The organism is Janthinobacterium sp. UMAB-56 (assembly GCF_900095265.1).
GTDB lineage: Bacteria > Pseudomonadota > Gammaproteobacteria > Burkholderiales > Burkholderiaceae_D > Janthinobacterium.
On the sequence record NZ_LT607653.1, the window covers coordinates 1 to 115,343 of the forward strand.

Consider the following 115,343-nt stretch of genomic DNA (forward strand, 5'->3'; position numbering starts at 1 on the left):
AACCTCAAATCATGCTGGTAGGGACAGCCCTCGTAAAGACGGCCCTGCTTTGACGCTTACGCACGAAGTGACTGACCCCGGCTGTTCAATCCACGAACAGACGAAAAAAAAGCAGCGCTACGCGCTGCCTTTGTCATTTATCAAAACCATTAAAAGTGATAAGCGACTTTGACGTTCATGTAATTGACGCCGCTATTCGGTTTCTTGTAGCCGCCGTTCGAGAAATGCTGGATCTTCGCAGCGACTTCCCATTTGTTATTGAAAATATAGCCGACGCCGATATGGTCGCCGAATTGGAAGTGGGTCGACAGGCGGTTATCGTCGTTATCGTACAGCTTGGACAGCATGTGTACGCCAATACCGCCTTCTGCGTAGAAGCCCAGCTTATTGGTATTTTCAAAGCGGAACACGGGAGTAAAGCCCAGATCCCACAGTTTTTGATGCTGGCCAGGGACATTGCGATAGCTCTTGCCATCCCAACCGCCGATGCTGGCATCCCAGTAACCGCTCAGCTGCGTGCCATTCGATACAAACCAGGCCTTATCCCAGTTCGAGGTCACGCCGGCGCGTACCATTTGTACCTTCACGCCCTTGGCATATTCGCCGTAGACGGAGTCGATCAGTTTGTCGTCGGCAGCAAAGCCGGCGTTGGCCGCCATCAGCGCGGCAACGGCGGCGATGGATTTGAGGAGATTCTTCTTGAAGAACATAGAGGCTTTCATCGTAAAATTGGCCGATAGGCTATTGTTGTACAGGCACCTTGCTTTGCATGCCGCTCTCGCCACTCGTTGATATTAGGGGTTGAATTGACATTCTCTACAAAAATCGCATTTCTCGGTATCGGTCTGATGGGGGATCCGATGGTCCGGTGCCTGCTACGCGCTGGATATTCTGTCACAATTTGGAATCGCACGCACAGCAAGGCTCAAGTCCTGCGTGCGGCAGGGGCGCAGCCGGCTATTTCAGTGGCGGCGGCGGTCTGCGATGCGGACGTGGTCATCTCGATGCTGGAAGCCGGTCCCATCGTGGCGCAAGTGTTGCAAGAGGCGCTGCCGTCCCTGGCAGCTGGCGCGCTGTGGATCGATATGAGTTCCACCCAACAATCAGAAGCCCGGCAATTTCATGCCATCTTGCATGCGGCTGGCCATGCCTTCATCGATGCACCCGTGTCGGGCGGCGTCGGCGGGGCGCAGGCGGGCACCCTGGCCATCATGGCCGGCGCCAGTGCCGGCGATTACGCGCGTGTGGAAACTATCCTGACGGCCATGGGACGACCGACCCTGGTAGGGCCTGCCGGCAGTGGACAAGTAGCCAAACTGTGCAATCAGCTGATCGTCGGCGCCACTTTGACCATCGTGGCCGAAGCGCTGTTGCTGGCACAGGCTGCCGGCGCCGATGCGGCTGCCGTTCGGGCGGCCATCCGTGGCGGTTTTGCCGAGAGCAAGATTCTGGACGTGCATGGCCAGCGCATGCTGGAGCGCAATTTTGTCGCCGGCGGGCAGGTGAAAAGCCAGATCAAGGATATGCACAACATCCTCGCGGCGGCCGAGGCCGCACATGTCACCTTGCCGGTGACGCAACTGGTGACGCAGCGCTATGAAACCCTCGCCACTACCCACCCGACGGCCGACCATGCGGCGGCCTTGCTGGCCCTGGAAGCGTTGAATCCGGGCCAGCGCCTGGGCACCGGTCCGGATAAGCTGAGCTGATTCAAGCGAGGGGCAGGCTCGCTTCGGCCAGCTTGACCCAGAAACTGGCGCCGATGGGCAGCAGATTGTCGTTGAAGTCGTAACTGCCATTGTGCAAGACGCACGGACCCAGGCCGTGGCCGCCATCGCGGTGCTCGCCATCACCATTGCCGATGAAGATGTAGCAGCCGGCTTTTTCTTGCAGGAAAAAGGCGAAATCTTCCGCGCCCATGGTCGGTTCGACGTTCGCGTTGACCTTGTCGGCACCCACCACGCTTTTCATCACTTCGACGGCAAACGCCGTTTCTTTCTCGTGGTTGACCAGCGGCGGATAGTTGCGCTTGAAGTGGAACTCGACTTCCGCGCCAAAGGCGGCGGCCGTGTGCACGGCGATCTCGCGCATGCGCTCCTCGATCAAGTCCAGCACGGGCGTGGTGAAGGTGCGCACGGTGCCGACCAGGCTGGCGTCATCGGGAATCACATTGGTGGCGCTGCCCGCATGGATTTGCGTGATCGACAGCACGGCCGTATCGAGCGGGCTCTTGTTGCGCGTGATGACGGTTTGCCAGCTTTGCGCGATTTGTACGGCCACCATCACCGGGTCGATACCCTTGTGGGGCTGGGCCGCGTGGGCGCCCTTGCCCTTGACCGTGACGTGGAATTCATTGCTGGACGCCATCATCGGCCCTTCCACTACGCTCAGGGTGCCCGTTTCGGCGCCGGGCCAGTTGTGCATGCCGTAGATGGCATCCATGGGAAAGCGTGTAAACAGGCCGTCTTCGATCATTTCGCGCGCGCCGGCGCCGCCTTCTTCGGCTGGCTGGAAGACCAGGTACACGGTGCCGTCGAAATGGCGGTGCTGCGAAAGGTAATGGGCGGCGCCCAGCAGCATGGCCGTGTGGCCGTCATGGCCGCAGGCGTGCATCTTGCCAGGGTGGCGTGAAGCATGCTCGAAGGTATTCATTTCCTGCATGGGAAGGGCATCCATGTCGGCGCGCAGGCCGATGGCGCGTGTCGAGCTGCCATTCTGGATGATGCCGACCAGGCCAGTACGGCCCAGACCGCGTACCACTGGAATGCCCCACTCCGTCAGTTTGGCGGCGACCACGTCCGAGGTACGCTGTTCTTCGTAGCACAGCTCGGGATGCGCGTGCAGGTCGCGGCGAATACCTTGCAGCTCGGATTGAAACGCCAAGATGGGATCAACTAGTTTCATCGGAATCTCCTGTGTATGCTGGCGCGCGTCATGTATGGCGCGCCGGACCGCCTCTGTTTGATCAAAAACAGGCGCGGCTAATAATGCATTGTAGCCCTTGTTTGCCGGGTAAATCCAGCGCACGGACGTGCTTGCCACTGCGCCAACAGCAAGCGCGCGGAATGGTTTACAGTATCGCCTTCCCGCAACGTTTTTGGATAGACCCATGACCACCACCCAAGTGCGCGCCGCCTGCCCGCTCGATTGCCCCGATACCTGCGCCTTGCTGGTCACCGTGACCGATGGCGTGGCGACAGCTGTCAAGGGCGATCCCGACCACCCGACCACCGCTGGCGTACTGTGCACCAAGGTGTCGCGCTTCACGGAGCGCACCTACCATGCGGACCGGCTGCTGCATCCGCTGCGCCGCGTGGGCAAGAAGGGCGAAGGCAAGTTCGAGCGCATCAGTTGGGAAGAGGCACTGCAGACCATCGCGGCCCGCTTGAAACCGATCGCCGCGCGCGATCCGCAGGCGATCTTGCCGTACAGCTACTGCGGTACCATGGGTCTGGTGCAGGGCGAATCGATGTCTTCGCGTTTCTTCAACCAGCTCGGTGCTTCTCTGCTGGACCGCACCATCTGCGCCTCGGCCGGCGCCACGGGTTACCGCTACACGGTGGGCGCCAGCATCGGCACGGACCTGGAACAGTTCCAGAACGCCAAATTGATCATCATCTGGGGCGGCAACCCCATCGCCTCGAACCTGCATTTCTGGATGCGCGCCCAGGAAGCCAAGCGCAACGGCGCCACCCTGATCGCCATCGACCCGTATCGCTCGCTGACGGCCGAAAAGTGTCATCAGCATATTGCCTTGCTGCCAGGGACCGATGCGGCCCTGGCGCTGGGCTTGATGCATGTGCTGATTAGCGAAGAACTGGTCGACCATGACTATATCGCGCGCTACACCGTCGGCTATGCTGAACTGAAACAGCGAGCCCTGGAATGGCCGCCCGAGCGCGTCGCCGAGGTGTGCGGCATCACGGCCACGGAAGTGGTTGAACTGGCGCGGCTGTACGGCCAGGCATGCCGTTCTGGCGAGGGCGCCGCCATCCGTACCAACTACGGCGTGCAGCGCGTGCATGGCGGCGGCATGGCCGTACGCAACATCGCCTGCCTGCCGGCCCTGACTGGCGCCTGGCGCCACCCTGCCGGCGGCATGCAGCTGTCGAGCTCGGGCTCCTTTCCCGTCAACCGCAAGGCCTTGCAGCGCCCCGATTTGCTCAAAGGCACGCCGCGCACCATCAATATGAGCACCATCGGCGACGATCTGTTGAAAGAAAGCTCGACCGAATTCGGCCCGCAAGTGGAAGCCGTGATCGTCTACAACTCGAATCCCCTGGCGGTAGCGCCCGATTCCTCGAAAGTGGCGCAGGGCTTTGCCCGTGAAGATTTGTTTACGGTCGTGCTCGAACACTTCCAGACCGATACCGTCGATTACGCCGACATCGTATTGCCTGCCACCACGCAGCTCGAGCACGTCGACGCGCACTCCACCTATGGCCACTTGTACATGATGGCGAACAATGCAGCCGTGGCGCCGCTGGGTGAAGCGAAGGCGAATACGGAAATCTTCCGATTGCTGGCGCAGCACATGGGCTTTGATGACCCGTGTTTCCAGGAAAGCGATGATGCGCTGGCAGCCAAGGCATTCGATGCGACGGATGCGCGCGCCGTGCATTTTGACTGGGAATCGCTGAAACGCACGGGCTGGCAAAAGCTGGCCATGCCCGAGGCGCCGTTCGCCACGGGCGGCTTTCCCACGCCATCGGGCAAGTGCGAGTTTTATTCCAGCGCCATGGCGCAGGCCGGACTTGATCCCTTGCCGACCTACATTGCACCGCACGAATCGCAGGCCAGCAATCCCGCACTGGCGGCACGTTTCCCGTTGGCCATGATTTCGCCGCCGGCGCGCAATTTTCTCAACTCCACGTTCGTCAACGTGAAAAGCCTGCGCGCGGCCGAAGGCGAGCCGCACCTCGATATCCACCCTGACGACTGCGCCGCGCGCGGCATCGTGGCCGGCGACATGGTGCGCATCTTCAATGACCGCGGCAGTTTTGTCGCCAAGGCCAGGGTCACGGACAAGGCGAGACGGGGCCTGGTGGTGGGCTTGTCCGTGTGGTGGAAGAAACTCGCCAGCGATGGCAAGAACGCCAATGAAGTGACCAGCCAGCGCCTGACGGACATGGGCCGCGCGCCAACCTTCTACGATACCCTGGTCGAAGTGGAAAAGGCCGGCTGACCATGGCCATGGCGCGCTGGCCGGCCCGCTTGCTTGTCGGCACGCTGTGCATGTTGCTGGGCGGCTGCACGCAGCTGCGCTACTATACGCAAGCGGCGCAGGGGCAATATGCCTTGTGGTCCGGCGCGCGCCCCATCGCTGACTGGCTCGATGACCCGGCCACCGAGCCACGCCTGAAAGTGCGCCTGGCCAAGGCGCAGCAGATTCGCCGCTTTGCCGTCAGCGAGCTGGACTTGCCCGACAATGGCAGCTACAAGAATTATGCCGCCTTGCGGCGCCCCTTCGTGCTGTGGAACGTGGTGGCCACGCCGGAATTGTCGCTGCAGCCGCTGCAATGGTGTTTCCCCATCGCCGGCTGCGTGAATTACCGCGGCTATTACAGCAAGGAGGAGGCACTCGCGTATGCCGACCAGTTGCGTGCCCGGCATTACGACGTGCAGGTGGGCGGCGTGCCCGCCTATTCCACCCTGGGCTGGTTCGACGATCCCCTGTTGTCGACTTTTATCCATTACAACGATGCGGAACTGGCGCGCCTGATCTTCCATGAGCTGGCGCACCAGGTGGTGTACGTGCCCGGCGATTCGGCCTTCAACGAGTCGTTTGCCAGTGCCGTGGAAGAAGCGGGCGTGCAGCGCTGGCTGGCGCGCGAGGGCAGCGAGGCCATGCGCGCGTCATACGCCCGGTACGCGGCGCGGCGCGAGGATTTCCTGGCCTTGCTGCTGCGCTATCGGGGGGAACTGGAAGCCGTATATGCAAGCGAGGCCAGCGATGCGGACAAGCGCGCGCGCAAGGCGCAGGTGTTTGCGGCGTTGCAAGACGCGTATCAAGTATTGAAGCAAGACTGGGGTGGTTTTGCCGGTTATGACCGCTGGTTCGAGCAGCCGTTGAGCAATGCGCACCTGGCTTCCGTGTCGACCTACAATGAATTTTTGCCTGCCTTCAAAAAATTGCTGGAAGAAAAAAAGAACTTTCGTGCTTTTTATGCTGCAGTGCACACAATGGCCCAGATCAAGAAGCCTGAGCGCAGGCGTGCGCTGGAACAATTGTCCAGCCCCTGACCCGTAAAGATTGTCCCGTACGTCGAGCCAGACGATCCTGCAACAGTGTATTTATCATGCTGCACTGCAGCACAAAAAGCCCTTAGAGTTGCCGCTCGAATACTGTTGAAAGCGCTTGCATGGAAGCGCGGCGCCCGATAGCATCGCATAAGTAGCATAGAGCAATTGCTCGTCAGAATGCTCAAACTGACTGCAGGACGACAGAATCCGCAGCAATGATCCGCGCCGGCAGGGTGCGCCGGCTCCCCCACGATTATTCGAGACAAGAGGCACAGGATGGAAAAAATTTGGCTGAAGTCGTATCCTCCCGGCGTTCCCGCCGACATCGATCCTGATCAATATCGTTCGCTGGTGCATCTGCTGGAAGAAGCGTTTCAAAAATATGCAGACCGCAATGCCTATGTCTGCATGGACAAATTTCTCACCTATGCAGAACTCGATACCTATTCGCGCCAGCTGGGTGCCTGGCTGCAAAGCCGTGGCCTGAAGAAGGGGGCCCGGGTCGCCCTGATGATGCCGAACGTGCTGCAGTATCCGGTGGCGATCGCCGCCGTACTGCGCGCCGGCTACACGGTGGTCAACGTCAACCCCTTGTATACGCCGCGCGAACTCGAGCATCAGCTTAACGATTCCGGCAGCGAAGCCATCATCGTGCTGGAAAACTTTGCCCATACGCTCGAGCAAGTGCTGAGCAAGACGGCCGTCAAGCACATCATCGTCGCCAGCATGGGCGAGATGCTGGGCGGCTTGAAGGGCATGCTCGTCAATTTTGTCGTGCGCAACGTCAAGAAGATGGTGCCCGCCTATTCCTTGCCGAACGCCATGCGTTTCAAGCAGGCGCTGGCCTTGGGCAGCCGCATGAAGCTCACGCCCGTCGAGCTGAGCATCCACGACGCCGCTTTCCTGCAATACACGGGTGGTACCACGGGCGTGTCGAAAGGCGCGACCTTGAGCCACCGCAATGTGATCGCCAATGTGCTGCAGAGCGAAGCGTGGTCGGGCGCCGCGCTGGACCAGAACAGCAAGGAACAGATGATCGTGGTCTGCGCCTTGCCGCTCTACCATATCTTTGCCCTGACGGCGTGCGCCATGTGGGGCACGCGCGTGGGTGCGCTGAATATCCTGATTCCGAATCCGCGCGATATCCCGGGCCTGATCAAGGAACTGGGCAAGTACAAGTTTAATCTGTTACCGGCGGTCAATACCCTGTATAACGCGCTGGTCAATCACCCCGATTTCGCCAAGCTCGATTTCTCGGGCTTGAAGATCGCCAATGGCGGCGGCATGGCGGTGCAGCAAGCCGTCAATGACAAGTGGCTGCAGGTGACGGGCGTGTCCATCATCGAAGGCTATGGCTTGTCGGAAACGTCGCCTGTCGCCACTTGCAACCGGGCCGACAGCACGGCGTTTTCCGGCACCATCGGCTTGCCCGTGCCCTCGACCGATATCGCCATCCTCGACGATGATGGCAAGGAAGTGCCGCTGGGACAGACGGGCGAAATCGCCATCCGCGGCCCGCAAGTGATGAGCGGCTACTGGAACCGTCCCGATGAAACGGCCAAGGTCATGACGCCCGACGGCTACTTTAAATCAGGCGACGTGGGCATCATGGATGAACGCGGCTACGTGAAGATCGTCGACCGCAAGAAAGACATGATTCTCGTCTCCGGCTTCAATGTGTATCCGAACGAAGTCGAAGCCGTCATCGCGGCCCATCCGGGCGTGCTCGAGTGCGCCTGCGTGGGCGTGCCAGACGAACACTCGGGCGAGGCCGTGAAAGTGTTTGTCGTGCGCAAGGACCCGAACCTGACCCAGGCCGCGCTGGCCGCGTATTGCAAGGAACAATTCACGGGGTACAAGCGGCCGAAATACATTGAATTCCGCGATGAACTGCCGAAGACCAATGTCGGCAAGATTTTGCGTCGCGCCTTGCGTGACGAAACGAAGATAGCAGCATAAACAGTGTGGATGCGCCAGGAGGCGCATCCCTTTTACAGATAAAGATGAGGCGAGATGGACAAGATTTGGTTGAAGTCGTACCCGGACAGTGTTCCCGCAGAGATTGATTGCACGCAATACCGTTCCGTCACGCATTTGCTGGAAGAGTCGTTCCAGAAATATGCGGACCGCAATGCTTTCGTGTGCATGGATAAATTCCTCACCTATCGCGAGCTCGACCAGCTGTCGCAGCAGATGGGAGCCTGGCTGCAAAGCAAGGGTTTGCAGCCAGGTGCGCGCGTGGCGATCATGTTGCCGAACGTGCTGCAGTATCCGGTGGCCATGGCGGCGATTTTGCGCGCCGGCTACACGGTAGTAAACGTGAATCCGCTGTACACGCCGCGCGAACTCCAGCATCAGCTGATCGATTCGGGCAGTGTAGCGATCATCGTGCTGGAAAACTTCGCCACCACGGTCGAGCAGGTGTTGCCGCATACCCAGGTCAAGCATGTGATCGTCGCCACCATGGGGGACTTGCTCGGTGGCTTGAAGGGCACCATCGTCAACTTCGTCGTGCGCAAGATCAAGAAAATGGTGCCTGCGTTCTCCTTGCCTGGCGCCATCAGCTTCAACAAGATGCTGGCCGAGGGTTCCCGTTTGACACTCACGCCGGTGCAGCAGGGGCATGACGATATCGTCTTCCTGCAATACACGGGCGGCACGACGGGCGTCTCTAAAGGCGCGATGTTGTTGCACCGTAACGTGATCGCCAACGTATTGCAAAACGAGGCGTGGATGTCGCCCGTGATGACGCCTGAAATGCGCGCCACCTCGATGGGATTCATGTGCGCCTTGCCCCTGTATCACATCTATTCGCTGACGGTCAGCGCCCTGATGGGCATGCGCCTGGGCGGCATGAACGTGCTGATCCCGAATCCGCGCGACATTCCCGGTTTCGTCAAGGAACTGGCCAAGCACAAGATTGTCGTTTTCCCGGCCGTGAATACCCTCTATAACGCGCTGCTGAACAATGCAGATTTTGCCAAGCTCGATTTTTCCAGTTACAAAGTGTGCAATGGCGGCGGCATGGCCTTGCAGCGTAACGTGGCCGAACGCTGGCTGAAACTGACGGGCTGCCCGCTGATCGAAGGCTATGGCATGTCGGAAACGTCGCCCGTGGTAACGGGCAACCGCGTCGACATCACGGAATTTACGGGCACTATCGGCTTGCCTTTCCCGTCGACGGAAGTGGCCATCTTGAACGACGATGGCGAGGAAGTAGCGCTGGGCGAGCCGGGCGAGATCGCCGTGCGCGGCCCCCAAGTGATGGCGGGTTACTGGCAGCGTCCGGACGAGACGGCCAAGTCGATGACGGCTGACGGCTACTTCAAGACGGGCGACGTGGGCGTCATGGATGAGCGCGGCTATGTGAAGATCGTGGACCGCAAGAAAGACATGATCATCGTTTCCGGCTTCAATGTGTACCCTAATGAAGTGGAAGACGTGGTTGCATCGTGCCCGGGAGTACTCGAGTGCGCGTGCATCGGCGTGCCGGATGCCAACGCGGGCGAAGCCGTGAAAGTGTTTGTCGTGCGCAAGGATCCGAACCTGACGGTGGAACAGATCCGCGAGCATTGCAAGCATGAATTGACGGCCTACAAGAAACCGAAATACATCGAGTTCCGCGATGAATTGCCGAAGACCAATGTCGGCAAGATCTTGCGCCGTCAATTACGCGACGAGAAGAAGGTGGCCTAAGAACACCTATCAAAACCTACTGCGCGTCGCGGGTCGCGGTTTCCGATGCTCACTGTGCATTCGCACAGTTCCGCTTCTCAACCACGACGCGCATCCGCTCGCTACGGTTTTGTTAGGCGTTCTGATTCGCCTCCATGGCTGTGTCCGCCTCCAAGTTCCGCCCTGGGCGGGCGGGCAAGCCGAAGCAGGGGCGCAGCCAGTTCACCTTGCTGATCAGCAGCGAGGTTCCCAGCCAGCAGGTCGCCACCGTGCCGGCCAGCACCAGCAGCGCTTCCACCACAGGCCCCAGCTTCAGGGGTACCAGCCAGTAGGCCAGCAGCACGATTGCGCTCTGGTGCAATATGTACCAGGGAAAGACCGCCTGGCGTGCCCATGGCAGCCAGGCAAACGGTTTATTCAGCAAGCGGTGCGACCAGCCCAGGATGGTGCAGATGGCCAGCCACATGTACAGGTTGCGCATGGGCCAGGAGCCGAACGAGGCCCAGGTCTGCAGGTTTTCCGAATAGATCTGGTCGAAAAACATGTACACGGCAAACGCGCCCAACCCCAGCCACAGGGTGCGCCAGCGCAGGCGCGCCAGTTCGGCCCACAAGCCCTTGTCATTACCCAGCCACCAGCCGTATACGAACATCGTGAAATACATGGCGTGCGCATACCAGTCGCGCACCATCGCATGGGTTTCCGGATAGCGCATTTTGAGCAACACCGTGGCGGCAAGGGTGGGCAGCGCCGGCAAGACCAGCAGGCGCCAGCCGCGCAGGCGCTGGAAAAGGGGGCGCAGCGCCGCCAGCAGCGGCTGCAGGGTTAGCAGCACGATGATGTACAGCAGCAAGTACACCAGATACCACAAGTGATTCCACGTAAAACCATATTGCCAGCCTGCGAAGGCGCCGGCAGGCCAGGCATGGCCACCAAAGTAATGCAGCAGGAATTGTCCATAGCCAGGCTCGACCAGGCCGTTGCGGACGCCCTCGCAATACGGCTGAACAGGAATGATGATGGCCATGCCGAACAGCAGTGGCAGCAGCAGGCGCTTGATCCTGCGCCACAGGAAGGCGCCGCGCGAGGTCTGCGTCATCAATGCGCACGAAACGCCGGAGATGAGGAAGACGATTTCCATGCGCCAGCGGTTAATGAAGACCAGCGGCATGTGCAAGGTGTCCGAGGCGTAACTGCTGTGCATATGAAAGTTCCAGCCATCCATGTACAGCAGGGCAGTGTGGTAGACAATCAACAGGCTGAAGACGAGAAAGCGCAAGGTGTCGATATCGTGGCGGCGGGTGTCATGGCGCATGATCGGTGGGCAAGTGGTGAAGGAAGCTCCAGCATAGGCAGCAACGAGGCTGGCAGCCATTGCGAAGTGACCAGCGGACGGCTGCTTGTGACGAATGGATCGCCTGGGACGGGTGTGGGACCGTACAATTGTGCAACTCATTTACCGACTGAAGCCATGCGCATCTCTCCCACGGACCTGTTGCAACGTTATAAACTTTGGCGCCGCGTGGCCGAGCCCGGATTCTGGATCGTGCTGACCCTGATGCAGGCCAGCGTGAACAGCTGGCTGGTGTGGATTGACCTGCGGCGCACCGGAGTCGATACGGCGTTCTGGGAAGTGGCCGTGTGGGAATGGAGCAGCAATCTGGTGTTGCTGGCGCTGGTGCCCGTGGTCGTGCTGGCGGGACAGTACCGGCCGCTACACCTGCTGTTCCAGCGCCAGAACTTGCGCTGGCACCTGGCTGCGTCGGCCGTCTACAGCCTGGTGCACGTGGCGGCGATGGTGGCCTTGCGAAAAATTGCTTATTGGAGTCAGGGCAGCCACTATGATTTTGGCGCCTGGTGGCGCGAGTTACCGTATGAGTATGTGAAAGATGTACGTGCTTACTTCTTCGTCTTGCTGGTCGTGGGCTTTTACCAGTTGTTGCTGATGCGCTGGCAAGGCGAGGCGACCTTGCTGGGCGAACCCGATGAAGGACCCGCCGTGGAACCGGTGCAGCAGCCGGAGCGGTTTCTGGTGCGCAAGCTGGGCAAGGATTTTTTACTGCCTGCCCTTGAGATCGAATGGATACAGGCCTGGGGCAATTATGTCAATTTGCATGTGCGCGGGCACGATTACCCGCTGCGCTCGACCATGGCCGCCATCGAGCGCCGCCTGGACGGCAAGCGCTTTGTGCGCGTGCACCGCAGCTACATCGTCAACCTTGATTTCGTGCAGAGCATCGTGCCGCTGGAATCGGGTGATGCGCGCGCCGTGCTGTCCACGGGCGGCGAAGTGCCCGTCAGCCGGCGCTACCGCGATGCCTTGAAAAGTACTTGCTAGCTTTCTTGCAAGCCAGCCTTGCCGTTGCGCACGACAAAGCTGGCCAGTGTCGCGATGCTAGAAGTGCTGTCGCGCACGTTCTCCAGGCCTTGGAACAGAGTGGTGGTTTTCTCCGGCGTGATCTCCATCAACATATAGCCGCGCTTGTCGCTGCGTCCGTAACGGATATGCGGGTTCATCGCCACGTACTGCGCCGTGCGCGCCTGCGGACGGGAACTCGAGGTGATGGAAGTGCCGCAAAACTCCGTGGCCAGCACGGGATTGCTCTTGCTGGTGGGCCGCGTGGCGTTGCGGCTCAGTTCGGTGGCATAAAAGGTGTGCACGTCGCCCGACAGTACCATCGGATTGCTGGCCTTGCTGCTGCGCAAGGCATCGAGCAAGTGCTGGCGCGCCAGTGGATAGCCATCCCAGCCATCGGTCCAGACGCGTTCGTCACCGGGCCGCAGGATGGGCACCTGGCTCGCTTGCGCCATCAGCGTTTGCTGGGCCAGAATATTCCAGCGCGCCGGGGAATCATCGAGGCCGGCTTGCAGCCAGCGCTGCTGTTGCTCGCCAAGCATGCTGCGCTGCGGCTTGCGCAAGTCGGGACAGGTGCGCGTGGTGACGGAATTGGAGCCGCCACGGCCCGGTTTGGCGCATGCGTGATCGTCACGGTATTGCCGGTCGTCCAGCACGTGAAAGCGCGCCAATCGGCCCCAGTCGTAGCGCTGGTAAATACGCATGTCGACAAAGCCGCGCCGCCCCAGCGGCAGCAAACGCAGTGGCATGTGTTCATAAAACGCCTGGTAGGCGGCCGCGCGGCGCTGCAAAAAGGTGGGTGTGAGCAATTCGTCGCGCTCCTTGCCGTAATCGTTGGCCACTTCATGGTCATCCCAGGTGACGATCCACGGCGCGGCCAGGTGTGCTCCCTGCAAGTCGCGGTCGCTCTTGTATTGCGCGTAGCGGGCGCGGTAGTCGTCCAGAGTAAAGCTTTCATGCGTGCGCACGGCCCGGTCCGGGTGCTGCAGCTGGTACGGTCCCCACTCATAGATGTAATCGCCGAGAAAGGCCACCAGGTCGGGCGCGGCTGCAGCGATGTGCCGGTGCGCCGCGTAGGCGCCGAATTCCCAGTGCTGGCACGAGGCCACGGCCAGTTTCAGCGAGGCAGGCATGGCGCCGGGCGCGGGTGCCGTGCGCGTGCGGCCCACTGGGCTGACGGCGTCGCCAAGCATAAAGCGATACCAGTACCAGCGCCCGGGCGCCAGGCCGCCCACGTCGATGTGCACGCTGTGCGCGAGGCCGGGCGTGGCCGTGGCCTGGCCCTTGGCGGTGATGCGCCGGAAAGCCTCGTCTTCGGCTACTTCCCAGCGCACGTTCAGGGCGATGGCGGGCGTGGCGGCGGCCTGCAGCGGGTCGTAGCAGATGCGCGTCCATAGCGCGACGGCATCCGGCAAGGGCGAACCGGATGCGACACCGAGCGCAAACGGATAGCCGTTGCCATTGAAGCGCGTGGCGGCACGCGCGCTGGAACCGGACAGCACGCTGCCAGCGGCGGCCAGTGTCGTGATGCGCGCAGCGCTCAGCAGGAAGATGCGGCGCTGGCTATCCATCGTGTGGAATTATTGCGACAATCAAGACGACAATAAGGTCTCGATCGGCGGCACCTTGCGCGGCTTGCGGTCGGAGTCGGTTGCCACATAGATCAGGGTCGCTTCCGTGACTTTCACGATGCACGCCTGCAGGCGGTTGCGCTCGGCATACACCTCGACATTGACCGTGATGGAAGTATTGCCAACCTTGACGATATCGGCGTAGAAGGATAGTAAATCGCCGACAAACACGGGGTTTTTGAAGACGAAGGAGTTGACGGCGATGGTGGCGACACGGCCGTTGGCGCGCCGTGTGGCCGGCAATGAACCGGCGATGTCGACCTGCGCCATGATCCAGCCGCCGAAGACGTCGCCGTACACATTGGCGTCGGAGGGCGCGGGCATCATGCGCAATTCCGGCATTTTTCCGGCCGGCAGGCCGGAGGCGAGGCAGTTATCGGGGCGCTCGGGGGAGGTGCTCATCTTTTATTCTCATGAAAGGCTACAATTGCCCCGATTGAACCATAAAAAGCCGACCTTCGCCATGCGCCGTTCCCAGACTCCCCCTCCGCCCCGCTCGCCAGCCTCCGCCAGCCACAGCGATTTCGCTACCATCAAGACCTTGCTGCCGTATCTGTGGGTCTACAAATGGCGGGTGCTGCTGGCACTGCTATGTCTGGTGGGTGCCAAGCTGGCCAATGTGGGCGTGCCCCTGATCCTGAAAAAACTCGTCGATGCCATGACGATCACGGCGGCGCACCCGCAAGCGCTGCTGGTGTTGCCCGTCGGTTTGCTGGTGGCGTATGGCTTGCTGCGCCTATCGACCACCCTGTTTACGGAATTGCGCGAATTCCTGTTTGCCCGGGTCACGCAGCGGGCCGTGCGTACCATCGCCCTGCAAGTGTTCCGCCACCTGCATGCCTTGTCCCTGCGTTTTCATTTGAACCGTCAGACGGGCGGCATGACGCGCGACATCGAACGGGGCACGCGCAGCGTCGGCTCGCTCATTTCCTATACCTTGTTCAACATCTTGCCGACCCTGGTGGAAATCACGCTCGTGCTCGGCTATCTGGTCTTGCATTACGACATCTGGTTTACCGTGATCACGGCCGTGGCGCTGGTGTCCTACATTACATTTACCGTGCTGGTGACGAACTGGCGCACGCATTTCCGCCGCACCATGAACGACCTCGACTCGAAGGCGAATACCAAGGCCATCGATTCCTTGATCAACTATGAAACCGTCAAATATTTCGGCAACGAGGATTACGAGGCGAAGCGCTACGACGAGGGCTTGCAGCGTTATGAATCGGCGGCCGTCAAATCGCAAACCTCCCTGTCCTTGCTCAATACGGGCCAGTCGCTGATCATTGCCACGGCCGTTACCTTGATACTGTGGCGCGCCACGGCCGGCGTGATCGCCGGCACGATGACCCTGGGCGACCTGGTGCTGGTGAACGCCTTCATGATCCAGCTCTACATTCCCCTCAATTTCCTCGGCGTGATTTACCGCGAAATCAAGCAAAGCCTGGCCGACATGGAGCGTCTGTTTTCCTTGCTGAACGAAAACCGTGAAATCGCCGATACGCCGGACGCCAAACCGCTCGTCACGCGGGGCGCGAGCGTGCATTTCGCGCATGTGGATTTCAGCTATGAAACCAAGCGGCAAATCCTGTTCGACGTCGATTTCCAGATTCCTGCCGGCACCACCACGGCCGTGGTGGGCCACAGCGGCTCGGGCAAATCGACCCTGTCGCGTTTGCTGTTCCGCTTCTACGAAGTCGATGGCGGCAGCATCACCATCGATGGCCAGGACTTGCGCAGCATGACGCAGGACTCCCTGCGCGCCGCCATCGGCATCGTGCCACAGGACACGGTGCTGTTCAACGACAGCATCGAATACAACATCGCCTACGGCAAGCCGGGCGCCAGCAAGGAGGCTATCGTGGCGGCAGCCAAAGCGGCGTCGATCCATGATTTTATTGAAAGCTTGCCAGATGGCTACAACTCCATGGTGGGCGAGCGGGGTTTGAAGCTGTCCGGCGGTGAAAAGCAGCGCGTGGCCATCGCCCGCACCTTGCTGAAAGACCCGGCCATCCTGATCTTCGACGAGGCCACCTCGGCGCTGGATTCGAAGGCCGAGCAGGCGATACAGTCGCAACTGAAGGAGATCGCCAAAAACCGCACCACTTTGGTCATCGCGCACCGTCTGTCGACGGTGGCGGACGCCCAGCAAATCCTGGTGCTCGACCATGGCCGCATTGTCGAGCGGGGCACGCATCCGCAATTGCTGGCGCTCGATGGCTTGTACGCGCAGATGTGGCAACGCCAGCAGGCAAATAGGGACGATGAGGCGCAAGAGGAGGAGTTGGCGGAGTTGGTGCCGGCAAAATAAATCGGGAAGGGGAAATCAGTAGGAAAAATGCTACAGCCGCGCTGATACAGGCGCGTGTATAGCGTCTATTTGAGGGCAATCGCAGAAAACGGCTGGTCTGGCGCTGAAAATGAAATAAAATTAATTCCAATGGTGGCGTCTGCACCACAGTTGTTTCGTTCGGAATCCATCCCGTTTGTCCGCCCAGGAGAATTTATGAAATTGACCAAAATCATCGCCACGCTGCTCAGCGTCGGTGTCATCAGCAGCATGTCGCCAGTCCAGGCTCAGGAATTGACCGGCACCTTGGCCAAGATCAAGAAAGCCGGTTCCGTCACCCTCGGTGTGCGCGACGGCTCCGTGCCCTTCTCCTATCTCGATGACAAGCAGCAATACCAGGGTTATTCAATCGACCTGTGCATGAAAGTCGTTACGGCCCTGCAAAAGCACCTGGGCATGAGCGAATTGAAAGTGGTGATGAGCCCCGTCACCTCGGCCAACCGCATCCCCCTGATGGCCAACGGCACCATCGACCTCGAATGTGGCTCGACGACGAACAACCTGGAGCGCCAGCAGCAGGTGGCATTCGCGCCCACCATGTTCGTCATCGGCAACCGCATCCTGGCGAAGAAATCCTCGAACATCAAGACCCTGGAAGACTTGCGCGGCAAGACCCTGGTGGCCACGGCCGGCACCTCGACCGTCAAGCAAATGACCATCCTGAACAAGGAAAAAAACCTGGGCATGAATATCGCCATCGCCAAGGATCATCCTGAATCATTCCTGATGCTGGAGACAGGGCGCGCCGTGGCTGAAGCCAATGACGACATCCTGCTGGCGTCGCAAGTGGCCAACTCGAAAAACCCGAACGACTTCGAAATCACCAAGGAAGCGCTGTCGGTCGAGCCGTATGGCATCATGCTGCGCAAGAACGATCCGGCCTTCAAGAAGGTGGTTGACGACGCGCTGATCCGCCTGTACAAGAGCGACGACATCAACCGCATCTATGCGAAATGGTTTACTTCGCCGATCCCGCCGAAAAACATCAACCTGAAATTCCCCATGCCGCCGCAATTGAAGGCCGTGTTCACGAATCCGACCGATTCGGGCGACCCGGCCGCCTATGCGGCCGTGCCCGAAGCGCAGAAGACTTCGGACAAACGGAAAAAGTAAAGATTGGGTAACAAATCGGGAGGCGCAAGCCTCCCGGTTTTATTTGCGGGACGGCGGCCGGCTGGCTGCTTTCCCGGAGCTGCATGGGAAGGATGATCATGAATTACAACTGGAATTGGCGCATTTTCTGGGAGATGTCCCCCGATGGCGTGGGCACATATATGGACACGCTTTGGTCCGGCCTGGTGTGGACCCTGGCCACGGCCGGCGCTGCCTGGATCATGGCCCTGATCCTGGGTCTGGTGATCGGCACCGTACGCACCCTGCCGAACAAATGGCTGGTGGGCGTGGCCAATGCGTATGTAGAACTGTTTCGCAACGTGCCGCTGCTGGTGCAGATGTTCCTGTGGTATTTCGTCATGCCGGAATTGCTGCCGCAGGACCTGGGCGCCTGGGTCAAGACGCTGCCGAACGCACCGTTCGTCACGGCCGTACTATGCCTGGGATTCTTTACCTCCTCGCGCGTGGCCGTGCAGGTGACAACGGGCATCGAGGCGCTGCCGCGCGGGCAGAAACTGGCCGGCACGGCGCTGGGCCTGACCCTGCCGCAAACCTACCGTTTTATTTTGCTGCCGATGGCCGCGCGCGTCATCATGCCGCCGCTGACCAGCGAATTTTTGAACATCATCAAGAACAGTTCCGTGGCATTGACCATCGGCCTGATCGAACTGACGGCCAGCGCGCGCGCCATCCAGGAATTCTCGTTCCAGGTATTCGAGGCATTTTCAGCCGCGACCATCATCTACGTCGTCGTCAACCTGCTGGTGGTGGTGCTGATGCACCTGATCGAAAAAAAGGTCGCCATCCCGGGTTTCATCGTCGCCGGCGCCAAGACGGGAGGACATTAATATGTTCGGTAATTTCGACTTCGATGTCATCTCCCGCTCGTGGGTTTACCTGTTCCAGACCGGCATGGTGTTCACCCTGAAGCTGACGGCGCTGGCCATGGTGGGCGGCATCGTGCTGGGCACCTTGCTGGCGCTGATGCGCTTGTCCAGCAACCGCCTCATCTCGGGCGTGGCATCGAGCTACGTCAACCTGATACGCTCGATCCCGCTGGTGCTGGTGATCTTCTGGTTCTACTTCCTGGTGCCGTACATCGCCGCCTGGGTCATCGGCGCGAACGAACCCGTGAAAGTGGGCGCGTTTTCTTCCGCGCTGATCACCTTCATCATGTTCGAGGCGGCATACTATTGCGAGATCATGCGCAGTGGCATACAGTCGATTCCGCGTGGCCAGGTATGGGCCGGCCAGGCGCTGGGCATGAATTACCGGCAAACCATGGGCAGCATCGTATTGCCGCAGGCCTTCCGCAACATGATCCCCGTGCTGCTGACGCAGACCATCGTGCTGTTCCAGGACGTGTCGCTCGTGTACGTGCTGTCGATTCCCGATTTCGTCGGCGCTGCCTCGAAAATCGCGCAGCGCGACGGCCGCCTGGTGGAAATGTATGTGTTTGTCGCCGTCGTGTATTTCGTGCTGTGCTATGCCTTGTCGTTCCTGGTAAAGCGCCTGCAGAAACGCGTCGCCATCATTCGCTAACCGTAAAAGAAAGAACAAGATGATTGAACTCAATAACGTCAGCAAATGGTATGGCCAGTTCCAGGTACTGACCGACTGCACCACCAAGGTCGCCAAGGGCGATGTGATGGTCATTTGCGGCCCTTCGGGCTCCGGCAAGTCGACCCTGATCAAGACCGTCAACGGCCTGGAGCCGATACAGCAGGGGCAGATCATCGTCGATGGCATTGCCGTCAACGACCCGAAGACGAACCTGTCTAAACTGCGCGCGCGCATTGGCATGGTGTTCCAGAATTTCGAGCTGTTTCCACACCTGTCCATCCGCGAAAACCTGACCATCGGCCAGATCAAGGTGCTCGGTCGCAGCGCCGACGAAGCCAATGCCAAGGGCTTGAAATACCTGGACCGCGTGGGCCTGCTGTCGCAGCAGGACAAGTTCCCCGGCCAGCTGTCTGGCGGCCAGCAGCAGCGCGTGGCCATCGCCCGCGCGCTGTCGATGGACCCGATCGCCATGCTGTTTGACGAGCCCACTTCGGCGCTCGACCCGGAGATGATCAACGAGGTGCTCGACGTGATGGTGGGCCTGGCGCAGGAAGGCATGACCATGATGGTCGTCACGCATGAAATGGGCTTTGCCAAGCGCGTGGCCAACCGCATCGTCTTCATGGACCAGGGCAAGATCATCGAGGATTGCAGCAAGGATGACTTCTTCAATACGACACGTTCGGACCGCGCGCGCGATTTCCTCGCCAAGATCATCCATTAATTTCCGTTTTTTTGAAGTTGAGTGCCAATGCCTCTCATGAAACAACTAGCCGGCGCGATGCTGGCCCTGGGCATGCTGGCCCATGCCCACGCGGCTGACAAGATCGCCGTCGACATCGCCCTGCGCGACGCTACCCTGATCGACGTTGCCGCCGGGCACACCGTCAAGGGCAAGTCCGTGCTGCTCAAGGGCGACAGTATCGTCGCCGTCGTCAATGACGTGCAGCTGCGCAACTACGCACCGAAGCAGACCATCCGCCTTCCCGGCAAATACCTGATGCCGGGACTGTGGGACACGCATGTGCATTTTGGCGGCGGCCCCGAGCTGATTGACGAGAACAAGCAGTTGCTGCCTTTGTATCTGGCGCATGGCATCACCACGGTGCGCGATTGCTCGGGCGACTTGCCCGACACGGTACTGGCCTGGCGCCAGCAAATCAACGCGGGCCAGTTGCAGGGCCCGACGATCTTTACTTCCGGCGCCAAGCTCGAGGGCATCAAGCCGCTGTGGAAGGGCACCATCGAAGTAGGTACGCCGCAGGAAGTCACGCGCGCGCTCGACGGCCTGCAGGCGCAGCAAGTGGACTTTGTGAAGATCACGGAAAACACGCTGAAGCCGGAGCTGTACCTGGAAGCGCTGCGCCAGGCACGCGAGCGGGGCATGCGCACTTCGGGCCATATCCCCGTGCAGCTGACCCTGGAGCAGATGGCCGATGCTGGCCTGGGCACCATCGAGCATCAATCGTACTTGCTGCGGGCCACCACGCCGCGCGAACAGGAGCTGACGGCCAAGGTGGCTGCCGGTGCGATGACGGGCAAGGAGGCCATGCGCGAGAGCCTACAAAGCTACGACGAGCCGACGGCGCGCAAGGCCTTCAGCTATCTGGCCGCCCGCGGCACGGCCATCGTGCCGACCCTGTGGGGCTCGCGCGTGACGGCTTACCTGGACCGCGAAGACCACACGCACGATCCGGCCCTGCAATACATCGGCAAGGGCTTGCGCGCCACCTACGACTGGCGCGTGCAGCGCGCCGCCAAGGATGGCCCGGATGCGATCGTTCAGCGCCATGCGCAGTTCGAGCAGTCGGCAAAGCTGCTGCCCATTTTGCAGCAGCAGGGCGTGAGCATCATCGCCGGCACCGATGCGGGATTTTTGAATTCCTTCGACTATCCGGGCCAGGCCTTGCACGATGAAATCGGCCTGTACGTGCAGTACGGCCTGACGCCGCAGCAAGCCTTGCAGTCGGCCGTCATCAACGGTCCCCGCTTCCTGGGCAAGCTGGGCCGCTACGGCAGCGTGGCGGCCGGCAAGGCGGCCGATTTGCTGGTGCTCGACGCCAACCCGCTGCAGGACATTGGCGCCACCCGCCAGATCCGCCTGGTGGTTAGCCGTGGCCACGTGTACGACCGCGCCGCGCTGGACCGGATGCTGGCCGAAATCCGTGCCTGGGTGGCCAAACAAGAGCTTGCGCCTGTCGCGTCCTGATTCGCGTGTACTCCTGATATTGAAAACGGCCAGTGCACACTGGCCGTTTTGTCGTCCGGCAGCGGGTGTGCACTGGCTCTTCGGGCCGGCGGGCCGGCCCCGCGGCTGGTAAAATGGCGCTATCCGCAATGACCGCCTGAGAGCAGCCGCCATGTCCACACTCGATCACACCCCAGCCGCCGTTCCATCTTCCATCACCATCACCCGTCCTGACGACTGGCATTTGCACCTGCGCGACGGCGCCGTCATGGCCAGCGTGCTGCCGCACAGCGCGCGCCAGTTCGGCCGTGCCATCGTCATGCCGAACCTGAAGCCGCCCGTCACCACCACGGCCGATGCTAGCGCCTACCGCGAGCGCATCCTGGCCGCCGTGCCCGAAGGCGTGAACTTCGATCCGCTGATGGTGCTGTACCTGACGAACAACACCTCGCCCGACGAAATCCGCCGCGCGCAGGACAGCGGCATCGTGCAAGCCGTGAAACTGTATCCGGCCGGCGCCACGACGAATTCCGACCTGGGCGTGACGGATTTGAAGAATTGCTACAAGGTGCTTGAAGTGATGCAGGAAGTGGGCATGCCCTTCCTCGTGCACGGCGAAGTGACGGACCCGGAAATCGACATTTTCGACCGCGAAGCCGTCTTCATCGAGCGCGTGATGCGTCCGCTGCGCAGCGCCTTCCCGGCCCTCTCCGTCGTGTTCGAACATATCACGACCAAGGATGCGGCGCAGTACGTGGCCGAAGCGGAAGGTCCGATCGCCGCCACCATCACGGCGCATCATCTGCTGTACAACCGCAACGAGATTTTCAAGGGTGGCATCCGTCCCCATTTCTACTGCCTGCCCATCCTGAAGCGCGAAGAGCACCGTCTGGCTCTGATGACGGCGGCCGCCAGCGGCGACGAGCGCTTCTTCCTCGGCACGGATTCGGCGCCCCACGCGCAAGGCGCCAAGGAAATGGCGTGTGGTTGCGCCGGTTGCTACACGGCCCTGCACGCGATGGAAATGTATGCCGAAGCGTTCGAACGGGCCGGCGCGCTGGATAAACTGGAAGCCTTTGCCAGCTTCCACGGCCCGGCCTTCTACGGCGTGCCGCGCAACGCGGATACCATCACCTTGAAGCGCGAAAGCTGGACCTTGCCGGCCTCGCTGCCCCTGGGCGACAGCCATGTCATTCCGCTCAACGCGGGCGAGCAGATCAACTGGAAAATGGTCTAAGCGCTCCATGCTGCCATCGATAGACTGGACCCGCCCCTGGTTTGCCACGGTGCTGCCGGCGCGACGGCAGCTGGACCTGCAGCGCGACACGGTGGTCCAGGCGCTGAACGGGCGGGCGCGGGCGCTGGACTTGCGCAATCCGTCCGGCCTGCCGCTGGCCTTCGTGCCGCAAGCCGACCTGCCCGAAGGCGTCGCGTACGAAGAGTTCATCGGCGCGACGGGCGGCGTGCCCACGCGCGATAATCTGCACGATTTTTTCAACGCGCTCGTGTGGCTGACTTTCCCCCGCATCAAGCGGCAATTGAATGCGCTGCAGTCGGCGCAGATTGCCCTGTCCGGCGTCGGCAAATCGCGTGGTCCCGCGCGCGATGGCGCGACGATCTTTGACGAAAATTCCGCCTTGCTGGTGCTGCGCGACAGCGAGGCCGGGCGCGCGCTGGAAGCGGCGCTGCGCGGGCATGACTGGCGCAACGCGTTTATCACGCAGCGCGAGAAGTTTGCTGCCGGTGGCGACGCTGAAGTCTGGCTGTTCGGCCATGCGCTGATGGAAAAACTGGTGGCGCCGCGCAAGGCCATCACGGCGCACACGCGCGTGATCTTCGCCGGCGACGCCTACTTTGCACTCGATGAGGCGGCACGCCGCGCCTGGCTCGACGAGCGGGTGGCGCAAGACCTCGCCAACGATGGCTTGACGACAGCCGACTTCACGCCGCTGCCCGTGCTCGGTTTGCCCGGCTGGTGCGAAGGCCAGGACGACGATTTTTACAATGACGCGGCGGTGTTCCGCCCGAAGCGCAAGGCAACTGGCGCAGAAAGAGAGTAGAGCATGGAAAATTCCATCCGCTGGGGCATCCTCGGCACCGGCAAGATTGCCCGTGCGATGGCCGATGGCTTGCGCGATGCGCCCGGGGCGCAACTGGTGGCGGTCGCCTCGCGCAGCAGCGCTGGCGCGCAAGCCTTCGGCGCCGAATTCGGCATCGAGCGTTGCCACGGTTCCTACCAGGCGCTGGCCATGGACCCCAGTGTAGACGTGATCTACATCGCCACGCCGCATACCTTGCATGCGGAAAACGCCCTGCTGTGCCTGGCCGCCGGCAAACATGTCGTGTGCGAAAAACCGTTCACCATGAACGCGCGCGAAGCGCAGGCCGTGGTCGACCTGGCGCGCGAGAAAAATCTGTTCCTGATGGAAGCCATGTGGAGCCGCTTCCTGCCCGCCGTGCAGGAAGCGCAGCGCATCATCGCCAGCGGCGAAATTGGCGTGTTGCGGCAGGTGCAGGCCGATATCGGCTTTGTCGCCAATTTCCCGCCCGAGCATCGCATGTTCAATCCCGAACTCGGTGGCGGCGCATTGCTCGACGTGGGTATTTATCCGCTCTCGATGGCGGCCTTTTTCCTCGGTCCGGTAGCGCAGGTGCAGGCGCTGGCTGAAATGGGCGCCACCGGCGTCGATGAGCAGGTCGTGTTCTCCCTGCTGCATGCGGGAGGCGGTACCTCGTCCTGCGCCTGCAGCCTGCGCGCGCAAACGCCGACAGAAATGACCATTTCCGGTAGCCTGGGCCGCATACGTCTGCCCAACCGTTTTTACAAGCCCGATCAACTGATCGTCGAAGCGATGAATGGCGAACGCCGCGTCGTCGCCGTGCCGCACCTGGGCAATGGCTACGCGCACGAGGCGATCGAAGCGATGCGCTGCATCCGCGCCGGCCTGCTGGAAAGCCCCGTCATGGCGCATGCGGACAGCGTGGCGCTGATGCACAACCTTGACACCATGCGTGGCCAGATCGGTCTCGTCTACACAGCCGACCAGGCGAAATCAGGAACCCCATGACATTGCAGTCTTCCCGCCCCAGCCTGAAAACTGTCCTCATCGCCAGCGGCGTCGTCCTGACCCTGGCGATGGGCGTGCGCCACGGCCTGGGCTTCTGGATGCAGCCGATTTCGCAAGCGAATGGCTGGACGCGTGAAACGTATTCGCTGGCGCTAGCCATGCAAAACCTGATGTGGGGCGTCTTCGGCCCGTTCGCCGGCATGGCGGCCGACCGTTTCGGCACCATGCGCGTCGTCATTGTCGGCGCCATAAGCTACATGGCGGGCCTGGTGTGGATGGCGTTGGTGACGCTACCCACCCTGTTCATCGTCGGCTCGGGTATCTTCATCGGCCTGGCGCTGGCCTGCACGGCCTTTGGCGCCATCAGCGGCATCATCGGCCGTAGCGCACCGCCCGAGCAGCGCTCATGGGCCTTCGGCATCTCGTCGGCGGCCGGCTCCTTCGGCCAGTTCCTGATGATGCCCGTGGAGCAGCAACTGATTTCTGCCGTGGGCTGGCAAAACGCCTTTTACGTGCTGGCCGCGCTGGTGCTGCTGGCGATGATCCCGATGGCCTTCTACCTGCGCGAGCCGCCCGTCACGCACGCCAGCGGTCCGCAGCAAAGCATCGGTGATGCCTTCGGCGAAGCTATCGGCCACCGCTCGTTCTGGCTGCTGCTGGCAGGCTATTTTGTCTGCGGTTTCCAGCTGGTCTTCATCGGCGTGCATTTGCCGGCCTACCTGAAGGACCAGGGATTGATGAATCCGAATATCGCCGTCACGGCGCTGGCGCTGATCGGCCTGTTCAACATCGTCGGTTCCTACTATGCGGGCAAACTCGGTGGCAAAATAGCCAAGCGCTACCTGCTGTCGGCTATCTATGTGACGCGCGCGGTGATCATTGCGCTATTCCTGCTGGCGCCATTGTCGGCGTGGTCGGTGTACCTGTTCGCCGCCGGCATGGGCTTGCTATGGCTGTCGACGGTGCCGCTGACGAACGGCATCATCGCCGGCATCTTCGGCGTGAAGCACCTGTCGATGCTGGCCGGGATGGTGTTCTTCTCGCACCAGGTGGGCAGCTTCCTGGGCGCGTGGCTGGGCGGCTACCTGTATGAGCAGCAGGGCAGTTACCACGTCGTGTGGATGATCACCATCGGCCTGGGCTTGCTGGCCGCGCTGATCAACCTGCCCATCGATGAACGCGCCGTCAGGCGTGCGGCGGTGGCCGCGTAATGGCCAGCTGGCGCACATGGCTATGGCGCCTGGCTGGCGCCGCGTTGCTGGCCCTTGTTTTCATGGCGTATTTGCGCCCCGACTTCATGCTCGACCTGGCGAACCGCTTCTGGATGTGCATGTAGGTCCGATTTGGGATGAACGGTTTGACTATTGTTTTTAATGCTAAGGATATTGCCGCCTTTTTTGATGCGGTCACCTTGAGTCGTGGCCACGATTATGCGCGGCGCGGCAAGGTGCTGGCTGTCACTGCCGATGGCGATGAGATCAAAGGCAAGGTTAGCGGGAGCGGCAGGCAAAGCTATCGGCAGACGGTGCGGGTCAAGCCAGGCCCGCGCGGCGTGAGATTCGACGGCGCTTGCAGTTGTCCCATGGATTACAACTGCAAGCATGTGGCGGCGCTCTTGCTAAGTTATCTGGAACTGATCCCGCCGCAGCCCGTGGCCGTGCCTGAGGATGGGTTGACGCCGCCGCTGCTTTCCTGGTTGCGCGGCCTGGCGCAGGCCGTTGCGCCCAAGCCCGTGGTCAAACGTGCCGGCGCTACGGCCAAGGCCATGTATCGCCTGGTGTATGTGCTGATGCCAAATCCTTCTGACAGCCTGGATCTGTTCCTGTGTCGCGCGCGGCTGCGCGTCGGCGGCACCATAGCTTCTGTGTCGGTGCTGGCCAATCTCTACGATATTCGTCATTATCCTCCGGCCTATATGAGCGCAGCCGATCGCTATTCGGCGCATCTGTTTTTTCTGCTGCGCGGAGGCTCCGAGTTTTCCACTGCTGTTGCCGGTGTGCGAGGTGCCATCGGCGCCGAGCTGTTGCAGGATTTGCTGCAAGGGCAGCGGCTGTTCCGCGCCGCCACACGCGATGAATTGAAGGCTGGTCTGCTGACCCCGATGCGGGCTGCCGGCGCGCGCCAGGCGCGCTTGGCTTGGGCCGCGCGCGAGGACGACAGCGTCATGCTGCGCTGGGAGTCGGACGACGGCGTGCCGCTGGAATATGTGTTGGCGACGGAGCCGGCGTGGTTTGTCCAGGCTGGAGAAATCGGGCCGCTGAATTTGCCTGAAGGCCTGGCGGCCCTGGCGCCGAACGATTTGAATTTGCTGGTGGCCAGCGCGCCGCGCGTCGCCGGCAAACAGCGCGCCGCACTGGCGCGTGAAATGCTGTCGCAAGGACTGGACCGAATTGTTGCGCCGCCGCCCGCGCTGCGCAATATTGTCCGGCGCGATATCGCGCCGCGTCCTTTCCTTCTGTTGGCCAGCATCGACAGCGATACAGTGGCCGCGCCGCCGCACGACTTCGCCCTGCTGGCGTTCGATTATGACGGCCTGCGCGCTTCGACCGATGCCGCGCAAAAGCTGCAGCGGCATACCGTCAGCGGCAATGAGACGATCGAGCGCGATATGCAAGCAGAAAGGGCAGCCATGCGCAGCCTGCAAGCGCGCGGTTTTGTCGCTCCCGATGCCGGCATAACGGCACTGCATTCGGTGGCAGGCATACTGCAACTGCCGGGTCAGGCCGCCTGGCTCGATTTTGCCGCGCATGGCGTGCCTGCCTTGCGTCAGCAGGGCTGGCTGATCGAGTACGGTCCCGGCTACCGCTACGATCTGGCCTTGATCGACGACTGGTATGCCGAGGTGGAGGAAGACGGCGAGGGCGGCAACGCCTGGTTCGAGCTGGAACTGGGCATCGTCGTCCATGGGCAGCGCATCGCCTTGTTGCCCGTGCTGCTGCAATGGATACGCGAAGCGCCCGATCACTTCGATCCCGAAGCGCTGGCGCTGCGCGATGATGCCGAACACCTGATCGCCAGCTTGCCCGGGGGCATGCAGGTGGCCCTGCCGTGGAGCCGTATCAAGCCCATCTTGCATACCTTGGGCGAGCTGTATTTCAAGGAGCACGTCGGCGCCGGCCTGCGCTTGCCGGTGCTCGATGCCGCGCGCCTGGCCGAACTGGAAGCGAGCGCGCAGTTGCGTTGGACAGGCGGCGAACGGCTGCGTCAGTCGGGCGCCAGATTGCGCGCTTTTGACGGCATTGCGCCGGTTGCCGCACCGGCTGGCCTGCAAGCGCACTTGCGTGCCTACCAGAGCGAGGGGCTGGCATGGATGCAGTTCCTGCGCGAATATCGTTTCGCCGGCATCCTGGCCGATGACATGGGCTTGGGAAAGACCATCCAGACGCTGTCCCACATCTTGCTGGAAAAGGAGGCCGGCCGGCTGACGTCGCCGGCGCTGGTGGTGGCGCCGACTAGCCTGATGGGCAATTGGCAGGCAGAGGCGGCGCGCTTCGCGCCTGCCCTGCGGGTGCTGCTGTTGCACGGGCCGCAACGCGCACAGCATTTTGAGCAGATGGGGCTATACGACCTGGTGCTGACCACGTATGCGCTGCTGCCGCGCGACGAGGAAGCCTTGCGTCGTCAGCATTTTCATTTGCTGATCCTGGACGAATCGCAATACATCAAGAATAGCAACTCGAAGGCCGCACAGACGGCAGCGCTGCTAGCGGCTACGCACCGTTTGTGCCTGACCGGCACGCCGCTGCAAAATCACCTGGGCGAGTTGTGGGCGCAGTTTCACTTCCTGATGCCAGGCTTGCTGGGAGATCAAAAAACCTTCAACACCGAGTTTCGCAAACCGATAGAAAAGCTTGGCGATGGCGCGCGCAACGCTTTCCTGGTGCGCCGCATCAAACCATTTTTGCTGCGCCGTACCAAGGACAAGGTGGCCAAGGAGTTGCCGGCCAAGACAGAAATGGTGCGCGAAGTCGAACTGGCCGGCGCGCAGCGCGATCTGTACGAAACGGTGCGCCTTGCGATGGCGGAAAAAGTGCGCGCGGCGATCGCCGCCAAGGGCCTGGCGCGTAGCCAGATCGTGATTCTGGACGCCTTGCTCAAGCTGCGCCAGGTCTGTTGCGACCCACGCCTGCTGGCGGGCGCCGGCAAGAAAGGTACGGCGCCGTCGGCCAAGTTGATGGAATTGATGGAGATGCTGGAAGCGTTGCTGGCCGAAGGGCGCAAAGTACTGGTGTTCTCGCAATTTACCAGTATGCTGGCGCTGATCGAAGAGCAGTTGCGCGAGCGCGGCATCAATTACGCCTTGCTGACGGGCGAGACCAGGGACCGCAGCGCGCAGGTCGACACCTTCCAGCAAGGCAGCGTGCCCTTGTTTTTGATCAGTCTGAAGGCCGGCGGTGTCGGCTTGAACCTGACTGCGGCCGATACCGTTATCCACTACGATCCATGGTGGAATCCCGCAGTGGAAAATCAGGCCACCGATCGCGCCTGGCGCATCGGCCAGGACAAGCCGGTATTTGTCTACAAATTGATCGCCAAAGGCACGCTGGAAGAAAAAATCCAGGAAATGCAGCGCCGCAAGGCCGAACTGGCCGATGCCGTCCTGGCCCAAGGTCCGGCGCAAACGCTGGCGATCACGCAAGACGACTTGCAGGAGATTTTCGCGCCCTTGAAAAGCGCTTAGACTTTCAGAAACTCTTCTTTCCCACCCAGCCAGCGCGCCAGGTGCGCTTCCACTGTGGCTGCCGCTGCCGTCGTGGTGGCGTGCAGCAGATCGTGTGCCACGTCGCGCGCCTGGTCGACCAGCCATTGATCCGTTTCCAGGTCGGCGAAGCGCAGCATGGCCTGGCCGGACTGGCGCGCACCGAGAAATTCGCCGGGGCCACGGATTTCCAGGTCGCGGCGGGCGATTTCGAAGCCGTCCGTCGTTTCGCGCATGGTCATCAAACGCTGGCGCGCCACGCCGCCCAGCGGGCCCTGGTACAGCAGCAGGCAGACGCTGGCCGCCGAGCCGCGGCCCACGCGGCCACGCAGCTGGTGCAGCTGCGACAAACCAAAACGTTCGGCATGCTCGATCACCATCAGCGAGGCGTTCGGCACGTCGACGCCCACCTCGATGACGGTGGTGGCCACCAGCACGTGGATATGCCCGGCGATGAAGGCATCCATCACTTCCTGCTTTTCCGCCGGTTTCAATCGGCCATGCACGAGGCCCACCTGCAGCGCGGGCAAGGCTTCGGCCAGCATCATGTAGGTGTCGGTGGCTGTTTGCAGCTGCAGCGCTTCCGATTCCTCGATCAGGGGGCAGACCCAGTACACCTGCCGCCCTTCCAGCGCGGCCGCATACACGCGGGCGATGACTTCGTCGCGCCGGTTCTGGTCGATGGCGCGCGTGACGATGGGGCTGCGTCCGGGCGGCAGCTCGTCGATCACGGATACTTCCAGGTCGGCGTAATATGTCATGGCCAGGGTGCGCGGGATCGGCGTGGCCGACATCATCAACTGGTGCGGCACGGCCGCGCTGTCGCCCTTGTTGCGCAAGGTCAGGCGCTGACCCACGCCGAAACGGTGCTGCTCGTCGACGATGACCAGGCCCAGTTTCGCAAACAGCACGTTGTCCTGGATCAGCGCATGCGTGCCGATCACCAGCTGCGCTTCGCCCGATTCGATCAGGGCCAGCGCCGCCGTTTTTTCTTTTTTCTTCAGGCTGCCCGTCAGCCACGCCACCTTCACGCCCAGCGGCTCCATCCAGGCGGCGATCTTGCGAAAGTGCTGCTCGGCCAGAATCTCCGTGGGCGCCATCAGCGCGGCCTGGTAGCCGCTGTCGATGGCCTGGGTGGCGGACAGCGCCGCCACTACCGTCTTGCCGCTGCCGACGTCGCCTTGCAGCAGACGCTGCATCGGGTAGGGCTGGCGCAAATCGGCGCGGATTTCCTCGAGCACGCGCGCCTGCGCGTCCGTCAGCTTGAAGGGCAGGGCGGCGCCGAAGGATACCGACAGGGTGCCGACGATGGGCAGGGAGGCAGCGCCTTTCGAGCGGCGCGCGCGCTGGGCGCGTTTCAGCGACAGTTGTTGCGCCAGCAGTTCATCGAACTTCATGCGCACCCAGGCCGGGTGCGAGCGGTCCATCAGCGCGCTTTCATCGATGTCCTGCGGCGGATAGTGCAGCAGGCGCACGGCAGCCTGGAAGGGCGACAGCTGCATCTCGCGCAGCAACTGGTCGGGCAAGGTATCCTGCCAGTCGATGCGGCGCATGGCGTCGGCGATCTCGCGCCGCAGGACGTGCTGCGACAGGCCTTCGCCGGACGGATACACGGGCGTCAGCGCCGTGGGCAGCGGCGCGCCCTCGTTGACGACTTTATACGTCGGGTGGACCATCTCGGCGCCGAAAAAGCCGTGTTTGAGTTCGGCGCGCGCGCGTACCCGCGTGCCTTCGGCCAGCTGCTTGACCTGGCTGCCGTAGAAATTCATGAAGCGCAGCAGTAAATTGCCCGTTTCGTCGGCGATCGTCACCAGCAATTGCTTGCGCGGCTTGAAATTGACTTCGCACTTGGTGACGACACCCTCGACTTGCCACGACTCGCCGCCGCGCAGGCAGGCGTCGCGTATGGTGTAGACCTTGGTTTCATCCTCGTAGCGCATCGGCAGGTGCAGCACCAGGTCCATATCGCTGCGCAAGCCCAGTTTGGCCAGCCGGCTTTCCGTGCTGACCACCTTTTTTGCGGCTTTCGGCTTCGCGGCCGGCTTGGCTGCGGGAGGTAGATCGGGCTTTGGATCGGGCATATGGGAGATTTTTGTGCCGCTAGCGTAAAATAGAGGGTTGTCCGGCACACCCTGTGCGTACCGCAGTCGTAGTTGTTGCGGCGGATTATTGTAATGCCTGTATAGGCGCACAGTATAGTGCCAGATGTTCCATTGCGCACTCCTAATCATTTTTGACGTACTTTTGAAGCAAAACGCATGTATTCGCTTTCCGATTTCGATTTTAATTTGCCGCAAGAAAACATTGCGCAAACTCCGTTGGCCGAGCGCAGCGCCTCGCGCCTGTTGCATCTGGACGGCGACGCCCTGGTCGACCGCCAGTTCGCTGACATCGTCGGGCTGTTGCAAGCGGGCGACCTGCTGGTGATGAACGATACGCGCGTGCTGAAAGCGCGCTTCTTCGGTGTCAAGGAAAGCGGCGGCAAGATCGAGGCGCTGGTCGAGCGCGTGCTCGATGAGCGAACCGTGCTGGCCCAGGTGCGCGCCTCGAAGTCGCCGCCGCCCGGTTGCCGCATCCGCCTGGCCGACGCCTTCGATGTGACGGTGGGCCAGCGCGCCGGCGAGTTCTTTACGCTGCACTTCGAGGCCGACGTGTTCGAACTGATCGAGGCGCATGGCCGTTTGCCCCTGCCGCCTTACATCGAGCACGATGCGGACGAATTTGACGAGACGCGCTACCAGACCGTGTTCAACAAGGTGCCGGGCGCTGTCGCTGCGCCAACGGCCGGCCTGCATTTCGATCAGGCCCTGCTCGACCAGCTGAAAGCGAAGGGCGTCAACTTTGCCTATGTCACCCTGCACGTGGGTGCGGGCACCTTCCAGCCCGTGCGCACGGAAGTGCTGGCCGAGCACAAGATGCATACCGAGTGGTACACCATGGCGCAGGATACCGTCGACGCCGTGCGCGCCGCGCAGCGTGCCGGGCGCGATGTGGTCGCCGTCGGCACGACCAGCTTGCGCGCGCTGGAATCGGCCTCGCAAAGCGGCCAGCTGGTGGCGGGCAGCGCCGATACGGCCCTGTTCATCACGCCCGGCTATGCCTTCAAGACGGTGACGCGCCTGATCACCAACTTCCATTTGCCGAAGTCGACCCTGCTGATGCTGGTGTCGGCCTTTGCCGGCTATGCGCCGATCCGCAGCGCCTACGCGCATGCGATCGCGCAGAACTACCGTTTCTTCAGTTATGGCGACGCGATGCTGCTGACCACGCAATCGCGCGCTCCGCTGAACCTTGATACTCCCGTGAAAGACTGACATGCTGGAATTTACTTTACTCAAGACCGACACGAGCGGCCTGACCAAGGCACGCCGCGGCACCCTGAAACTCAACCATGGCGTCGTACAGACGCCGATCTTCATGCCAGTGGGTACTTACGGCTCCGTGAAAGCCATGTCGCCGCTGGAACTTAATGAGATCGACGCGCAGATCATTTTGGGCAATACGTTTCACCTGTGGTTGCGCCCTGGTAACACCGTCATGGAAAAATTCGGCGGCTTGCATGGCTTCATGGGCTGGAACAAGCCTATCCTGACCGATTCGGGCGGCTTCCAGGTGTTTTCGCTGGGTGCCATGCGCAAGATCACGGAAGAGGGCGTGCATTTCAATTCGCCGATCAACGGCGATAAACTGTTCCTCTCGCCGGAAGTGTCGATGCAAGTGCAGCGCGTCTTGAATTCCGACATCGTCATGCAGTTCGACGAGTGCACGCCGTACGAGATCCAGGGCCGCCCGGCCACCATCGAAGAAGCGGCCAAGTCGATGCGCATGTCCTTGCGCTGGGCGCAGCGTTCGAAGGACGAGTTCCACCGCGGTGAAAACCCGAATGCGCTGTTCGGCATCGTGCAAGGCGGCATGTTCGAGATGCTGCGCGACGAGTCCCTGGCCAAGCTGGAAGAGATCGATTTCCCCGGTATCGCCATCGGCGGCCTGTCCGTTGGCGAACCGAAGGAAGACATGATGCGCATGCTGGCCCACGTGGGCCCGCGCCTGCCTGCCAACAAGCCGCATTACCTGATGGGCGTGGGCACGCCGGAAGACCTGGTGGCCGGCGTGTCGAACGGCATCGATATGTTCGACTGCGTCATGCCGACGCGCAATGCCCGCAATGGCTGGCTGTTCACCCGTTTTGGCGACATCAAGATCAAGAACGCCAAGTACAAGGAAGACCAGGCCCCGCTCGACGAGACCTGCAGCTGCTACGCCTGCCGCAATTTCTCGCGCGCCTACCTGCACCATTTGCACCGCTCCAAGGAAATCCTCGGCGCGCGCCTCAATACCATCCATAACCTGCATTACTACCTGGATCTGATGCGCCAGATGCGCGAGGCGCTGGACGAAGACCGTTTCCACGCGTTTACGCTGCAATTCCATGCGGAACGCGCACGCGGAACTTAAGAAGTGCTTAGGTTCATGGGCCGCGAGGCCCTGAGCTGAGGTTTTCGAGATTGGTGCTTGGACTGGGGCGATAAAGCATTGCATAATGCTTTTTTAGCCCCATTTGAATCTGCCATGCCTGCAATTGAGGGGATGGCCTTTTGTCAATGCTAGAATACAGCGCTGTTTTTTCAAACTGATTAGAACTGGAGTCACCGTGTTTTTCATTTCCAACGCTTATGCGCAAGCCCCAACCGAAGCCCTGGGCCTCGGCGGCAACCTGACCAGCTTCCTGCCGCTGGTATTGATGTTCGTGGTCATGTATTTCCTGATGATCCGCCCACAGCAAAAACGCGCCAAAGAACAACGGGCGATGATGGACGCGCTGGCCAAGGGTGACGAAGTCGTCACCGCCGGTGGCATGCTGGGCCGTGTTGTCAAGGTAGTGGACGCTTACGTCACCATCGAAGTGGCGGCCAGCACCGAAATCACCGTGCAAAAGAGCTCCATTACCACCTTGCTGCCTAAAGGCACCCTGAAGGCACTGTAATTCCTCGCCGTCATTGCTGCGGCAATGATAGACCCGGGGCGGCTATCGGCCGCCCCTCGCGACGCCTCCGACGCTCAACACTGAACGCTGAATCACTATGAATCGCTATCCTGCCTGGAAATACATCATCATCGTCGTCGCCTTATTGCTGGGCGCACTCTATACGGCGCCCAATTATTTCGGTGAGTCACCGGCGCTGCAAGTAACCAGCGGCAAGTCGACCGTCAAAGTGACGGGCGAGCTGATGACGCAAGTCGAGCAAATATTGACGAAAGAGAACGTCAAGTCGGAAGGTGTCACCATGGATGGCGCCGGCAATCTGGCCTCCGTACGCGTGCGTTTCGCCGATCCCGACACCCAGTTCAAGGCGAAACTGGTGCTGGAAAAGGACTTGAATACGGATGCCAGCGACCCTGCTTACATCGTGACGGTCAATCTGCAAGCCAATACACCGATGTGGATGCAAAAACTGCATGCCTTGCCGATGTTCCTGGGCCTGGACTTGCGCGGCGGCGTGCACTTCCTGATGCAGGTCGATGCGAAAGCCGTACTGAACAAGAAAGTCCAGGGCGTCCAGTCCGCCTCGCGTAGCGTCTTGCGCGACAAGAATATCCGCCACGCCGGCATCGAGCGCGTGGGCGACAGCGTGCAGATCAACTTCCGTGACGCGGAAACGCGCCTGAAGGCAAAGAATGTGTTGTCCGACCAGATGACGGAACTGGCGTTCGCCGATGCGGGCGAAGGCAGCGATTTGAAACTGAACATCACCCTGAAACCGGCCGCACTGAAGGCGACCATCGATGAAGGCGTGAAACAGAATATTTCCACCCTGTCCAAGCGCGTCAACGAGCTGGGTGTGGCCGAGCCGCTGATCCAGCAGCAAGGTCCTGACCGCATCGTGGTGCAACTGCCTGGCGTGCAGGACGTGGCCCGCGCGAAAGCCATCATCGGCCGCACGGCCACGCTGGAAGTGCGCCTGGTCGATGAAAGCATCGTGCCTGGCACGGAACTGTCGAGCGCCATTCCGTTCAACTCGGAATTGTTTACCGTTGGCAAGGGCGTCCCTGTCGTGCTGGCGAAAGACGTGATCCTGACGGGCGACTATATCTCCAGCGCGACGGCCAGCTTCGACCAGAACCAGCAAGCGGCAGTGTCGATCGACCTGAACGGCGACGGCGGACGCAAGATGCGCGAAGCGACGCGCGAACGCGTAGGCAAGCGCATGGCCATCGTGCTGTTTGAAAAGGGCAAGCCGGAAGTGCTGTCGGTCGCGACCATCCAGCAGGAACTCGGTTCGCGCTTCCAGATCACCGGCATGGGCGGCGCGGAAAACGCGAATGAACTGGCGCTGCTGCTGCGCTCGGGCGCCCTGTCCGCACCGATGACCGTCATCGAAGAACGCACGATCGGACCGCAGCTGGGCGCGGAAAACATCGCCAAGGGTTTCCACTCGACCTTGTACGGCTTCATCGCCATCGCCATCTTCATGATCGCCTACTACATGCTGTTCGGCGCCTTCAGCGTGCTGGCCCTGGCCACCAACCTGCTGTTGTTGATCGGCTTGTTGTCGATGATACAGGTGACTCTCACACTGCCCGGTATCGCCGCTATTGCGCTGGCGCTGGGCATGGCGATTGACGCCAACGTGCTGATCAATGAACGTATCCGCGAAGAGCTGCGCGCCGGCAATACGCCGCAAGCGGCGATCGCTGCCGGCTTCGACCGCGCCTGGGCCACGATTCTCGATTCGAACGTGACCACCCTGATCGTCGGCCTGGCACTGCTGGCCTTCGGTAGCGGCCCGGTGCGCGGCTTCGCTGTCGTGCATTGCCTGGGTATCCTGACCTCGATGTTCTCGTCCGTCTTCGTCTCGCGCGGCGTGGTCAACCTCTGGTATGGCCGCAAGAAAAAGCTGACGACCTTGTCGATCGGCACGGTGTGGGTGCCGGGCACCAGCAAATAAGCCGCGGCCCCGACTCACCCAATAGCGTCAACAGCGATAGCGTCCGGCGGCACAGCCGGCGGACGCACAGAATAGAACTCAGAGGATTTCATGGAATTTTTCCGGATCAAAAAAGATATTCCCTTCATGCGCCATGCGTTGATTTTCAACGTCATTTCGGCGGTGACCTTCCTTGCCGCCGTCTTCTTCCTGGTGCACAAGGGCTTGCACCTGTCCGTGGAATTCAAGGGTGGCACCGTGATGGAGGTGAAATACCCCAAGGCGGCCAACCTCGAAGGCATACGCGGCACCCTGATCGCCATGGGCTATGAAGAGCCGGGCGTGACCAGCTTCGACACGGCGCGTGACGTGATGATCCGCCTGCCGGTGGAAAAAGGCGTCAGCGCCGCGAACACCTCGCTGCGTGTGTTTGAATCTCTGTGCAAGGCCGAACAAGGTACGACCAAGGCCATCGATACCGTCACTGAAAAGGGCGAGCATGTGCTCAAGAGCGCGTGCATGGACGCCGCTGGCAGCGAGGCAGTGGTGTTGCAGAAAGTCGAATTCGTCGGCCCGCAAGTGGGCGAGGAACTGGCGCAGAACGGCTTGAACGCGCTGGTGGTGGTGATTATCGGCGTGATGATCTACCTGGCCATCCGCTTCGAATGGAAATACGCCGTCTCGGCCATTATCGCCAACTTGCACGACGTGGTGATCATCCTGGGCTTCTTCGCTTTCTTCGAGTGGGAATTCTCGCTGACGGTACTGGCGGCCATCCTGGCGGTGCTCGGCTATTCGGTCAATGAATCGGTGGTGATTTTTGACCGTATCCGCGAAAACTTCCGCAAGCAGCGCAAGTCCAGCGTGCATGAAGTGATCGACAGCGCGATCACCAGCACCATTTCGCGTACCATCATCACCCACGGTTCGACCCAGATGATGGTGCTGTCGATGCTGGTCTTCGGTGGCCAGACCCTGCACCACTTCGCACTGGCGCTGACCATCGGTATCTGCTTCGGTATTTACTCGTCCGTATTCGTCGCGGCCTCGATCGCCATGTGGCTGGGCGTCAAGCGCGAAGACTTGATCAAGCCGGTCAAGGAAAAAGACGAAACCGACGGCGCCGTGGTGTAAGCGCGGTTTTTTTTGCAGCTTGAATGGAAGAACGATCACCGTCTGCGGTGGTCGTTTTTTTTTGTGGTGGATGACGATGAAGCATTTTTTATGGCTAGCGGTGATGGCGGGCGTGACGGCATTTGCCGGCGCCGCCGATTTCAGCCGCACCGGCAGTGACAGCATCGCCATGCGCGGCCCGATTGCCGATGGCGACGTGGGCAAGCTGCGCCTGCTGGCCACGCCCGGCACCACGCTGTTGCGCGTGAATAGCGATGGTGGTGATCCGCAGGCGGCGATGCAGCTGGGGCGCTACCTGCGCCAGCGGCAATGGCGTCTCGCCATCGACACGGTGTGCACGGGCAGTTGTGCCCTGTATGTCTTCCCGGCCGCGCAGCGCAAGCACATTCCCGCCGATGCCGTACTGGCGCTGCAGGAATCGGCTTTCCTGCGCGCGCAGGCGGACCAGGAACAGATGCGCCGCAGCCTGCGCGAGGCGGGCGTGGCGGCCGAGGACCTGGACCGTGAAACGGCGGCACTGGCGACCCGATTGGCCCGCACGGCGGGGCTGGAAGCGGCGTTTGCGGCCGAGCTGGGCATTGCCCCCGCCTTTTACCGCGATTTCCGCCAGGTGGCGACGCAGGCCGATGGCGTGCGCCAGCGCTTTCCCGACCAGGAGGCGGCCGTCTACTGGTGGCCGGCCGCCGCCCGCTTGCAGCGCTGCTACGGCATCGCCGGCGTGCAAGAGGGGCCGCGCACGGCGCGCCTGGCGCCGGACGGTTATCTGTACGTACCTGCCCTGTCCGCCCTGGTGATGGGTGATCAGGCCTTGCAGGACTGCCCATGAGCCGCAGCGGCCGTTTGTTCCTGCTGATGGACGCCATGCGCGCCAGGCGCGTGCCCGTCACGGCGGCCCAGCTGGCGCAGCAGCTGGGCGTATCCGAGCGCACGATTTACCGCGATATCCAGACCCTGGCCGAACTGGGTGCCCCCTTGCAGGGCGAGGCAGGCATCGGCTATGTGATGCGCCGCGGCGCTTTTTTGCCGCCGCTGATGTTCGGCGCCGACGAACTGGAAGCGCTGGTGCTGGGCGCGCGCTGGGTGCGCCGCCAGGGCGATGCGGGCCTGGCGCAGGCGGCCAGCAATGCCCTGGCGAAGATAGCGGCCGCTTCGCCGCGCGACCTGCGCGACAGCATGGCAGAGACCAGCCTGTGGGTGCCGCTGGGGCGCCCCGCCGATGGCGCGCAGCCGACCGACCTGCATGTGCAGCCGGTGCGCGAGGCGATCCGCTACGAACAGAAACTCACGCTCGCATATCAGGATGAGCACGGCAGCGCCACCTCGCGCATGGTGTGGCCGTTTGCCCTGGCCTTTTTTGAAGGCAAGCGCCTGTTGGCCGCCTGGTGCGAACTGCGCGGCGATTACCGGCATTTCCGCATCGACCGCATCGCCAGCGTGCAGCGGCATGAAGAGCGCTATCCCACGCGCCGCTACGCTTTGCTCGACACCTGGCGCAAGGCGCATGATATTGATCCGGAATCCTGAGATTTTCTCCTGACAAAAACTGTCAGTGGCTGCTTCTACGATGGTGGCTTCTTTACTCACCGGAGCCATCTACCATGCGCCTGTACCATCACCCCATGTCCTCGAATGCCCGCCGTGCCCTGATGACGGCGATCCACCTCGGCTTGCCCCTGGAACTGGCGGAAGTCGACCTGATGAATGCGGATGACCGCCGCCGCCTGGCCGAGCTGAACCCGAACGGCAAGGTGCCCGTGCTGGCCGATGGCGATTTCCTGCTGTGGGAATCGTGCGCCATCATGCAATACCTGGCCGAGCAAGTGCCGGGCCAGACGCTTTATCCGCAGGCGCCACAGCCCCGCGCCGATGTCAACCGCTGGCTGTTCTGGGCCGCGCAGCATTTCGCGCCGGCCATCAGCGTGCTGGCCTGGGAACGCGCCTGGAAGGGCATGACGGGCAATGGTCCGGCGGATCCGCTGGAAGAGGCGCGCGGCGAGCGCGCACTGCATGCCTGCGCCGTGGTGCTGGACGCGCACCTGGCCCAGCGCAGCTGGCTTGGCGGGGACGCCTTGACGCTGGCCGATTTCGCCGTGGCCGCGCCGCTGATGTACAGCGAAGCCGTGCGCTTGCCGGTGGCGCAGTACCAGCATATCCAGGCGTGGTTTGCCCGTGTGCGGCAGTTGCGCGCCTGGCAGGAAACGGAGGTAGCGCTGTTGCCGGGGTAAATTGCATGCTAAGTGTGCCAGCGCACGGAGCCGGCGTGGCGCACCGCATAAGATGGAGCTGTCTCTTTCAGGACATCCCTAGCTTTGGACTTTACCCGCTTTCGAGCGGGTTTTTTTTTGTCCGGGGCAAAATAGGCTTGATAATTTGCTCATCGCCGCACAGATGGGGCGCACCCCACGTCCAGAAGGTACGCCATGTTCATGCCACGCCATCCGAAACCCCTGTTGAGCACAAGGGCGGTCGCCACGCAAGTTGTCCAGCAAAAGCAGGAAACGAAGGCCATGGACAAGCACGTGCTGATCGTCGAAACGCGCAAGCCGGCGGCGCCGCCGCCAGCGAGCAAGAAGCCGGCAGGCTAGTGCACGAGCACCTTCAGCAGCGACTGCACTTCGTCGTCCGATTCTTCCATGATGCTCGACAGCATCGCATCGTCGCCGATCAGGCAATCGATGCTGCCCGCAGCGCGGGCGGCCCGCACGGCGATGGCGGCCGGGCTTTCGTTGAGGGGCGACGAGACGGGCGCCAGGTCATTCGCCAGCAACAGGGTGTCGCCCAGCGATTCGGGTGGAATGGCGCGCAAGCCTTCCCACAGCGCTTCGATGGCGCCCATCACCGCTTCCGGCACCTTCAGTTTCGTCAAGACGCCATGGCCGATGGCTTGTTCGCCATGTTCCATCCAGTCCTGCGGTTCGCCGTCGAGGATGCCGGGGAATTCGGCCGCGCGCGACAGCAGATAAAAACCGCCCACTTCATGCATGATGCCGGCAAACAGGGCCGTATCGGGGTCGACCCGGGTGACGCGGCGTGCCAGCACCTGCGACAGGGCCGCCACGTGGGCCGTATGCTCCCACAGCTGGTTGGCCTTCGCTTGCAGCGCCGGATCGGTGATGGTGCTGCCCAGCTGGCGCACGATCAGCGATGCCACCACCGATTGCAAGGTACGCACGCCGAGTCGCTGCACGGCGTTGCGTACGCTGGTGATTTCATTGCCGGAGCGGTTGAACGCCACGGAATTGGCGATGGCCACCGTGCGCGCGGCCAGCAGCGGGTCGGCCTGCACCAGCTTGGCGGCGGCCTCGATATGGCAGTCGGGATCAGCCAGCGCCTCTTGCAGCTTGAGCGAAGCGTCCACATTGGCAGGAAAGGTCAGCTCGCCACGAGCGGCTTGTGCGGCGATGCTTTTAAAGGCGTCGAGTCTGTTCATTGAAAAAATTATACTCGCAATATTTCCGTACGGAACTTTTTAACCGTGATCTTTTCGTAAACAGCTTGGCAAAAGGCAAACAAAGCCACGTAAACGGGAAAAGGGCGTGCCCCTGTCCCGGCGGCACGCCCTTTTTCGACAAGACGAGCGTGATCAGTCAGCTTCGCTAAATATGGCGTCACAGCCTTCGATCAGTTCGTCGCTGTCTTCCAGTTCGTCCGTCAGGCCCAGGTCGAACAATTCCTCGACAGCATTCATGAAGCTGTTGTGCTTGGTGGCGCCGATCAGGCGGTAGATTTCGCCGTCTTCGTTGCGTACGCCGATGATCAGCTTTTCCTGGCGTACCAGTTCCGGCGTGCTGGCGTTGAGCAGCAGGTTGCCGATGATGTGTTTATCGAAATGAGCGGGCTTTTTGCCTTCGAGCAATGTGGTTTTCAACTTGGTTTCCTTTGTCTTGTTTGAATGTCTGTGCTTGGTGAATGGTCAGCCGTTGCCATGGGCGATGGCGTGTTTCAGGCCCGCCAGGGTGGTTTCCAGACGCATGAAATCGTCTTCGGTATAGCCCTCGAACAGGCGTTGCCCCTCGTTTGTCAGCTTGGGGAACACGTCATGGAATACCTGTTCCCCTTCGCCGCTCAGGCGCACGTAATAGGAGCGCTTGTCGCGTGGGCAACGTTCGCGCACCACCAACCCCTTTTGTTCCAGCCGCTCCACCACGCCCGTCAAGGTGCCCTTGGTAATCAGGGTTTTCTGGCCCAGTTCCTTGTAGGACATGCCACAGGTGTTGCCGAGCGTGGCGATGATGTCGAATTGCGCATGCGTCAAGCCGTACTGGCGCACGAAGTCGCCAGAAAACCGCTCGAAGCCTTGCATGCATTCGGCCAGCAGCCGGATACTCTTTAAATATCGTTCACCCATGGCGGTGATTATATCCTTCCGCTGGGCTTTTTTCCGCCGCGCCAGGAAGTGCCCTTGCACGAGGGTCTGGATGGGGCGGAAGTCCGGTATCATGTGGGCAACTCAGCCCTTGCCCCTGGCCCGCCTCGCCGATGTCCTTCGCTAATCTTTCCCGTATCGGCCTCGACAAACCGCTGCGTTTGCTGCTGGTCCATGCCGGCGATGCCGCGTCGATTACCTGGGCCGGCCTGGTGCAGCCGCTGCGCCTGTGCGCGCGGGCGCTGGGGCCCGCTGCCCTGCAATTGGACGAGCGCACGCCGGAACAGGTGGCTGCGCAGGGCGGCAACTGGCATATCGCCCTGCTGGTGGCCGATGAAACGGAAGCGCCGCTGCGCGCCGAGCTGTGCCGGGCCGTGATCGAGCGCTGCCGTTCGGCGCCATTCTGGGGCGGCGTGGGCGCGGCCGTGCTGTGGCTGGCCGATGCCGGCGTCATGGACGGCGTGCGTATCGCCTTGCCGTGGGCCCTGTACGCCGACGCGGAAGCGAAGGCGGAACGGGCCATTTTGACGCCTCATCTATTCGACATCGACGGTCCGCACCTCACCTGCTGCGGCGGTGCGGCCAGCATCGACTTTTCGCTGACCCTGATCGAGACCATCTTTGGCGCCGACGTGCAGGCGCTCGTCAAGGAAGCCTTGTGCGTGGACAAGGTGCGCGGCAAGGAAGAGCGCCAGCGCGTGGCCCTGCAGGCGCGTTTCGGCGTGTTGCAGCCGAAACTTTCTGAAGCGGTGACCTTGATGGAAGCCAATATCGAGGAGCCGCTGTCGACGGACGACATCGCCAGCCTGGTGGGCCTGTCGCGGCGCCAGCTCGAGCGGCTGTTCAAGCAATACCTGGGCAGCCTGCCATCGCGCTACTACCTGGAGTTGCGCCTGCAGCGCTCCAGGCAATTGTTGCTTGATACGCATTATTCCATCGTGCAAGTGGGCCTGATGTGCGGCTTTTCCTCGGGCTCGCACTTTTCCACGGCCTTTGGCACCCTGTTTGGCAATACCCCCCGCGAAGAGCGGCAAAGAAAACTCCTGCCGCCAGCCTAGTCAGCGGCAAGGCAGCTGTGATGAATTGTGAAAATCCTTGTCGCAGATTCAAAAGAGTTTTAGCATCCCGCTTTTTATAATGCAGTACACACGTAGCTGTCGTAGCTGCGGAGTACCTAACATATTGATGGGGAAATGCTATGAATGCCAAGCTTGATTCGACCGTAACGGCTCGTCCAGTCACCCGGGAAACCTTTGACCAGGTCCTCGTTCCTACCTACGCCCCTGCAGCCATGGTGCCCGTGCGCGGTTCCGGACTGGATCTGTGGGATCAGTCAGGCAAGCATTACCTCGATTTCACCTCCGGCATCGCCGTCAACAGCCTGGGCCACTGCCATCCAGTGCTGGTCGACGTGCTGACCAAGCAAATCAATAATTTGTGGCATTTGGGCAACGGCTACACCAACGAGCCTGTGCTGCGCCTGGCGCTGGCCCTGACGGAAGCGACCTTCGCCGACCGCGCCTTCTTCTGCAACTCGGGCGCGGAAGCCAATGAAGCGGCCCTGAAACTGGCGCGCAAGTACGCCCACACCAAGTTTGGTGCACACAAGTCGCGCATCATCTCGTGCTTCAGCTCCTTCCACGGCCGCACCCTGTTTACGGTGTCCGTCGGTGGCCAGGCCAAGTACACGGAAGGCTTCGAGCCGCTGCCGCAAGAGATCAACCACATCGCCTACAACGACATCGAAGCGGCGCGCGCCGCCATCGGCGATGACGTGTGCGCCGTGATCGTCGAGCCGGTACAAGGCGAAGGCGGCGTGGTGCCGGGCAATCCGGAATTCCTCAAGGAACTGCGCGCCCTGTGCGACAAGACCGGCGCCCTGTTGATTTTCGACGAAGTCCAGTGCGGCATGGGTCGCACTGGCGCGTTGTTCGCCTACATGGGCTACGGCGTCACGCCGGACATCCTGACGGCCGCCAAGGCGCTGGGCAACGGCTACCCGATCGGCGCCATGCTGACCACCGAAGAACTGGCGCATACTCTGGCCGTCGGTACCCATGGCACCACCTATGGCGGCAACCCGCTGGCCGCTACCGTGGCCTTGAGCGTGCTGGAAACGATCAACACACCGGCGTTCCTCGCGCGCGTGAAAGAAGCGAGCGTCAACACCATCGCCATGCTGCAAGGCTTGATCACGGATTACCCGCAAGTGTTCTCCGTCGTGCGCGGCAGCGGTTTGCTGCTGGGCCTGGTCGTCAGCGATGCCTACAAAGGCCGCGCGAAAGACATCCAGAAAGCGGCCGAAGCGCAAGGCTTGATGGTGCTGATCGCCGGCATGGACGTGGTGCGCCTGGCGCCGGCCCTGATCGTCTCGGACGAACAGATTGCCGAAGCGGGCCGTTTGCTGCGCGCCGCCATCGACGGCCTGCTGAAAGCCTGAGGCTAGCCTCGCTCCCTGTTTGATCACCGGCCCGCCGCTATGCTGCGGGCCGGCTTGGTTCTACCCGGGTTTTCAGCCCCAGTATTGTCTGCATTGAAGGAGTACCCATGTATGTTGTCCGTCCGGTAGAAATTGCGGATATTGCAGCCCTCGAAGCGCTGGCCGCAGTCACCATGCCGGGTGTCCATACCCTGCCGAAGACGCGCGAAAAAATCGCCGCCTCCGTCGAGCGCTCCATCGCCTCGTTTGCCGCCCATGTCGACATCCCCAGCGAAGAGTCGTATCTCTTCGTGCTTGAATCCCTGCTCGACAAGAGCATCTTTGGTACGGCCGCGATCTTCGCCTCGGCCGGCTCGAACGGCACCTATTTTTCATTCCGCAACGACGTCATCCAGCAAGTCTCGCGTGACCTGAACATCAGCCACAGCGTGCATGCGCTGACCCTGTGTTCCGAGCTGACGGCGTACTCCCAGCTGTCCGGATTTTATGTGCGCAACATGGAGCAGGCAGGCCTGGAAGCGGCCCTGCTGTCGCGCGCGCGGCTGCTGTTTGCCGTGCTGGCGCCGCATCGCTTCGGCGACCGCTTCTTCGTGCCGCTGGCCGGCATCACGGATGCCAACGGCCAGTCGCCATTCTGGGATGCGCTAGGCCGCAAGTTCTTCCAGATGGATTTCCTCGATGCCGAAAAAGTCATCGGCGGCGCGCGCAATCGCACCCTGATCGTCGAACTGATGCCGCACTACCCCGTGTATGTGCCGCTGCTGCCCGGCGACGCGCAGGCAGCCATGGGCCAGATCCACCCGAGCGGCGAACTGGCTTTCAATTTGCTGACGGAAGAAGGCTTTGAAGCAGACGATTACATCGACATCTTCGATGGCGGTCCGATCCTGCAGGCGCACAAGCATGCGCTGCGCTCGTTTACCGGCTCGCTCACGCGCCGCGTCGTCGCCGGCATCACGCCCAGCCGCACGGGCCTGAAAGTGCATTACGCGGTCGCTTCGGGCGCGGAACGCAACTTCCGCGCCGTTACCTTTACCTGCGATGCGCTCGAAGCGCAGGACACCGTCGGCTTGCCGCCCGAGCTGCTTGAAGCGCTGGCCGTTGCCGAAGGCGACAGCGTCATTTGCGTGCGCATCTAACCGAGAGAACATTATGCTAGTAGTACGCGCCATCAACGCTTCTGACCTGGACGCCCTGTACGGCCTGGCCAGCCAGGTCGGCACCGGCATGACCACCCTCAAGCCGGACATGAAAATGCTGGGCGACCGCCTGGCCATCGCCTGCGCTTCGTTCGCCGAAACCATCCCGCCCGAAAAGCGCGACTACATGTTTGTCATGGAGGATACGGACACGGGCCGCCTGGCCGGCGTGTGCGCCATCAAGGGCGCCGTGGGACTGGAAGAACCGTTCTATAACTACCGCATCGGCACCCTGGTCCATTCCAGCCGCGAACTCGACGTGTTCACGCGCATGGAAACGCTGTACCTGTCGAACGACCTGACGGGCAGCACGGAACTGTGTTCGCTGTTTTTGCACCCCGACTACCGCAGCGGCAACAATGGCAAGCTGCTGTCGAAAAGCCGTTTTCTGTTCATCGCCCAATTCCCGCAGCTGTTCACGGAAAAGCTGATCGCTGAAATGCGCGGCTACCAGGCGCCGGACGGCAGTTCGCCGTTTTATGAAGGCCTGGGCCGCCATTTCTTCAAGATGGATTTCCACCACGTCGACGACTTGACGAGCCTGGGCAAGAAATCGTTCATCGCCGAACTGATGCCGCGCCAACCGATGTACGTGGCCTACCTGCCAGACGAAGCGCAGGAAGTCATCGGCAAGGTGCATCTGAGCACGGCGCCCGCGCGCCGCCTGCTGGAACAGGAAGGCTTGCACTTCGAAGGCTATGTCGACATTTTCGACGCCGGTCCCGTGCTGCAGGCGCGCGTGTCCGAGTTGCGCGCCATGCGCGACAGCATGCCGGCCGTGCTTGATGCAGCGACTGTGCCTGCGCTTGATGCCTGCGAGGTGGCGCCAGCCGAGCCTTACCTGGTGTCGAACACCGACTTGAAAGATTTCCGCATGATCGTCACCAGCGCCAATCCGCATAGCGGCAAGATCGCGCTCGATGACGATGAACTGCATCTGCTGCGCTGCCATAACGGCGACACCGTGCGCACCTTGTCACTCAACCCGAGGAAGCATCCCCATGTCTAAATCGTCCAACCTTCATTCATCCACCGCAGTCTCGAACTTCATCAACGGCGCCTGGCTGCCAGGCACGGGCCGTGAATTGCTCACCATCGATCCGTCGAACGGCAAGCAGACCTGGGCCAGCCTGGAAGCGACGGAAAACGAAGTCGAACAGGCGTGCCAGGCCGCCCGCGCAGCCTTCGAGAACTGGGCCGATACGCCCGTCGACGAACGCATCGCCATCTGCGTACGCTTTCGCGAACTGCTCAAGGAGCATGCCGAAGCGCTGGCGCTGCTGATCTCGGAAGAAGTGGGTAAGCCTTTGTGGGAGTCGCGCACGGAAGTGGCCACCATGGCCAACAAGATCGATATCTCGGTGCAGTCGTACAATGCGCGTACGGGCATCACGCAAAGCAAGATCGCCGACGGCGACGCCGTGCTGCGCCACCGCCCGCATGGCGTGTTCGGCGTGTTTGGTCCATACAATTTTCCAGGCCACCTGCCCAACGGCCACATCGTCCCGGCCCTGATTGCCGGTAACACCATCGTCTTCAAGCCCAGCGAATATGCGCCGCGCACGGCTGTCAAAACCGTGCAGCTGTGGCAGCAGGCCGGCTTGCCGAACGGCGTCGTCAACCTCGTCAACGGCGGGCGCGACACGGGCGTGGCCCTGGGCGCCAATCCGCACCTCGATGGCGTGCTGTTTACGGGTTCCTGCCAGACGGGCATCAGCCTGCACCGCCAGTTCGGCGGCCAGCCGGGCAAGATGCTGGCGCTGGAAATGGGCGGCAACAACGCCCTGGTCGTATGGGATGTGAAGGATGTCGACGCGGCCGTGCACCACGCGATCTTCTCCGCCTTTGTCTCGGCAGGCCAGCGTTGCACCTGCGCGCGCCGTCTGGTGGTACAGGACAACGCTGCCGGTGCTGCCTTCGTCGCGCGCCTGGTGGAAGTGGCCGCGAAACTGGGCATCGGCGCCTCCGACGCCCAGCCGCAGCCTTTCATGGGCCCCGTGGTGTCGAGTGCCGTGGCCGCGCGCCTGCTGCAGGCGCAGGCGGACATGGTCGCCAAGGGTGGCACCACCCTGCTGCAGATGCGCCAGTTGAATCCCGAGGCGGGCTTTGTCACGGCCGGCATCGTCGACGTCACCAATGCGGTCGGCATCCCCGACGAAGAATGGTTCGGCCCCCTGCTGCAGGTGATCCGCGTGGCCGATTTCGATGCGGCCATGAAGGTCGCCAACGCCACCGAATTCGGCCTGGCCGCCGCCTTGCTGTCCGACGATCCGGCCCTGTGGCAAACGTTTCAGACGCGCGCACGCGCCGGCATCATCAACTGGAACCGTCCGACCACGGGCGCGGCCAGCACGGCGCCGTTCGGCGGCATCGGCAAGTCGGGCAACCATCGTCCGAGCGCCTATTACGCGGCCGATTACTGCGCCTACCCGGTTGCTTCGATCGAGAACAGCGTACTGGAAATGCCGTCCAAGCTGTCGCCCGGCCTGAATTTTTAAGGAAACCCCATGCACAGCACGCGCGAATACAATTTTGACGGCCTGGTCGGGCCATCGCATAACTATGCCGGACTCTCGTTCGGCAACGTGGCCTCGTTCAGCAATGTGAAAAGCGCCTCGAATCCGAAGCAGGCCGCCCTGCAGGGCCTGGCCAAGATGCGTGCGCTCGCCGCGCGTGGCTTTGCGCAAGCCTTGCTGCCGCCGCAGGACAGGCCCAATTTCCGCTTGCTGCGCTCCATCGGTTTCACGGGCACGGACGCCGAGGTGCTGGCGCGCGCCTACAAGGAGTCGCCCGTCATCCTGGCCTGCGCCTATTCCGCCTCTCCCATGTGGACGGCGAACGCCGCCACGGTCAGCCCGTCGGCCGACACGCAGGATGGCCGCGTGCATTTCACGGCCGCCAACCTGAATAACAAGCTGCACCGCGCCTTCGAGCACGCGCAGTCGGCGCGCAGCCTGCGCGCCATTTTCAGCGACGAACAGCACTTCGCCGTGCACGACGCGCTGCCGTCGACGCCCGCCTTTGGCGATGAGGGCGCGGCCAACCACACGCGTTTGGGCGCGAACCATGGCGCGCCATCGGTTGAATTGTTCGTGTATGGCCGGGTGGAGTTCGATCCGTCGGCGCCATCGCCGAAGCGCTACCCGGCGCGCCAGACCCTGGAAGCGTCGCAAGCCGTGGCGCGCCTGCATGGCCTGGACGCCAGGCGCACCGTGTACGTGCAACAGAACCCGGACGTGATCGACCAGGGCGTGTTCCATAACGACGTCATCGCCGTCGGCAATGGCAATGTGCTGTTCTATCATGAACAGGCGTTTGCCGATGAAGAGGAGAGCCTGTCGCAGCTGCGCCGCGCCGTCGCAGCCACGGGCGCGCAACTGGACGCGCTGCGCGTGGACACGGGGCAGGTGCCGATCGCCGACGCCGTCAGCAGCTATCTGTTCAACAGCCAGTTGCTGACGAAAGAGGGCGGCAAGATGGCGCTGGTGATACCGCAGGAGTGCCAGGAAAACCGCGCCGTGTCGCGCTACCTGGAAGGCCTGGTGGCTGGCGGTGGTCCCATCGATGAACTGATTCATTTCGATCTGCGCCAGAGCATGCGCAACGGCGGTGGCCCCGCTTGCCTGCGTTTGCGCGTGGCGCTGACGGAAACCGAAGCGCGCGCCATGCACCAGGGCGTGATCATGACGGAAACGCTGTACCATCGGCTGGTGCAGTGGGTGGAAAAACACTACCGCGACCATCTTGAGCCGAGCGACCTGGCCGACCCGCAACTGGCGCTGGAAGTGCATGCGGCGCTTGAAGAATTGACGATCATCCTCAACTTACCGGGATTGTACGACTTGTAGGCGATAGAAAACACCCAGAAAAAATCCGAGACAGACTATCCGTAGCACAGACAGAATCGGACGGGCGACCCCCGTCTCTTGACACCGCTGCCGCGCAGCCACAAGCCCGAACGACAGCGTTGGACATTCACATTACCGTAATGGAGATGCAAGATGAATCACACGCCACAAGATTTGCGTACACAAACGCTGGAGCTGATTAACGCGGCTGGCAATGCAGGCAAGGCGGCAGCGCCTGTCGTGCAGCTGGTGCAGGCATGGCTCGACTCGCTCGATGCCGAAGACCTGGCAGACATTGCGCCCGACAGCCTGGCGCCCGTGCTGGTCGACGGTTTCACGCAAGCGGCCAAGCGTACCGGCAGCGGTTGCCAGATCGCCACCCTGCGTTATGCGGATGGCCGTGGCGGCATGGCGAGCGCCTTGCTGATCCTGAACGAAGACATGCCTTACCTGGTCGACTCCATCGTCATGGCCATGCGCCGCCAGCACCTGGCCGTGCGCGGCGTAATGAATACCGTGCTGCCCGTGCGCCGCGCCGCTGACGGCAAGGTGGAAGCAGTGCGCCAGCCGGGCGACCCGCTTGAATCGTATGTACTGGTGCTGCTCGACGAAGAGCTGGCGCCGGAAGCCCTGGCCGCGCTGGTCGCCGCCCTGGAGACGGTCGCGCGTGACGCCTTTGTGGTGCGCCGCGATAGCGCCGCCATGGGTGATCGCCTGGCCGCCGTGGCTACCGCCGCCGCCCTGCATGGCGAAGAAGGCGCGGAAGTCGCCGCCTTCCTGGAATGGGCCCGCAGCGGCGGCTTTGAAGTGTTCGGCTACGCCTATTACCGCGTCAAGCCGGGCGTGCGCGAACTCGAACGCGACATTCCTAGCCGCGTCGGCGTGTTGCAGGATACGGCGCACCCGGTATATGGCACCTGCCTGGCGAATATCCCGGGCGACTTCGACACCCTGGCCAAGCGCGACTCGGCGCTGTCCATCGTCAAGGCTGACGTGGCAGGCACCCTGCACCGCGACCAGCAGTTAGACTTCATCGGCGTGCGCGATATGGATGCGCAAGGCGCGATCCTGGGCGAGCATTGCTTCGTCGGCCTGTTCACCCGCGCCGGCAACTCCACCCCGCTGGCGGCGCTGCCGTTTGCGCGCGGCCGCGTGGCCAAGGTACTGAGCCTGGCCGGCGTGCGCCAGCAAGGCTTCCGCGCCGAGAAATTCCGTGAAATCCTCGAATCCCTGCCGCGCACGGAAGCGCTGGAGGCGGACCTCGACTGGCTGGCGCAAGTGTGCGGCGCCGTCGTCTCGCTGTACAAGCAGCCGCGCACCAAGGTCTTCGCGCGCCGCGACGTCTACGCGCGCCACCTGAACGTGCTGGTCTACCTGCCGCGCGAGCGCTACAGCGCCAGCGTGGCATCGAGCCTGGCAAAAGCCCTGCAAGCCAGTTCCGGCGCCACGCATGTGAGCATGCAAACCCTGGTGGCAGACGGCCCCCTGGCGCGCGTCTACCTGATCGCCCACGCCGCGCGCTACCCGCTGGACCTGGAAACGGATATCGAACAGCCGCTCCTGGGCGTGCTCGATGGCTGGCACAACGGCTTCGCCGCCGTGGCAGACGCCGTGCCCGACGTGGCACTGCGCAGCAGCCTGCGTAAACTCTGCGCCACCCTGCCGCTCGACTATGTGGCCGCCACTACCCCGGCCGTCGCCTTGCGCGACCTCGACACCATCTTGCGCAATACCGATCCGGCGCACGTGGCCGTGCGCATCGAGACGGGCCTTGTCACCACCATTCGTTTGTACTCGGCCAACAAGGTGCCGCCGCTGTCGACCATCCTGCCGGCCCTGCACAATGCGGGCGTGGCCATCGACCGCGAACAGGCATACTCGGTTTCCTTGTTCGACGGCACGCGCTATTTCGTCACCAGCCTGACGGTCGATGCCGCCAGTGCGGCGAAACTGGCGCAGCCATCCGTCGTCGCCGTGGCGCAGGAATTGTTTGCCGCCCTGTTCAACGACACGGCCGAAGATGGCCGCCTGAATGGCCTGGTCATCGAAGGCGGCTTGTCGACGCGCGAAGTGCAACTGGTGCGCGCCTACACCAGCTACTGGCGCCAGGCAGGCAGCAGCTTCTCGGTGCGCTACATCGCCGAAAGCCTGCGCAAGCAGCCGGCCCAGGTCAAAGCCCTGGTCGAGGCCTTCCTGCAGCGCTTCGATCCGGCACTGTCCGACGCGCAGCACGCGGCGGCCCTGGAAAGCATCGCCGCCATCAAGGCCGGCCTGCCGTCCGTGAACCACGCGGACACCGAGGAAATCCTCGGCGCGCTGGCCGATCTGATGGCCGCCACCCTGCGCACCAGCTACTTCCAGAACAATCAACAGGGTGACAAGATCATCTTCAAGTTCGACACCAGCAGCCTGGCGCTGGTGCCGGAACCGCGTCCTTACCGCGAGATTTTCGTCTTTTCGCGTCGCTTTGAAGGCGTGCACCTGCGCGGCGGCCCTGTCGCCCGTGGCGGCTTGCGCTGGTCCGACCGCATGGAAGACTACCGTACCGAAGTGCTGGGCCTCGTCAAGGCCCAGATGGTGAAGAATGCCGTTATCGTGCCGGCCGGCGCGAAGGGTGGTTTTGTCTGCAAGATGATGCCGAAGGACGCCGTGCGCGAAACCATCGCGGCCGAGGGCGAAGCCGTGTACCGCCTGTTCATTTCCAGCCTGCTGGAAGTGACGGACAACCGCTCCCTTGGCAATATCGTGCCGCCGGTCGATACCGTCTGTTTCGACGAAGCCGACCCGTACCTGGTGGTGGCTGCCGACAAGGGCACGGCGACGTTCTCGGACATCGCCAACGGCATCGCCGTGCAGCGCGGCTTCTGGCTCGGTGACGCGTTCGCCTCGGGTGGCTCGAATGGCTACGACCACAAGAAGCTGGGCATCACCGCCAAGGGCGCATTCGAAGCCGTGAAGCGCCACTTCTATGAAATGGACCACGACCTGAACACCACCCCGATCACCATGGTCGGCGTGGGTGACATGTCGGGCGACGTGTTCGGCAATGGCGTACTGCTGTCGCGCCAGCTGAAACTGGTGGCTGCATTCGACCACCGCCACATCTTCCTCGACCCGACACCGGACGTCGCCGTCTCGTTCGATGAACGCGCGCGCCTGTTTGCCTTGCCGCGTTCCTCGTGGGATGACTACAACAAGGACTTGATATCAAATGGCGGCGGCGTGTATCCGCGCTCCGTCCGCAGCATCGAACTGTCGCCGCAAATCCGCGCCGCGCTCGATATCGCCGAAACCTCGCTGCCGCCGGAAGAACTGATGCACCGTATCCTGAAGTCGCCGGTGGACCTGTTCTACAACGGCGGTATCGGTACCTACATCAAGGCTTCGACGGAAACGCACGCACAAGTGAAAGACCGCGCGAATGACCATATCCGCGTCAGCGGCAATGAGCTGCGCGTGAAAGTGGTGGCCGAAGGCGGCAACCTGGGTGCGACGCAGGCAGGCCGTATCGAGTTCGCGCTGGCGGGCGGACGCATCTTCACCGATGCGATCGACAACTCGGCCGGCGTGGATTGCTCGGACCATGAAGTGAACGTGAAAATCTGGCTGGACGTGGAAGTCAATGCGGGCAAGCTGACGGAAGAAGAACGCAACCGCGAGCTGTATGCAATGACGGACGACGTCGAGCGCCTGGTCTTGCGCGATAACACGCAGCAGACGCATTTGCTGGTGCGCGAGCTGCAGGCACAAAGCGAAAGCGCCGTGCAGGATGGCTATGCCGCCCTGATCGCCAGCCTGGAAGAAGAGGGCGCCCTGTCGCGCGAACTGGAGCAATTGCCTTCGGTGGCCGAACTCGCACGCAGGAAGAGCGATGGTCGTGGCCTGACCACGCCGGAACTGGCGGTGGTGATCGCCAACGTGAAGAACCGCTTCAAGCGCATCCTCTCAAGCCTGCCGCTGACGGACGCAACGTGGGCCGAGCCGGTCCTGAAACCTTACTTCCCATCCTTGCTGGTGGCAACGCGTTCGGCGCTCGACCATCCGCTGGCCAATGCCATCCTGGCGACCGTGCTGGCCAATGAAGTGATCAACCGCTGCGGCCCGCTGATGATCCGCAACCTGGCGGCGGAACATGGCGTGGAAGAGTCCAGCGTGATCCTGGCCTGGGGCCAGGCCTGGGTGGCGCTGAACCTGGCGCCCGTGTTCGACGCGCTCGATGCCGATGCCCTGACGGTGCCGCGTGAGGTGTCGATCAAGGTCGATGCGCAAACGCGCGTGCTGCAGCAAACCATGATCGCCGGCGTGCTGTCCGTGCCGGCCGAGCAATTGCGCGGCGCCGGCCTGGCCGAACTCACGCGCCTGTTTGGCGCGGAATCGAAGCGCGACCTGCTCAAGGCTGTCGGCATCAAATCCGAGGCGGCGCAGGTAGCCGGCTTGACGCCGGCCTTCGTGCAGGCCTGGGATGCGGTCGATGCGCTGGAAGTCGTCGCCGGCTTCCTGTTCCCAGCCCTGTCCGTGCCGCGTCCGGCTTCGATGGACCTGGCCGCCTTCCTGCAAGTGGGCCTGGCCCTGCGCAGCCAGGCGGGCATCGACACCCTGGAGCGTGGCCTGAAGCTGGCCGCGCAAGGCAAGTCGCAGGAACAGTTGCGCAATTACGCGCAGCAAGCGCTGCGCCGCACGCAACAGCGCCTGTTGACCCAGGTGCTGGCGCGCGCCCAGAAAGGCAATGCAGGCCAGGCCGTCGATGCGGTGACGGGTGCGCTGGGCCTGTCGTCCTATGTGGCGGCGACGGAACTGGAGCAAGCCATGCTGGACGTGTGGACCTTGTCGGAAGCCGTGAATAAAATCACGGCAAAAACTCCAGCGGAAGCGGCGGTGTAATGACGCAAGATGCAACACAAGTAGTGCAGGGCGCTGGCGGCTTGCCGCCAGCCGTGCAGGCGCTGGCGCAGGCCGATTTCAGCGGCGTGGCGCAGTTGTTCGCCGACGCCGGTTTCGCGGTGGCCTTGCCGGCCCCCGGCATGCTGCAGGTAGTCAAGCCGCAGGCCGATGCAGGCCGCGCCAGCGTGGCCGTCTCGGTCGGCGTGCATGGCGACGAGACGGGGCCGATCGAAGTGCTGGCGCATCTGCTCGACGCTTTGTCGCGCGATGCGGCTAAGCTGGCCGTCGACCTGCTCGTTTGCGTGGGCAATGTCGATGCGATCCGGGCCGGCAAGCGTTTTATCGACGCCGACCTGAATCGCATGTTCCGCCCTGTGCGGGGCAGCCTGGCGCAAGCGGCGGAAAGCGCGCGCGCCGATGACATGATCGCAGCGACCAAGGCGTTCTTTGACGCGGCCGGTCCCGTGCGCTGGCACCTGGACTTGCACACGGCCATCCGGCCTTCCGTGTACCCCACGTTTGCCATCGTGCCGGACCTGGTGGCCGACGATGCCAAGGCGCAGCTGATCGATTGGCTGGGCCAGGCGGCCATCGGCGCCATCATCATGAACCCGCAGTCGGCCGGCACCTACAGCTATTACTCGGCCGAGCATTTCGGCGCGGCCGCCAGCACGGTGGAGCTGGGCCGCGTGGGTACCCTGGGGCAGAACGACCTGAGCCTGTTCGACGATGTGTCGCGGGCGCTCGACGGCTTGCTGCGCGGCTGGCCTGCACAAGCCGTTAAGGCGCAGCCGCACGTGTTCAAGGTGGCGCAGGAAATCATCAAGCACAGCGATGAATTCCGCATGGCTTTTGATCGCAGCACGCAGAATTTCACCTCCCTGCCGCAGCACGCCGTGATCGCCAGCGATGGCGACCATGTGTACACGGTGCAGCACGCGGAAGAGCTGGTGGTGTTTCCGAACCCGGATGTGCGCGTGGGCTTGCGCGCGGGATTGATGGTGGTGCGTACCTCCTGATTGTTCAGCCATCACGCAGTATCAGGCGCCAGCCGGGGGAACCCGCTGGCGCTTTTTTTATGGAAAAGATGCTGCACAGAAATAATTATCCATTAAGCAATCGCCTGGTTTAAAATATTTGCCCTTTTGCAATTTCTTGGACCGATCATGTTGAAACGCCTGCTGACAGCATTGCTGTGCCTGACCCTCTCCGGCCTGACGGCTGCCGCCCCTGCCGACGAGAAGGCAGCCGCGCCGGAAATGACGGCCGAGCAATTCCTCGCGCAGTTGCACCTGCAGCGCGGCAAAATCACTTTGCCAGGCGCTATCGCCACCCTGGATTTGCCGGCCAACTTCCGTTATTTGTCGCCAGCGGACGCCGAGCGCGTGCTGGTTGATGCCTGGGGCAACCCGCCGGGAATGGAATCGCTGGGCATGATCGTGCCCGCCAAGACCAGCGTGCTCGAGCGCGATAGCTGGGGTGTCATCGTGACGTATGAAAAGGAAGGGCATATCAAGGATGACGATGCGGACAGCATCAAGTACGACGAATTACTCAAGGATATGCAGGCGTCCGTGCTGGAGAACAATGCGGAGCGCAAAAAGCAGGGCTATCCCGGCATCCATTTGATGGGTTGGGCGGAGAAACCCAGCTATGCCAAGGATACGCACAAGCTGTACTGGGCCAAGGATTTGATGGTCGATGGCGGCGTGCACTCGCTGAACTACAACGTGCGCGTGCTGGGCCGCGAAGGCGTGCTGAACCTGAATGCGATTGCCAGCATGCAGCAGATCGAGGCGATCAAGAAAGAGATGCAGCAAGTGACGGCATTCACGGAATTTACCGCGGGTAATCGCTACACGGATTTCGACAGCAAGACGGACAAGGTGGCCGAATATGGCCTGGCGGCGCTGGTGGCAGGTGGCGTGGCCAGCAAGCTGGGCCTGTTTGGCAAGCTGCTGGCGCTGTTGCTGGCCTTCAAGAAAGTGCTGCTGCTGGCCGTGGTGGGCGGCGGTGCGGCTATCGTCAAGTTCCTGGGCGGCAAGCGCAAGGATAAGCAGGCACAGCCGCCGGTGGTTCAGCCCGTCCATGCGCCGGACGGCAAGGTGAATCTGGAGAAGTAGTAAGAACTGAGGCTATCCGTGCGTCGGCGCACATGCGCGCGCTGCCGGAAAACAGCGCCTCGGGTACACTGGCTTCATCGTTCACTATCAGGAGTCCGCCATGTCCGTGTCCATGTATCAGGCAAGCATCCCCGTCTTCATTCGCGGCTTGCGGGTCGTCTCGGCCCTGCTGGAAAAAGCGCAAGCCCATGTGGAGGAGGATGGCATCGTGCCGGAGATTTTATTGGGTGCGCAGCTGGCGCCCGACATGCTGGACTTGACGGCGCAGGTGCAGCGCGCCAGCGATACGTCGAAGATGTCGGTCGAGCGCCTGAGCGGTGTGCCGGCGCCGAAGTTCGAGGATAACGAAGCATCGTTCGAGCAACTACTAGAGCGCATCGCCAATACCATCGCCTATATCGACAGCGTGAATGCGGGCCAGATGGCTGGCAGCGCGCAGAAGGAAGTCGTGCTGAACTGGACGGATGAAGGCAAGAAATTCTCGGGCGACAATTATCTGCTCAGCTTTGCCCTGCCGAATTTCTATTTCCACGTTTCCATGGTCCACGCCATTTTGAGAAACAATGGTGTGGCCGTGGGCAAGCTCGACTATCTGGGACCCTACGATTAACGCTGCGGCTGCTGCACCTGGTTCTGCACTGCATTGCCCAGCATGCCGCCGCCGATCACGCCGGCCACTGTCGCCAGCGCCTTGCCGCGGCCGCCACCGACCTGATTGCCGATCAAGCCGCCGATGACGGCGCCCGTGCCGATGCCCACGTAGTTGGGCTGGGCGGCCGGTGCAGGCACTGGCTGCGGCTGGCGTGCCGGTTCGCGGTAGCTGGCCTCGCGGTAGCCATCGTCATTGTAGGCAGGACGGGCCTGCGCCACTTGCGTGTGGTGTACGACGCGCTTGTGCACGACGGGCGCCGGGGTCGCTTGCGCGACGACAGGCGCGGCTATCGGTGCACTCACGGGTGCAGTCGCGGGCGCTGCCAGGGCTGCTGCGCTGGCCGGCGTCATGCTGGCCATGTCGGCAGGCACGGCAGGCACAGTCGCCCGCGAATTGGGCAGGATGCCGGCGATGGACGCCGCGCCCACCAGGCACAGGACCGTCACGGAAATGGCGGCGCCGGCCATCAAGGGGTGGATGCGGCTGGCGGTAGTCGTCGTGTTCATGTGTTCTCCTGGGGGGCAAGGTGTTGCGGTGTTGTTGATGTGTCTAGCTGATGTGTCCAGATTAACGGCCGCGCCTGCGCAAGGCTAGCCCTTGCGCTGTATCAAACGTAAGCAGGTGTAAGCCGCGCTGTCCAAAGCGCAGTAGAATCGGTGCTTCCCCTTTTTCGGAGTCCGTCATGAGCCAGCTATTCACGCCGTACGCACTGGGGCCGCTGCAGGTGGCCAACCGCATCGCCATCGCGCCCATGTGCCAGTACTCGGCCGACAATGGCAATGCCACCGACTGGCACATGATCCACCTGGGCCATCTGGCCCTGTCCGGCGCGGGCTTGCTGATGACGGAAGCGACGGCCGTCTCGCCCGAGGGACGCATCTCGGCCGAAGACCTGGGCCTTTGGTCGGACGCGAATCAAGCAGCGCTGGCAAACGTGGTGCAGGCGATACGCCGCCATGCGCCGATTCCGCTGGTGGTGCAGCTGGGCCATGCGGGACGCAAGGCGTCGAGTCGCGCGCCATGGCAGGGCGGTGCCTGCGTGCACCTGGCCGATGGCGGATGGCAAACGGTGGCCCCGTCCGCCATCGCCCATGCGCCCGGCGAAACCGTGCCGCTCGCCCTCGACGAGATGGGTTTGTTGCAAATCAAGGGCGCCTTTGTCATGGCCGCCCAGCGTGTCCATGCGCTGGGTATCGACGGTATCGAATTGCATGCGGCGCACGGTTACTTGCTGCACCAGTTCCTCTCTCCCCTGTCCAATCAGCGCACGGATGCATATGGCGGCAGCCTGGACAACCGCATGCGTTTTCCGCTGGAAATCTATGAAGCCGTGCGCGCCGCCGTGCCGGCTACGGTGGCCGTGGGGATGCGTATTTCCGCCACCGACTGGGTAGCCGGAGGCTGGGAAATCGAGCAAAGCGTGCGTTTTGCGCAGGAACTCAAGCAACTGGGTGCCGACTTCATCCACGTTTCCAGTGGCGGCATTTCGCCGCAGCAGCAGATTCCCGTGGCGCCCGGCTACCAGGTGGCGTTTGCCGAACGCATCAAGCGCGACAGCGGCTTGCCTACCATCAGCGTGGGCTTGATCACGGAGGCGCAGCAGGCGGAAGACATTATTGCCAACGGCCAGTCCGACATGGTGGCGCTGGCGCGCGCCATCCTGTTCGACCCGCGCTGGCCCTGGCATGCGGCGGCCCAGCTGGGCGCGCAAGTGCAGGCGCCACCGCAGTACTGGCGTTCGCAGCCGCGCGAATTGAAGCACCTGTTCGGCGACACGACCCTGGGCCAGCGCTAGGAGCCTGCTATGCTACACTGACGCTACTTCCCTATTTCTCCAGGACGCTTCGACATGCGCCATTGATACTGCCGTGCTGTGCACGGCCTCGCCCATCCCGCCATAGCGCTTTGCGCCGCGCGGGTTCGCCAGCCTTGCTCAAGGAGTATCCATGCCTGCCTTCCTACAACTCGACCGTCTTTCCTTGGTGCTGCCCGATGGCCGCGCCCTGTTTTCCGATTTGCAATTCACCTTTGCCCCGCAACGTATCGGCCTCGTCGGCCATAACGGCGTGGGCAAGAGCGTGCTGGCGCGCCTGCTGGCGGGCCAGGCGCAGCCGTCTTCCGGCGCCGTGCGTTGCGACGGCAGCGTGCATTACGTGGCGCAGGAACTTGATCCGCAGCACTATCCCAGCGTGGCGGCGCTCGCCGGCATGGAGGAATTGCTGGCCGCGCTGGCGCGCATCGCCGCCGGCAGCCTCGACGAGGCCGACTACGCCCTGGTGGGCGAACACTGGGATGCCCACGCCCGCCTGCGCCAGGCGCTCGATGCGCTCGATTTGCAGCAGGTGGATGCCGACACGCCAACGAGTCGCCTGAGTGGCGGCGAACGCCAGCGCATCGCCCTGCAGTGCGCCTGGCTGTCGCAGGCGCACTGGCTGGTGCTCGATGAACCGAGCAACCACCTTGACGCCGGCCAGCGCGCCCGCCTGGTGGCGCAGATGGCGCGCTGGCCGGGCGGTTTGCTGCTGATCAGCCATGACCGCAGCTTGCTCGAGCACGTCGATGCCATCGTCGAGCTGTCGCCGCAGGGCTTGCGCAGCTATGGCGGCAATTACGCGATGTATGCGCAGCTGCGTGCGCTGGAGCAGGCTGGCTATGCCGCCGCCCTGCAGGCGGAAAAGGCCGGCGCCAAACGCGAACAGCGCGAAGCGCAGCAGCAAAGCGAGCGCCAGCAGCGCAGGATCGGACGTGGCGAGCGCGAGGGCCGCGAAGGCAACCAAAGCAAGCTGCTGCTGGACGCGAAAAAGGAGAAAAGCCAGGATAGCCAGGGCAAGCTGCACCTGCGCGCGCAAGAGGCGCAGCAGGCGCGCCAGCAAAGGGTGATGAATGCCAGCGCCCGCTGCGCGCCCGAGGCCGAACGGCTGCTGCTGGCGCCCGAGAGCCTGGTGCCGAATGGAAAATTGATCCTGGCGCTGCGCGGGCTGGTCTTGCCGCATGGCCAGGCGCACGCGATCAACCTGGTACTGAGCGGGCCGCGCCGCCTGGCCGTGACGGGAAATAACGGCAGCGGCAAGTCGACCCTGCTGCGCTTGATCGCCGGGCAACTGGCGCCCGCCAGCGGCGAGCTGCACTGCCACGCGCAGGTGGCGTGGCTGGACCAGCATGCTGGCCTGCGAGACGGCGAGCGGAGCGCCGTGCAACGCTTGCAGGCACGCAATAGCACTGTGGCGGAAGGGGATTTGCGCACGCGGCTGGCGCTGCTGGGCATTGCCGGCGCGCGCGCCACCATGCCCAGCCGTTTGCTCAGTGGCGGCGAGCGCATGAAGGTGGCGCTGGCGGCCGAACTGTATGCGCAAACGCCGCCGCAACTGCTGCTGCTCGACGAACCCGACAATCATCTGGACCTGGCCAGCCTGCAGGCGCTGGAGCAGATGCTGCTGCAATATCAGGGGGCCTTACTTGTGGTTTCGCACGACCAGGCATTTTTGGCGGCGATAAACCTTGACCCGCAGGGCTTGACATTGCATAAATGATAATTGAATGAAAAAGTACACGCTCGATGCCTGTAGGGCATGCTTCATGAACCGATGCTGAATTTTGTTTGATTGTCGGTATAATCCACTGAATAACCGGGCCTATTTGTGAACTAAAACTGCCGGTTCACCAATATGATGACGTTTAATCTGGCACTGTTGTCGGTCACTGCCGCGCTGCCAGGGCGGCCTCCTCCGTGCCCTGCCGTGCATGAATTTTGGTTTCGCTTATATTGTTTTCTTGGAGAAATAGCATGTCGTTTTACGAAAAACTCAAAGCCCTCAACATTGAACTGCCAGTCGTTGCCGCGCCAGCTGCCGCCTACGTGATGCATGCCCGCACGGGCAACACTGTCTTCCTGTCCGGCCACCTGGCCAAGAAGGATGGCAAGGTCTGGGTCGGCCAGCTGGGCAAGGACGTCACCACGGAAGAAGGCAAGATCGCTGCGCGCGGCATCGCCATCGAACTGATTGCTACGCTGCAAGACGCCTGCGGCGGCGACTTGAACAAGGTCAAGCGCATCGTCAAGGTCATGAGCCTGGTCAATTCCACTTCCACATTCACGGAACAGCACCTGGTGACCAATGGCGCCTCGGAACTGTTCGTCGAAGTCTTCGGCGACAGCGGCAAGCATGCCCGCTCCGCCTTCGGCGTGGCGCAAATCCCGCTGGGCGCTTGCGTCGAAATCGAGCTGATCGCCGAACTGGCCTGATCATCTGAGCATGCCGGCGCTTGCCGCCGGCTCGCCTTTTCCTCTTTTCCAGCAAGAGCGGAACCGCCATTGGGGTGGAGGGATCGGTGTATTCAAGAAAAAAACGGAGACATGTAATGAAAACGAGTGAACAAGGCTTGCACCGCGGCCTGGGCGAGCGGCAGATCCGCCTGATGGCGCTGGGCGCCGCGATTGGCGTGGGCCTGTTTTTGGGGTCCGGCAACGCCATCAAGATGGCCGGTCCCGGCATCATGCTGTCGTACATCATCGGTGGCGCGGTCATCTTCATGATCATGCGCGCGCTGGGCGAAATGGCCGTGCACAATCCCGTGGCTGGCTCCTTCAGCCGCTATGCCCAGGATTACCTGGGCCCCTTGCAAGGCTATCTGACGGGTTGGAACTACTGGTTCCTGTGGCTCGTCACCTGCGTCGCTGAAATTACCGCCGTCGCCATCTACATGGGCATCTGGTTCCCCGACGTGCCGCGCTGGATCTGGGCCCTGGCGGCCTTGGGTTCCATGGGCGCGATCAACTTGCTGGCAGTGAAAGCCTACGGCGAGTTCGAATTCTGGTTCGCCCTGATCAAGGTGGTCACCATCATCCTGATGATTGTCGGCGGCACGGGCATGATCATCTTTGGCCTCGGCAACAATGGCGTGGCCATCGGCATCTCCAACCTGTGGACGCATGGCGGCTTCTTCCCGAATGGCGCGCAGGGCGTGCTGATGTCGCTGCAGATGGTGATGTTTGCCTACCTGGGCGTGGAAATGATCGGCCTGACGGCTGGCGAAGCGGCGAACCCGAAGAAATCAATTCCCGACGCCATCAATTCCGTGTTCTGGCGCATCCTGATTTTCTATGTCGGCGCACTGTTCGTCATCCTGTCGATCTACCCATGGAATGAAATCGGCACCACCGGCAGCCCCTTCGTCATGACCTTCGAACGCCTGGGCATCAAGACGGCCGCCGGCATCATCAACTTCGTCGTGCTGACGGCCGCCCTGTCGTCGTGCAACGGCGGCATCTTCAGCACGGGCCGCATGCTGTACAACCTGGCGCTGCAAGGCCAGGCACCGAAGGCGTTTGCGGAAACCACGGAAAGCGGCGTGCCGCGCCGCGCCATCCTGGTGTCTGTCTTCGCGCTGCTGCTGGGCGTGCTGCTGAACTACCTGGTGCCGGAAAAAGTGTTTATCTGGGTCACCTCGATTTCCACCTTCGGTGCCGTCTGGACCTGGGGCGTGATCCTGGTCACGCAGATCCAGTTCCGCAAGACCCTGACGCCGTTGGAAATCAAGAATCTGGCCTTCCGCATGCCGTTCGCGCCATACGGTTCCTGGATTTCGCTGGCTTTCCTGGCGCTGGTGATCGGCCTGATGGCGTACTTCCCCGATACGCGCATCGCCCTGATGGTGGGACCAGCCTGGCTGATCCTGCTGACGGTGCTGTACTACGCGCTGGGCCTGGCGCCGAAAGAGCGGCGCGACGACGTGCCGCAAGGCTACGAGGCAGGCTGGCCGCCGGCCGATGCGCCAAAGGTCAAGAAGTAAGCCAGCGTAGTTGAGCTGAGCCTGAAGCGCGCCACTGCCCCTGTGCAGCGGCGCGCTTTTTATTTCATAAAAACAATTTATTCTTCGCCAGCAGGCTGGCGGGTTTGCCGGCGCAGGCCTGGCGTTGTTTCCTTGCATCAAAGTTCTGTTTAGCTGAGCCGATGAAAGCCCTATAATCGCTTAGTTTTGAAAATGGACGCGATATTTCCGGTTTTTTCCCAGGTAGGGCCGGAGCGCCGTTTTCTCTTGTTTTTACCCGTCATGTATACAAAACAAAAGCATGCCTCATAAAGGAAGTCTAGTGAGCCAAACCCTGGTCCAGAAACTTTGCCGCACCAAGCCGATCGATACCACGGTCGAATATGGTGAAGGCCTCAGCAGCAGCGGCTTGAGCCGGTCCATCGGCCTGTTTTCCCTCACCATGATCGGCGTCGGCGCCACCATCGGCACGGGCATTTTCTTTACCATGGTCGAAGCCGTGCCCAAGGCGGGGCCATCGGTCGTCCTGTCTTTCCTGATCGCCGCCATCACGGCCGGCTTGACGGCCTTGTGCTATGCGGAATTGTCGTTCCGCATACCCGCTTCCGGCTCCTCGTATTCATTTGCCTATGCCACCGTGGGCGAGTTTCTTGCCTTCATCATGGCCGCCTGTCTGCTGCTCGAATACGGCTTGGCGGGCAGTGCCGTAGCCATCGGCTGGTCGTCCTACCTGAATAACTTCCTGGAAAATGCCTTCGGCTGGCACATTCCCGAGATGCTGCGCACGCCGATGATCGTTTCCGGCCCACATGGCATGGAGTTTCATGCCGGCCATATCAACCTGCCGCCGATCTTCCTGATCTGCATGTGCGGCTTCTTGCTGCTGCGTGGCGCCAAGGAATCGGCCCTGATGAACGCCATCATGGTCATCATCAAGCTGGCGATCCTGGTGTTTTTCATCATCATCGCGTTTTCTGGTTTTAACGCCGACAATTTCTTCCCCTTCTTCAATAGCGACAATAGCAAGGGCTTTGCCGGCATGACGGGCGTCACAGCCGCTGCCGGCACCGTCTTCTTCTCCTTCATCGGCTTGGATACGGTGGCGACGGCGGGCGACGAAGTGAAAAATCCCACGCGCAATGTGCCGCGCGGCATCCTTGGCGCCTTGCTCATCGTCACCGTGTTTTACCTGCTGGTGGCCGTGGCCGCCCTGGGCGCGCAACAAGCCAAGCTGTTCGAAGGCCAGGAAGCGGGCCTGGCGGTGATCCTGCAAAACGTCACTGGCAAGACCTGGCCCGCGCTGGTGCTGTCGGCCGGCGCCGTCATTTCCGTCTTCAGCGTGACCCTGGTAACGATCTATGGCCAGACGCGCATCCTGTTTGCCGTCAGCCGCGATGGCCTGATCCCGAAATCGTTCCAGAAAATCCACCCGCGTACCCTGGTGCCGGTCAGCAATACCATCATCGTCTGCCTGGTGGTGGCCGTCGTGGCCGGCTCCGTCGATGCCACTTATTTGTGGGACATGGTCAGCATCGGTACCCTGACGGCCTTCATGGTGGTGTCGATCGCCGTGCCCGTGCTGCGCCACAAGCAGGGCGCCAACCGCATCGAAGGCTTCAGCGTACCGTTCGGGCCGTATGTGATTCCTGGTCTGAGCATATTGGCTTGCCTGTACATCATGCGCGATTTGCCGCATACGACGTTTGTCGTGTTCAGCGTGTGGATGGCGGTAACGGTGGCCATTTACTTCCTGTACAGCATGCGCCATTCGCACCTGGGCAAGAAGGCCCGCTAATGCAGTCTGTTCCATCTAAAACCGCCGCGCTTGCCGGCGGTTTTTTTTATTCTTAACTGGAATTTACATGATGAAAATAACTGATCTGGCCGCCTGCGGCTTGCTGGCAAGCAGCCTGCTTGGCACCACGGTGCAGGCCGCCCCTGCAAGCGAGCCGGCATTGCGCGATTACCGCGCCGTGGCCCTGTCTGCCAATGGCCAGCGCATCGCCGCCATCGAATCGAGCAAGGTGGGCGAGCAGCCGCAGCGCCCGCATGCTGCCATCATCGTGCGCGACGCCGCCAACGGCGCCATCGTGCAGCAATTCGACCCCTGTGCCGTGTGTTCCTACGACAAGCCCAGCTGGTCGCCGGACGGCAGGCAGCTGGCCTTTGTTGGCTACGACGCCAAGGCGGGCACGGCGCAGCTGTACCTGGCCACCCTGTCGCAGGCGCAGGCACGCGTGTTGACCAGTATCAAGGGTGTGGCAAGTACGGCGCGCTGGTCGCCGGACGGCAAGCAGCTGGCCTTGCTGGCGACGGTAGGCGCGCGCAAGCTGGCCGGCGCCGTGGAGGCGGGCGCGCGCCAGGTGGGCGAAGTGGGCAGCGCAGACGATGCCCAGCGCATCGCCATCGTGCCGGCCAGCGGCGGTGAGCCGCGTCTGCTGTCACCAAGCGACACCTATGTGTATGAATACAGCTGGACGCCCGATGGCCGCGGCTTCGTGGCCACCAGCGCGCAGGGCAATGGCGACAGCAACTGGTGGGTCGCCAAGCTCAGCCATATCGATGCGGCCACGGGCGCCTTGCGCGTGATCGCGTCACCGGCCATGCAGCTGAACCTGCCGTCGGTTTCGCCGGATGGCAAGACGGTGGTGTTCATCGGCGGCCTGATGAGCGATTTCGGCTCCATCGGCGGCGATATTTATAGCGTGCCGCTGGCCGGCGGCACGCCGCGCAATCTCACGCAAGACTATCGCGGCACCTTCAATGGCGTCGTCTGGCGCGGCGCCGGCTTGCTGGCAACGGCCCTGATCGATTCGCAGCTGGCGCTGGTGCCTGTCGATGCGCAAAGCGGTCCGGCCCAGCCGGTGATGCTTGGCGAGATCAGCAGCAGCGGCAGCGATGGCCGTCTGTCGTTCAGCGCCGATGGCCAGCAAGCGGCGGCCGCGCAGGAAGACTTTACGCATGCCAGCTATCTGGTGGCGGGACCGGTGGGCCAGCTGAAAAAGATTACGCGCGACAATGACGGCTTTGCGCCGCAAGTGTCGGTGCAAAACGTGGGCTGGAACAACGAGCAATACAAGGTGCAAGGCTGGCTGCTGGGACCGTTGAAGGTGGAGGCCGGCAAGCGCTACCCGATGGTCGTCAACGTGCATGGCGGCCCCGGCGCGGCTGCCTCGCCCCGTTATGTGGCGGCGAGCACCCTGATCCATGAATTGACGCAAAAAGGCTATTTCGTCTTCCTGCCCAATCCACGCGGCAGCTTTGGTCAGGGCCAGGCGTTTACGCGCGCCAACATGGCCGACTTTGGCGGCGGCGACTGGCGCGACATCCTGGCCGGCATCGACGCCGTGCAAAAAGTAGCACCCGTCGATGGCCAGCGCCTGGGCCTGATCGGCCATTCGTATGGCGGCTTCATGACCATGTGGGGCGTCACGCACAGCAACCGTTTCAAGGCGGCCGTGGCGGGTGCGGGCGTGTCGAACTGGATCAGTTATTACGGCCAGAACGGCATCAACCAATGGATGATCCCCTTCTTTGGCGCCTCCGCGTATGACAATCCAGAGGTCTACCGCCGTGCCTCGCCGATCGAATCGATCAAGGCCGCCAAGACGCCGACCCTGATCTACGTGGGCGAGCGCGACGTGGAAACGCCGGCCGCCCAGTCGCTGGAATTCTGGCATGGCTTGCGCGCCATGGGCGTGCCGTCCAGCCTGTTCATCTATGATGGCGAAGGCCATTCCTTCCGCAAGCCTGAACACCAGCGCGACTTGCAGAAGCGCACTATCGGCTGGTTCGAGCAGTATCTGAAGTAAATGGCAGCTTAGCGCGGTGAAACAATATGCACGATCGCCGCGCTATGTATCACGATCTTGTCGGCGTCTGCCTGTAACAATCGGATGCGCCGCTGCACCAGTGGCCAGCCCGACCAGGCTACGTCGCTGACGGGCGGCGCGGCCGGGGTAGCCAGCGGGGCGCTGATGGCGGCCTTGTTGTCGAGCTGCTCCAGCGCGCGCGACAGGGTCTGGCACACTTGCGTATGGCTGTGGCCGAGCAAGGCATTGACGGGCGCGACGGGCAGCTGGTTGGCATGGCGCCCCAGAATCGAGCGCAGCGCCGCCACGTGGGCCACCAGCAGGTAATTTTGCACGATGAACAGGTTGATGTCTTCCACGGCCCGCTGCTTGCTGGCCGGTTCATCGAGCATACGTACGAGTGCCGAGCTGAGCGCGGCCAGGCTGTCCATCAATCGCTTGCGCTCGATGCGGTAGGCAAAATCATCGAAGCATTTCCCCTGCAGCAGCGCGAAGCTGACCTGCATATAGCTCAGGTTCACATTCAGTACCTGGCGCACCAGCCGGGGCAGGCTCTGGTATTCCCAATTGGCCAGCACGAAGCTGAACACGGTTGCTACCGCCGCGCCGATCAGGGTATCGATCAGGCGTTCGCTGACGAGGTTGGGGTTGCTGGGCGCTACCAGGTGCATTTGCAGCAAGATCATCAGGCTCACGGCGATGGCCGTGTAGCGGTAACGCAAATAGATGAAGGTGGGCGTGGCCACGATGGACAGGAACAGGATGGCCATCAGCACGATATTGCTGTGCACGTAGCGGATCACGATGGCCGTGACCACGCAGCCGATGATGGTGCCGATGATGCGGTCGGCGCGGCGCTGGCGCGTCATGCTGAAGGTGGGACGCAGGATAATGACGATGGTCAGCACGATCCAGTAGCTGTGCGCCGCATACGGCAGCCAGTGGCCTACAGCCAAGCCGACCGAAATGGCCATCGACACGCGCAGGGCGAAGCGGAACACGGGCGAATCCAGGCGCAAGTTAGCCAGCAGGGTCTTCAGCTCGTACTTCTGCTGCGACAAGAAAGGCGCCATGTCGGCGCCGCTCCAGAACGGCACGTTGTCATACACTTTCTGGCTGGCCAGGTGCAATTCTGCGATCATTTTTAAAATGGCGCGGATCTTGTTGCGCTGCGCGCGCAGGGTAGCCAGTGCCTCTTGCGCACTGTCACCTTTCGCGTGCAGACGGGCGATCTCTGTTTCGATGTCGGCCCATTCCTTGTCATAGCTGATCTGCGCATACGAAGCGCGCTTGCGCGTGACGGCGTAAGCCACGGCTTCGATGTCGCGCGCCGCCTTGTAAGCGAGGTCGTGCAAGGATTTCAGTACCTCGGAGTCGGCCAGGTGCTGGCGCAGCAGCGCGTAATCGGTGTGCGTGGAAAGGATCAGCTCATATAGATCCAGCATGCACACATGCACTTGCACGACGATGGCGTCCTTGCTGTTCTTGTGGCTGCGCAAAATCAGGTCGCGCGACGCCTGTTGGCGGTCGGCCAGGATGCTTTGATGGCGCACCAGCTTGTTGAACTGTTCCGTCAGATTGAAACGCGTGTCGTAGAAATCGGCCTTGATATCGATGTAGGCGGCCAGTTCGAACAGGGCTTCGGCCAGCACTTGCTGTTTGATGCGGTGGCGCAAGACCCAGGCGATGGCCATGGCGTAGGCGAGATAAATCAAGCCGCCCAGCATGAACAAGCCTGCGTGGTGGAACGATTGCTGCCACGTCATCTGATGCTCCATCGACATGGTCATGATGAAGAGGGCGGCCAGTTGCAAGGGCATGGATTTCTTGCCGTATACGACCATCATGCTGGCGAGAAAACTCACCAGCACGAGTACCGTCATCAAGAGCCACTGCACGGGCCCGCACAGGCTGATGAGTAAAGTGACGGCGCTGCACAGCAGCACGGAAGCGAGCATTTCGTTGAACTTGTGGCGCAGCGGGCTGGGCATGTCCATCAGGGTCGTGCACAGTGCGCCTATGCACACCGTCATGGCGGTGGCGCTGTCGCTGATTTCCTGGGTCAGCAAGGCCAGGCCGACCAAGCCGATGGCCACGCGCAAGCCCAGGTAAAAATAATGGCTGTAAATAAAGGTGCGCAGGTTCAGTGCGTAGTGCATGGGATTACCTTGTGGGTAGGGCACAGAAAGAGGCGCCGCACCGGGGTCTCCGATGCGGCGCCAGGATGTTGCAGTTGCTACCGCCCCGAGTTACATGAGGGCAATGACGGGATAGCGTCGCCATTCCGGCTCGGCGAAGCGCTGGCAGTGTTCAAAAATGAAATCGAGCACGGCTTCCTGATTACTCAGCAAGGCCGGGTTGGCTGCTTTCCAGTCGGCAAACTTGGCCGCCAGGGCCGGCTCATCGCGCAACAATTCGGACGCCATGTCTTCGAACACGTAGTCGGAAAACGCTTCCTTCTTTTCCAGCACGCTGTTGAAGAAGCCCCAGCGGAAGAAGCTGTCGTGCGCCTGCGGCTCCAGCGTTTCCACGGCGTAGCGCGCATTGTCCTGCTCCAGGCTGATCACATAGTCACCCGCCTGCACGGTGAATTGTCCCGTGCGCGCTTCCACTTCCACCGTCTCGTGGAACATATGGCCTTCGTAGGCCGTGGCGCGCGTGCCGATGTTGCTGAGGTGGTAGTAGCGTGCCGTTAGGGTCTGTTCTGCGGTGATGCGGCTCATTTCCACGCCGTTCCAGCGCAGGCGCTCGATCACTTCACGCCAGGCTTGCGGCACGACATAGGCTTTCGGCGCGGCCACGGTGACATCTGCATCGAAGCGGTTGTAATACTTGATATCGCGTTCCCACGGCTGCGAGCGGTCATACGACAGGCGCTGGTAGTCGCCCAGCACGCTCGGCGTGTATTGCGCCACATAGCCCTTGAAGGGGAAGGTCGACGGCTGCTCTTCATTCATGGCCCAGTGGATCGGCCACTCGGCCTGGGTGCGGCCCGCCGCCTTGGCCTGCGCCCGCAATTGCTTGATCTGTTCGCCATGTTCGATGGTAAACGCCATCGTGATGTCGAGCAGGGCGCGCATGGAAGCGTAGCGGTCGGCAAAGGGCTTGAGCATATGCGTTTCCGGCATGAAACCGATGACGTGATGCAAGGCCGCAAAACCGGTCGAAAAACGCGGTACTTCGAGGAATTCGGCGATGCCGTGATCGGGGCTATCCTTGACGGGGTTCACGTAGGGGCAGGTGGGCCAGCCGGCGCTTTCCATGGCCGCAAAGATGTGCGGCAGCATGGTGTCTTGCAGGAAGGGGCCCAGGCCATTGCCCAGCTTATCCGTCTGCGTGTGGATCAGGGTCATCGTGTACGGGTAGTCGGCGCCGTTGGACGTGTGCGTGTCGACCATCACGTCCGGGTCCCAGCTGGCCAGCAAGCGGTTGAACACTTGCGCGTTCAGGCTGTCGCACTTGATGAAATCGCGGTTCAGGTCCAGGTGGCGGCTGTTTCCACGGAAGCCAAATTGCTCCGGGCCATCCTGATTCACGCGCGAGGTGTTGGCGCGGTTCAGGCTGCCATCGACGTTGTAGATCGGAATGAACAGCAGCACGGTGCTGCCCAGTGCCGCCAGGCGCTCGGGCTGCGTGCAAAGGTCGCGCACGATGGCCATGCAGGCGTCGATGCCTTCCGGTTCGCCCGGATGGATGCCGTTGTTGTTGAAGAACACGGTGCGGCCTGCGCGCTTGATCTGCTCGCGCTCAAACACCCCATCGGCGCTGACGACGCCAGCGTGGATGGGTACGCCCGCATCGGATAGACCGATCTGTTCGAAATGCAGCACCTGCGGGTAGCGTGCGGCGAGATCCTTGTAGAAAGTGATGCATTCCAGCCAGGTCGTGGTCTGGTTGTGGTTACCGAGTTCGTAGGTCGTGCGCAAGTCTGGTGGCATAGCGGTCTGAGTCTGGGAGGGGGAAGGCGCGCTGGGTAAGTACGCCCGCTAGGGGCCAATTGTAGCACCGGCGCTCCTGTCTTGATGCGCCGCAGGGGCTGGCTGCAGCACTTGTGTTATGAATACGTTTCACGTGCAAGGGGAGGCAGCATGGGCAAGACAGCGATGGCGGTGCTGGTGTGGTGGGTGTGCCTGGCGGCACAGGCGGCGCCATTGCGCTTGCCGGCAGGCAAGGGGCCGGTGGCGCACGGCGGAACCGTCACGGCTGTCGCGCAGGGTGCGCTGATACGCTACCGGGGCTGGTTGCTGGCCGTCGATGGCGCAATGTCGGAAGAACGGCCGGACCTCTTGCTGACGTCGGCGGATGCGCGCCACGCGCCGCAGTTGCAGCTCGGTTCCACGCAGCGCCCCTTGCCCCTGTGGTCAGCCTTCGAGCTCATCAAGGGAAGCGTGTTCCTGCGCATTACGGCGCTGCCGGGACCGGATGACACTCCCGCGCTGCTGCTCGATTTTGGCGATGCCGATTACCGCATCGTGATTCCTGCCGCCCGCATCGCCCGGCCGGCGTATCGGCTGCTGGCGCAGCGTTTTCCCGGTGCCGACCTGGCCTTGCTGCGCCAGGATGGCCGGCGGGTCATGTTGCCGCTGGGAAGTGGCAGGGCGCAAGTGTTTGGCGAAGAGCAAGCCGTGCCTTACCGCTTTGCCAAAGTAAAAAAACGTTAGGCGAAAAAAAGCCACTCCCGCAGGAGTGGCTCAGGCTAAAGCGCCCGTTGCCGGGTTATGGCTTCTTGTTATTCAGCGCCCATTTCTTTCAGCAGGTTGTCTGCGTGGTCGATGTGTTTCATGTTCCACAGCATGTAGCGCAGGTCGACCTGGATCGAACGGGTGTTGGCCTTGTTGTAGTCCCAATCGGAGATGATCGAGTCCAGGGTGCCATCGAAGGCGAGGCCGATGAATTCGCCTTTGGAATTGAGGGCAGCCGAACCGGAGTTGCCGCCGGTGATGTCCAAGGTCGCCAGGTAGTCGACCGGCACGGTTTTCAGCTTGGGATCGACAAATTTACCGAAGTCCTTGGCCTTGATCGCGGCCAGTTGTTTCGCTGGTGCATTGAACTCACCCTCGCCCGTGGCTTTGGCAACGACGCCATTGACGGTGGTGAAAGCGGTCCAGGTAGTGCCATCGGCGCCGTGGTCACGGCCGGCAACACGGCCGAACGTCACGCGCAGGGTGCTGTTGGCGTCAGGATAGACGGCTAATCCCTTGCTCTTCATGAAGGCAATTTTTGCTTTCATGTAGTTGGCGTAGGCTTGCTGGATCTTGCCGGCCAGTTCTTCGTCTTCCGCTTCGTTTTTCAGCGAATCGGGATACATGGCGACGGCTGCCTGGATGAAGGTGTCCTTGCTGGCCTGGAATTCGGCTGGCGTGCGTTTCAGCCATGCTGCGCGTTCTTCCTTGTCGCCCAGCTTGCTGCCCGCATACAGTTTGTCCAGGGCGGCGGACAGCTCGGCTGGCGACATGCCGTCCTTGATGCCGATGGCGGCGTCAAAGCTGGCGCGGCGTTGTGCTGCCGGTTGCGCGGCGTACTTGCTCAGGCTGTTGAGTACCAGCGCCTTGTCGACTTTTTCATCGTAGGTGCGCTCGACCGACGTGATGCCCGAGGTCAGGCGTGGCAAATCGCGCGTCTGGTAGCCGGACTTGCGTTCCGCATCGGCCTTGGTGCTTTCGTTGGACAGGCGGTACAGGCTGCGTGCCGTGTTCAGCAGGCGTGGCTGTGCGTAGCCCAGGAAGAAGTCGCGCTTGGTGTCGGCATCGCGTTCGGCGATCAGCTTTTCCACTTGCTCGATGTCGCCGGCAAATTCCGCCTTGCGGGCAGGATTGGCGTTGACCCAGGTTTTCAGGGCCTCGTGTTCTGCCGTCTTGCGCGCCAGGAAGTCGCTGCCGGCGTATGAGTCCAGCATGCCTTGACGGTTCTTGTAGTAATTGTTCACGCCAGCGACCTGACCCGCGTATTTCAGGGCCACATCCTTGTTGTCTTTGGTTTCGCGCGCGATGATGGCCAGGGTTTCGCCCGACGCTTTCACGAAGGCAGGGTAGTTCCAGTCAAACGTGAACGCCACTTCCGATGGCAGGCGGTGACGGTTGGTGCGGCCAGGGTAGCCCAGCGCCATGACGAAATCGCCTTCTTTCAAGCCATCCTTGGCCAGTTTCAGCACGTGTTTTGGCTGGTATGGCACGTTGTCCTTGCTGAAGTCGGCAGCCTTGCCATCGCGGCTGACGTAGGCGCGGTAGAAACCGTAGTCGCCCGTGTGGCGTGGCCACATCCAGTTGTCGGTGTCGCCGCCGAACTTGCCCACGCCCGCTGGAGGCGCGTGCACCAGGCGTACGTCGCGAATTTCCAGTTGCTTGATCAGGTAGAACTCCAGGCCGCCGTAGTAGCTCGACACGGTGCAGCGGAAGCCGGCTTCTTTTTCGCATTCGGCGACCAGTTTCTTCTGGTTTTTCTCGATCGCATCGATGCGTGCCTTGCCTTGCAGCTTGGCCACGTCGGCGGTGATGATCTTGTCGCTGACATTGGTCACGGCCGAGGTGACGAAGATGCGGCTGCCTGGAGCTGCCGGCAATTCTTCAGCGAAAGTCTTGGCCAGGAAACCGTTGGCCAGCAAATCGCGCTCCTTGGTCGAGTTGACCGCCACGCTGTTGTAGACGCAATGGTGGTTGGTGGCAACCAGGCCTTGCGGCGAGACGAACGAGGCCGAGCAACCGCCCAGGCTGACGATGGCACCCATCGGGAACTCGGTCAGTTTGGTCAGGGTGGTCGGATCGAGTTTCAGTCCGGCCGCTTTCAGTTCTTTAGCTACTTGTGGCAGCTGTTGGGGCATCCACATGCCTTCGTCGGCGTGTGCGAAGTTGCTCAGGATGGCGAGCGCGATTAAAGATTTTTTCATTCGATTTCTTGTCTTTTTACATGGTGGGAAGTCGGAATCAGCGTGCGTACCCAGTGGTTTTCTCAGCGGGCGACCTAGAGTATCCGTTTCGAAGTGTGACTAGTCAATGACATTTTCCTCAGCGTATGGTGTGGATTGATGCTTTAAAAGAAATATTTCTTGTTCAGACATGGGGAAAGCAGGGCATCCGCCAGCATTTTCCCGTACCGGTGTCTGTGGTATTGTCCAGACAATTATCCAGTCGGCAATAAAAATGGCCAGGCGCTTGCGCGGCCCGGCCATCGTTTTCTGCACGATGTGGTACTGGTCTAACGTATTTTGCCGCGGCGCAAAAGATTCACGATGCCCAGCAGGATGACGGCGCCCAGGAACGAGACCAGCAGCGAAGACAGGCTGAAGTTGTCGCTATTGATGGTGCCTGTGCCGAACAGGGGCGCCAGCAGCCAGCCGCCCAGGAAGGCGCCCACGATGCCGACGACGATATTGAGGAAGATGCCCTGTTGCGCATTCGTTCTCATGACCATGCTGGCCAGCCAGCCGATGACGCCGCCAATAACGATCCAGATAATGAAATTCATGTAGTCCTCCGCGTGTTGGGTGAGTGGGTGTCATGTTGGAAAAACATCATGCCAGCCGATACTGATGCCGCGCGCTAAAAAAGTCCAGAGGATTTGCATGGCGCATGCAAAAGCCCGCCTGGCGGTGGGCAGCGAAGCGGGCTTGTCATGCGGCAAGGTCGTGTTTAATCGGCCTTGATGGCTTCCACCTGGATGGCCAGCTTGACTTCAGGCGAGAACGCCGGCATGCCGTAGTTCAGGCCAAAGTCGCTGCGTTTGAATTCCGCCGTGGCATCGGCACCGCACACTTCGCGCTTGTAGCGCGGGTGCATGATGCACTTGAACTTGCTCACGTTCAATTTGACAGGTTTGGTCACGCCCAGCAGGGTCAGTTCGCCATCGACTTCCACCAGTTGCTCGCCGTTGAACTTGAGCGATGTGCTCTTGTAGGTGATCTGCGGGAATTTCTCGACGTTGAACATGTCCGCTTTTTTCGCGTGCGTATTCATGGCGTCGAGGCCGAAATCGATGGAATCGGCATCGATGACCAGGTCCAGGCTGCCCGTCTTGGCAGCGCGGTCCAGGGTGACCGTACCCTTGGTTTTGTTGAACTTGCCACGCCACACGGACATGCCCATGTGATCGGCTTCAAAGCTGGGGAAGGTGTGCGTCGGGTCGAGGTTGTAGGTATCGGTGGCGGCCATGGCCGAACCCGCGCCGGCGGCTGCCAGCACGGCGATCATCAAGTGCTTCAATTTCATTGAATTCCTAATTAAGTTAAACAACAGATTTTCGGACGTTGATCTGATATGTAACGCCTGAAAAACGTTCAGGGCAAGGCGCCTTGCCGAAGGCAGTACGAATAGTACGACGAGGCAAGAGCAACGCAGCCATGGGCGTTTTCTTAGGTGTTACTGAGCAGCGACGTGGAATTTAATGGTGACTTCATCCGCGACCATGCTCGTGTCTTTCCACTCGCCTTCGCCGATGTTGTAGGTCAGGCGCTTGATCGGCAGGGCGCCGTCAAACGCATATTTGCCGCCGTCGGCTTTCACCGTCAGGGGGAAGCTCACGTCGCTGGTCTTACCTTTGATGCTCAGCTTGCCTGTGACCGTCAGCTTGCCCGCGCCGGCGGCTTTGATGCTGCTCGAGACAAAGGTGGCTTTCGGGAACTGGGCCGAGTTGAACCATTCTTTCTTGGCCACTTCCTTGTTGTACTCCGGGTCGCCGATATCGATGCTGGCCGTGTCGATTTCCACCGACGCTTTCGAGGCGTCCGGCGTAGCCGGGTTGTAATCGATGGCGATATTGAATTTCTTGAACTTCGCTTCCACGGGCACGTTCATTTGCTTGAAGACGGCCGACACGCTGGTCTTGGCGGAATCGACTTTCAGCAGGGTGGCGGCGGTGGCGGCCACGGACAGGCCCAGCAGGGAAGCGAGGACGATGCGTTGGGTAGTTTTCATCTTATTTTTCCTGGAGTTTCAGTGAGCAAGGGGAAGTCGGTGCTACGGCAGCATGCGTTTAAGCACGCCATCGCGGTCGATGAACTGATGCTTCAGCGCCGCCAGCACATGGGCAGCCACGGCGGCAGCCATTGTCATGTTGAGAACATAATGAATCTCTTTTAAAAGTGGCTTAAGTTCCGGGTTCGGCGCCATGATGACCGGCAGTTGGAACAGGCCCAGGTAGACTACCGGCACGCCGGCGGCCAGCGTGTACAAGTAGCCGGAGATGGGCACGGCGAAGATCAGGAGGTACAGCAGCACGTGCATGGCGTCGGCAGCCTTCTTTTGCCAGGCAACCATGCTGGCCGGGTGCGGCGGCGGCACATTCGCCTTGCGCCACAGCAAGCGGATGGCGGCGATGGCCAGCACGGTCACGCCCAGCCATTTGTGCCAGGAGAAATATTTGAGCTTGGTGGGCGTCAGGCCGGGAATGTCCGTCATGACCAGGCCCATGACGAAGGCGCAGATGATCAGCAGGGCGGTCAGCCAGTGCAGGATGATGGCGGTGGTGGTGTAGCGTTGCATCGGCGGCTTTCTTGAATGTAGTACGTATTAGGACTATTTCGGCCTAATATACCAAAGAAAAGCAAATTGCGCTGCGTGCTGGAGATTCTACAAGAAAGATTGCCGGAGAAACTGCGGGGCGGGCAGCATTTGTATGCTGGCCGCCCCGCAGGAGTGGGATCGGATGATCCCCATGTGGAAACTGCTTAGATGGCTTTTGCCAATTGTGCGGCGATGCCGATGTAGTTAGCCGGCGTCATGGTCAGCAAGACTTCCTTGGCCTCCTGTGGAATGGCCAGGCCATTGACGAAGGTTTGCAGCGCTTCTTTCGAGATGCCCTTGCCGCGCGTCAGCTCTTTCAGCTGCTCGTACGGATTTTCGATGCCATAGCGGCGCATCACGGTTTGTACGGGCTCGGCCAGCACTTCCCAGGTCGCGTCCAGGTCTTGCGCCAGGCGCGCGTGGTTGACTTCCAGCTTGTTCAGACCGCGCAAGCAGCTGTCATAGGCCAGCAGGGTGTAGCCCAGGCCCACGCCGATGTTGCGCAGCACGGTCGAATCGGTCAGGTCGCGCTGCATGCGCGAGACGGGCAGTTTTTCCGACAGGTGTTTCAGGACGGCGTTGGCCAGGCCCAGGTTGCCTTCCGAGTTTTCGAAGTCGATCGGGTTGACCTTGTGCGGCATGGTCGACGAACCGATTTCACCCGCTTTCAGTTTCTGCTTGAAGTAGCCCAGCGAGACATACGTCCAGATGTCGCGGTTCAGGTCCAGCAAGATCGTGTTGGCGCGCGCGAAGGCGTCGAACAGTTCGGCCATGTAGTCGTGCGGCTCAATCTGGATGGTGTAGGGGTTGAAGACCAGGCCCAGGCGCTGTTCGATGACGGCCTTCGAGAATGTGGGCCAGTCGAAGCCGGGGTAGGCCGACAGGTGAGCGTTGTAGTTGCCGACGGCGCCATTCATCTTGCCGAGGATTTCCACTTGTTCGATGCGCTTGACGGCGCGCTGCAAGCGGGCCACGACGTTGGCGAATTCCTTGCCCAAAGTGGTCGGGCTTGCCGTCTGGCCGTGCGTGCGCGACAGCATCGGCACGTCGGCATTGTCGTGCGCGATCTGCGTCAGCTTGGCCACCAGGCCGTTCAATGCCGGCAGCATCACGCCATCGCGCGCGGCCTTGAGCATCATGCCGTGCGAGGTGTTGTTGATGTCTTCCGAGGTGCAGGCGAAATGGATGAATTCCGACGCCGCCACCAGTTCCGGCACGTCCGCCACTTGTTCTTTCAGCCAGTACTCGACAGCCTTGACGTCATGGTTGGTGACCGCTTCGATGGCCTTGATGCGGGCCGCGTCGGCTTCCGAAAAGTCGGCTGCCATCTTGTCGAGCAGGGCGCTCGCTTCAGCCGAAAACGGCTTGATTTCAGCGAAACCGGCTTGCGACAGCGCTTGCAGCCAGGAGATTTCCACTTTCACGCGGTGGTGCATGAAACCGGCTTCGGACAGGATCGGGCGCAGCAGATCGGTCTTGCTGGCGTAGCGGCCATCGAGCGGAGACAGGGCCGACAGCGTGGAATACGGAGATGTAGAAGTCATGAGAGCGGACGCAAGTTAAAGAAACGGTTGGCGTGTGGCGCGCGGGGAGGGCAGGATCATTGCAATACAGCAACACTGACGGCGCCACAGTAAAGGGGGATTTTACCACCGCTGGCTGCTGGCCAGCCGTCCGCTGGCCGCCGGCGCACCGCAATTCGGCCAAATCCGGCCCCGATGCGGCGTGCCTGCCACACACCGGGGGGCGCCGGGCGTGCGCTGCCAAACGCGGTTGCCGCCGATGCTATACTGCTTGCTGCTCCTTTACCTTAAAGTACCTATGAAACTGATCGGCTCCCTCGCCAGCCCGTATGTCCGCAAAGCCCGTATCGTGCTGGCGGAAAAAAAGCTCGACTATGTCTTCGAGCTGGAAAACGTGTGGGTGCCGGAAACCCGCATCGCCCAGGCCAATCCCCTGGGCAAGGTGCCCTGCCTGGTGATGGAAGATGGCAGCACGCTGATCGATTCGAAAGTCATCGTCGAATACCTCGACACGCTCACGCCCGTGTGCAAGTTGCTGCCGGCCGGCGGCAATGGCCGCGAGCGGGCCGATATCAAGAACTGGGAAGCGCTGGCTGACGGCATCCTCGACGCTGGCGTGCTGGTGCGCCTTGAGCGCACGCAGCGCCCGCCCGAGCAGCAAAGCGCGGCCTGGATCGCGCGCCAGCTGGAAAAAATCACCCTGGGCCTGGCGGCGCTGGAAACGCGCCTGGGCGAGAGCGCGTATTGCGCCGGCAAGAACTACACCTTGGCCGACGTGGCCGTGGGCTGCGCCCTGGGCTGGCTCAGCTTCCGCTTCCCGGAAATCGACTGGCGCGCGGACCATCCGGCGCTGGCGCGGCTGTTTGACAAACTGTCAGAACGGCCATCGTTCAAGGACACCGCGCCGCAGTGAGCGTACGATGACCGGCAAGGATTCGAAGGCGCAGCAACGCTTGCAGATGGCCGATATCGCGCGTCTGGCCGGCGTGTCCACGTCCACCGTGTCGCGCGCGCTGAGCGGCAGTTCGCTGGTCAATGAAGAGACGCGCGCGCGCGTCATCGCGCTGGCCCGCTCGCTCAAGTATTCCATCAATATCGGCGCGCAAAACCTGCGCCTGAAACAGAACCGCACGGTGGGCGTCGTGGTGCCGTATGACGCGGCCACGCGCCAGCACCTGTCCGATCCTTTCTTTCTGAGCATGCTGGGCAGCCTGGCCGATGCGCTGACGGAGCAGGGCTTCGACATGCTCATTTCGCGCGTGGATGCCGAAACGCTCGATGCGGCCGCCCAGTCTTTCGATAGCGGGCGCGTGATCGGCATCATCCTGATCGGCCAGTGGCGCCACCATGAACAATTGAACCAGCTTGCCGCGCGCCAGGTGCCCATCGTCGTCTGGGGCGCGCAATTGCCGCAGCAGCTGTATTGCACCATCGGCGGCGATAACGTCGCCGGCGGCAGGCTGGCCACGGAACACTTGCTGGCGGCGGGACGCCGGCGCATCGCTTTCTTTGGCGACGCCAAGCTGCCCGAAGTGGCGCAGCGCCAGCAGGGCTACGCGCAGGCGCTGGCCGCGCAGGGACTGGCGCCCGACCCGCAACTGTACGTGGCCGGCTCCTTCCTGCCGCAGGGCGGCGCGACGGACGTGCAGGAACTGCTGGACCGTCACCTGCCGTTCGACGCCATCTTTGCCTGCAGCGACTTGCTGGCCATGAGCGCCATCAGCGCCCTGCGCGCGCGCGGCGTGGCCGTGCCGGAACAGGTGGCCGTGGTCGGCTACGACGATATCGAACTGGCCGCGTATTTCCATCCGCCCCTGACCACCGTGCGCCAGCCGATTCGCGCCGCCGGGCGCGCGCTGGTGGCCTCGCTGCTGGCGCTGGTCGACGGCGCGCCTGCGCCATCGCAGCAATTACCAACCGAACTGATCGTACGCGCTTCCGGCTGTTGAGGCGTGCCTTTCAGGGATTGCAACCGATTGCAATAATCTTCATTTAACTCGTCATTTTTCATGCTGCACAGCAGCATGAAAATCCGGCTCATCGCGTCAAGCATCGTATTTTTCCTCTGTCTTCCCCGTGAAATTCCCATAAAAACAACACAATTCGCATGTTGCAGCGCTCGATTGCAATCGATTGCAATAAATTCTTATTCGTTGAATAATGACGTACCGGCTCAGCCAGCGCGCCACGGCATGCAGCGGCCAGGACTCATAACAAGCGGATACCTCGATGTATCGGCATACAACACTGGAGACAAGATGAAGACACGTACTGCTCAACGCGGCTGCATGGCCGCAGCCGTCGCCCTGGCCATGCTGCAATTGGGCGCCGCCCAGGCGCAATCTGCCAAGGACACCGCCAGCGCCGCCCCCGCCGATGGCCTGAACCTGGAACGCATCGTGGTCACGGGCACCACCGGCGGCACGTCCAAAATGAAATCGAGCAATTCCGTCAGCAGCATGGAACTCGACACCATCGTGCGCAACGCCCCCACCAGCGCCGCCGAAGTCCTGCGCTCGGTGCCCGGCTTGCGGGCAGAATCGTCGGGAGGCGAAGGCAATGCCAACATCACCGTGCGCGGCCTGCCCATTTCCGCCGGCGGCGCGCGCTATGTGCAGATCCAGGAAGACGGCTTGCCGGTGCTGCAGTTTGGCGATTTCAACTTCACCACGCCCGACAGCTTCGTCAAGATCGACTCCACGCTGGACCACCTGGAAGTGGTGCGCGGTGGTTCCGCCTCCACCCTGGCCACCAATTCGCCGGGCGGCATCATCAATTTCATCAGCAAGAATGGCCAGGAGCAGGGCGGCAGCGTGGCCCTCAGCCGTGGCCTCGGATACGACCAGACGCGGGTCGACTTCGACTACGGCGCGCCGCTCTCGGAGCGCACGCGCTTCTTCATCGGCGGCTCCTGGCGCACGGGCGAAGGCATCCGCCACACTGGCGTCACCAGCGAAAAGGGCGGCCAGATCCGCGGCAATGTCACACATGAATTCGACAGCGGCTTCGTGCGCCTGTCCTTCAAGCACCTCGACGACCAGTCGCCCACGGCCCTGCCGGTACCGGTCAGCGTGCGCAATGGCACTATCACGGAAATCGCCGGCATCGACCCGCGCAAGGCCAGTTTCTATTCGCCGTACTGGGTGCCGGACATGGTGCTGAACAAGGACAATCAGCGCGTGGCCACCCGCGTCAACGACGGCTTGCACGTGAAGAGTGATAGCGTAGGACTGGCAGCGTCGTTCAAGCTGGGGCAGGGCTGGAGCGTGAGCGAAAATTTCCGCTACGCCGACAATTCGGGCCGCTTCACGGGCGTGTTCCCGTCGAATAATGGCAGCGAAGGCAGCTATGTGTTTGCCAGTGGCACGAACCAGGGCAAGCCCTACACCGGTCGCGCGTTTTCCGCCGTGGTGTTCAACACGTCCATCGACGACGCCAGCAATACCTTGAGCGACACCAAGCTGGCCAAGACTTTTGTTCTCGACAGCGGCAAGCTGACCACCACGGCCGGCCTGTACCTGTCGCAGCAAAAGCTGGGCCTGACCTGGAACTTCAATGAATACCTGATGCAGGCCACGGGCGACCAGCCGGCGTTGCTGCAGACGGCCAGCGGTACGCCAGGCTACATCGGCCCGGCCTTCGGCGCCTGCTGCTCGCGCGCCGTCGACATGGAGTACCGCACGACGTCACCGTACCTGAACCTGGCCTGGGAAAGCGGCGCGCTGAATCTCGACGGCGGCCTGCGGCGCGACCGCCAGCATGCCAGCGGCACGGCCAATCAGGCCACCGGCGCGCAAGCCTATCTGCCGTCGACGGTGCAGCAGGTCGACTACACCCTGGGCCACACCTCGTACTCGCTGGGCGCGAACTACAAGCTGCAAGCCAACCTGGCCGTGTTTGCTCGCGTCAGCGAAGGCGTGGCCTTCAATGCCGACCGCATCCTGTTCGGCACGCCCTTGGATGGCAGCGTGCCGGTGGCCATCAATACCGTGCGCCAGCTTGAAGGGGGCGTGAAATGGCGGCGAGGTCCCCTGAGCACCTTCGTCACCGTATTCCAGGCCAAGACCAAGGAAAGCAATTACGAAGCGACCACCCAGCTGCGCACGGCCAACAGCTATGAAGCGAAGGGCGTGGAACTGGAAGCGGCCTACAGCGCCGGCGACTTTCGCATCAATGGCGGCCTGACGTTCACGGATGCCGAGATCACGGGCACGGCGGCGGCCGACGTGGCGTTGATCGGCAATACGCCGCGGCGCCAGGCGCGTGTCGTGTACCAGCTCGCGCCCACCTATGAATGGGGACCGGCCACTCTGGGCGTCAGCCTGGTTGGCACGGGCAAGTCCTGGGGCGACGATGCGCACACGATCACCTTGCCCGCCTACCAGGTGCTCAATGCCTTCGTCAATTACCAGCTCACGCCGCAGATGCAGTTGGCGCTGACGGCGAACAATTTGCTCGACAAGATCGGCTATACGGAAGTCGAGGGCGATGGCCATGCGGCCCGCTCGATCACGGGGCGCGCCGTGAAGATCAGTCTGAAATACGCATTTTAAGCAAGGATAGGATTCATGATGTCGATACGCAGCCCCCTGGCGCGCCTGCTGGCGCCGCTCCCCACGCACTTGCGCGACGATGCGGCGCGCCGCTACGCGCGCCAGGAGGCGATCTTGCTCGACCGCCTGGGCAGCCTGTATGGTCAGCGGCCTGACTTTCTGCCCTGGCTGGGCGAGCTGATGGAAAGCGTGGGGCGGCTGTACGCGGCGCGCGCGCCGGCGCTGCTGCAGCAGGACGCGCAGCGCGAAGCGCAGCCGGACTGGTTTGCCAGCCAGTCAATGCTGGGCTACAGCGCGTACGTGCAGCGCTTTGGCGGCAGCCTGCAGGGCGTGGCCGCGCGCATTGCCCACCTGCGCGAACTGGGCGTGACGTATCTGCATTTGCTGCCGTTTTTACGTGCGCGCGCTGGCGAAAGCGATGGCGGCTTTGCCGTCGCCAGCTTCGACGAAGTCGACCCTGCGTTGGGCAGCAATGCCGACTTGCTGGCGTTGACGGCGCAGCTGCGCGCGGCCGGCATCAGCCTGTGCTCGGACCTGATCCTTAATCACGTGGCCGACGACCATGCGTGGGCGCTGGGGGCCAAGGCGGGTGACCCGCTGCTGCGCGATTTTTTCCATACCTATGCCGACCGCGCGCAGCCGGACCGCTACGAGCGTACCGTGGGCCAGGTCTTCCCGCAGGCGGCACCGGGAAATTTTACCTTCGTGCCAGAGCTCCAGCGCTGGGTCTGGACCACGTTTTATCCCTACCAGTGGGATTTGAATTACGCCAATCCGGCTGTCTTCGCAGCCATGGCGGGCGCCATGCTGGGCCTGGCCAACAAGGGTATCGAGGTGTTCCGTCTCGATTCGACGGCCTTCCTGTGGAAGCGCGAAGGCACGGACTGCATGAACCAGCCTGAAGCCCACAGCCTGCTGCAAGCCCTGCGCGCCATCGCCGCCATCGTCGCGCCCGGCGTGCTGCTCAAGGCCGAAGCCATCGTGCCCACGCCCAAGTTGCCCGCCTACTTTGGCAGCGATGCCGCGCCCGAATGCCATATTGCCTATCACAGCAGCCTGATGGCCGCCGGCTGGGGCGCGCTGGCGGAGGAAAACACGGACTTGCTGCAGCAGGTGATCGCCGCCACGCCGCCGCTGCCGCCGGCGGCAAGCTGGCTCAGTTATGTGCGCTGCCACGACGACATCGGCTGGAACGTGCTGCTTGATGAAGCGGGCGCGGACGGTCCGGCGCGCCTGGCGCGCATCGCGCGCTTCTTTGCCGGTGCTCCCGGCAGCTATGCGCGTGGTGCCGCCTTCCAGAGCAGCAGCGCCGACAAGGCGCATGGCAGCAACGGCATGGCCGCCTCGCTGGCCGGACTGGAAAGCGCCGCCACAGTGCAGGAGCAGGAATACGCCTTGCGGCGCCTGTTGCTGCTGCATGGCCTGGCTTTGAGCTTTGGCGCCTTGCCGGTGCTGTATATGGGCGATGAACTGGGCCTGACCAACGATCACAGTTACACGCAGCGCGCCGACCGGGCGATGGACAGCCGCTGGCTGCAGCGCCCCGCGTTTGACGACAGCTTGCTGGCATGGCGCCACGATGGCGTGAGCGCCAGCGGCCGCTTGTACCTGGCGCTGCGCCAGCTGATCGATGTGCGCGGGCGCTTGCCGGCCCTGGCTGCTGGTGCGCCGCGCAGCGTGCTGCCCGCCGACTCGCCGGGCGTGCTGGCGCTGTTGCGTGGCGACGCGTTTCTCAACCTGAGCAATTTCAGCGGCGCCAGCCAGCGCTATGCCCTGCCCGCAGGCGAATGGCGCAACAGCCTCGATGGCAGCGTGCTGGCCGGCACGGTGGGCCTGCAGCCATGGCATATGCTGTGGCTGGAAAGGGAGCCGGCATGAGCGACGCCACCGCGCACCGTCCGCAGCTGTCGTTCTGGCAGATCGTCAACATGAATGTCGGTTTTTTCGGCATCCAGTTCAGCTTCGGGCTGCAGCAAAGCAGTATGAGCCCCATCTACAAATACCTGGGCGCCGATGAAGCGAGCCTGCCGTACCTGTGGCTGGCCGGTCCCATGACAGGCCTGCTCGTGCAGCCGCTGATCGGTGCCATGAGCGACCGCACGGTGACGCGCTGGGGGCGCCGCACGCCGTACTTCCTGATCGGCGCCATCCTGTGCAGTCTGGGCCTGCTGGCCATGCCATTCAGTCCCACTTTGTGGATGGCCGCCAGCCTGCTGTGGATACTCGACGCGGCCAACAACGTGACGATGGAGCCGTACCGCGCCTTCGTCAGCGATAAGCTCGACAAGAAGCAGCACTCGCTGGGCTTCCTGACGCAGAGCGCCTTTACGGGGCTGGGGCAAACGCTGGCCTATCTGACGCCATCGCTGCTGGTCATGCTGGGCATGAACAAGGATGCCGTCAATGGCAGCCATATTCCGCACATCGTCATCGCCGCCTTCCTGATCGGCGCCGTGTTTTCCCTCGCCTCGGTGCTGTGGACCCTGAAGACGACGCCGGAAAATCCGCTCACGCCGGACGAACTGGCGGCCATCCGCAGCCGCCCGCCGGGCTGGCGCCACACGCTGGCCGATATCGGCGCGGCCCTGCGCGACATGCCGCCGACGATGAAGCAGCTGGCCATCGTCAACCTGTTCCAGTGGTACGCCATGTTTTGCTATTGGCAGTACATCGCGCTGTCGCTGGCGGCGACCCTGTTTCACACGACCGACCCGGCTTCGCAAGGTTTTCGCGACGCGGGCTTGCTGAACGGGCAGGTGGGCGCCTTCTATAATTTCGTCGCCTTTGTCGCCGCCTTTGCGCTGGTGCCGTTCACGCGCCGTTTCGGCCCTAAGCGCATGCACAGCCTGTGCCTGTGCGCAGCCGGCGTGGGCATGCTGAGCATCCCCCTGATCCACAGCCCGGCGCTGCTGTTGCTGCCCATGCTCGGTGTGGGCCTGGCCTGGGCCAGCATCATGGGCAACCCCTACATCATGCTGGCCGGCTGCATTCCGCCCGAGCGCACGGGGGTGTACATGGGCATCTTCAACATGTTCATCGTCATCCCGATGATCATCCAGATCTTCACCCTGCCGCTGTATTACCGCAGCTTGCTGGGCGGCCATCCGGAGAACGTCATCCGGCTGGCCGGCGCCCTGTTGCTGTGCGCGGCGGTGGCGGTGCTGTTCGTCAAGCTGCGCCCGCCGCAGGCCGCAAAGACTTGAGGACGGACGTAAAAAAACCGGCTCTGCCGGTTTTTTTATCTGCCTCGAAGAGCAATTACTCGTCAATCGCCATCTGGCTTTGCAGGTAGTTCTGGATGCCGACTTTGGCGATCAGGTCGATCTGCGTTTCGAGCCAGTCGATATGCTCTTCCGTGTCTTCCAGGATCATCAGGAACAGGTCGCGCGAGACGTAGTCGCCGACTTTTTCGCTGATGGCGATGCCTTCCTTGACGGTGGCGTGCGCGGCGCGTTCCAGCTTCAAGTCGCATTCCAGCATTTCCGGCGTGTTCTCGCCGATCAGCAGCTTGTGCAGCGCTTGCAGGTTAGGCAGGCCGTCGAGCATCAGGATGCGGTCGATCAGTTTGTCGGCGTGTTTCATTTCGCCGATCGATTCTTCGTATTCCTTCTTGCCCAGCTTTTCCAGGCCCCAGTGCTTGTACATGCGCGCATGCAGGAAGTACTGGTTGATGGCCGACAGTTCGTTGGTGAGCTGTGCGTTGAGCATGCGGATGACTTCTTTATCGCCCTTCATGGGATTTCCTTTGTTCTGTGTCGCGTTCGATGATGAAACCGGAGGCTGCTGGCGTTCACTGCCGGGTGGCACAGGGCTGCCTGGTGGCGCACAGCTTGCCGGTTTCGCTATGCCCGCATGATAGCGCAAAATGTTGGCGATTTCCGGTGCTAAACGGCATTTTTCCGTCTTTTTAACGTAAATATCGTGCGAATAAAACCCATTCTCAAGTGGATTTCCCCATAGCGCCGTTTTTTATTTGTTAAGGAAAATGAAGGCCATTCTCATTCGCGTTCCTGGCGCTATTTTGCTGCCGCTGGCGCGCCTGCATGGTCGCGCTGAAAAGAAGGGAAATGTTTGGCTGTTCTTGCTTTTGTTTCTTTTGGGCCGCTGCCGGCAATGCGATAATCAGGCAGCGAGTTTTACTGAAAAAGGATAGCAAGATGATGTTGCATATACCCGGCGTGCTGACGCCGGAACAGGTCACGCAGTTTCGCCAGCGCCTGGCGCAGACGGACTGGGTCGACGGGCGCGCCAGCGTCGGCGCGCAAGGGGCGCAGGTCAAGCGCAACCGTCAGTTGCCCGAAGGTTCGCCGCTGGCGCTGGAGCTGGGCGAGATCGTCAGCCGCGCGCTGATGGCCCATCCGCTGTTCTTTGCCGCCGTGCTGCCGCTGCGCATCCTGCCGCCGTTCTTCAACAGCTATGCGGGCGGTGAGCACTATGGCCTGCATATCGATGGCGCCATCCGCACGCCGAAAAACGGCACGCAGTCGATGCGCGCCGACGTTTCTTCTACCGTGTTCCTGAGCGAGCCGGACGAGTACGAAGGCGGCGAACTGGTGGTGGTCGATGCGTATGGCACGCATGAAGTAAAACTGCCGGCCGGCGACGTGATCGTGTATCCATCGAGCAGCGTGCATCAGGTGCTGCCCGTTACCAGCGGCGAGCGCATCTGCTCCTTCCTGTGGACGCAAAGTATGGTGCGTGAAGACTGGAAGCGCAGCATGCTGTTCGAGCTCGATCAGAACATCCAGAGCGTGCGGGGAGAGCATGGCGACTCGCCGGCGACGGTGGGCTTGACGGGGCATTATCACAACCTGCTGCGGATGTGGGCGGAGATGTAAAAAGGGTCAGTCGCTGCGCGAGCGGAATGGGCCCCATTGGGGCCCATTCCCCCCTCGGCTCTGACCCCAAAAAAAAGTCTGCCTGGCCCGGGGATGGTGGCTGGCAGACTGAAACAAGCAGTTGCTTGACTGGTACAGGAAACAGGGCGCACAAAAGCAAGCAGGGCGCAGGGTGCGGTGCTTGCGGGCTGGCTGCGGCGCCAGGGCCGCTGGAAGGCTAGCTCAGTTGGAAGGTCAGGGGGACTAAAACATACACAGGTACGGGCTTGCCGTTTTCGATCATCGGCTTGAACAGCGCGCGCTGCGCGGCCTGGCGGCCCGCTTCATCGAGGTTGCCGTAGCCGGTCGATTTATGGATCAGGATTTGCTCAGGCAAGCCTTTTTCATTGATCAGGATGTGCAACACCACGGTGCCGCTTTCGCCCAGGCGGCGCGACAGATTCGGATAGATCAGTTGCGGTGCCTTGATGTATTCGACGCTGCTGACGGTGCGCGGCGCCGACGGTGCCGGTGGCGCCGGCGCCGGTGTCGATGGCGCTGCCGGCGCGGCGGTGGCAACGGGCGCCGTTTCGGCGCGCGTCGGCTGCGGCGGCGTGATCGTCGGTTCGCTAGGCGCTACGGCGATCAGCGGCAGCGGCGGGATCACGGCGCGCGGCACGGGCGCGCTCAGTTCCACGGTTTTCGGTACGGATGGTGCCGGCGGCTTGGGTGGCGCCGGCGGGGCGATGATGCTGATGGTGGTGATGGTCGGCATGGCCGCCGTGACGACGCGGCTCAGCAAGCCGCTCTGGATGGCGTAAAAGCCGGCGATATGCAGGACGACGATGGCCATCAGCGGCGCGAATTTGTTGCGCTTCTTGTCGAAGTCGGCAAATTGCTGCACGGCCTGCACCGTTACGGGCGGGGGCATCATCGTCATGGCGTTCATCGCTTTCTTTAGTTTGTCAGTACAGCTCGCATCAATACGGTTTCTTGCAGCACCACCGTGGCGTTCAGGTGATCGTTCAGCACTTCGCGCGCGCAGGTATGACATTTGCCGCAGCAAGTGGCCACGCCCAGGTCGCGGCGCAGTTCGGCCATGCTGGACAGGCCAAGATCGACGGCTTGACGGATTTCACGATCAGATATGTTGTTGCAGACACATACAATCATTGCGACACCTTCTGGCTGGAGGATGAACAGACACTAATGCTTGGAAGCATTGTTGCTAGTGTTTTAATGAGAATCATTATCATTACGTTTCATTGTCGCGCAAAGCGAGGGACAATGCAAGCGATTTTGATCAAGTGTGCGGCGCTTGGCGGCCTGGCATTGCGGCTTGATATGCCCCTCGCGCCCATGGCGTAGCCCTTGAAGCTGGCCACTCTCCGGGCTAAATAAAAACAATTCGCATTCATGTTTATAATACTGGTATTGTCTCGGACGGTCGCCGTCCGGACAGTTTGAAAGGCCGCTTGTCGGTAATGCGCAACAGTTGCGTTTTACCTCACAACACCAGGGCATGCGCCACGCGCAGCAGTCTGTCCCCGGTGTTCTTAATTTGAACGGAATTTGCTCATGACTCTAGTTCCACCCCTGATGACGCTCGACGCGCTGGCAGTCGGCCAGAGCGGCACGGTGTTGCATATCACGCCCCACGCGGCAGGACAGACGGAAGACGGCGTCGACCTCGTGCGCCGCTTGATGGAGCTGGGATTCGTTCCCGGTGAACGAATCCGCATGCTCAAGCGCGGTATTCCAGGCGGTGATCCGCTGGCCATCAAGGTTGGCAATGCCACGTTCGCACTGCGCCGCTTCGAAGCGGCGCTGATCACGATTCAACCGCTGCTTCAACCGGAATGACCATGGGTGCTGTCGAAACTATCGTCGATGCGGGCGTGCACAGGCCGGCGCATCAGCCACAAATTGCCTTGCTGGGCAATCCGAACTGCGGCAAGACCGCGCTGTTCAACCGTTTGACGGGCGCGCGCCAGAAAGTGGCGAACTACGCCGGCGTGACCATCGAGCGCAAGGAAGGCCATTTCACCTCACCAAACGGCAAGCCCGTGCGCCTGCTCGATTTGCCGGGCGCCTATAGCCTGTCGGCCACCACGCCCGATGAAGCCATCACGCGCGACGTGGTGGGCGGCTTGCGCAAGGGCGACCCGCGTCCGGACGCCATCATCTGCGTGGTCGATGCCACCAATTTGCGCCTGAATTTGCGTCTGGTACTGGAAGTCAAGCGCCTGGGCCTGCCCATGCTGCTGGCGCTGAACATGACGGACGTGGCGCGCAAGCGCGGCATGTTGATCGACACGGCCAGGCTGTCGGCGGAACTGGGCATGCCCGTGGTCGAGACGGTCGCGGTGCAGCACGATGGCGAAAGAGCTTTGTTGGACGCCATCGACGCCATGCTGCCCCTGCCGGCCGTGGACGCCAAACCGCTGGCGGCCATCGATGCCGTCAGCGTCGAAGAAACCCAGCGCGAAGTACGGCGCATCCTGGCCGCCGTCAGCAATGACACCAGTGACACGGGCAACCTGACGGAAAAGATCGATGACGTGGTGCTGCACCCCGTGTTCGGCCCCCTCATCCTGGCCGTGCTGATGTTCCTGATTTTCCAGGCCGTGTTTGCCTGGGCGGCCACGCCGATGGAAATGATCACCGACGGCGTGGGCCACCTGGGCGCCGTGCTGACGGCAAACATGCCGGACGGTCACCTGAAAAGCTTGCTGGTGGAAGGCATCATCGGCGGCGTCGGCAGCGTGCTGGTATTCCTGCCGCAGATCCTGATTCTGTTCTTCTTTATCCTGAGCCTGGAAGACTGCGGCTATCTGCCGCGCGCGGCCTTCCTGCTGGACCGCCTGATGGGTGGCGTGGGCCTGTCCGGCCGTGCCTTCATCCCCCTGCTGTCGAGCTTTGCCTGCGCCATTCCCGGCGTGATGGCGGCGCGCACCATCCAGAACCCGCGCGACCGCCTGGTCACCATCATGATCGCGCCACTGATGACGTGTTCGGCGCGCCTGCCCGTGTATGCGCTGATCATCGCCGCCTTCATCCCGCAGCGCCAGGTATGGGGCTACCTGAGCCTGCAAGGCCTGGTGCTGTTTGTCCTGTACTTCGCCGGCATCATTTCGGCCATGGCCGTGGCCTGGGTCATGAAGCGTGGCATGGGCGTGCGCGGCAACCAGCCGCTGATGCTGGAACTGCCGGCCTATCATTGGCCGCATCTGCGCAACCTGGCCGTCAGCCTGTGGGAGCGCGCGAAGATATTCCTCACGCGCGTCGGTACCATCATCCTGAGCCTGATGATCATCCTGTGGTTCCTCAGCAGCTTCCCCGGCGCGCCGGACAACGCGATCCATCCGCCGATCTATTACAGCCTGGCCGGCATCCTGGGCCGCGGCCTGGAAGTGATCTTCGCGCCCATCGGTTTCAACTGGCAGATCTGCATCGCGCTGGTGCCGGGCATGGCGGCGCGCGAAGTGGCCGTCGGCGCGCTCGGCACCGTGTACGCGCTGTCGCAAACGGGCGATGCGCTGGCCTCCACCCTGGAGCCGCTGATCGCCCATTCGTGGTCGATGGCCACCGCGCTCTCCTTGCTTGCCTGGTATGTGTTTGCGCCGCAGTGCCTGTCGACCCTCTCCGTGGTGAAACGCGAGACGGGCGGCTGGCGCTATCCGCTGCTGATGGCCGGCTATATGTTCGCCCTCGCCTACGCCGCTTCGTTCATCACGTACCGCCTTGCCCTGTTGCTGGGCGCTTAGGAGAAAAGCATGTGGCAAACCCTCATCGTCGCCCTGATCGTCGCAGCCGCGCTGCTGCATTTTTCGACCAAGTACCTGCCGGCGGGCGTGCGCCGCGCCATCGTGCGTGGCCTGGTGCGCTGCGGCCTCGATGAGGCGAAGACGTCGACTTTCTTCAAGGTGGCGCCGGGTTGCGGCAGCGGCTGCGGTTCCTGCGGCTCCTGCGACAGCCCGCCGCCGCCGTCCGCCACGCCGCCGGCCGACGGCGCCAGCAAGCGGGTGATCCTGATGCAGGTGCAGCGCTAGGGCTGCACCAAGGCTGCACCAAGGCTGATATACGTCTAGCCACGGGTGCATCGGTGGGCTACACTGGACTTCCCGCACGGCAAGGAGTGGCAATGGCGATACTGTTGATCTTCATGTTTTTGTTTGCGATCGCCTCCTGGCTGCTGGCCAGCCGGCGCGGCCGCCACGGGGGACTCTGGTTCGGTATCGGCTTGTTCCTTGGTCCCTTTGCCTTGCTGGCGGTGGCGGCCCTGCCGCCCGTCACGCGGGCCTGAACGTAAAAAACCCGCTGCTGCGGGTTTTTTTACGCCTGCGCGCCCGCGTGGCGCAGCCGGTATTGGCGCGGCGAGCACGCCATGATGCGCTTGAAGGCATGGCTGAAAGCGCTATCGGAATCGTAGCCCAGCGCCTGCGCTATCGAGGCGATGGGCGCGCCGCTGTCCTTCAGGCGCCGTGTGGCCAGGCGCATGCGCCAACGTAGCAGGTAGTCGAGCGGTGCCATGCCCACCCTGGTCCTGAAATGCAGGGCAAAGGCGGAACGCGACTGCCCCGCGATGGCGGCCAGTTGCAGCAAGGTCCAGCGGTGGGCCGGCTGCGCATGCATCGCTTCGATGGCCGCGCGCAGGCGGGGATCGGCCAGCGCAAACAGCCAGCCTGCCGGGTGCGAGTCCTGCTCTGCCAGATACTGGCGCAGCACTTGCAGCAGCATCATGTGGCCCAGGTGGCGCGTCATCAGCGCTGCGCCGGGCGCCGTCGCCTGCAGTTCGTGCGCCAGGCGCTGCAAGGCCCAGTGCAGCACGCTGGCCTGGTCCGTATCGCCACGCACGTGCAGCAACGGCGGCAGGCAATCGAGCAGGATGGCCGCCTCGTCGCCAAAGCTGAAGCGCCCGCCGATGAGAAAAAAATCGTGTTGTGGCGTGCCGTGGCGTGCCACGCCGTGCCGCGTGTGCCGATACACTTCCAGCGCCGGCGAGGCTGGCAAGCCTTGTGTGCTGGCCAGCGTAAACGCGCGTCCTGGTGCCAGCAGGAAACAGTCGCCAGTATGCAGCTGCACGGGAGCGTCGATGCCTGCGACTGTCAGCCAGCAGCCGCCCTCGAGCACGGCGTTGAACTTGATGCCGTCCGGCGGCGGAAAGTCGATGGCCCAGTCGCCGCCCGCCTTCAGGCCGGCAAAATGGGAGCTGCGCGTGTCGAGCAGCGACAGTACATCGGAGAGCAAATCCATGGTGTGGTTCCAGTTTTGGACGATTGCGACAGTATTAGAGATTTTACGCCATTCACAGTCCAGGAAAGCCCACGCAAAATAGCCATGTCGCCAGCCACCCCGCGCTGGCCCCCCACATGCAGAGGCAGACATGGCATACAGCGATCACAGGCAAATACCCCTTCACTCCGGCTTTGGCGCGGCGACCACCGCCACCGAAGCGCTGGCCGGGCGCGACTTGTCCGGCGTGCAGGCCATCGTCACGGGCGGCTATTCGGGCCTGGGCCTGGAAACGGTACGTGTGCTGGCCGGCGCCGGCGCCATGGTGCTGGTTCCCGCGCGCGATGTGGCAAGGGCGTAAACGGCCTTGCGTGATCTGCCCATGGTAGAAATTGCCGCGCTCGACCTGCTCGAGCCACAGGCCATCGACGCCTTTGCCGCCGCCTTCCTTGCCACCGGCCGCGCCCTGCACGTGCTGGTCAACGGCGCCGGCATCATGGCCACGCCCCTGCTGCGCGATGCGCGCGGCTACGAGGCGCAGTTCGCGACAAATCACCTGGGACATTTTCAGCTGACGGCGCGCCTGTGGCCTGCCTTGCGGCGGGCGCATGGCGCGCGCGTGGTGTGCGTGTCGTCGCTGGGACACAGGCAGGCCGGCGTCGACCAGGACGATCCGCATTTCCTGCGCCAGCCGTACGACAAATGGCGCGCATATGCGCAGTCGAAAAGCGCCAATGCGCTGTTTGCCGTGGAGCTGGACCGGCGCGGCGCGGCGCATGGTGTGCGCGCTTTCTCGCTGCATCCGGGCGCTATCCTGACGCCGCTGGTGCGCCACCTGGACCTCGATGACTTGCGCCGCGTGGGCGCGCTGGACGATGACGGCCAGGTAAATCCAGCGCCGCAATCGGGCTTCAAGAATGTGGCGCAAGGTGCCGCCACGGCCGTCTGGTGCGCCACCAGCGCGCAGCTTGCGGGGATTGGCGGGGTGTATTGCGAGGATTGCGACATCGCCGCCCTGGTGCCTGACGACAGCACGAGGCCGGGCGTGCGGCGCTGGGCCGTCGATCCCGCGCAGGCACGCCAGCTATGGGCGCTCAGCGAGCAGATGACTGGCGTGCGCTTCGATTGCGACGCTGAATAGAAAATGCCGGGCAATGCCCGGCATGTGCAGGAGGGCGGCGTGGATTTACGCCTTGCCCGCCAGCTTGTCGACGACTGGCACCAGCGCGGCAGGGCGGCAGCCGAAGGCGGCCAGGCGGCCTTGCGCGTGCGGCGCCAGGTCAAGGTCGTAGGGCAAACGGCCCGCCACCAGCCACAGTTTATCTTGCGGCAGGGCCTCGATCAGGCGGCGCTGGCCGTCGACGAACATGGCGTTATACGTTTGCAGCACGATCTGCTGCGCGCCTTGCGCAAAGGCGATGGCGGCAGCCACTTCCTCGTCCAGCGCTTCGGCCGACAAGGCGTATTCGCGCACGTCCAGGCCCGCTTCAAGCAGCGCCGGCAGCATGGAGCTGCGCGCTTCCTTGTTGCGGCCCAGCGCCACTTCGTCGATTTCGCTGCGCGAGCGCACTTCTACCGTCAGCAGGGTCACGGGCAGGCTGGCGTCGAGCGGGCGGTACGCGCCTTGCACGCGCAGGGCGGCCTTTTGCAGCAGTTGCGACAGGGCCATGGCGGCCGGCTGCATCAGTGCCGGTGGCGTGACCGGGCGGGTGCGCCAGTCGCGCACGGCGCGGTTGCGCTTGAGTTCAGCCACGCGCGCGCAAGCCGCGTCGATGCGGGCCATGGCAATGTCGCCGCGTTCCACGGCGTCGATGACGGCGTCGATGGCCGCCGTCTGCTGCGCTTCGCGGTGCGAAATGAGGACGATGTCGGCGCCCGCCTGCAAGGTGGCGATGGCGCCCTGGGCGATGCCGATGCCATCGGCGATGGCCGCCATTTCCAGGCAGTCGGTGATGACGACGCCCTTGTATTGCAACTCGCCGCGCAGCAGGTCGGTCAGCACGCCTTTCGACAGGGTGGCTGGCACGCTGGTGTCGGCCTCGAAGGCGGGGAAAACCACATGCGCCGTCATGATGGCATCGACGCCGCCGGCAATGGCTGCGCGGAAGGGCGCCAGTTCCACGGCGTGCAGGCGTTCCCTGTCGTGCGGCACCAGGGCCATGGCGTAATGCGTGTCGATGGCCGTATCGCCGTGGCCGGGGAAGTGCTTGGCGGTGACAGCTACGCCGCTGGCGCGCTGGCCGCGCATGGCGGCCATGCCGTAGTCGATGACGGTGGCGGCATCCTCGCCATATGCGCGCACGCCGATGACGGGGTTGTTGCGGTTGTTGTTCACGTCCAGTACGGGGGCGAGCAGCATATTGATGCCCACCTGGCGCATTTCATCGCCGCTGATCTGGTTCATGCGTTCGCAATCCTCGATGGAGCCGGTGGCCTGGAAAGCCATCGCCGCAGGAATGGGCGTGACGCCCTGCTCGATGCGCATCACCATGCCGCCTTCCTGGTCGATGGAGATCAGCAGCGGCGTGTCGGACACTTCCGCGTTGATTTCCTGCAGTTCGCGGCACAGGGCTGACACTTGCGCGGGCGTGTGCACATTGCGGCGGAACAGGATCACACCGCCCACCTTCTTTTGGCGTATCAAGGTCTTGATATGCTCGTCCGCCTGCAGGGCGTCGAAGCCCACCATGAACAACTGTCCTACTTTCTCGCGCAAACCCTGCTCCATGCTGCAACTCCTCCGGTCTTCATGTTGATGATGGCATACGTATTGTGGCACCGTGATGATGCACCTTGGTGATCAGCGGAAAAGCTGCCTGCGTTTTGTATTTATTTTGGTATTGTATTGGATTTGGGTTTTTGCGCAAGTGGTTATTAAGTGGTATTGAATCACTTGGGCAACGGCGGCATCAATCGAGGCGCTGGAACGATGCCGATTGCGCCTTGGGCCAGTACAGGCCGAACACGGGCGGCAGCTGCGGCAGCTGGCTCGGGTCAAGTAGCTGGCCCGCTTCCAGGAAGGGCAGCAGGGCCGACGCCAGTTTCACCTGGTTCGGTGAAATGCGCCGCACCAGGTGATGCGGACGCAGTTCCTGCGGGTGCGCCAGACCGGCGGCGGCGATCAATTCGGCCAGCGCCTTCATGGTGTTCTGGTGGAAGTGCGCCACGCGGGCGATCTTGTCGGATACCACCAGCGCGCGCTGGCGCTGCGGGTCTTGCGTGGCCACGCCCGTCGGGCAGCGGTCCGTGTGGCAGCTTTGCGACTGGATGCAGCCCAGTGCGAACATGAAGCCGCGCGCCGAATTGCACCAGTCGGCACCCAGCGCCAGCAAGCGGGCGATGTCGAAGGCCGTGATGATCTTGCCCGAGCAGCCGATCTTGATCTTCGCGCGCAGGTTGGCGCCCACCAGGGTGTTATGCACGAGCACCAGCGCTTCCTGCAGCGGCGTGCCGACATGGTCGGTGAATTCCAGGGGTGCCGCTCCCGTACCCCCTTCGCTGCCGTCGACGACGATGAAGTCGGGCGTGATGCCCGTTTCCAGCATGGCTTTGACGATGGCGAAAAACTCCCACGGATGGCCGATGGCCAGCTTGAAGCCCGTCGGCTTGCCACCGGAAAGATGGCGCAGGCGGTCGATGAAATGCAGCATTTCCAGTGGCGTGGAAAAGGCGCTGTGCGCGGCCGGCGAAACGCAATCCTCGCCCACCATCACGCCGCGCGTGGTGGCGATCTCGATCGTCACTTTCGGGCCGGGCAGCATGCCACCGTGGCCCGGCTTGGCGCCCTGCGACATTTTCAGCTCGATCATTTTGACCTGCTCCGAGCTGGCGTTGGCGATGAAGCGTTCTTCCGAAAACGTGCCGTCCTGGTTGCGGCAGCCGAAGTAGCCGGAACCGATTTCCCACACCAGGTCGCCGCCGTTTTCGCGGTGATAAGGACTAATGCTGCCTTCGCCCGTGTCGTGCATGAAGCCGCCGCTGCGCGCGCCGCCGTTCAGGGCCAGGATGGCGTTCGCCGACAGCGCGCCAAAGCTCATCGCCGAGATATTGAAGACGCTGGCCGAATACGGTTTTGCGCGCGGGCAGTCCGGATGGTTGCCGATCTCGATGCGGAAATCGTGGCCCGTGACCTTGGCGGGGGCGATGGAGTGGTTGATCCATTCATAGCCCGCTGCATACACGTCGAGCTGGGTGCCGAACGGGCGCTTGTCCGTCTGCTCCTTGGCGCGCTGGTAGACGATGCTGCGCTGGTTGCGCGAGAATGGCGTCGCCTCGCTGTCGCTTTCCAGGAAATACTGGCGGATTTCGGGGCGGATGCTCTCAAAAAAGAAGCGGAAGTGCGCGAGAATGGGGTAGTTGCGGCGCAGGGCGCGCTTGGTTTGCAGCAGGTCGCTGATGCCGACCAGGGTCAGCGCACCGGCCAGCAGGGGCAGCCAGTAATGGTCATAGTAAAACAGGGACAGGACAAAGATGGCGGCCGTCGCAATGAAGGTCAGGTAGCGAAATGGTACTAGGTGCATGGGCACTCCGGTGAAGTCAGACTGATAAAGCGAGTCTACCTTCGATTCGCGCAACGTGCTGGCGGGAAAGAGCGCGGCGCCCATTGGACGCCGCGCATGATTACCGTTGTGCGGCGCGGATGCGCTCGACCCGTTCGGCGCTGGCCGGATGGCTCGACAGGTACGGCGTGCCCTGGTCCAGCTTGCCCAGGGCGACAAACACTTGCGCCAGGTGTTCCAGGGGAATGCCGTTCTGGCGCAGCATGGCGATCGCGTAGTCGTCCGCGTCGCGTTCGACATCGCGCGAATACTTCAAGTCCAGCAGCAGCGGCGGCAAGGTCGCCACCACGGTCGACACGTCGCCGAACAGCAGCGCCGCGCCGGCGCCCACGGCCGAAGTCTGGATGATGCGCCGCGTCAGGTGGCGCTGCTGCAAATGCCCGAGTTCATGCGCCAGTACGCCCATGATGGCGGCGTCGTCCGGCAGCAGTTCGATCATTTCATCGGTCAGCACGATGTCGCCGGACGGCAGGGCAAACGCGTTCGGACCGATCTTGCTCTTGCGGAAAACGATGCGGTGCACGGGCGTGCTGTCGCCGGGCGTGGCCAGGCGCGCGAACTGGCTGCGCAAGGCTTGCTGACGCGCGCCATCGAGCTGGCTAGGCGCGAAGACATGGCGGTCCAGCATATCGAGCACGCCCTGGCCCAGCTGCCGTTCGACCGACTGCGGCAAGGCATACGCGATGCCCTTGGCTGCCAGCGGCAGCAGGTATTGATAACTGAGCCACAGGGCCAGCATGGTGGCGACGGTGGCCAGCAGGGCGCCGCGCCAGCTTTGCTGCAGCCGCACCACCCAGCCGTCGCGGTGTCCCGTATCGTGCAGCAAGGCGTTGAAGGCTGCCTGGTCGGCGATCTCCAGGTAGGCGCCATCGGGAAAACTGACCTTGCGCACGGCATGGCTGCTGCGTTCTGACACATGCAGCTCGCCGAGCGGGCTACTGCGCTCGATGTCGCCGGCCAGCACGGCCTGGCCATCGCGTACGCTGAGCGTCACGTGGTACAGGCGCGAGCTCCGGCCGTCGAAATAGCGCGCGGGCACGGGCGCCGCGTCCGGCGCGTGGTGATCGGGCGTCATGTTACAGCGACAGGTCGAAGTCCAGCAGGTCGACCATGCCTTCGCCCGTGGCCGACACTTGCTGCCCCGTGGCGGCGACAAACTCGTCCAGGCTGCCATGCACCAGCATGGAGGTCGCTTCCAGTCGGTACTTCAGCCAGCGCACATGGGCGAATGGCGTAAACAGGCCCAGCGTGACGACGATGCCCAGCAGGTTGCTCAGCATGATGAAGGTGGTGCGGCCCCACGTCAGCTGCGACTGGAACTGGTGCTGCTGCAAGCGCGTATGGTTCCAGATCAGGTTCTGGATCATGGTCAGGAACAACGGCAGCACGGTGAACGCCCACAGGTACAGCGCGCCGATGGCCAGCAGCAGGCTGCCGACTTTGGTGCTGTCATTCGCATTCGCCGCAAACGAGGCGAACACGCCGCCGAAGACGACGAAAATCAGGACCAGCAGGCCGCCCAGCAGCAGCGCGAAGAACAGCAGATAGGTTTTGTAGAAGCTGCCGACCGTGGCGTCGAAACTGAAATGGGTGGCGCCGAAACGGCTTTGCGTGTGCTGGAAGCGCTTCAGGCGCTGGTGCAGGAATGGCGTCATCAGGCCGCCCGTGAAGGTATTCAGGATGGGCAGCCACAGGAAGTATTTGTAGGCTTCCTTGGCGCTGCCGCCGAAGCCGAAGCGGATGCCGCGGTAGCTGGTGTTGTACAGCTTGAATTGCAGGCTTTTCCAGACCAGCCAGGGCATGACGGCCATCATCAGTACGAGCATGACCAGGCCGACGACGGGCGAGACCTGGAAGGCGATGTTGTAGCCGCCGATCAGCACCAGGGCGGCGATGCGGCCCTTCAGGATGGCTACCGCATTGCCATGGTATTCGAAGCTGCTGCCAGCCAGGTGGGTGCTGGAATAGAAATAGCGGTTGCGGCGCACCTTGGCCCAGGCGGAGTAAATGCCCAGGGTGACAATGCTCAGCAGCAGGTTGACGATCCAGATGCGGAAGTATTCACTGCCGGTGGCGCTGAAGGTGATGGCTTCTTGCTTGGGAGTAGTGTTGTTTGCGTCGAAATCCACAGGGGGTTTCCTTACTTATTGGAAACAAAACAAGATAAGGGAATATTGAAAAGTTATCAATTGAAAATACTGTTTATCGCAATTTTTTTTGCCTGGCCGCTTGTGCTGACCCGATCCGGCCGTCCCGGCTATACTGGAACTCAACCATCGCCTAACGGGAAAACCATGATCGTCGTCCACCATCTGAACAATTCGCGCTCGCAGCGCGTGCTCTGGCTGCTTGAGGAACTGGGCCTCGACTACGAGGTCAAACGCTACCAGCGCGACCCGAAAACCATGCTGGCGCCCGCCTCGCTGAAGGCCGTGCATCCGCTGGGCAAGTCGCCCGTGATTACGGATGGCGCCCATACCATCGCCGAATCGGGCGCCATCATCGAGTACCTGGTCGAGCGCTACGGCAATGGCCGCTTGATACCGGCGGCCGGCACGCCGGAGAAGCTGCGCTGGACTTACTGGCTGCATTTCGCGGAAGGCTCGGCCATGCCGCCGCTGCTGATGAAGCTGGTGTTCGACAAGGTCGAAGCGTCGCCGATGCCTTTTTTCGTCAAACCGATCGCGCGCGGCATTGCCAGCAAGGTCAAGAGCAGCTTCATCCTGCCCAATATCAACAGTCAGCTGGCCTATATGGAAGCGGAGCTGGAGAAAACCAAATGGTTTGCCGGCAATGAATTCACGGCGGCCGATATCCAGATGAGCTTTCCGCTGGAAGCGGCAGCCATGCGTGGCGGGCTCGACGAGCGTTTGCCGAAGCTGACGGCGTTCCTGCAGCGCATCCATGCGCGGCCGGCCTACCAGCGTGCCCTGGAAAAAGGCGGGCCCTACGATTTCGCCAAATAAGCGGCATTGAAGGGCTTCGTGCGGGGAACCATACGGTAAAATGCCCGATTCAACCAGTATCGACTAACCGCATGGCCAGACTCCTCGCTATCGACGGCTTGAATATCGTACGCCGCGTCTACGAAGCCAGTCCTGAACCCGATTCCGACCTGAAGGCGGAGATTGCGCTGCGCCATGCGCTGTCGTCGTTCCGCACGCTCATCAACGACCACGAGCCGACGCATATCCTGCCGGCCTTCGACTTCGGCGGCCCCACCTGGCGCCACGCGCTGTACGCCGGTTATCGCGAAGGGCGCCAGCCCATGCCGCAGGTGCTGCGCGACGCCTTGCCCGGCTTCTATGCCACCCTGGCCAGCTTCGGCATGCACGTGGTCAGCATTCCCGAGGTCGAGGCCGACGACGTGATCGGCACGGCCGTCATGCGCTGGCTGCACGAGGGGCGCGGCGCGGCCGTCATCGCCACCACCGACAAGGATTTGCATGGACTGATCGCCCATGGCGCGCTGGTGTGGGACCATTTCAAGGGTGTCTGGCACGATCACGCCTGGGTCGAGAAAAAGTTCGGCGTGCCGCCGGAACTGCTGCCCGATCTGCTGGCGCTGATGGGCGACGTCACCGACAGCATCCCCGGCGTGTCGAAGATCGGCCTGAAGACGGGCGCGAAACTGTTGCGCGCCTACGGCAATATCGACGCCGTGATGGCCGGCGCGGGCATTTTACCGGGTGCGCTGGGCGAAAGCCTGCGAAGAGAGCGGGAAATACTGTATCTTTCAAGAAAGTTAGTGGAACTCAAGACGGACGTGACTTTAGGCGTGACCTGGAACAAGCTCGTATGGGAAAAGTAAGGCGCAACGCAAGACAAGAACAATCAAGCAAGGGAAGTAATCATGATGTTAAAGACAGTCCTGATCGATAGCAGCGCCGTGGCGCGCGGCCTGCTGAACACGGTCCTGACCGATGGCGGCTACGATGTCTGCGGGCAGACGCATACCAGCACGCTGGGGCTGGCGCTGCTGGTCAAGCACCACCCGCATTTCGTGTGCATCGCGCGCGAACAGGTGGAAGACGGGACCAATGTGGTGCAAACCATCCGCGCCCAGTATCCGAAGACGCTCATCTTCATGGTCTCTGGCGGCATCGACGCCGCCTCGCTGCAGGCGGCCCACGCGATGGGCGTGTCGGGCTTCATCGTGAAACCCTTCATGGCCGACACGGTGCTGAAAACCGTGCGCAATACGGTCATTGCCATGGTGCGCAAGCAGCAGGCACTCGCCGCCGCGCAGGGCAAGACTTAGGCGCCGGCCAGGCCCGTCGCGCTGGCGATAATCCCGCCACCCAGACACACATCGCCGTCATACAGCACGGCCGACTGGCCGGGCGTGACGGCCCATTGCGCCTGGTCAAACGCCAGGCAGAAGTGTGCATCGCCATCGGGCAGCAGCTGGCAAGCCACGTCGGCCTGGCGGTAGCGCGTCTTGGCGGACAGGGCGCCCGCTTGCGGCGCAGTACCGGCGACCCAGCTGGCCTGGTCGGCCGTCAAGGCGGGCGAGAGCAGCCACGGGTGGTCATGGCCCTGCACCACCCACAGGGTATTGTTGGCGATATCCTTGCGCGCCACATACCAGGCGTCGCTGCTGCCGTCGGCGTTCTGGTAGGACTTCACGCCGCCGATGCCGATGCCCTTGCGCTGGCCCAGGGTGTAAAAACTCAGTCCCACGTGTTCGCCTACCGTCTTGCCATCGGCCGTTTTCATGGGCCCCGGCTTGTAGGACAGGTAGCGGTTCAAAAATTCGCGGAACGGGCGTTCGCCAATGAAGCAGATGCCCGTCGAGTCTTTCTTTTGCGCGTTTGGCAGGGCCAGCTGCTCGGCGATCTTGCGCACTTGCGTCTTCGGGATTTCGCCGAGCGGAAACAGGGTTTTCGACAATTGCGCCTGATTTAAACGGTGCAGGAAGTAGCTTTGGTCCTTGCTGGCATCGACGGCTTTGAGCAATTCATAACGACCCGCATCGGTGGGTGCCTGGCGCACGCGCGCGTAATGGCCGGTGGCGATCAGGTCGGCGCCCAGGGTCATGGCGTGGTCAAGAAATGCCTTGAACTTGATTTCGGCGTTGCACAGCACGTCCGGGTTCGGCGTGCGGCCGGCCTGGTATTCGCGCAAAAAATCGGCGAACACGCGGTCCTTGTATTCGGAGGCGAAATTGACGGCTTCGATATCAACGCCGATAACGTCGGCCACGCTGGCCGCGTCGATCCAGTCCTGGCGCGTGGAGCAGTATTCCGAATCGTCGTCATCTTCCCAGTTTTTCATGAACAGGCCGATGACTTCATAGCCTTGTTCCTTCAGCATCCATGCCGCGACCGAGGAATCGACCCCGCCCGACATGCCGATAACGACTTTCTTCTTGCTCATCTTGCTTTCCAGTGTACTTTAGATAATATTGCTATGCGCTATTAAAAACCGACGCATGCGTGTGCAGCAGGGCCAGCGGCGCGCGCCGGCCAGCCAGGTATTCGTCCACGCATTGCAGCACCAGCGGACTGCGGTGGCGCTCCTGGCATGCCGCCAGCTCGTCGCGCGTCATCCACAGGGTGCGGATGATGCCTTCGTCCAGCGGGCGGTCATGCTCGGCGCCGGCCGTGCCGCAAAAGGTGAAGCGCAAATAGGTCACGTCCTCGCCCGTGCGCAATGACTGATAGCGCGACATATACATGCCGACCAATGCCGTGGGGATGAAATCGTAGGCCGCTTCTTCCAGCGTTTCGCGGATCACCGCCTGCTCCAGCGACTCGAACGGGTCGAGATGACCGGCGGGTTGGTTGAGCTTGATGCCTTCGCTGGTCTCTTCTTCAATCAGTAAAAACAGGCCGTCGCGCTCGACGATGGCAGCAACGGTGACAGAGGGTTTCCAGATTCTCGGCATGATTCCATCCTTGAAAGAGCCGACATTTTATCTTGTTCTGCGCGCGCGGTTTGAACCCGGCCTTCTGTTGCGCGGAGATATTGATAAATGACAACGTTTTAGCAAATAGCGGTGGGGATACTTACGTCTTTCCCGGGGAGCGCACTAGCATGGGGGCTGAGGCGGCAAGATGGCAGGAAGCGCCCGCTAATATAGGCTTTCCCTGTGGTCAAAACAAGCGCGCAGTTTTGCCAGACTGTGGTGAAATTGACACACCTTTCCCACAATATGGGCGCCGCGCCGCATCGTGAAACGAATCGTGGGATGCTGAGGCAATTAGTGTCGTACGACTAAAAGTTGCTGGATCACAAACGTTTAACGCGCTGCTTTCCGTGTTAGATTCTAGTCAGTTTATCAATTAGCGGAGGCATCATGAGGATAGGCATACCGGCCGAAACACGGCCTGGTGAAACGCGGGTGGCAGCGACGCCCGAGACAGTCAAGAAGCTGGCAGCCAAGCATCAGATCGTCGTGCAGTCGGGCGCGGGCTTGCAAGCCTCGATTCCCGACGACGCGTATGCGGCCGCCGGTGCACAGATCGGTACCGCCCAGGAAGCCTATGGCTGCGCCATCGTGCTCAAGGTGCGCGCGCCCGATGCCGGGGAACGGGCCCTGATGGCCGACGGCACGGTGCTGATCGGCATGTTGAATCCGTTTGACGCGGATAATATCGCCGCCATGGCCTCGGCCGGCCTGTCCGCCTTCGCGCTGGAAGCCGTGCCGCGCATCACGCGCGCACAGTCGATGGACGTGCTGTCGTCGCAAGCGAACATCGCCGGTTACAAGGCCGTGCTGGTGGCGGCCAATACCTACCAGCGTTTCATGCCCATGCTGATGACGGCGGCCGGCACCGTCAAGGCGGCCCGCGTGCTGATCATGGGTGTGGGCGTGGCAGGTTTGCAGGCGATCGCCACGGCCAAGCGCCTGGGCGCCGTCATCGAGGCGTCCGACGTGCGCCCGCCCGTCAAGGAACAAGTGGAGTCCTTGGGCGCCAAATTCCTCGATGTGCCATTTCTCACCGAGGAAGAAAAGGAAATCGCCAAGGGCGCGGGCGGCTATGCGCGCGCCATGCCGGCCGACTGGATGCGCCGCCAGGCCGAACTGGTGCATGAACGGGCAAAACTGGCCGACATCATCATCACCACGGCACTGATTCCCGGCCGCGCCGCGCCCGTGCTGATCTCCGAAGAGACGGTGAAAGCCATGAAGCCGGGCTCCGTCATCGTCGACCTGGCCGTGGAGCAGGGCGGCAACTGCCCGCTCTCGGAACTGGGCAAGACAGTGCTCAAGCACGGCGTCTATATCGTGGGCGAGCCGAACCTGGCGACCCTGGTGGCGGCCGATGCCTCGGCCCTGTATGCGCGCAACGTGCTGGACTTTTTAAAGCTCATCATCGACAAGGACGATCAATTGCTGATCGACCGCGAGGATGAAATCATCAAGGCCAGCCTGGTGTGTGCAGGCAGTGAAATCTTACGTAAATAATGCGGTGCCGGAGAGAACAACATCATGGAAATCAGTCACACCATCATTAACCTGATCATCTTCGTGCTGGCCATTTATGTCGGCTACCACGTCGTCTGGACCGTCACGCCGGCGCTGCATACGCCGCTGATGGCCGTCACCAATGCCATTTCCGCCATCATCATCGTCGGCGCCATGCTGGCTGCCGGCCTGACGCAAGGCCCGCTGGCGCAGGCGGCCGGCACCCTGGCCGTGGCCCTGGCCGCCGTCAACGTATTCGGCGGCTTCCTTGTCACGCAGCGCATGCTCGAGATGTTCCGCAAAAAAGAACCGAAAGCCAAGCAAGGAGCAAAAGAATGAGTCACGCCATGAGCTTCGTCACCATGAATCTGGTGACGATGATGTACCTGATTGCCTCGGTGTGCTTCATCCAGGCCTTGAAAGGGCTGTCGTCGCCCTCGACGGCACGCCGCGGCAATGCCTTTGGCATGAGCGGCATGGCCATTGCCGCCGTGACCACCGTGGCGCTGATCCTGAAACTGAAGGAGCAGCAAACGGGCGGCATGGGCCTGACCCTCGTCATCATCGGCATCGTCACGGGCGGCGCCATCGGCGCCTACCTGGCAAAAACCGTGGAAATGACGAAGATGCCGGAACTGGTGGCGGCCATGCACTCGCTGATCGGCCTGGCGGCCGTGTGCATCGCCGTGGCGGCCGTATCCGAGCCATGGGCCTTCAATATCGCCCAGCAAGGCCAGGCGCTGCCCATCGGTAACCGCTTCGAGCTGTTCATCGGCACCTTTGTCGGCGCCATCACGTTCTCCGGTTCGGTGATCGCCTTCGGCAAGCTGTCGGGCAAATACAAGTTCCGCCTGTTCCAGGGCGCGCCCGTCAGCTTCAAGGGCCAGCACATGCTCAACCTGGTGCTGGCGCTGGTGATGATCGCGCTGGGCCTGGTGTTCTGCTTCGCCGACGGCGTGGAGCCTGCCTGGACGCCGTTCATCGTCATGACCGTCATCGCCTTTGCGCTGGGCGTGCTGATCATCATTCCCATCGGCGGCGCCGACATGCCGGTGGTGGTGTCCATGCTCAACAGTTACTCTGGCTGGGCAGCGGCAGGTATCGGTTTTTCGCTGAATAACTCGATGCTGATCATCGCCGGCTCGCTCGTGGGGTCCTCGGGCGCGATCCTCTCGTACATCATGTGCAAGGCCATGAACCGTTCGTTCTTCAACGTCATCCTCGGCGGCTTCGGCGGCGATGCACCGGCCGCCGGCGTGGCGGGCGCGCAGGAACAGCGTCCCGTAAAATCGGGTTCTGCCGACGACGCCGCCTTCATCATGGGCAATGCGGAAACCGTCATCATCGTGCCCGGCTACGGCCTGGCCGTGGCGCGTGCACAGCACTCGCTCAAGGAACTGGTGGAAAAGCTCACGCACAAGGGCATTACCGTCAAGTATGCAATCCACCCGGTGGCGGGGCGCATGCCGGGCCACATGAACGTGCTGCTGGCCGAGGCGGAAGTGCCCTATGACCAGGTCTTCGAGATGGAAGACATCAACGGCGAATTCGGCCAGACGGACGTCGTGCTGGTGCTGGGCGCGAACGACGTGGTCAATCCGGCGGCGAAAGACCCGAAATCGCCGATCGCCGGCATGCCGATCCTGGAAGCCTATAAAGCCAAGAGCATCATCGTCAACAAGCGCTCGATGGCCTCCGGCTATGCTGGCCTCGACAACGATCTGTTCTACCAGCCAAATACGATGATGGTGTTTGGTGACGCCAAGAAGGTGATCGAGGATATGTTGAAAGCCATCGAATAAACGCTGCTTGCTCCTGCCGGACGGCCCGCCTTGCGCGGGCCGTTTTTATTCTGCCGCCACCACCTGGTTGCGCCCCTGGTGCTTGGCGACATACAGGGCCTTGTCGGCATCCGACATGGCCGCGTCCAGGCTGGCGCCGGCGATCAACGGGGCCACGCCGATGCTGATGGTGACGTGCAGCGGGCTGCCATCGGGCAAGGGGGTGATGGCGGCGGCCACCGCTGCGCGGATGCGCTCGGCCACCTGGTGTGCCTGCTGCAAGGTCGCGTCCGGGAAGAGCAGGCCGAATTCCTCGCCACCGAGGCGCGCCGCCACGTCGGTGATGCGTCCCGTGTCGCGCAGCGCCTGCGCCACCGTGCGCAGCACGGCGTCGCCCACGGCATGGCCATAGCGGTCGTTGATCTTTTTAAAGTGGTCGAGGTCGGCCACGCCCACGCTCAGGGCGGCGCCGCTGCGCGCCGCGCGTGCCATCGCCTGCGCGGCCTGCGCCTCATAGGCGCGCCGGTTGGGCAGCGACGTCAGCGCATCGTGCAGCGCCTGCTGTTCCAGCTGCGCCAGCAGGCTGGCGTTTTTTGCCGCTAGTTCGCGCCGTTCGCGCACGTCGAGCAAAAAGGCGCCGAAATAACGCATGCCGTCGACCACGCCCAGGTCCAGCGCCTTCATTTCGATGGGGATCATTTGCGTGTCGCGGTGGCGGATGGCGAATTCGCGTATCTTGCCCAGCACGCTGGAGGTGCGCGAGCTGCGGATGTAATCGATCACGTGCTTGTCATGCTGCGCGCCGACGGCGTCGGGCAGCAGGCCGTTCAGTGTCTGGCCCAGCAATTCTCCGCTGGCATAGCCCGACAGCGCCTGCATGGCGCCATTGATATAGCGGATGCGGCACTGCTCGTCGATGATGATGATGGCGTCGAGGGCGTCTTCCAGCAGGCGGGAAAAGAGTACTTCGGGTAGGGCGGCAGGCGGTGCTGCGTGCAATGCATCTGTCATGGAACGGTCGCCAAAAACCAGGTGACAGCCATTGTCGCATCCGCGGGCCGTTTACTCCATGCCGGATCGGTTCGCTGTTTCTTTTTCGCTCGTTCCTTGATGACTGAGGCTCAGCGGCGGCCGTACATCATCAGGGTGGCCAGGCTTTTGCGTGCCGGGCTGAAGGCGTCCAGCAGGCCCAGCGACACGCCCAGCAAGCCTTGCGTGGGCGCGCTGCCCGTGAAGATGCGCGCCATGGTGTCGGTGACGCGCACGGTCAGAGCCCGGTCGGCCTGGCGCAGGCTGGCATAGCGTTCCAGCGCTGCGGGGCTGCTGTCCTGCGCCAGCACGCGGGCCAGCACGGCGGCGTCGCGCAAGCCCAGGTTCAGCCCCTGTCCCGCCACCGGGTGCAGGGTTTGCGCCGCATTGCCGATGGCGACCGTGCGTGCCGTGCCGCCCGCCTGCGCGTTCAGGCCCAGCGGATAGGCCAGGCGCGTCGTCGTGTGGCTAAAGCGTCCCAGGCGGCTGCCGAAGGCGGCGCCCAGGCGCGCCAGGAAGGCAGCGTCGTCCAGCGCCAGCAATTGTTCGGCCCGCGTGGGGGGCACGCACCACACCAGCGCGTAGCCGTCGTCCTGCGGCAGCAGGGCCAGCGGGCCTTCGTCGGTGAAGCGCTCGTAGGCGCGATGGGCGATGGGACTGCTTGCGCGCACATGGGCGATGATGGCGCTTTGGCCATAATCGCGGCTGACGGCGCGCTCCTGCTGTTGGCCGAACAGGCCGCCCTCGGCTTGCACCAGCAGGCTGGCGCGCAAGCTCGACGCGGCACCGGCCTGTTCGAGCTGCACGTTGACGCCATCGGCATCCTCCGCACTGCCAGTGACCAGGGCCGGGCGCAGGCTGGCCACGCCCAGGCGCTCGCACACGTCGGCCAGCGCGCTGACGACGGCGCCGTAGCGCGCCACATAACCGAGCGCCTCGACGCCATGCTCGCTGCGGTCCATCAGGCTGCGTCCGAACCGGCCGCGGCGCGAGACGTGAATCTGGTGAATTGGGGTCGCTGCCACGGGCCAGGCGCCCGCCTCTTCGAGAATCTGGCGGCTGCCGTGCGACAGGGCGATGGTGCGCGGGTCGCGCCGGGCATGCTCGATGGATTTGGCATCGAGCAAGGCGATGCCGGCGGCGCGTGCGCCCCGCTGCACCAGCAGGGCGGCCAGCGCCATGCCGACGGGGCCGGCGCCGCAGATGGCGAGATCGAAAGTGGACGGTGTATGCATGCGGCGGCGTTAATCCTGTGACATCAGTTGTTCGATTTCAGCGACGCTTTTGGGCGCCGTGCTGAAGACTTCATGGCCTTGCGGCGTGACCAGCACATCGTCTTCGATGCGGATGCCGGTATGCCAGAACTGCTCCGGCACGCCCGCGCCCGGGCGCACATAGATGCCCGGTTCCACCGTCAGCACCATGCCCGCTTCGAGCGCGCGCCACGGCTTGCCGGGCGCGCCCGTGTCGCGGTAGGCGCCCACGTCGTGCACGTCCATGCCCAGCCAGTGGCTGGTGCCGTGCATGTAGAAGGGCATATACGCCTTGTCGGCGATGACGTCCTGCACGCTGCCGTTTTTTTGCCGCTCCAGCAGTTTCAAATCCAGCATGCCCTGCGCCAGTACCTGCACGGCCGCCTCGTGGATGGCACTGTGCGGCAAGCCGGGGCGCACCATGTCCAGCGCCGCCTGTTGCGCCGCCAGCACCAGTTCATACAGCGCCCGCTGCGGGCCGCTGAAACGCCCGTTGACGGGCCAGGTGCGCGTGATGTCGGAGGCGTAGCCATCGAGTTCGCAGCCGGCGTCGATCAGCACCAGTTGGCCGTCTTGCAGGACGGCGTTGTTGGCGCTGTAATGCAGGATGCAGGCCTTGTCGCCGCCGGCCACGATGGAGGAGTACGCGGGAAACTGCGCGCCGCTGCGCCGGAATTCGTACAGCAGTTCCGCTTCCAGCGCGTATTCGTGCATGCCGGGCTGCGTGGCGCGCATGGCGCGCACGTGGGCGGCGCTGGAAATGGCGGCCGCGCGGCGCATCAGGCCTTGTTCCTGCGGGTCTTTCAGCAGGCGCATGGTGTCGAGCATGCCGGCTATGTCATGCGCGATGGCGGGGGCCGTGACGCCGCTGCGGGCCTTTTGCCGCACGTTGTGCCGCCAGACCTTGACCTGCGCATCGAGGCTGCCGCCCAGTGCATAGTAAATGGCGGGGGCATCGGCCAGCAGGCGCGTCATTTCCACGTCAAGTTCTTCAATGGGGAAGGCGCTGTCAAAGCCGAAGCTGGCGCGCGCCGCCTCGGGGCCGTGGCGGAAACCGTCCCAGATTTCGCGCTCCGTGTTCTTGGCGCGGCAAAACAGGATGGCGCGCGCGGGCGCCGTGGCACTGGCGGCCACGAGGGCCACGGCGCTGTCGGGTTCCGTGAAACCGCTGAGGTAGTAAAAATAGCTGTCGTGGCGATACGGATAATCGCAATCGCTGTTGCGTGGCACTTCGGGCGCCGTGGCGAGGATGGCCACGCTGCCCGGCAGCATCTGCGCCAGCAGCGCCGCACGCCGTGCCGCGTAATTGGCCATCATGTTGCGCTGGCCTTGGCCGCTACGCCATTGAGCGCGTCGAGCTGCATGGGTGTGCCCACATTCGTCCATTCGCCCGGATAGATTTCGCCACCGACGCGGCCCTGGTCCGCATACTGGCGCAGCAAATCGCCCAGTTTGGCGTGGCTGCCGGGCGCGATGCCGTCGAACATTTCAGGGCGGTACACGCCGATATTGGCGAAGGTCCATTTGGTTTCGTCGGTATTGTTGATGGCGAACAAGGTCAGGCCGAAGTCGCCCTTGGGGTGGAAGTCGGGATTGGGCACCAGATAAGTCCAGGCGATGTCGCGCTGGTCGGCCGGATACGGCGTGCCCAGCACATCCTTGTCGGCCAGTACGTCGAGCACCTGCTTGAAATCAAAGTAGGGGCAATAGATGTCGCCGGAAATGGCCAGGAACGGTTCCTCGCCCAGCAAGTGGCGCGCCTGGGCGATGCCGCCCGCCGTTTCCAGCGGCGTGCTTTCTGGCGAGTACGCGATGCGCGCGCCATACGCGCTGCCATCGCCCAGGGTTTCCTCGATCAGATGGCCCAGGTGGGAATGGTTGATGACGATGTCCGTGATGCCGGCGCGCACCAGATTCAGCACATGCCAGACGATCAGCGGACGGCCGCGCACTTTCAGCAGCGGTTTGGGACAGGTATCGGTAAGCGGACGCATCCGTTCACCACGGCCTGCGGCAAAGATCATGGCTTTCATGGTGGAACTCGTTTTCTGTGCAATAAGTGAAAGGTGGGGCCGGGGCCCCACAGCGGACGGATCAGGTGCGCTGATTAAAAAGTGTAGCCGACTTGCGGCGTTTTATTTTCCAGCGCATCGAGCAGACGCACCAGCGGCTTGAGTTCCGTATAGCGGTTGGCTGTCTTGCGCACATAGTCGAGCACGGTTGGCAGGTCGCCCATGTACAGATCTTTGCCGTCGCGGTAATTCAGGCGCGCGAACAGGCCGAGAATTTTCAGGTGGCGCTGCAGGGCCGTGAATTCGAAGTCGCGGTAGAAGGCGTCGATGTCGGGATTGACTGGCAAGCCCAGCTGCTTGGCGCGCTGCCAGTAGCGGATCACCCAGTCGAGCACCAGTTCTTCATCCCATTGTATATACGCGTCGCGCAGCAGCGAGGCGATGTCGTAGGTGACGGGACCGAAGACGGCGTCCTGGAAGTCGAGGATGCCGGGATTGGGGATGGAACCATCGTTGATGTGCATCAAATTGCGCGAATGATAATCGCGGTGCATGAATACTTGTTGCTGCGACAAGATGTTCGCCGTGATGGCTTCGAAGACCTTGTCCAGCTGGGTTTGTTGCACATCCGTCAAGCTGGCGCCCAGGTGCTTGCCAATAAACCATTCCGGGAACAGATTCATTTCGCGCAGGATGAAGGCGCGGTCGAATTCGGGCAAGACGTCGGGTTGGCTGGCCAGCTGGATTTTCATCAGCGACTCGAGCGCTTCGGCGTACAGCACGCTGGCATTGTCGTGATTCAGGGCATCGAGGTAGGTGGTCGTGCCCAGGTCGGAGAGTAGCAGGAAGCCGTTGTCCAGGTCTTGCGCGATGATCTCGGGCACGGACACGCCGGCGCCTTTCAGCAAGCCTGCCACCTTGACAAAGGCGGGCACGTTTTCGCGCTCGGGCGGCGCATCCATGGCGATCAGTGTCTTTCCTGGCAAGGTTGTATTGCCAGGCAGCACATCGAGACGGTAGTAGCGGCGAAAGCTCGCATCGCTCGAAGCGCGGCGGGCGGAATCGGGCGCAACGAGGTTCAGCGGGGCCAACCAGGCTTTCAACAGGGTCAGGCGAGCGTCGGCGGAGGCCGGCGCGGCAGGGGAATTGGGGGAGAATGACATTAAGCGGCCTGTGGAATCGGGTTGATGGTGCAGATTCCCATATAATAAGGGATTCAAATCAAAAAATCGCCTGTCAATGGTGCTTGCCCCTTCCAATTCATGAGCTGGTTTTCGGCCTCCCCCCCTTCGCAGCGCTGGGCTTTCGCCATCAGCGCGCTCGTTGCCGCCACGGCGGTGCCTGTCCACGCCCAGAAAGCACCGCGTCCGGTTCATGTGGAAGATCCCGACGCGCCCACCGTCATGACGGCGAACAGCATGAACGGACGCCCGGAAAGGGAGATCAATCTCGAGCAAAATGTCGTGATTGAGCGGGGAAAAACCACAAAAATGACCGCTGATACAGCTTGTTACAAACAAGTTGAAGATGAGTTCGATGCCGAGGGCCATATCAAGATGTGGCGTTTCGGCGATTACTACACGGGTGACGTCTTGAAGCTGAACATGGAGACCGGCAAGGGTTTCCTGCTCAACCCGACGTACCGCTTCGAAGTGGGTGGCGGCCAGGGCAAGGCCGAGCGCGTCGACTTCATCAACCCCGACGAAGCCAATGTCATCGAAGGTACTTACAGTACCTGCGAAGGGCCGAATCCGGACTGGTACCTGAAATCGAGCACATTGAACCTCGATACGGGCCGCGACGTGGGCACCGGCAGCAAGACCATCATCTATTTCAAGGACGTGCCTATCCTGGGTACGCCAGGCATCTCGTTTTCGCTGTCGGGTGCGCGCCGCTCGGGCTGGCTGGCGCCCACGCCGGGCTTTGCCTCGAAGAACGGTTTCGAGCTGCTGATGCCGTATTACCTGAACATCGCGCCGAACCGCGACCTGACCCTGTTCCCGCGCTACATACAGCGGCGCGGCATCCAGCTCGGTGCGACGGGCCGCTACATGGGCGAGACGGATGCCGGCCTGTACCAGGGCGAAACGTCGTTTGAGTTCTTGCCTAACGACAAGCAGACCAAGACCAACCGCTACATGATCAAGTCCAAGCATGAGCAGGCGCTGGCCAAGGGCTGGAGTTACAGCTGGGACTTGCGCGACGCATCGGACAATAATTACCCGAACGATTTTTCGAAAACCGTCGCCACCGCCACCGAACGCCAGTTGCTGCGCGAATTGCGCACCGATTACCGCACCGAGGACTGGAGCCTGACGGCGCGCGTGCAGAATTACCAGGTACTGCAGGATCCCGATCCTTCGGTGACCGTGCCGCGCCCGTATGACCGCTTGCCGGCGGTGAACTTCCACGCTGGCAAATACGACGTATGGGGCGGCTTCGACTGGACCTTCGACGCGGAAGCGACGCGCTTCGCGCATCCGACCGAGGTACAAGGGTCGCGCCTGGTGGTCGTGCCGCAGGTGAGTTTCCCCATCGTGCGTCCTGGTTATTTCATCACGCCCAAGCTGATGCTCAATGCCAGCGCGTATCAACTGGATAATGACGCCAGGACCAAGGCGCTGCTGTTCAAGACGACCTCGTTTACGCGCGCCGTGCCTACCTTCTCGCTCGACAGCGGCCTGGTGTTTGAACGCGACACGAATCTGTTTGGCGCCAAGGGCGGCACGCAAACCCTGGAGCCGCGCCTGTTCTATGTCTACACGCCGTACCGCGACCAGTCGCAGTTTCCGAAATTCGATACGGCCGACGGCACCTTCAACCTGACGCAGATCTTCACGGAAAACCGTTTTGTCGGCAGCGACCGCATCGGCGATGCCAACCAGGTCACGGCCGCCGTCGTCTCGCGCTTTCTGCAGGCGGACGGCACGGAGCGTATGCGCCTGACCTTCGGCCAGCGTTTCTATTTTGCCGACCAGCGCGTGCAACTCAATTCAACCACGCCCGTCAACCAGTCGCGTTCGGATATCCTGCTGGCGGCAACGGGCCGCGTGTCCGAGACTTGGACCGCCGACAGCCTGGTGCAGTACAATCCCAGCGATCGCCAGTTGATAAACTACAACTACACCCTGCAATATCAGCCAGGTGCCAAGAAAGTATTGAATTTCAGCAATCGTTTCCAACGTGGGGATAATGGTTGGCGCAATGCTGAAGTGTCGACGCAATGGCCGCTGACGGACCGTTTGTATGGCGTGGGCCGTATCAGTTACTCCCTGAAGAATCGCAGCATGCTGGAAAGCCTGGTCGGCCTGGAATACAAGGGCGATTGCTGGGTGTTCCGCATGGGAGCGCAGCGTTTCGTGACGACGGCCAAGACAGTTTCGACGCCGATCTTCTTCCAGCTGGAATTGACGGGCTTGTCGAACGGCCTGGGGCTGGGCGCGAATGGCCTGGAAACTTTTACAAAAACCATCCCTGGTTACCAGACAGTGAGCCAGCCACTCCGTTAAGATAGGCACCGTTGCCGCCGCCGGTGTTTCCGGCGCTGGCACAAACCGGTTTTTTTATTCACCTGAACTCATGAGCGCTCTACACATTATGCGTAATGCCAGTATGCACCAACTCAAAATTGCAACGGTTTTGTTGTGCGCCATTTCCGGCGCCACGACCAGTAGTGTCTGGGCGCAACAGGCTGCGCCAGCTCCTGCGGCCAAGCCCGCTGCTACTGCGCCAGCACCGGTCAAGGGCTTCACGCCACCGGCTTCGAGCAGTGGCCAGACCATCGACTCCATCGCCGTCGTCGTCAATGACGAGGTGATTACGCGTAATGAAGTTGCGGCCCGCATCAAGAGCGTGGAGCAGCGCATGAAGGCGCAGAACGTGCCCTTGCCCGATCCTGCCGACCTGCGTCGTCAGTTGCTGGAGCGCATGATTGTGGAGCGCGCACAAATGCAGCTGGCCAAGGAAATGGGCGTGCGCGTGGATGACCTGACGCTGGACCGCGCGATTGGCCGTATCGCTGAACAGCAAAAAATGACGGTGCAAGAACTGCGTAACCAGATGGAAAAAGAAGGCACGCCGTTTGCGACCTTCCGCGAAGAAATCCGCGATGAAATCATCATGCAGCGCCTGCGCGAGCATGAGGTCGACGCCAAGATCCAGATTTCCGATTCCGAAGTGGATAACTTCCTGGAAGCGGAAAAAGCGGCTGCCAGCGAACAGGTGGAGCTGAACCTGGCGCAAATTCTCGTGCGTATTCCGGAAAATTCCAGTCCCGAACAGATCGCCGCGCGCCGCGCACGCGCCGAAGAAGTCAGCCGCCAGCTGCGCACGGGCGCCGATTTCGCCAAGATGGCCGCCACCTATTCCGACGCCAGCGATGCGCTGAGCGGCGGCGATATCGGCTGGCGCAATAGCGACCGCGTGCCGCCCCTGTTCACGGAACAGTTGCTGAAACTGAAACCGGGCCAGATCACCCCTATCATCAAGAGCAACACCGGTTTCCACATCCTCAAACTGGTGGACCGCCGCAGCGCGGCTGAGGCGCAAGCCGTCGCTGCCGTGCAGCAGACGCATGCCCGCCATATCTTGCTGAAAATAACGCCGACCCTGTCGGCTGCCGAAGCCAAGCGCAAATTGCTGGAATTGAAAGAGCGTCTCGATAACAAGGCCGCCAAGTTCGAAGACCTGGCCCGCTTGTTCTCGAACGACGGTTCGGCGGCCAAGGGCGGCGACCTGGGCTGGCTGTATCCAGGCGACACCGTGCCGGAATTCGAAACGGCGATGAATGCGCTGAAACCGGGCGAAGTGAGCCAGCCGATCGAATCGAGCTTTGGCTTTCACCTGATCGAAGTGCTGGAGCGCAAGAGCGACGACGTCTCGAAAGAGAAAAAGCGCGCCGCCGCACGCAACGCCTTGCGCGAACGCAAGCTGGAAGAAGCGACTGAAAACTGGGCGCGCGAAGTACGCGACCGTGCTTACGTCGAATTCCGCGCGGACGACCAGTAATGCTGCTGATTCATTGCGCATGAGTAACTTGCCCCTTGCAGGCCGCCCGGCCATCGCCATCACTTGTGGCGAACCGGCCGGTGTCGGCCCGGAAATTTCGATCCGCGCCGCCTGGGCCATGCGGCATGAGGTCACAGTCATCCTGCTGGGTGACGCCGCCTTCCTGGCACTGACGGCCAGCCTGATCGATCCGGACATCCGCCTGGCGGCGCTGTCGCTGCAAGCCGTGCGCAACAGCGGCCTGCCCCAGTTCGGACCCGGTCGCCTGGCCGTGATCGACATTCCGACCGTGAACAATGTCATCCCTGGCGTGCTGGACAAGGAAAATGCCCGTTCCGTGCTGGCGACCCTGGACGCGGCCGTGGAAGGCATCGAAGCCGGCTGGTTTGGCGCCATGGTCACGGCACCCTTGCAAAAGAGCACGATCAACGACGCAGGCGTGGCTTTTTCCGGGCATACGGAATACCTGGCAGAAAAAACCGGCACGCCGCAGGTGGTGATGATGCTGGCCGGCGAACCGGGACATGGCGAACCGACCCTGCGCGTGGCACTGGCCACCACGCATCTGCCATTGAAGGACGTGTCCGCTGCCATCACCATGGACAGCCTGGCCGTCACCCTGGATAT

Annotated in this window: 97 protein-coding genes and 1 pseudogene (1 of these 98 running past the window's edge); 64 read left to right on the forward strand and 34 right to left on the reverse strand. The window is 62.2% G+C overall.

Annotation, left to right across the window (positions count from 1 at the left end; all coding sequences use genetic code 11):
- Positions 1 to 149 precede the first annotated feature (149 nt).
- A complete protein-coding gene (locus K0F85_RS05950; protein WP_230539252.1) occupies positions 150 to 722 on the reverse strand; it encodes an acyloxyacyl hydrolase in 573 nt (190 codons plus the stop codon).
- A gap of 84 nt (positions 723 to 806) precedes the next feature.
- On the opposite strand from K0F85_RS05950, the gene K0F85_RS05955 reads away from it, so the two are divergent.
- Entirely contained in the window at positions 807 to 1,709 is a 903-nt protein-coding gene (locus tag K0F85_RS05955; RefSeq protein WP_374198641.1) for an NAD(P)-dependent oxidoreductase, read from the forward strand.
- 1 nt (position 1,710) lies between these two features.
- Here K0F85_RS05955 and K0F85_RS05960 read toward each other — a convergent pair whose 3' ends face one another.
- A complete protein-coding gene (locus tag K0F85_RS05960; protein WP_219115025.1) occupies positions 1,711 to 2,904 on the reverse strand; it encodes a M20 aminoacylase family protein in 1,194 nt (397 codons plus the stop codon).
- Between the two features lie 205 nt (positions 2,905 to 3,109).
- On the opposite strand from K0F85_RS05960, the gene K0F85_RS05965 reads away from it, so the two are divergent.
- The 4 genes from K0F85_RS05965 to K0F85_RS05980 all read left to right on the forward strand — a co-directional run bounded on the left by K0F85_RS05965 (position 3,110) and on the right by K0F85_RS05980 (position 9,939).
- On the forward strand, positions 3,110 to 5,185 hold the full coding sequence (locus K0F85_RS05965; protein ID WP_219115026.1) for a molybdopterin-dependent oxidoreductase: 2,076 nt from the start codon (positions 3,110 to 3,112) through the stop codon (positions 5,183 to 5,185).
- 2 nt (positions 5,186 to 5,187) lie between these two features.
- On the forward strand, positions 5,188 to 6,243 hold the full coding sequence (locus K0F85_RS05970; protein ID WP_219115027.1) for an aminopeptidase: 1,056 nt from the start codon (positions 5,188 to 5,190) through the stop codon (positions 6,241 to 6,243).
- A 276-nt stretch (positions 6,244 to 6,519) separates the two neighbouring features.
- Complete coding sequence (locus K0F85_RS05975; RefSeq protein ID WP_219115028.1) at positions 6,520 to 8,202, forward strand: long-chain fatty acid--CoA ligase; 1,683 nt, start codon at positions 6,520 to 6,522, stop codon at positions 8,200 to 8,202.
- A gap of 54 nt (positions 8,203 to 8,256) precedes the next feature.
- A complete protein-coding gene (locus tag K0F85_RS05980) occupies positions 8,257 to 9,939 on the forward strand; it encodes a long-chain-fatty-acid--CoA ligase (RefSeq protein WP_219115029.1) in 1,683 nt (560 codons plus the stop codon).
- Positions 9,940 to 10,051: 112 nt separating this feature from the next.
- Here K0F85_RS05980 and K0F85_RS05985 read toward each other — a convergent pair whose 3' ends face one another.
- Entirely contained in the window at positions 10,052 to 11,233 is a 1,182-nt protein-coding gene (locus K0F85_RS05985; RefSeq protein WP_219115030.1) for an acyltransferase, read from the reverse strand.
- A gap of 156 nt (positions 11,234 to 11,389) precedes the next feature.
- On the opposite strand from K0F85_RS05985, the gene K0F85_RS05990 reads away from it, so the two are divergent.
- Complete coding sequence (locus K0F85_RS05990; RefSeq protein WP_219115031.1) at positions 11,390 to 12,256, forward strand: LytTR family DNA-binding domain-containing protein; 867 nt, start codon at positions 11,390 to 11,392, stop codon at positions 12,254 to 12,256.
- Here the strand turns inward: K0F85_RS05990 and K0F85_RS05995 are convergent.
- Together K0F85_RS05995 and K0F85_RS06000 are read right to left on the reverse strand one after the other, a co-directional pair.
- Complete coding sequence (locus K0F85_RS05995) at positions 12,253 to 13,845, reverse strand: alkaline phosphatase (RefSeq protein WP_219115032.1); 1,593 nt, start codon at positions 13,843 to 13,845, stop codon at positions 12,253 to 12,255. The genes K0F85_RS05990 and K0F85_RS05995 overlap by 4 nt on opposite strands.
- A 21-nt stretch (positions 13,846 to 13,866) precedes the next feature.
- Positions 13,867 to 14,307, reverse strand: coding sequence for an acyl-CoA thioesterase (locus tag K0F85_RS06000; RefSeq protein WP_219115033.1), 441 nt, complete (start codon positions 14,305 to 14,307; stop codon positions 13,867 to 13,869).
- Positions 14,308 to 14,368: 61 nt separating this feature from the next.
- Between K0F85_RS06000 and K0F85_RS06005 the strand changes: the two genes are divergently transcribed.
- From K0F85_RS06005 to K0F85_RS06050, 10 genes are all read left to right on the forward strand, one after another.
- Entirely contained in the window at positions 14,369 to 16,219 is a 1,851-nt protein-coding gene (locus K0F85_RS06005; RefSeq protein ID WP_219115034.1) for an ABC transporter ATP-binding protein/permease, read from the forward strand.
- A gap of 195 nt (positions 16,220 to 16,414) precedes the next feature.
- Positions 16,415 to 17,371, forward strand: coding sequence for an amino acid ABC transporter substrate-binding protein (locus tag K0F85_RS06010; RefSeq protein WP_219115035.1), 957 nt, complete (start codon positions 16,415 to 16,417; stop codon positions 17,369 to 17,371).
- Between the two features lie 98 nt (positions 17,372 to 17,469).
- Complete coding sequence (locus K0F85_RS06015; RefSeq protein ID WP_219115036.1) at positions 17,470 to 18,219, forward strand: amino acid ABC transporter permease; 750 nt, start codon at positions 17,470 to 17,472, stop codon at positions 18,217 to 18,219.
- A gap of 1 nt (position 18,220) precedes the next feature.
- Positions 18,221 to 18,913 (forward strand): amino acid ABC transporter permease, encoded by a 693-nt coding sequence (locus K0F85_RS06020; RefSeq protein ID WP_219115037.1) that lies wholly within the window; start codon positions 18,221 to 18,223, stop codon positions 18,911 to 18,913.
- Positions 18,914 to 18,932: 19 nt separating this feature from the next.
- Positions 18,933 to 19,658 carry an amino acid ABC transporter ATP-binding protein gene (locus K0F85_RS06025; RefSeq protein ID WP_219115038.1) on the forward strand — a complete coding sequence of 242 codons (726 nt, stop codon included), beginning with the start codon at positions 18,933 to 18,935 and terminating at the stop codon, positions 19,656 to 19,658.
- A gap of 36 nt (positions 19,659 to 19,694) precedes the next feature.
- A complete protein-coding gene (locus K0F85_RS06030; protein ID WP_257572565.1) occupies positions 19,695 to 21,143 on the forward strand; it encodes an amidohydrolase family protein in 1,449 nt (482 codons plus the stop codon).
- A gap of 151 nt (positions 21,144 to 21,294) precedes the next feature.
- Positions 21,295 to 22,359 (forward strand): dihydroorotase, encoded by a 1,065-nt coding sequence (gene pyrC / locus K0F85_RS06035; RefSeq protein ID WP_219115040.1) that lies wholly within the window; start codon positions 21,295 to 21,297, stop codon positions 22,357 to 22,359.
- 7 nt (positions 22,360 to 22,366) lie between these two features.
- Complete coding sequence (locus tag K0F85_RS06040; RefSeq protein WP_219115041.1) at positions 22,367 to 23,182, forward strand: DUF3025 domain-containing protein; 816 nt, start codon at positions 22,367 to 22,369, stop codon at positions 23,180 to 23,182.
- Between the two features lie 3 nt (positions 23,183 to 23,185).
- Positions 23,186 to 24,190, forward strand: coding sequence for a Gfo/Idh/MocA family protein (locus tag K0F85_RS06045; protein WP_219115042.1), 1,005 nt, complete (start codon positions 23,186 to 23,188; stop codon positions 24,188 to 24,190).
- Positions 24,187 to 25,401, forward strand: coding sequence for an MFS transporter (locus tag K0F85_RS06050; protein WP_219115043.1), 1,215 nt, complete (start codon positions 24,187 to 24,189; stop codon positions 25,399 to 25,401). Before K0F85_RS06045 ends, K0F85_RS06050 begins: the two co-directional genes overlap by 4 nt.
- Positions 25,402 to 25,421: 20 nt before the next feature.
- Here K0F85_RS06050 and K0F85_RS28615 read toward each other — a convergent pair whose 3' ends face one another.
- Positions 25,422 to 25,793, reverse strand: a complete 372-nt coding sequence (locus K0F85_RS28615) for a hypothetical protein (RefSeq protein WP_257572619.1) — start codon at positions 25,791 to 25,793, stop codon at positions 25,422 to 25,424.
- On the opposite strand from K0F85_RS28615, the gene K0F85_RS06055 reads away from it, so the two are divergent.
- Entirely contained in the window at positions 25,773 to 28,871 is a 3,099-nt protein-coding gene (locus K0F85_RS06055; RefSeq protein WP_257572614.1) for a DEAD/DEAH box helicase, read from the forward strand. The genes K0F85_RS28615 and K0F85_RS06055 overlap by 21 nt on opposite strands.
- Here K0F85_RS06055 and recG read toward each other — a convergent pair.
- Complete coding sequence (gene recG, locus K0F85_RS06060) at positions 28,868 to 30,970, reverse strand: ATP-dependent DNA helicase RecG (protein ID WP_219115045.1); 2,103 nt, start codon at positions 30,968 to 30,970, stop codon at positions 28,868 to 28,870. The two genes, K0F85_RS06055 and recG, sit on opposite strands and share 4 nt — an antisense overlap.
- Positions 30,971 to 31,147: 177 nt before the next feature.
- Here recG and queA point away from each other — a divergent pair, with 177 nt between their 5' ends.
- The 9 genes from queA to K0F85_RS06105 all read left to right on the forward strand — a co-directional run bounded on the left by queA (position 31,148) and on the right by K0F85_RS06105 (position 39,534).
- Positions 31,148 to 32,203, forward strand: a complete 1,056-nt coding sequence (gene queA, locus K0F85_RS06065) for a tRNA preQ1(34) S-adenosylmethionine ribosyltransferase-isomerase QueA (RefSeq protein ID WP_219115046.1) — start codon at positions 31,148 to 31,150, stop codon at positions 32,201 to 32,203.
- A gap of 1 nt (position 32,204) precedes the next feature.
- A complete protein-coding gene (tgt, locus tag K0F85_RS06070) occupies positions 32,205 to 33,344 on the forward strand; it encodes a tRNA guanosine(34) transglycosylase Tgt (RefSeq protein WP_034745502.1) in 1,140 nt (379 codons plus the stop codon).
- 196 nt (positions 33,345 to 33,540) lie between these two features.
- The gene (gene yajC / locus K0F85_RS06075) at positions 33,541 to 33,873 is read left to right on the forward strand and encodes a preprotein translocase subunit YajC (RefSeq protein WP_219115047.1); all 333 of its coding nucleotides are present in this window, start codon (positions 33,541 to 33,543) and stop codon (positions 33,871 to 33,873) included.
- A gap of 97 nt (positions 33,874 to 33,970) precedes the next feature.
- On the forward strand, positions 33,971 to 35,836 hold the full coding sequence (gene secD, locus K0F85_RS06080; protein WP_219115048.1) for a protein translocase subunit SecD: 1,866 nt from the start codon (positions 33,971 to 33,973) through the stop codon (positions 35,834 to 35,836).
- A 90-nt stretch (positions 35,837 to 35,926) separates the two neighbouring features.
- Complete coding sequence (gene secF / locus K0F85_RS06085) at positions 35,927 to 36,949, forward strand: protein translocase subunit SecF (RefSeq protein WP_219115049.1); 1,023 nt, start codon at positions 35,927 to 35,929, stop codon at positions 36,947 to 36,949.
- Positions 36,950 to 37,025: 76 nt separating this feature from the next.
- Positions 37,026 to 37,775 carry a hypothetical protein gene (locus tag K0F85_RS06090; RefSeq protein ID WP_219115050.1) on the forward strand — a complete coding sequence of 250 codons (750 nt, stop codon included), beginning with the start codon at positions 37,026 to 37,028 and terminating at the stop codon, positions 37,773 to 37,775.
- A complete protein-coding gene (locus tag K0F85_RS06095) occupies positions 37,772 to 38,473 on the forward strand; it encodes a YafY family protein (protein ID WP_219115051.1) in 702 nt (233 codons plus the stop codon). Before K0F85_RS06090 ends, K0F85_RS06095 begins: the two co-directional genes overlap by 4 nt.
- Positions 38,474 to 38,547: 74 nt before the next feature.
- Entirely contained in the window at positions 38,548 to 39,174 is a 627-nt protein-coding gene (locus tag K0F85_RS06100; RefSeq protein WP_219115052.1) for a glutathione S-transferase family protein, read from the forward strand.
- 195 nt (positions 39,175 to 39,369) lie between these two features.
- A complete protein-coding gene (locus tag K0F85_RS06105; RefSeq protein ID WP_219115053.1) occupies positions 39,370 to 39,534 on the forward strand; it encodes a hypothetical protein in 165 nt (54 codons plus the stop codon).
- On the opposite strand, the gene K0F85_RS06110 is transcribed toward K0F85_RS06105, so the two are convergent.
- From K0F85_RS06110 to K0F85_RS06120, 3 genes are all read right to left on the reverse strand, one after another.
- A complete protein-coding gene (locus K0F85_RS06110) occupies positions 39,531 to 40,379 on the reverse strand; it encodes an HDOD domain-containing protein (RefSeq protein ID WP_219115054.1) in 849 nt (282 codons plus the stop codon). The two genes, K0F85_RS06105 and K0F85_RS06110, sit on opposite strands and share 4 nt — an antisense overlap.
- A 153-nt stretch (positions 40,380 to 40,532) precedes the next feature.
- Positions 40,533 to 40,817, reverse strand: a complete 285-nt coding sequence (locus K0F85_RS06115; protein ID WP_219115055.1) for a hypothetical protein — start codon at positions 40,815 to 40,817, stop codon at positions 40,533 to 40,535.
- Between the two features lie 45 nt (positions 40,818 to 40,862).
- Positions 40,863 to 41,297, reverse strand: coding sequence for a MarR family winged helix-turn-helix transcriptional regulator (locus tag K0F85_RS06120; RefSeq protein WP_219115056.1), 435 nt, complete (start codon positions 41,295 to 41,297; stop codon positions 40,863 to 40,865).
- 131 nt (positions 41,298 to 41,428) lie between these two features.
- Here K0F85_RS06120 and K0F85_RS06125 point away from each other — a divergent pair, with 131 nt between their 5' ends.
- The 10 genes from K0F85_RS06125 (at position 41,429) to K0F85_RS06170 (ending at position 56,416) form a co-directional block, all read left to right on the forward strand.
- Positions 41,429 to 42,373 carry a GlxA family transcriptional regulator gene (locus K0F85_RS06125; protein ID WP_219115057.1) on the forward strand — a complete coding sequence of 315 codons (945 nt, stop codon included), beginning with the start codon at positions 41,429 to 41,431 and terminating at the stop codon, positions 42,371 to 42,373.
- 140 nt (positions 42,374 to 42,513) lie between these two features.
- Positions 42,514 to 43,755, forward strand: coding sequence for an acetylornithine/succinylornithine family transaminase (gene astC, locus K0F85_RS06130; protein ID WP_219115058.1), 1,242 nt, complete (start codon positions 42,514 to 42,516; stop codon positions 43,753 to 43,755).
- A 107-nt stretch (positions 43,756 to 43,862) separates the two neighbouring features.
- Positions 43,863 to 44,894, forward strand: coding sequence for an arginine N-succinyltransferase (locus K0F85_RS06135; RefSeq protein WP_219115059.1), 1,032 nt, complete (start codon positions 43,863 to 43,865; stop codon positions 44,892 to 44,894).
- A 13-nt stretch (positions 44,895 to 44,907) separates the two neighbouring features.
- Positions 44,908 to 45,963, forward strand: a complete 1,056-nt coding sequence (gene astA / locus K0F85_RS06140) for an arginine N-succinyltransferase (RefSeq protein ID WP_219115060.1) — start codon at positions 44,908 to 44,910, stop codon at positions 45,961 to 45,963.
- Positions 45,956 to 47,452, forward strand: a complete 1,497-nt coding sequence (gene astD / locus K0F85_RS06145) for a succinylglutamate-semialdehyde dehydrogenase (protein ID WP_219115061.1) — start codon at positions 45,956 to 45,958, stop codon at positions 47,450 to 47,452. Before astA ends, astD begins: the two co-directional genes overlap by 8 nt.
- Before the next feature lie 9 nt (positions 47,453 to 47,461).
- Positions 47,462 to 48,802, forward strand: a complete 1,341-nt coding sequence (gene astB / locus K0F85_RS06150; protein ID WP_219115062.1) for an N-succinylarginine dihydrolase — start codon at positions 47,462 to 47,464, stop codon at positions 48,800 to 48,802.
- Positions 48,803 to 48,955: 153 nt separating this feature from the next.
- Positions 48,956 to 53,683, forward strand: coding sequence for an NAD-glutamate dehydrogenase domain-containing protein (locus tag K0F85_RS06155; protein ID WP_219115063.1), 4,728 nt, complete (start codon positions 48,956 to 48,958; stop codon positions 53,681 to 53,683).
- Positions 53,683 to 54,702 (forward strand): succinylglutamate desuccinylase, encoded by a 1,020-nt coding sequence (locus tag K0F85_RS06160; RefSeq protein WP_219115064.1) that lies wholly within the window; start codon positions 53,683 to 53,685, stop codon positions 54,700 to 54,702. Before K0F85_RS06155 ends, K0F85_RS06160 begins: the two co-directional genes overlap by 1 nt.
- A 147-nt stretch (positions 54,703 to 54,849) precedes the next feature.
- The gene (locus K0F85_RS06165) at positions 54,850 to 55,806 is read left to right on the forward strand and encodes a DUF2167 domain-containing protein (protein ID WP_257572566.1); all 957 of its coding nucleotides are present in this window, start codon (positions 54,850 to 54,852) and stop codon (positions 55,804 to 55,806) included.
- 100 nt (positions 55,807 to 55,906) lie between these two features.
- Entirely contained in the window at positions 55,907 to 56,416 is a 510-nt protein-coding gene (locus K0F85_RS06170) for a DUF1993 family protein (RefSeq protein ID WP_219115065.1), read from the forward strand.
- Here the strand turns inward: K0F85_RS06170 and K0F85_RS06175 are convergent.
- A complete protein-coding gene (locus tag K0F85_RS06175; protein WP_219115066.1) occupies positions 56,413 to 56,964 on the reverse strand; it encodes a glycine zipper 2TM domain-containing protein in 552 nt (183 codons plus the stop codon). The genes K0F85_RS06170 and K0F85_RS06175 overlap by 4 nt on opposite strands.
- 176 nt (positions 56,965 to 57,140) lie before the next feature.
- On the opposite strand from K0F85_RS06175, the gene K0F85_RS06180 reads away from it, so the two are divergent.
- The 6 genes from K0F85_RS06180 to K0F85_RS06205 all read left to right on the forward strand — a co-directional run bounded on the left by K0F85_RS06180 (position 57,141) and on the right by K0F85_RS06205 (position 66,039).
- Positions 57,141 to 58,253: an NADH:flavin oxidoreductase/NADH oxidase gene (locus tag K0F85_RS06180; RefSeq protein ID WP_219115067.1), complete on the forward strand. Its 1,113-nt coding sequence runs from the start codon at positions 57,141 to 57,143 to the stop codon at positions 58,251 to 58,253.
- A gap of 151 nt (positions 58,254 to 58,404) precedes the next feature.
- Complete coding sequence (locus tag K0F85_RS06185; protein ID WP_257572567.1) at positions 58,405 to 59,988, forward strand: ATP-binding cassette domain-containing protein; 1,584 nt, start codon at positions 58,405 to 58,407, stop codon at positions 59,986 to 59,988.
- 254 nt (positions 59,989 to 60,242) lie between these two features.
- Positions 60,243 to 60,701, forward strand: coding sequence for a RidA family protein (locus tag K0F85_RS06190; protein WP_070254760.1), 459 nt, complete (start codon positions 60,243 to 60,245; stop codon positions 60,699 to 60,701).
- A gap of 116 nt (positions 60,702 to 60,817) precedes the next feature.
- Positions 60,818 to 62,248, forward strand: coding sequence for an amino acid permease (locus K0F85_RS06195; RefSeq protein ID WP_219115068.1), 1,431 nt, complete (start codon positions 60,818 to 60,820; stop codon positions 62,246 to 62,248).
- Between the two features lie 301 nt (positions 62,249 to 62,549).
- Positions 62,550 to 64,022, forward strand: coding sequence for an amino acid permease (locus tag K0F85_RS06200; protein ID WP_219115069.1), 1,473 nt, complete (start codon positions 62,550 to 62,552; stop codon positions 64,020 to 64,022).
- A gap of 67 nt (positions 64,023 to 64,089) precedes the next feature.
- A complete protein-coding gene (locus tag K0F85_RS06205; RefSeq protein WP_257572568.1) occupies positions 64,090 to 66,039 on the forward strand; it encodes a S9 family peptidase in 1,950 nt (649 codons plus the stop codon).
- A gap of 8 nt (positions 66,040 to 66,047) precedes the next feature.
- Here the strand turns inward: K0F85_RS06205 and K0F85_RS06210 are convergent, their stop codons facing one another.
- Both K0F85_RS06210 and K0F85_RS06215 read right to left on the reverse strand, forming a co-directional pair.
- Positions 66,048 to 68,198, reverse strand: coding sequence for an FUSC family membrane protein (locus K0F85_RS06210; protein WP_219115070.1), 2,151 nt, complete (start codon positions 68,196 to 68,198; stop codon positions 66,048 to 66,050).
- 90 nt (positions 68,199 to 68,288) lie between these two features.
- Positions 68,289 to 69,977 carry a M14 family zinc carboxypeptidase gene (locus tag K0F85_RS06215; protein ID WP_219115071.1) on the reverse strand — a complete coding sequence of 563 codons (1,689 nt, stop codon included), beginning with the start codon at positions 69,975 to 69,977 and terminating at the stop codon, positions 68,289 to 68,291.
- A 150-nt stretch (positions 69,978 to 70,127) separates the two neighbouring features.
- Here K0F85_RS06215 and K0F85_RS06220 point away from each other — a divergent pair, with 150 nt between their 5' ends.
- Positions 70,128 to 70,700, forward strand: coding sequence for a hypothetical protein (locus K0F85_RS06220; protein WP_219115072.1), 573 nt, complete (start codon positions 70,128 to 70,130; stop codon positions 70,698 to 70,700).
- 68 nt (positions 70,701 to 70,768) lie between these two features.
- Here the strand turns inward: K0F85_RS06220 and K0F85_RS06225 are convergent, their stop codons facing one another.
- From K0F85_RS06225 to purB, 6 genes are all read right to left on the reverse strand, one after another.
- On the reverse strand, positions 70,769 to 72,922 hold the full coding sequence (locus tag K0F85_RS06225; protein ID WP_219115073.1) for a S46 family peptidase: 2,154 nt from the start codon (positions 72,920 to 72,922) through the stop codon (positions 70,769 to 70,771).
- Between the two features lie 308 nt (positions 72,923 to 73,230).
- On the reverse strand, positions 73,231 to 73,500 hold the full coding sequence (locus tag K0F85_RS06230; RefSeq protein ID WP_219115074.1) for a GlsB/YeaQ/YmgE family stress response membrane protein: 270 nt from the start codon (positions 73,498 to 73,500) through the stop codon (positions 73,231 to 73,233).
- A 164-nt stretch (positions 73,501 to 73,664) separates the two neighbouring features.
- The gene (locus K0F85_RS06235; protein ID WP_219115075.1) at positions 73,665 to 74,240 is read right to left on the reverse strand and encodes a YceI family protein; all 576 of its coding nucleotides are present in this window, start codon (positions 74,238 to 74,240) and stop codon (positions 73,665 to 73,667) included.
- 150 nt (positions 74,241 to 74,390) lie between these two features.
- Positions 74,391 to 74,945, reverse strand: a complete 555-nt coding sequence (locus tag K0F85_RS06240; protein WP_219115076.1) for a YceI family protein — start codon at positions 74,943 to 74,945, stop codon at positions 74,391 to 74,393.
- Between the two features lie 42 nt (positions 74,946 to 74,987).
- Positions 74,988 to 75,512 (reverse strand): cytochrome b, encoded by a 525-nt coding sequence (locus tag K0F85_RS06245; RefSeq protein ID WP_219115077.1) that lies wholly within the window; start codon positions 75,510 to 75,512, stop codon positions 74,988 to 74,990.
- 185 nt (positions 75,513 to 75,697) lie between these two features.
- The gene (gene purB, locus K0F85_RS06250; RefSeq protein WP_219115078.1) at positions 75,698 to 77,077 is read right to left on the reverse strand and encodes an adenylosuccinate lyase; all 1,380 of its coding nucleotides are present in this window, start codon (positions 77,075 to 77,077) and stop codon (positions 75,698 to 75,700) included.
- 277 nt (positions 77,078 to 77,354) lie between these two features.
- Between purB and K0F85_RS06255 the strand changes: the two genes are divergently transcribed.
- The 5 genes from K0F85_RS06255 (at position 77,355) to K0F85_RS06275 (ending at position 84,812) form a co-directional block, all read left to right on the forward strand.
- Positions 77,355 to 77,969, forward strand: coding sequence for a glutathione S-transferase N-terminal domain-containing protein (locus K0F85_RS06255; RefSeq protein WP_219115079.1), 615 nt, complete (start codon positions 77,355 to 77,357; stop codon positions 77,967 to 77,969).
- 7 nt (positions 77,970 to 77,976) lie between these two features.
- Entirely contained in the window at positions 77,977 to 79,005 is a 1,029-nt protein-coding gene (locus K0F85_RS06260) for a LacI family DNA-binding transcriptional regulator (RefSeq protein WP_257572571.1), read from the forward strand.
- Positions 79,006 to 79,314: 309 nt separating this feature from the next.
- Positions 79,315 to 81,609 carry a TonB-dependent siderophore receptor gene (locus K0F85_RS06265; protein ID WP_219115080.1) on the forward strand — a complete coding sequence of 765 codons (2,295 nt, stop codon included), beginning with the start codon at positions 79,315 to 79,317 and terminating at the stop codon, positions 81,607 to 81,609.
- A 15-nt stretch (positions 81,610 to 81,624) separates the two neighbouring features.
- Positions 81,625 to 83,487 (forward strand): alpha-amylase family glycosyl hydrolase, encoded by a 1,863-nt coding sequence (locus tag K0F85_RS06270; RefSeq protein ID WP_257572572.1) that lies wholly within the window; start codon positions 81,625 to 81,627, stop codon positions 83,485 to 83,487.
- Complete coding sequence (locus tag K0F85_RS06275) at positions 83,484 to 84,812, forward strand: MFS transporter (RefSeq protein ID WP_219115081.1); 1,329 nt, start codon at positions 83,484 to 83,486, stop codon at positions 84,810 to 84,812. Before K0F85_RS06270 ends, K0F85_RS06275 begins: the two co-directional genes overlap by 4 nt.
- 55 nt (positions 84,813 to 84,867) lie before the next feature.
- Here K0F85_RS06275 and bfr read toward each other — a convergent pair whose 3' ends face one another.
- Positions 84,868 to 85,344 carry a bacterioferritin gene (bfr, locus tag K0F85_RS06280; RefSeq protein WP_219115082.1) on the reverse strand — a complete coding sequence of 159 codons (477 nt, stop codon included), beginning with the start codon at positions 85,342 to 85,344 and terminating at the stop codon, positions 84,868 to 84,870.
- A gap of 250 nt (positions 85,345 to 85,594) precedes the next feature.
- Here bfr and K0F85_RS06285 point away from each other — a divergent pair, with 250 nt between their 5' ends.
- Together K0F85_RS06285 and K0F85_RS06290 are read left to right on the forward strand one after the other, a co-directional pair.
- The gene (locus tag K0F85_RS06285) at positions 85,595 to 85,762 is read left to right on the forward strand and encodes a hypothetical protein (RefSeq protein ID WP_219115083.1); all 168 of its coding nucleotides are present in this window, start codon (positions 85,595 to 85,597) and stop codon (positions 85,760 to 85,762) included.
- A gap of 4 nt (positions 85,763 to 85,766) precedes the next feature.
- Entirely contained in the window at positions 85,767 to 86,447 is a 681-nt protein-coding gene (locus K0F85_RS06290) for a Fe2+-dependent dioxygenase (protein ID WP_219115085.1), read from the forward strand.
- 217 nt (positions 86,448 to 86,664) lie between these two features.
- Here K0F85_RS06290 and K0F85_RS06295 read toward each other — a convergent pair whose 3' ends face one another.
- Together K0F85_RS06295 and K0F85_RS06300 are read right to left on the reverse strand one after the other, a co-directional pair.
- Positions 86,665 to 87,366: an energy transducer TonB gene (locus K0F85_RS06295; protein WP_219115086.1), complete on the reverse strand. Its 702-nt coding sequence runs from the start codon at positions 87,364 to 87,366 to the stop codon at positions 86,665 to 86,667.
- 17 nt (positions 87,367 to 87,383) lie between these two features.
- Complete coding sequence (locus tag K0F85_RS06300; protein ID WP_131387646.1) at positions 87,384 to 87,599, reverse strand: bacterioferritin-associated ferredoxin; 216 nt, start codon at positions 87,597 to 87,599, stop codon at positions 87,384 to 87,386.
- A gap of 405 nt (positions 87,600 to 88,004) precedes the next feature.
- Between K0F85_RS06300 and K0F85_RS06305 the strand changes: the two genes are divergently transcribed.
- From K0F85_RS06305 to K0F85_RS06320, 4 genes are all read left to right on the forward strand, one after another.
- On the forward strand, positions 88,005 to 88,289 hold the full coding sequence (locus K0F85_RS06305) for a FeoA family protein (RefSeq protein WP_219115091.1): 285 nt from the start codon (positions 88,005 to 88,007) through the stop codon (positions 88,287 to 88,289).
- Between the two features lie 2 nt (positions 88,290 to 88,291).
- On the forward strand, positions 88,292 to 90,193 hold the full coding sequence (locus tag K0F85_RS06310) for a ferrous iron transporter B (RefSeq protein ID WP_219115092.1): 1,902 nt from the start codon (positions 88,292 to 88,294) through the stop codon (positions 90,191 to 90,193).
- Between the two features lie 9 nt (positions 90,194 to 90,202).
- Positions 90,203 to 90,478, forward strand: a complete 276-nt coding sequence (locus K0F85_RS06315) for a hypothetical protein (RefSeq protein ID WP_219115094.1) — start codon at positions 90,203 to 90,205, stop codon at positions 90,476 to 90,478.
- Between the two features lie 92 nt (positions 90,479 to 90,570).
- Entirely contained in the window at positions 90,571 to 90,732 is a 162-nt protein-coding gene (locus K0F85_RS06320; RefSeq protein WP_219115095.1) for a hypothetical protein, read from the forward strand.
- Positions 90,733 to 90,761: 29 nt separating this feature from the next.
- Here the strand turns inward: K0F85_RS06320 and K0F85_RS06325 are convergent, their stop codons facing one another.
- Positions 90,762 to 91,682 (reverse strand): AraC family transcriptional regulator, encoded by a 921-nt coding sequence (locus K0F85_RS06325; protein ID WP_219115097.1) that lies wholly within the window; start codon positions 91,680 to 91,682, stop codon positions 90,762 to 90,764.
- Between the two features lie 130 nt (positions 91,683 to 91,812).
- On the opposite strand from K0F85_RS06325, the pseudogene K0F85_RS06330 reads away from it, so the two are divergent.
- Positions 91,813 to 92,802, forward strand: a pseudogene (locus K0F85_RS06330) (oxidoreductase).
- Between the two features lie 45 nt (positions 92,803 to 92,847).
- Here K0F85_RS06330 and nagZ read toward each other — a convergent pair.
- The 4 genes from nagZ to K0F85_RS06350 all read right to left on the reverse strand — a co-directional run bounded on the left by nagZ (position 92,848) and on the right by K0F85_RS06350 (position 98,349).
- Positions 92,848 to 94,389, reverse strand: a complete 1,542-nt coding sequence (gene nagZ, locus K0F85_RS06335; RefSeq protein WP_219115098.1) for a beta-N-acetylhexosaminidase — start codon at positions 94,387 to 94,389, stop codon at positions 92,848 to 92,850.
- A 181-nt stretch (positions 94,390 to 94,570) separates the two neighbouring features.
- Positions 94,571 to 96,181: an FMN-binding glutamate synthase family protein gene (locus K0F85_RS06340; RefSeq protein WP_219115102.1), complete on the reverse strand. Its 1,611-nt coding sequence runs from the start codon at positions 96,179 to 96,181 to the stop codon at positions 94,571 to 94,573.
- 100 nt (positions 96,182 to 96,281) lie between these two features.
- The gene (locus K0F85_RS06345; RefSeq protein ID WP_219115103.1) at positions 96,282 to 97,295 is read right to left on the reverse strand and encodes a M48 family metallopeptidase; all 1,014 of its coding nucleotides are present in this window, start codon (positions 97,293 to 97,295) and stop codon (positions 96,282 to 96,284) included.
- Position 97,296: 1 nt separating this feature from the next.
- A complete protein-coding gene (locus tag K0F85_RS06350) occupies positions 97,297 to 98,349 on the reverse strand; it encodes a YjgN family protein (RefSeq protein ID WP_219115105.1) in 1,053 nt (350 codons plus the stop codon).
- A gap of 165 nt (positions 98,350 to 98,514) precedes the next feature.
- Here K0F85_RS06350 and K0F85_RS06355 point away from each other — a divergent pair, with 165 nt between their 5' ends.
- From K0F85_RS06355 to K0F85_RS06365, 3 genes are all read left to right on the forward strand, one after another.
- Positions 98,515 to 99,186, forward strand: a complete 672-nt coding sequence (locus K0F85_RS06355) for a glutathione S-transferase family protein (protein ID WP_219115106.1) — start codon at positions 98,515 to 98,517, stop codon at positions 99,184 to 99,186.
- Between the two features lie 71 nt (positions 99,187 to 99,257).
- Positions 99,258 to 100,031 carry a 5'-3' exonuclease gene (locus tag K0F85_RS06360; RefSeq protein ID WP_219115108.1) on the forward strand — a complete coding sequence of 258 codons (774 nt, stop codon included), beginning with the start codon at positions 99,258 to 99,260 and terminating at the stop codon, positions 100,029 to 100,031.
- A gap of 45 nt (positions 100,032 to 100,076) precedes the next feature.
- On the forward strand, positions 100,077 to 100,481 hold the full coding sequence (locus K0F85_RS06365; protein ID WP_219115591.1) for a response regulator: 405 nt from the start codon (positions 100,077 to 100,079) through the stop codon (positions 100,479 to 100,481).
- Here the strand turns inward: K0F85_RS06365 and mnmA are convergent.
- A complete protein-coding gene (gene mnmA, locus K0F85_RS06370; RefSeq protein ID WP_219115110.1) occupies positions 100,478 to 101,599 on the reverse strand; it encodes a tRNA 2-thiouridine(34) synthase MnmA in 1,122 nt (373 codons plus the stop codon). The genes K0F85_RS06365 and mnmA overlap by 4 nt on opposite strands.
- Before the next feature lie 31 nt (positions 101,600 to 101,630).
- Entirely contained in the window at positions 101,631 to 102,110 is a 480-nt protein-coding gene (locus tag K0F85_RS06375) for an NUDIX hydrolase (protein WP_010401817.1), read from the reverse strand.
- Positions 102,111 to 102,521: 411 nt separating this feature from the next.
- Between K0F85_RS06375 and K0F85_RS06380 the strand changes: the two genes are divergently transcribed.
- Genes K0F85_RS06380 through K0F85_RS06390 form a run of 3 tightly spaced genes read left to right on the forward strand, consistent with a single transcriptional unit; the run spans position 102,522 to position 105,436 of the window.
- Positions 102,522 to 103,634: a Re/Si-specific NAD(P)(+) transhydrogenase subunit alpha gene (locus tag K0F85_RS06380; RefSeq protein ID WP_219115112.1), complete on the forward strand. Its 1,113-nt coding sequence runs from the start codon at positions 102,522 to 102,524 to the stop codon at positions 103,632 to 103,634.
- Between the two features lie 24 nt (positions 103,635 to 103,658).
- Positions 103,659 to 103,973: an NAD(P) transhydrogenase subunit alpha gene (locus tag K0F85_RS06385; protein ID WP_034778841.1), complete on the forward strand. Its 315-nt coding sequence runs from the start codon at positions 103,659 to 103,661 to the stop codon at positions 103,971 to 103,973.
- Positions 103,974 to 103,981: 8 nt separating this feature from the next.
- Positions 103,982 to 105,436, forward strand: coding sequence for an NAD(P)(+) transhydrogenase (Re/Si-specific) subunit beta (locus tag K0F85_RS06390; RefSeq protein WP_219115592.1), 1,455 nt, complete (start codon positions 103,982 to 103,984; stop codon positions 105,434 to 105,436).
- 45 nt (positions 105,437 to 105,481) lie between these two features.
- On the opposite strand, the gene K0F85_RS06395 is transcribed toward K0F85_RS06390, so the two are convergent.
- From K0F85_RS06395 to K0F85_RS06415, 5 genes are all read right to left on the reverse strand, one after another.
- Positions 105,482 to 106,426 (reverse strand): sensor domain-containing diguanylate cyclase, encoded by a 945-nt coding sequence (locus K0F85_RS06395; protein WP_219115113.1) that lies wholly within the window; start codon positions 106,424 to 106,426, stop codon positions 105,482 to 105,484.
- A 110-nt stretch (positions 106,427 to 106,536) separates the two neighbouring features.
- Positions 106,537 to 107,679: a UbiH/UbiF/VisC/COQ6 family ubiquinone biosynthesis hydroxylase gene (locus K0F85_RS06400; RefSeq protein ID WP_219115114.1), complete on the reverse strand. Its 1,143-nt coding sequence runs from the start codon at positions 107,677 to 107,679 to the stop codon at positions 106,537 to 106,539.
- A 9-nt stretch (positions 107,680 to 107,688) separates the two neighbouring features.
- Positions 107,689 to 109,011: an aminopeptidase P N-terminal domain-containing protein gene (locus tag K0F85_RS06405; protein ID WP_219115593.1), complete on the reverse strand. Its 1,323-nt coding sequence runs from the start codon at positions 109,009 to 109,011 to the stop codon at positions 107,689 to 107,691.
- Entirely contained in the window at positions 109,011 to 109,730 is a 720-nt protein-coding gene (gene murU / locus K0F85_RS06410; RefSeq protein ID WP_219115116.1) for an N-acetylmuramate alpha-1-phosphate uridylyltransferase MurU, read from the reverse strand. The genes K0F85_RS06405 and murU overlap by 1 nt, the downstream gene beginning before the upstream one ends.
- A gap of 74 nt (positions 109,731 to 109,804) precedes the next feature.
- Complete coding sequence (locus K0F85_RS06415) at positions 109,805 to 110,872, reverse strand: aminoglycoside phosphotransferase family protein (RefSeq protein WP_219115118.1); 1,068 nt, start codon at positions 110,870 to 110,872, stop codon at positions 109,805 to 109,807.
- Positions 110,873 to 110,971: 99 nt separating this feature from the next.
- Between K0F85_RS06415 and K0F85_RS06420 the strand changes: the two genes are divergently transcribed.
- The 3 genes from K0F85_RS06420 to pdxA form a co-directional block, all read left to right on the forward strand.
- Positions 110,972 to 113,218, forward strand: a complete 2,247-nt coding sequence (locus K0F85_RS06420; protein WP_219115120.1) for an LPS-assembly protein LptD — start codon at positions 110,972 to 110,974, stop codon at positions 113,216 to 113,218.
- Between the two features lie 103 nt (positions 113,219 to 113,321).
- Positions 113,322 to 114,716, forward strand: a complete 1,395-nt coding sequence (locus K0F85_RS06425) for a peptidylprolyl isomerase (protein ID WP_257572576.1) — start codon at positions 113,322 to 113,324, stop codon at positions 114,714 to 114,716.
- A 19-nt stretch (positions 114,717 to 114,735) separates the two neighbouring features.
- A protein-coding gene (pdxA, locus tag K0F85_RS06430; RefSeq protein WP_219115123.1) for a 4-hydroxythreonine-4-phosphate dehydrogenase PdxA crosses the window boundary here: on the forward strand, positions 114,736 to 115,343 show its 5' portion. 442 nt of this gene lie beyond the right edge of the window; only the first 608 of its 1,050 coding nucleotides appear in the window; its start codon is at positions 114,736 to 114,738; its stop codon lies beyond the right edge, outside the window.

Coding starts and splice junctions, on each gene's coding strand:
- K0F85_RS06185 (WP_257572567.1), top strand. CDS start 58,405: ATGCCTGCCTTCCTACAACTCGACCGTCTTTCCTTGGTGCTGCCCGAT.
- K0F85_RS06110 (WP_219115054.1), bottom strand. CDS start 40,379: ATGAACAGACTCGACGCCTTTAAAAGCATCGCCGCACAAGCCGCTCGT.
- K0F85_RS06305 (WP_219115091.1), top strand. CDS start 88,005: ATGACTCTAGTTCCACCCCTGATGACGCTCGACGCGCTGGCAGTCGGC.
- K0F85_RS06180 (WP_219115067.1), top strand. CDS start 57,141: ATGAGCCAGCTATTCACGCCGTACGCACTGGGGCCGCTGCAGGTGGCC.
- K0F85_RS06160 (WP_219115064.1), top strand. CDS start 53,683: ATGACGCAAGATGCAACACAAGTAGTGCAGGGCGCTGGCGGCTTGCCG.
- K0F85_RS06275 (WP_219115081.1), top strand. CDS start 83,484: ATGAGCGACGCCACCGCGCACCGTCCGCAGCTGTCGTTCTGGCAGATC.
- K0F85_RS06425 (WP_257572576.1), top strand. CDS start 113,322: ATGCACCAACTCAAAATTGCAACGGTTTTGTTGTGCGCCATTTCCGGC.
- astA (WP_219115060.1), top strand. CDS start 44,908: ATGCTAGTAGTACGCGCCATCAACGCTTCTGACCTGGACGCCCTGTAC.
- K0F85_RS06380 (WP_219115112.1), top strand. CDS start 102,522: ATGAGGATAGGCATACCGGCCGAAACACGGCCTGGTGAAACGCGGGTG.
- K0F85_RS06320 (WP_219115095.1), top strand. CDS start 90,571: ATGGCGATACTGTTGATCTTCATGTTTTTGTTTGCGATCGCCTCCTGG.
- K0F85_RS06030 (WP_257572565.1), top strand. CDS start 19,695: ATGAAACAACTAGCCGGCGCGATGCTGGCCCTGGGCATGCTGGCCCAT.
- K0F85_RS06385 (WP_034778841.1), top strand. CDS start 103,659: ATGGAAATCAGTCACACCATCATTAACCTGATCATCTTCGTGCTGGCC.
- K0F85_RS05950 (WP_230539252.1), bottom strand. CDS start 722: ATGAAAGCCTCTATGTTCTTCAAGAAGAATCTCCTCAAATCCATCGCC.
- K0F85_RS06040 (WP_219115041.1), top strand. CDS start 22,367: ATGCTGCCATCGATAGACTGGACCCGCCCCTGGTTTGCCACGGTGCTG.
- K0F85_RS06400 (WP_219115114.1), bottom strand. CDS start 107,679: ATGCATACACCGTCCACTTTCGATCTCGCCATCTGCGGCGCCGGCCCC.
- pyrC (WP_219115040.1), top strand. CDS start 21,295: ATGTCCACACTCGATCACACCCCAGCCGCCGTTCCATCTTCCATCACC.
- K0F85_RS06170 (WP_219115065.1), top strand. CDS start 55,907: ATGTCCGTGTCCATGTATCAGGCAAGCATCCCCGTCTTCATTCGCGGC.
- astC (WP_219115058.1), top strand. CDS start 42,514: ATGAATGCCAAGCTTGATTCGACCGTAACGGCTCGTCCAGTCACCCGG.
- K0F85_RS05995 (WP_219115032.1), bottom strand. CDS start 13,845: ATGGATAGCCAGCGCCGCATCTTCCTGCTGAGCGCTGCGCGCATCACG.
- K0F85_RS06100 (WP_219115052.1), top strand. CDS start 38,548: ATGCGCCTGTACCATCACCCCATGTCCTCGAATGCCCGCCGTGCCCTG.
- K0F85_RS06155 (WP_219115063.1), top strand. CDS start 48,956: ATGAATCACACGCCACAAGATTTGCGTACACAAACGCTGGAGCTGATT.
- K0F85_RS05970 (WP_219115027.1), top strand. CDS start 5,188: ATGGCCATGGCGCGCTGGCCGGCCCGCTTGCTTGTCGGCACGCTGTGC.
- K0F85_RS05960 (WP_219115025.1), bottom strand. CDS start 2,904: ATGAAACTAGTTGATCCCATCTTGGCGTTTCAATCCGAGCTGCAAGGT.
- K0F85_RS06260 (WP_257572571.1), top strand. CDS start 77,977: ATGACCGGCAAGGATTCGAAGGCGCAGCAACGCTTGCAGATGGCCGAT.
- K0F85_RS06225 (WP_219115073.1), bottom strand. CDS start 72,922: ATGAAAAAATCTTTAATCGCGCTCGCCATCCTGAGCAACTTCGCACAC.
- K0F85_RS06365 (WP_219115591.1), top strand. CDS start 100,077: ATGTTAAAGACAGTCCTGATCGATAGCAGCGCCGTGGCGCGCGGCCTG.
- K0F85_RS06010 (WP_219115035.1), top strand. CDS start 16,415: ATGAAATTGACCAAAATCATCGCCACGCTGCTCAGCGTCGGTGTCATC.
- K0F85_RS06375 (WP_010401817.1), bottom strand. CDS start 102,110: ATGCCGAGAATCTGGAAACCCTCTGTCACCGTTGCTGCCATCGTCGAG.
- K0F85_RS06395 (WP_219115113.1), bottom strand. CDS start 106,426: ATGACAGATGCATTGCACGCAGCACCGCCTGCCGCCCTACCCGAAGTA.
- K0F85_RS06105 (WP_219115053.1), top strand. CDS start 39,370: ATGTTCATGCCACGCCATCCGAAACCCCTGTTGAGCACAAGGGCGGTC.
- K0F85_RS06050 (WP_219115043.1), top strand. CDS start 24,187: ATGACATTGCAGTCTTCCCGCCCCAGCCTGAAAACTGTCCTCATCGCC.
- K0F85_RS06415 (WP_219115118.1), bottom strand. CDS start 110,872: ATGTCATTCTCCCCCAATTCCCCTGCCGCGCCGGCCTCCGCCGACGCT.
- K0F85_RS06015 (WP_219115036.1), top strand. CDS start 17,470: ATGAATTACAACTGGAATTGGCGCATTTTCTGGGAGATGTCCCCCGAT.
- K0F85_RS06235 (WP_219115075.1), bottom strand. CDS start 74,240: ATGAAATTGAAGCACTTGATGATCGCCGTGCTGGCAGCCGCCGGCGCG.
- K0F85_RS06195 (WP_219115068.1), top strand. CDS start 60,818: ATGAAAACGAGTGAACAAGGCTTGCACCGCGGCCTGGGCGAGCGGCAG.
- secD (WP_219115048.1), top strand. CDS start 33,971: ATGAATCGCTATCCTGCCTGGAAATACATCATCATCGTCGTCGCCTTA.
- K0F85_RS06020 (WP_219115037.1), top strand. CDS start 18,221: ATGTTCGGTAATTTCGACTTCGATGTCATCTCCCGCTCGTGGGTTTAC.
- secF (WP_219115049.1), top strand. CDS start 35,927: ATGGAATTTTTCCGGATCAAAAAAGATATTCCCTTCATGCGCCATGCG.
- K0F85_RS06290 (WP_219115085.1), top strand. CDS start 85,767: ATGATGTTGCATATACCCGGCGTGCTGACGCCGGAACAGGTCACGCAG.
- K0F85_RS06355 (WP_219115106.1), top strand. CDS start 98,515: ATGATCGTCGTCCACCATCTGAACAATTCGCGCTCGCAGCGCGTGCTC.
- K0F85_RS06000 (WP_219115033.1), bottom strand. CDS start 14,307: ATGAGCACCTCCCCCGAGCGCCCCGATAACTGCCTCGCCTCCGGCCTG.
- recG (WP_219115045.1), bottom strand. CDS start 30,970: ATGCCCGATCCAAAGCCCGATCTACCTCCCGCAGCCAAGCCGGCCGCG.
- tgt (WP_034745502.1), top strand. CDS start 32,205: ATGCTGGAATTTACTTTACTCAAGACCGACACGAGCGGCCTGACCAAG.
- K0F85_RS06045 (WP_219115042.1), top strand. CDS start 23,186: ATGGAAAATTCCATCCGCTGGGGCATCCTCGGCACCGGCAAGATTGCC.
- K0F85_RS06265 (WP_219115080.1), top strand. CDS start 79,315: ATGAAGACACGTACTGCTCAACGCGGCTGCATGGCCGCAGCCGTCGCC.
- K0F85_RS05985 (WP_219115030.1), bottom strand. CDS start 11,233: ATGCGCCATGACACCCGCCGCCACGATATCGACACCTTGCGCTTTCTC.
- murU (WP_219115116.1), bottom strand. CDS start 109,730: ATGAAAGCCATGATCTTTGCCGCAGGCCGTGGTGAACGGATGCGTCCG.
- K0F85_RS06120 (WP_219115056.1), bottom strand. CDS start 41,297: ATGGGTGAACGATATTTAAAGAGTATCCGGCTGCTGGCCGAATGCATG.
- K0F85_RS06090 (WP_219115050.1), top strand. CDS start 37,026: ATGAAGCATTTTTTATGGCTAGCGGTGATGGCGGGCGTGACGGCATTT.
- K0F85_RS06345 (WP_219115103.1), bottom strand. CDS start 97,295: ATGACGCCCGATCACCACGCGCCGGACGCGGCGCCCGTGCCCGCGCGC.
- K0F85_RS06270 (WP_257572572.1), top strand. CDS start 81,625: ATGATGTCGATACGCAGCCCCCTGGCGCGCCTGCTGGCGCCGCTCCCC.
- K0F85_RS06055 (WP_257572614.1), top strand. CDS start 25,773: ATGGATTACAACTGCAAGCATGTGGCGGCGCTCTTGCTAAGTTATCTG.
- astB (WP_219115062.1), top strand. CDS start 47,462: ATGCACAGCACGCGCGAATACAATTTTGACGGCCTGGTCGGGCCATCG.
- K0F85_RS06125 (WP_219115057.1), top strand. CDS start 41,429: ATGTCCTTCGCTAATCTTTCCCGTATCGGCCTCGACAAACCGCTGCGT.
- K0F85_RS06165 (WP_257572566.1), top strand. CDS start 54,850: ATGTTGAAACGCCTGCTGACAGCATTGCTGTGCCTGACCCTCTCCGGC.
- K0F85_RS06405 (WP_219115593.1), bottom strand. CDS start 109,011: ATGGCCAATTACGCGGCACGGCGTGCGGCGCTGCTGGCGCAGATGCTG.
- K0F85_RS06220 (WP_219115072.1), top strand. CDS start 70,128: ATGGGCAAGACAGCGATGGCGGTGCTGGTGTGGTGGGTGTGCCTGGCG.
- K0F85_RS06390 (WP_219115592.1), top strand. CDS start 103,982: ATGAGCTTCGTCACCATGAATCTGGTGACGATGATGTACCTGATTGCC.
- K0F85_RS06230 (WP_219115074.1), bottom strand. CDS start 73,500: ATGAATTTCATTATCTGGATCGTTATTGGCGGCGTCATCGGCTGGCTG.
- K0F85_RS06245 (WP_219115077.1), bottom strand. CDS start 75,512: ATGCAACGCTACACCACCACCGCCATCATCCTGCACTGGCTGACCGCC.
- K0F85_RS06095 (WP_219115051.1), top strand. CDS start 37,772: ATGAGCCGCAGCGGCCGTTTGTTCCTGCTGATGGACGCCATGCGCGCC.
- K0F85_RS06310 (WP_219115092.1), top strand. CDS start 88,292: ATGGGTGCTGTCGAAACTATCGTCGATGCGGGCGTGCACAGGCCGGCG.
- K0F85_RS05980 (WP_219115029.1), top strand. CDS start 8,257: ATGGACAAGATTTGGTTGAAGTCGTACCCGGACAGTGTTCCCGCAGAG.
- astD (WP_219115061.1), top strand. CDS start 45,956: ATGTCTAAATCGTCCAACCTTCATTCATCCACCGCAGTCTCGAACTTC.
- K0F85_RS06285 (WP_219115083.1), top strand. CDS start 85,595: ATGAAGGCCATTCTCATTCGCGTTCCTGGCGCTATTTTGCTGCCGCTG.
- K0F85_RS06215 (WP_219115071.1), bottom strand. CDS start 69,977: ATGCCACCAGACTTGCGCACGACCTACGAACTCGGTAACCACAACCAG.
- K0F85_RS06325 (WP_219115097.1), bottom strand. CDS start 91,682: ATGGATTTGCTCTCCGATGTACTGTCGCTGCTCGACACGCGCAGCTCC.
- K0F85_RS06025 (WP_219115038.1), top strand. CDS start 18,933: ATGATTGAACTCAATAACGTCAGCAAATGGTATGGCCAGTTCCAGGTA.
- K0F85_RS06255 (WP_219115079.1), top strand. CDS start 77,355: ATGAAACTGATCGGCTCCCTCGCCAGCCCGTATGTCCGCAAAGCCCGT.
- nagZ (WP_219115098.1), bottom strand. CDS start 94,389: ATGGAGCAGGGTTTGCGCGAGAAAGTAGGACAGTTGTTCATGGTGGGC.
- K0F85_RS06175 (WP_219115066.1), bottom strand. CDS start 56,964: ATGAACACGACGACTACCGCCAGCCGCATCCACCCCTTGATGGCCGGC.
- K0F85_RS06300 (WP_131387646.1), bottom strand. CDS start 87,599: ATGATTGTATGTGTCTGCAACAACATATCTGATCGTGAAATCCGTCAA.
- mnmA (WP_219115110.1), bottom strand. CDS start 101,599: ATGAGCAAGAAGAAAGTCGTTATCGGCATGTCGGGCGGGGTCGATTCC.
- K0F85_RS06005 (WP_219115034.1), top strand. CDS start 14,369: ATGCGCCGTTCCCAGACTCCCCCTCCGCCCCGCTCGCCAGCCTCCGCC.
- K0F85_RS06210 (WP_219115070.1), bottom strand. CDS start 68,198: ATGCACTACGCACTGAACCTGCGCACCTTTATTTACAGCCATTATTTT.
- queA (WP_219115046.1), top strand. CDS start 31,148: ATGTATTCGCTTTCCGATTTCGATTTTAATTTGCCGCAAGAAAACATT.
- K0F85_RS05975 (WP_219115028.1), top strand. CDS start 6,520: ATGGAAAAAATTTGGCTGAAGTCGTATCCTCCCGGCGTTCCCGCCGAC.
- K0F85_RS06420 (WP_219115120.1), top strand. CDS start 110,972: ATGAGCTGGTTTTCGGCCTCCCCCCCTTCGCAGCGCTGGGCTTTCGCC.
- K0F85_RS05990 (WP_219115031.1), top strand. CDS start 11,390: ATGCGCATCTCTCCCACGGACCTGTTGCAACGTTATAAACTTTGGCGC.
- K0F85_RS05965 (WP_219115026.1), top strand. CDS start 3,110: ATGACCACCACCCAAGTGCGCGCCGCCTGCCCGCTCGATTGCCCCGAT.
- K0F85_RS06315 (WP_219115094.1), top strand. CDS start 90,203: ATGTGGCAAACCCTCATCGTCGCCCTGATCGTCGCAGCCGCGCTGCTG.
- K0F85_RS06190 (WP_070254760.1), top strand. CDS start 60,243: ATGTCGTTTTACGAAAAACTCAAAGCCCTCAACATTGAACTGCCAGTC.
- K0F85_RS06205 (WP_257572568.1), top strand. CDS start 64,090: ATGATGAAAATAACTGATCTGGCCGCCTGCGGCTTGCTGGCAAGCAGC.
- K0F85_RS28615 (WP_257572619.1), bottom strand. CDS start 25,793: ATGCTTGCAGTTGTAATCCATGGGACAACTGCAAGCGCCGTCGAATCT.
- purB (WP_219115078.1), bottom strand. CDS start 77,077: ATGACTTCTACATCTCCGTATTCCACGCTGTCGGCCCTGTCTCCGCTC.
- bfr (WP_219115082.1), bottom strand. CDS start 85,344: ATGAAGGGCGATAAAGAAGTCATCCGCATGCTCAACGCACAGCTCACC.
- K0F85_RS06340 (WP_219115102.1), bottom strand. CDS start 96,181: ATGCACCTAGTACCATTTCGCTACCTGACCTTCATTGCGACGGCCGCC.
- K0F85_RS06240 (WP_219115076.1), bottom strand. CDS start 74,945: ATGAAAACTACCCAACGCATCGTCCTCGCTTCCCTGCTGGGCCTGTCC.
- K0F85_RS06135 (WP_219115059.1), top strand. CDS start 43,863: ATGTATGTTGTCCGTCCGGTAGAAATTGCGGATATTGCAGCCCTCGAA.
- K0F85_RS06360 (WP_219115108.1), top strand. CDS start 99,258: ATGGCCAGACTCCTCGCTATCGACGGCTTGAATATCGTACGCCGCGTC.
- K0F85_RS06295 (WP_219115086.1), bottom strand. CDS start 87,366: ATGACGATGATGCCCCCGCCCGTAACGGTGCAGGCCGTGCAGCAATTT.